Source organism: Streptomyces sp. SLBN-8D4 (assembly GCF_049739545.1).
Lineage (GTDB): Bacteria > Actinomycetota > Actinomycetes > Streptomycetales > Streptomycetaceae > Streptomyces > Streptomyces canus_C.
In genome coordinates this window covers 5,127,434-5,242,776 of the sequence record NZ_JBMGQC010000001.1, presented here as the reverse complement: position 1 = coordinate 5,242,776, position 115,343 = coordinate 5,127,434, and the positions used below count along the sequence as shown (strand labels likewise).

The following is a 115,343-nucleotide window of genomic DNA, read 5'->3' as shown; positions in this document are numbered from 1 at the left end:
GCCGGATGACCCTGTCCGTCCTGCCGAGGGGGCCCGCCCGGAGCGTGCTGCGGCTGCACCGCGCGGCGCTGATCGTGTGGGCCGTCTTCGTCGCCCCGGCCCACCCCCCGCGCACCTGGACGGCCACCGCCGCTCCCGCCACCGTGCGGCGCCCCCACCCACGAAAGGCACGCACACACAGCCCCCGGGACACCCCCGAACCCCGAGCACGGCCCAAGCCCGCACGCAGACCGCAGACACCCGCCCCCGACCCCCCGGCCCACCCCCCCGCGCACCTAGACGGCCACCGCCGCTCCCGCCCCCGTGCCGGCGCCCCCACCCACGAAAGGCACGCACACACAGCCCCCGGGACACCCCCGAACCCCGGGCACGGCCCAGGCATGCGCGCGGGTGCCCGAGACACATCCCCGGGCCCCGGCGGCCCGCACCGCCGCCTCACCCCCCGTGGCCCCAACCGCACGGACCCCGCCTGGATACCCAGGGCCATCCCCGCATCCATACCGCGCGCCCTCACTTCGTCGTGCGGCCCGCCCCACCCAAGCCAGACACGCAGCCCCCGTACCCAGAAGCCCAGGCCACCCGCCCCGCCCCCTCCCGACCCAGCCACCACCCCCATCCGATCCCCACCCCGCCACACCCCCCCACCCCGGCCAGGGCCCCGCACCCCCGGCACACAGACGCCCGGGAGCCGTCCCCCGATATCCCGAACGCCATGTCGCCGTAACCGTCGGTTCAGACAGGCTTGCGAGGCTCACCGAATGAAGCCCGCTGTGCCAGAGCCTTCGCCGCCGCCCGAGGGGGCAGCGAGGAACGGGAACGTCCCGGTCGCCGCCGTGCTCCCACTCGCTGCCTCCGACGCGCCCGTTTCGCTCCCGGCGCGGAAGAATGGGGGCATGAGCCAGTCGAACAGCCAGGCAGAGGTCCAGCACGTGCAGCCCTCCGTGGGCTCCATAGCCGCGCACCGCCCGCACACCGTGTCGGCCACCGTCTCCGATCTGGAGCCCGACCTCGACGCCGATCTCGACGCGTACGAGGAGGTCCCGGTCGACGGTGCCGCCCAGCTCCCGCAGGGTCGTTTCCTCGACCGGGAGCGCAGCTGGCTCGCGTTCAACGAGCGCGTCCTGGAACTCGCCGAGGACCCGAACACCCCCCTCCTGGAACGCGCGAACTTCCTCGCGATCTTCGCCAGCAACCTGGACGAGTTCTTCATGGTCCGGGTGGCCGGACTGAAGCGCCGTATCGCCACCGGCGTCGCCACCCGCTCCGCCTCCGGCCTCCAGCCGCGCGAGGTCCTGGAGATGATCTGGGCCCGCTCCCGCGAGCTGATGGCCCGGCACGCCGCCTGCTACCACGAGGACGTCGCCCCCGCACTCGCGGAGGAGGGCATCCACCTGGTCCGCTGGAGCGAACTCCAGGAGAAGGAGCAGGCCCGCCTCTTCACCCTGTTCCGGCACCAGATCTTCCCGGTCCTGACCCCCCTCGCGGTCGACCCGGCGCACCCCTTCCCGTACATCTCCGGCCTGTCGCTGAACCTGGCCGTGATCGTGCGCAACCCGGTCAACGGCAAGCGCCACTTCGCCCGGGTCAAGGTCCCGCCGCTGCTGTCCCGCTTCCTGGAGTCCTCCCCCGGCCGCTACGTCCCCATCGAGGACGTCATCGCGGCCCACCTGGAGGAGCTGTTCCCGGGCATGGAGGTGCTGGAGCACCACACCTTCCGGGTCACCCGCAACGAGGACCTGGAGGTCGAGGAGGACGACGCCGAGAACCTCCTCCAGGCCCTGGAGAAGGAACTCATGCGGCGCCGCTTCGGCCCGCCGGTGCGCCTGGAGGTCGAGGAGTCCATCGACCGCGAGGTGCTGGACCTGCTGGTGCGCGAGCTGAAGATCTCCGAGGCGGAGGTCTACCCGCTCCCCGGCCCCCTCGACCTCACCGGCCTCTTCCGCATCGCCGGCCTCGACCGCCCCGAGCTGAAGTACCGCAAGTTCGTCGCCGGCGTCCACCGCGACCTGGCGGAGGTCGAGTCGGCGTCCGCGCCCGACATCTTCGCGTCCCTGCGCGCCCGTGACGTCCTGCTGCACCACCCCTACGACAGCTTCTCGACGTCCGTCCAGGCCTTCCTCCAGCAGGCGGCCGACGACCCGGACGTCCTCGCCATCAAGCAGACCCTGTACCGCACCTCGGGCGACTCCCCGATCGTCGACGCCCTCATCGACGCCGCCGAGGCCGGCAAGCAGGTCCTCGTGCTGGTCGAGATCAAGGCCCGCTTCGACGAGCACGCCAACATCAAGTGGGCGCGCAAGCTGGAGGAGGCGGGCTGCCATGTCGTGTACGGCCTGGTCGGCCTGAAGACCCACTGCAAGCTGTCCCTGGTGGTCCGTCAGGAAGGCGACACGCTACGGCGGTACAGCCACGTCGGCACCGGCAACTACCACCCGAAGACCGCCCGGCTGTACGAGGACCTCGGCCTGCTCACCGCCGACCCGCAGGTGGGCGCGGACCTGTCCGACCTGTTCAACCGGCTGTCCGGCTACTCCCGTCGCGAGACCTACCGCCGCCTGCTCGTGGCCCCCAAGTCCCTGCGCGACGGCCTCATTTCACGCGTGAACAAGGAAGTCCAGCACCACCGCGCAGGACGTCCGGCCTTCATCCGCATCAAGGTCAACTCCATGGTGGACGAGGCCCTCATCGACTCGCTCTACCGCGCGTCCCAGGCGGGCGTGCCGGTCGACGTCTGGGTGCGCGGCATCTGCGCGATCCGCCCGAGCGTCACCGGCATGTCCGAGAACATCCGGGTCCGCTCGATCCTCGGCCGGTTCCTCGAACACTCCCGGGTCTTCGCCTTCGGCAACGGCGGCGAGCCCGAGGTGTGGATCGGCAGCGCCGACATGATGCACCGCAATCTCGACCGCCGGATAGAGGCACTGGTCCGGGTCACCGACCCGGCCCACCGGGCTGCCCTGAACCGGCTGCTGGAGACCGGGATGTCCGACACCACCGCGTCCTGGCACCTCGGCCCGGACGGCGAGTGGACCCGGCACGCCATGGACGCGGACGGCCAACCCCTGCGCAACGTCCAGGAGATGCTCATAGACGCCCGGAGGCGCCGGCGTGGCACAGCAACACCTTGAACCGACGGAACCCGTGTCCGGGCACCGGGGGCCGTCCCCCACCGGGGACGCCCTCGCGGGCTACCTGCGGTCCCAGGCCACGGAGTTCCTGCGCGCCCTGCGCCAGCACCGCGAATCGGGCGGTACGGCGGCGGGCGCGGAGGACCCCGTCGACGCGGTCCGGGCCCTGCGCCGCTCGGTCCGCCGCGTCAGCGCCAGCCTCCACACCTTCCGCCCCCTCCTCGACCCGGACTGGTCGGAGGCCCTGCGCCCGGAACTGGCCTGGCTGTCCGGCACCTTGGGCATGGAGCACGCGTACGAGTCCCGTCTGGAAAGGCTGTTGCTGGCGCTGCACCGGCTGTCCGGCGCGGTGTTCCCCACCCAGCCGGCCCCCGTCGGCGGCGGCCCCGCGGCAGCCACCGCGTCCTCCCCCGACCGCGGCAACCTCACCGTGGGCGCGGCGAAGGCGGGCGCCCTCCTGGACCGCCAGCTCACCCTCGCCCGCACCCGGGCCCACTCGACCGCCCTCCAGGCCCTCGGCTCCTCCCGCTTCCACGCGGTGGCCGACAGCATCGCCGTACTGGCCAGCGAGGTCCCCTTGACGAGAACGGCCGTCACCACCGACCTCCGGCCCCTGGCCGGCGCGGCCCAGGAACGCCTGGAGGACGCGGTGTCCGCTCTCCCCCTGGTCACCGCGGGCAGCCCCTACAACGCCGAGGCCCTCATCCACGGCCTCTCCCCGGACCCCTCCCCCCACCCCCAGGACGCCCCCTGGCACCAGGTCCGTCTCCTCCTTCGGCTGCACCGGTACGCGCGCGAGGTCCTGACCGCCTCGGTGGACGTACGGCTCCTCACGGCAGGCCAGTGCCTGGACCGTCACCGGGACGCCTCGGAGGCCGCGTCCGCGGCCGCCGCGGCGGCCCGCACCCCCCGCATCGCGCCGGCCACCGCCTACGCCCTGGGCGTCCTGCACGCCGACCAGCGTCACGAGGTGGAGGCCGCCCGGTTCGCGTTCCAGCAGTGCTGGCAGAAGCAGGCGGTGAGTACATGACCCGTCCCGGTAATGACGACTCCGTCGTCCAGGCAGCCGGCTGCGTCCTGTGGCGCCGCTCACCGATCGACGGCGACCTCGAGATCTGCCTGGTCCACAGGCCGAAGTACGACGACTGGTCGCATCCCAAGGGCAAGTTGAAGCGCGAGGAGGACGCCCTCGCCGGCGCGCTGCGCGAGGTCGAGGAGGAGACGGGCTGCACCGCCGAGCCCGGCACCGAGCTGCCCACCGTCCACTACATGGCCAACGGCCGCCCCAAACGGGTCCGTTACTGGGCGGCCGAGGCAACCGGAGGCCACTTCACCCCGAACGACGAGGTGGACCGCATCCTGTGGCTCTCCCCCGCCGCGGCCCGCAGCCGTCTGACGCAGTACCGCGACCGCACCCTGATCGACGAGCTGCTGCCGTTCTAGCCTCCGTCCGCATGCCCCTGCGCGTCCGCCCGGGCCTGGCTGCGGGCTCTGCGCGCCGGTCCGCGCCAGCCGCAGGTGCACCGGGCCAGGCAGAAACGGCCTTGTTCCACCATCTGCGTGTGGTGGGCCGGTCGGTCGGAGGGAGGTGGGGGGGTCCTGTCCTGCTGCGCCACTCCGACAACGTTACCCAGCTCGGGTAAAGCCCCGGTATGCGCGTGACGACCCCTCCTACCCGTCGTTAAGCGAACGACAGGGGGTCCTTGACGGACGTATCGGCTGGGGGTTGGCGGCGATGGCGGAGCGGCAGCAGAGGCAGGCCGGCGGGTCGGTCCTCGTCGCGGCGGTGCTCATGGCCTGCGCCTGCGCCACCGGTTGTTCGGGAAGCGGCGCGGCCCTGGACGACTCGCGGGCGGCCGACCCGGTCGCGACCCTGCGCCGGGCCGCCGACACCCTGGTGGACGCGGGCAGTTCGAAGGCCCGTACGTCGATGGAGATGGCCACCGGCGGCACCCGGGTCACCATTCGCGGCGAGGGTGTGTACGACTACCGGGAGCGCCTCGGCCGGCTGAAGGTGATGCTGCCGCAGGACCCGTCCGGCACCAGTGAGCACCGGCCGATCACCGAACTCCTCGCCCCCGGAGCCCTGTTCATGAAGAACCGGGGCGCGGGTGTGCCCGCCGACAAGTGGGTGCGCGTCGACACCACGACTCTCTCCGACGGCAATCTCGTCACCGGCGGGGCCACCGATCCGTTCGCCGCGGCCGAGGTGCTGCGCGGGACCAGGACGGCGACGTACGTGGGCGCGACCGAGCTCGCCGGGACCGAGGTGCGGCACTACCGGGGCACGGCGGATCTGGCCGACGCGGCGAAGGGCGCGGCCGGCGCCGACAAGGGTGTGCTGGCCGCGGCGGCGAAAGGGTTCGCCACGGCCACGGTGCCGTTCGACGTCTACCTCGACGGCCAGGGCCGTATCCGCAAGATCCGCCACTGCTTCAGCTTCGTCAACGGACAGCGGCACGGCACCGTCGCGGTCGCCTCGACGACGCTGCTGTTCGACTTCGGGGTCGCCACGGACGTACGGCTGCCGACCGCCCGGGACATCTACGCCGGCAAGATCGCCGAGGGGTGAGCGGTCGTGACGGGTGTCAAGAACTAGCCCGTCCGTGCCATGCGCGGTGCGTGCGCCGCTCCCTACTCTAGGAAGTCGGTAACGGCAGGGAAGAGGTGATGCGCGTGGCTCCGGTCGGCGGTACGGCGGTTCAGGACCACGTGGCCCTCGCCGAGATCGAACTGTGCGGAGAGCTGATCATCGCGGCGTCGGCCGCGGACGACCGGCTCAGCCTGGAGAGCATCGACGAGGTGCTGAAAGTGGCCGAGGAACGCGCGGACGCCCCCGGCCGGTGAGCCGGGGGCGCCTGTTCCGTCGCGCGGAAGGCCGGATCACGTCCGCAGCAGACGGCCGATGGCCTTCGTCGCCTCCTCGACCTTCGCGTCGATCTCGGCGCCGCCCTTGACGGCCGCATCGGCGACACAGTGCCGCAGGTGTTCCTCCAGGAGCTGCAGCGCGAAGGACTGCAGGGCCTTGGTGGAGGCGGACACCTGCGTGAGTATGTCGATGCAGTAGACGTCCTCGTCGACCATCCGCTGCAGGCCCCGGATCTGGCCCTCGATCCGGCGCAGGCGCTTGAGGTGTTCGTCCTTCTGCTTGTGGTAGCCGTGCGTGGTGGGCTCGTGGGTCTCGTGAGGGCCGGTTTCCGCCACTGTCTCGGAGGGCGCCGTGGCGCCGGCCTCGGTCGTCGTCATCGCGTCCTCCACATCACGGCCACAACCCTGAGGGAATCACATACCCCTCCTGGGTATATCGTACCGAAGTTTCCCGGGTATAGGGCCTGCGGACGGCCCCCGTGCCAACCACTGTGCCTGATGGGCGACACTGGGGGACGGCCCATTAGCCGTGGCCGGATGATGCACCTAGCATCACCCTGACCGAAACCGATGCACCCCGAGGACCCCTTGTGCGCTTTCGTCTGACCCCCAGGGAGACGAGCTTCTACGACATGTTCGCCGCCTCCGCGGACAACATCGTCACGGGCTCGAAGCTCCTGATGGAACTGCTCGGGGCGGACACCGCCGGCCGGGCCGAGATCGCAGAGCGGATGCGGGCCGCGGAACACGCCGGTGACGACGCCACCCACGCGATCTTCCACCAGTTGAACTCCTCGTTCATCACGCCGTTCGACCGCGAGGACATCTACAACCTGGCGTCCTCCCTCGACGACATCATGGACTTCATGGAGGAGGCCGTCGACCTGGTCGTCCTCTACAACGTCGAGGAGCTCCCCAAGGGCGTCGAGCAGCAGGTCGAGGTGCTCGCGCGGGCCGCCGAGCTCACGGCCGAGGCCATGCCGAACCTGCGGACCATGGACAACCTCACCGAGTACTGGATCGAGGTCAACCGGCTGGAGAACCAGGCGGACCAGATCCACCGCAAGCTGCTCGCCATGCTGTTCAACGGCAAGTACGAGGCCATCGAGGTCCTCAAGCTCAAGCAGATCGTGGACGTCCTCGAAGAGGCCGCGGACGCGTTCGAGCATGTGGCGAACACGGTGGAGACCATCGCCGTCAAGGAGTCCTGAACCCCTCCATGGACACCTTCGCTCTGGTCGTGACCATCCTGGTCGCGCTCTTCTTCACGTACACGAACGGCTTCCACGACTCCGCGAACGCCATCGCGACCTCGGTGTCCACGCGGGCGCTCACGCCACGGGCCGCGCTCGCGATGGCAGCGGTCATGAACCTGGCAGGAGCCTTTCTCGGCTCCGGGGTCGCCAAGACCGTCAGTGAGGGCCTGATCGAGGCGCCGGAGGGCTCCAAGGGGATGGGAATCCTCTTCTCCGCCCTGGTCGGCGCGATCGTGTGGAACCTCGTCACCTGGTACTTCGGGCTGCCCTCCTCGTCCTCGCACGCGCTGTTCGGCGGCATGGTGGGAGCCGCGCTGGCGGGCGGCACGGAGGTGCTCTGGAACGGCGTGCTCGACAAGGTCGTCATCCCGATGTTCATCTCGCCGGTCGTCGGTCTGGTCGCCGGCTACCTGGTGATGACGGCGATCATGTGGCTCTTCCGGCGGGCCAACCCGCACAAGGCCAAGCGCGGTTTCCGGATAGCGCAGACCGTGTCCGCGGCCGGCATGGCCCTCGGACACGGCCTCCAGGACGCCCAGAAGACCATGGGTGTCGTGGTGATGGCCCTGGTGATCTCCGGCCACGAGACCTACGGCGACCCGATCCCGGTCTGGGTGAAGATCGCCTGCGCGGTCATGCTGTCGCTGGGCACGTACGCGGGCGGCTGGCGCATCATGCGCACGCTGGGCCGGAAGATCATCGAGCTCGATCCGCCGCAGGGCTTCGCCGCCGAGACGACCGGCGCGGCGATCATGTTCACCACCGCGTACCTGTTCAAGGCACCGGTGTCGACGACCCATGTCATCACCTCGGCGATCATGGGTGTCGGCGCCACCAAGCGGGTCAACGCGGTCCGCTGGGGCGTCGCCAAGAACATCGTCCTCGGCTGGTTCATCACCATGCCGGCGGCGGCGATCGTGGCGGCCTGCTGCTTCGGCATCGTGAACCTGCTGTTCCTGTAGGCGCCTGGCCGGGTGTACGACAACGGGCCCGCCCCCGGAATCCGGGGGCGGGCCCTCTGTGTCCTCGCGGTGGCACCGCCATGCAGCACCGCGAGGGGTCTTCGGGGGATACGGCTCAGCCGAAGCGGCCCGAGATGTAGTCCTCGGTGGCCTGGACCGACGGGTTGGAGAAGATCCGCTCCGTCTCGTCGATCTCGATCAGCTTGCCGGGCTGCCCGACCGCGGCCAGGTTGAAGAAGGCCGTACGGTCCGAGACACGCGCCGCCTGCTGCATGTTGTGCGTCACGATGACGATCGTGAAGCGCTCCTTCAGCTCACCGATCAGGTCCTCGATGGCGAGCGTGGAGATCGGGTCCAGGGCCGAGCAGGGCTCGTCCATGAGCAGGACCTTGGGCTCCACCGCGATCGCGCGGGCGATGCACAGACGCTGCTGCTGACCACCGGAGAGACCCGAACCCGGCTTGTTCAGCCGGTCCTTGACCTCGTTCCAGAGGTTCGCGCCCTTGAGGGACTTCTCGACGACGTCCGACAGTTCCGACTTCTTGTACGAGCCGTTCAGGCGCAGTCCCGCCGCCACGTTGTCGAAGATCGACATCGTGGGGAACGGGTTCGGGCGCTGGAAGACCATGCCCACCTCGCGGCGGACGGACACGGGGTCGATGCCCTGGCCGTACAGGTCCTCGTCGTCGAGGAGCACCTTGCCCTCGACCCGGCCGCCCGAGGTGACCTCGTGCATCCGGTTGAGCGTGCGCAGGAACGTCGACTTGCCGCAGCCGGAGGGGCCGATGAAGGCCGTCACCGAGCGGGGCTCGACGGTCATCGAGATGTCTTCGATCGCCTTGTGGGAGCCGTAGTAGGCGGTGAGTCCGCTTACGTCGATTCGCTTGGCCATTTCTTCTTCACTTCCAGATCAGTCGCTGAGGGGGTCGCGTCAGCGACCGGTCTTCGGGGCCTTCCAGCGGGCGATGCCGCGAGCCACCAGGTTCAGGATCATCACGAAGGCGATCAGCGTCAGGGACGCCGCCCACGCACGGTCGTACGCCGCACCGGCGCCCGCGCTGTTCGCGTACTGCTGATAGATGTACAGCGGAAGCGACTGCTGCGCACCCTCGAAGGGGTTGGCGTTGATGATCGAGTTGCCCCAGACCAGGAGCAGCACCGGCGCGGTCTCGCCCGCGATACGGGCGATCGCCAGCATGATGCCCGTGGTGATGCCGCCGATGGAGGTCGGCAGGACCACCTTCAGGATGGTCCGCCACTTCGGGATGCCCAGCGCCAGGGACGCCTCGCGCAGCTCGTTCGGGACGAGCTTGAGCATCTCCTCCGTGGAGCGGACGACGACCGGCATCATCAGGATGGCCAGGGCGAGCGACCCGGCGAAGCCGAAGGGCTGCATGTCGAACATCAGCATGATCGACAGGATGAACAGACCCGCGACGATCGACGGAATGCCCGTCATGACGTCGACGAAGAACGTGACGGCCTTGGCGAGGTTTCCGCGCCCGTACTCGACCAGGTAGATCGCGGTGAGCACACCGATCGGCGCCGCGATCAGGGTGGCGAGGGCGACCTGCTCCAGGCTGCCGAGGATGGCGTGGTAGATACCGCCGCCCGGCTCGGAGTCCGAGATCAGGCCCATCGAGTGGGTCAGGAAGTAGAAGTCGAGGACCTTCACACCGCGCGAGACCGTCGACCACACCAGGGAGACCAGCGGGACGACCGCGAGGAGGAAGGCGACCCAGACCAGAGCGGTCGCGACCCGGTCCTTGGCCTGGCGGCGGCCCTCCACGCGGGCCGCGATGACGTACGTGCCGAGGACGAACAGGACCCCGGCCATCAGGGCCCACTGGATGCTGCTGTCCAGGCCGGCCGCCGCGCTGATGCCGAGGCCGAGGGCGACGGAGCCGGCGGCGATGGCGTACGGGGCCCACTTGGGGAGGCTGGCGCCGCGCAGGGTGCTGGGGCGCTTCTCGGCGATTGCGGTGCTCATGCGTTGGCCCCCGAGTACTCCTTGCGACGCGCGATGATCATGCGGGCCGCGCCGTTGACCAGCAGGGTGATGACGAACAGGACGAGACCGGAGGCGATCAGCGCGTCCCGGCCCAGCTCGCTGGCCTCACCGAACTTGCTGGCGATGTTCTGGGCGAAGGTGCCGCCGCCCGGGTCGAGCAGGCTGGCCTGGATGTCGAAGGTCGGGGAGAGCACGGTGGCCACGGCCATGGTCTCGCCGAGCGCGCGGCCGAGGCCGAGCATCGAGGCCGAGATCACACCGGAGCGGCCGAAGGGGATCACCGCCATGCGGATGACCTCCCAGCGGGTGGCGCCGAGCGCCAGGGCCGCCTCCTCGTGCATCTGCGGGACCTGGCGGAAGACCTCGCGGCTCACGTTGGTGATGATCGGCAGGATCATGATGGCCAGCAGGATGCCGACGGTGAGCATCGAGCGGGGTGCCCCGCCCTGCCAGGAGAAGATGCCGGTCCAGCCGAGGTAGTCGTTGAGCCAGCCGTAGAGGCCGTTCATGTGCGGTACGAGGATCAGGGCGCCCCAGAGGCCGTACACGATGGACGGCACGGCGGCGAGCAGGTCGATCACGTACGAGATCGGGCCGCTCAGCCTGCGCGGGGCGTAGTGCGTGAGGAACAGCGCGATGGCGACCGCGATCGGGACCGCGATGACCATGGCGATGATCGAGGAGACGATCGTGCCGAAGACCAGGACCGCGATGCCGAACTTCGGCGGGATGAGCTGGGTGTTCCACTCGAACGTGGTGAAGAAGTTCGCCTCGTCCTTGCTGATCGCGATCGAGGCGCGGTAGGTGAGGAAGCCGGCGATGGCGGCCATGATCACCAGGAGCAGGATGCCCGACCCGCGGGACAGACCGAGGAAGATCCGGTCACCGGGACGGGTGGCGCCACGGGCCGCGCGCTTCTGCTCGGGCGTGGGGATGCGGGGTGCGGGGGGAGGTGCGTCTGTTATCTGTGTGGTGTCCATCGGGTTCTCCGGTCTGCTGAGCCCCACGCGAGGTGCGGCTCCTGGCGGCGGTGCACCGGACGGTGCGGTCCGGACCGGCACCCTCGACAGGGGGCTCGGGCCGGACCGCACACTCAGGTCAGCTCAGGCTCTCGATGGTGGTGCGAACCTTGGCGATGATGTCGTCGGGGATCGGGGCGTAGTCGTTGTCCGCGAGGATCTTCTGGCCGTCCTCGGAGGCGATGTAGCGCAGGAACGCCTTGGTGGCGGCCAGGGTGTCGGCCTTGTTGCCCTTGTCGCAGACGATCTCGTACGTGACGAGGACCATCGGGTAGGCGCCGTCGGCCTTGGTGCCGTAGTTGAGCTCCAGCGCGAGGTCCGAGCCGGTGCCGACGACCTTGGCGTCCGCGATGGCCTTGGTGGCGTTCTCGACGGTCGGCTCAACCGGGGCGGAGGCGCCGGTGTTGATGCTGACCGGCGTGATGCCGTCCTTGGCGTAGGAGAGCTCGAAGTAGCCGATGGCGCCGTTGGTCTGCTTCACCTGCTGGGCGACACCGGAGGACTGCGCGGCGGACTGGCCGCCCTTGGCCACCCAGGTCTTGCCGTGCTCGTAGGGCCAGTCGCTCTTGGCGGTGGCGATCAGGTACTTGGTGAAGTTGTCCGTGGTGCCGGAGTCGTCCGAGCGGTGGAACGCCTGGATCTTCAGGTCCGGCAGCTTCACGCCCGGGTTCAGCTTGGCGATCGCCGGGTCGTTCCACTTGGAGATCTTGGCGTTGAAGATCTTGGCGATGGTCGGCGCGTCCAGCGTGAGCTTGTCGACACCGGAGATGTTGATGCCGAGGGCGATCGGGCCGCCGACCATCGGGAGGTCGATGCCCTGGCCGCCGGAGCAGACCTTCTTGGAGGCCGTGACCTCTTCGGGCTTCAGCGCGGAGTCGGAACCCGCGAAGGCGACCTGGCCGTTGTTGAACGCGGTGACGCCCGCGCCGGAACCGCCGCCCTTGTAGTTGATCTGCACGCCACAGGCCTGCGTGAACTGCTTGACCCAGGCGTCGATCGCGTTCTTCTGCGCGGAGGAGCCGTCGGCGAGCAGCTGCCCCTTGGCGTCGTCACACTTGATGTTGCCCGCGGCGGCCGTGGCGGACGCGCTGCTGCCGCTGCCGCCGCTCGTGTCGTCGGAGCCGCACGCCGTGAGGGCCAGGGCGCCGGAGACGGCGAGAGCACCGAAGGCGAGGGCCCGCCGGTTCTTGCGCTGAAGCTTCACTTGAGTTCCTTCCGGGAGCCGCCGTCCTGAATCCGGCGGCGTGCGCGAAGTCTGGGTGATGCGGATGCGCATTCGAGGCACACCACGCATCGCGTAAGGCCGAAATTAGGCAGATCAGGTGAAGGCGTTTATGGCCGGAAGTGAACGCAGGGTGAACCCCTGCAGAAGGTGCGGTGAGGTCACGGAACGCTTACATCGAGGGCACAGTGTGATTCCGGAACCCACCCGGGAACCCTCACCCCCACAGTCCCGTCTCGTTCCACGGAAGCCGACGAGGCCGACGGAAGGCAAGGACACATGGAACGGCGTACGTTCATAGGGGCCGGCGCGGCCGCGATCACGGCAGTGGCCACGACCGCGTGCGACAGCGGAAGCAGCGCCGACGCCACGCAGAGCACCGTCGGCAGGTCCCTATCCTCCCGTACGCCCGCCACCTCCGCGAACTGGACCGCCCTCGCCCACGACCTGGACGGCACCCTGGTCCGCCCCGGCGAGGCGAACTGGGCGACGGCGCGGCAGCTCTACAACACCCGCTTCGACTCGCTGAAGCCCGCGGCGGTGGCGTACGTGGCGCACGCCGACGACATCCGCACCACGCTCGCCTACGCCCGCGCCCACGGCGTGCGGGTGGCGATCCGCAACGGCGGCCACTCCTACGCCGGCTGGTCCTCGGGAAACAACCGGCTGATCGTCGATGTCTCGAAGCTGAACCGCGTCCGCGCCTCGGGCGGCACCGCCGTGGTCGGCGCCGGTGCCAAGCTGATCGACGTCTACCGGGCCCTCACCGCGAAGGGCGTGACGATCCCGGCGGGCTCCTGCCCGACCGTGGGCGTCTCCGGCCTGGTGCTCGGCGGCGGTCACGGCGTGGCCTCCCGGGCCTACGGGCTCACCTGCGACAGCCTCACCCAGGCCACCCTGATCACGGCCGACGGCAAGCAGCTCACCGCGAACGCCACCACGAACACGGACCTCTTCTGGGCCCTGCGCGGCGCGGGCAACGGCAACTTCGGCGTGGTGACCGAACTGCACTTCAAGACCCACCCGGCCCCGCAGGGCGTGACCGCCTACGCGACCTGGCCGTGGTCCAAGGCCGCCGCCGTGGTGAAGGCCTGGCAGGAGTGGGGTCCCGGCCAGCCCGACGAGATCTGGTCCTCCTGCCACCTGGAGAACGGCGGCTCGCCCTCGGTGGCGGTCGCGGCCTTCTCCATGGGCACCTACGGCGAACTCCAGAACGCGCTCGACCGCCTGGCCGACCGGGTCGGCTCACCGGCCCGCAACGTCAGCCTCCGGCGGCACTCCTACGAGAGCGCGATGGAGGCGTACGCGGGCTGCTCGTCCTTCTCCACGGACGCCAAGTGCCACCTGCCCGGCTCCACCCCGAACCGCAACCCGCAGGGCGCCCTCGGCCGGGAGACCTACGCGGCCCACTCGGACTTCTTCGACCGCTCGCTGTCCGCGGCCGGCATCCAGACCCTCCTGAGGCAGGTCGCCGCGGTCCGGGGCGGCTCGGGCAGCATCGCCCTGACCGCCCTCGGCGGCGCGGTCAACCGCGTCTCGCCCACGGCCACGGCCTTCGTCCACCGCCGCTCCCGCATGCTGGCGCAGTACATAGGGTCCTGGCGGGCGGGCACGACGGGCACCGCGGTCCAGTCCTGGCTGACGGGAGCCCACGACGCGATGAAGCCGTACGCCTCGGGAGCGGCCTACCAGAACTACACGGACCCGACGCTGAGGGACTGGCGGAAGGCGTACTACGGCGAAGCGGCGACCAAGCTCGCCAAGGTGAAGAAGGAGTACGACCCGCAGGGGTTCTTCACGTTCCCGCAGGCGCTGTAGCCGTTCCCCGCTACGCGGCGAGGTCCCGCTCGGAGGCCGCGGCGTCCTGCCGGGCCCCGGGAATCACCGAGGCCCCCCGCTCGGCCCCGCGCGCGCGAATCAGCCACGCGCCTTTCGAGGACCGTTCGACGGCCTTCAGCATCGGCGTCAGAAGCGCCATGGCGAGCGGCGACAACAGCAGGGCCACTGCCGTTCCGAGCGCGAACCCGCCGATGACGTCAGTCGGATAGTGCACTCCCATGTACACCCGGCAGAAGCCTTCGAGCAGCGCCAGCGCGATTCCGACGAGCCCGAACTTCCGGTTGGCCACGAACAGCCCGACGGCCATCGCCATGGTGATCGTCGCGTGGTCGCTCACGAAGGAGTAGTCGGTCTTCCCGGAGACCAGGACCTCAAGCCCCTCATGGGTCCGGAACGGCCGGGGCCGCTCGACGAACCCCCTTATGGGTACGTTCACGAGCACGGCCAGCGCGGCGGCGAGCGGCGCCCACACCAGCGCGGCCACGGAGGACGCGGCGTCCTCGCCCCCGCGCCGGCGCCCGGCCCACCAGCACCAGAGGATGAGCAGCACCATTCCGAGCAGGATGCCGTACTCCCCGACGTACTCCATGACCCGGTCGAACCAGTGCGGGGCGTCCTTGGCCAGGCCGTTGATGTCGTAGAGAAGGTCGACGTCGGGGTTCGACCCGGATTCGGCGAGAACAGCCATGGTGCTGCGGCCCCTTCGTCGTCTTTCCCGGCGTACCCATGTGCGCTCGGCTACGCCCCCAGGAACGCACGGCTCCCGTTAATACGTTCCACACTCCACTGAATGATCACGCAGACGTTACCGAAGAGAGATACATCGCCGCAGCTCAGGGGGTGGGTTTCACGCTCGGTCACACCGTGGTGGGCAATGCTTTCGCGCCATCTTCGGTTACCCGGGTGGCACCGAAGTACTCAGAAGTGTCGATCGGGTCGAACCGGATCACAGCACCTGTTCTCGGTGCGTCGATCATGTATCCGCCGCCCACATAAATCCCCACATGATGGATGGCGCGCGAGTTTGTCGGGTCCTTGGAGAAGAACACCAGGTCCCCCGGCAACAGTTCACTTCTGGCCGGATGCGGGCCCGCGTTGTACTGATCGTTCGCGACGCGCGGCAGCGTGATGCCGACACTCTCGTACGAGGCCTGCGTCAGCCCCGAACAGTCGAAGCGCCCGTTCTGCGCCGCGGTGCCGGTTCCGCCCCACAGATAAGGCGTCCCGAGCTTCTTCTGCGCGTAGTAGATGGCGCCGGCGGCCTGCTCGGAGGGATCGACGCGGCTCGTGGGCGCCGCGAAACTCTCCTCCAGAGTCGTGATGGTCTTCACGTAGTTCTGGGTTTCCTTGTACGGCGGCACGCCCCCGTACTTGATGACCGCGTACGCGCCCGCGTTGTAGGAGGCGAGCATGTTCTCGGTGATGTTCCCCGGGACGTCCTTCACATAGGACGCGAGCGAGCAGTCGTAGGAAGCCGCCGAGGGAATCGCGTCGTTGGGGTCCCAGACGTCCTTGTCGCCGTCCCCGTCCCCGTCGACCCCGTGGGTGGCCCAGGTCCCGGGAATGAACTGCGCTATTCCCTGCGCCGCCGCGGCGCTCTGGGCCTTGGGGTTGAATCCGCTCTCCTGGTAGAGCTGGGCGGCGAGCAGGGCCGGGTTGATGGCGGGGCAGAGGTTGCCCCACTTCTGCACGAGGGGCTGGTACGCGGCCGGAACGGCCCCCTTGGCCAGGGCCCTGGTGGCCCCGCCGACCCCGTTGGCCAGGTTGCCCGCGACGACGTAGACCCCCACGACGAGCAGCATCACGAAGCTGAGCCCCGCCCCGAGAACGGCGCCCGCAATCAGCCACGCCTTACGCACCGTCAACCGCCCCTCGCCCGCCGGGAGTCCGCCCGCGTCAGTCTAGGAGCTTCCCCGAAGGAAACCGGGGTACTCGGCGGGGTCGGCGCAAGGATCAGCGGAGCGCGTCACGGTGGAGCGCGCGGGCCTCCGCCCCGAGCACCACGCTGTACGACACGTCGGGCGTCGCCCCGCCCCCCTCGTGGCCGCCCAGCACCCCCACGACCTGTCCGTCCCCGTTCACCCAGGGACTGCCGCTGGTACCCCCCGTGAAGGCGGGGCACGCTATTCGCTGCTGCGTGCGGCTGTGCACGGTCGGCTTGTTGGTGCAGCTGATCGGCACGTCACGGGAGGAGGGGTACCCGATGACGGTGACGGCGGTGGCCCCGGTGGCGGTGCCGGTCGCGAAACCGTTCCCGCCGACGACGTCCTGGACCTTCCCCTCCACCGTGGCGAAGGCGACGTCACTGTCCTCGTCCTGCCCCTTGGACCACCCCTCGGGCAGGTACCGCGTCAGCACCTTCCATCTGCCGTACGGCGCCTCGCCGTCCCGGTATCCGGGCACGAACACGAGGTCGTCGTCGCCGTCGAGACAGTGCGCGGCGGTGACGAGGAGGTCCCGGTGCGCGCTGCGGACGACGGAGGCGGTGCAGTGGTGCTGTCCGCCGTTGAACAGGGGTCCCACGCGGGCGGTCGGCGAGTTCGCCGCGGCGACCGTCGTCACCCCGAAGGGACCCGCCCCGTCGTCGGCGGCCGCCTCGGAGGCGGAGGTGACGGTGAGCAGGACAGCGGCGGCGTGGAGAGCGAGACGTGGCGTGCGCTTCACGGAAGAAAGCATTCCGCACGAAGGTGAGAAACGCATCAAGCGGAGGTTTCGCGACAGTGCGGTTTCGCGACGGCCCTGGGCGCCGGTGTGGATCCCGCGCCCCGGGGCAGCCGAGCCCCGACGACGGGGGCCGGGCCCGGGAGGCTGGCGTGTTCGACGGATTCGAACTGAAGCGGTGCGAGGGCGAGGACGGCGTCCGGCTGCGCGTGCGGCACGGCGGCAGCGGACCCGCCGTGCTGCTCCTGCACGGGCATCCCCGTACGCATGCCACCTGGCACCGCGTCGCCCCGCTGCTGGCCGCGGCGGGCCACACCGTCGTCTGCCCCGATCTGCGCGGCTACGGCCGTTCCGACAAGCCCTCGACCGACCCGGAACACCAGCCGTACTCCAAACGGGCGATGGCCGGCGACTGCCTCGCGGTCATGCGCCGGCTCGGGCACGAGCGCTTCGCGGTCGTCGGGCACGACCGGGGCGCGTACGTGGCCACCCGCCTCGCCCTGGACCACCCCGAGGCGGTCTCCGCCGTCAGCGTGCTGGACGCGGTCCCCATCGGGGAGGCCCTGCGCCGCTGCGACGCCGGCTTCGCCGCGAGCTGGTGGCACTGGTTCTTCCTCGGCCAGACCGCCAAGCCCGCCGAACGCGTCATCAACGCCGACCCCGACGCCTGGTACACGGCCACGCCCGAGCAGATGGGCGCCGAGGCGTACGAGGACTACCGGCAGGCGATCCATGACCCGGCGACCGTGCACGCCATGTGCGAGGACTACCGGGCCGGCCTCGGTGTCGACCGCGAGCACGACGACGCCGACCGGCGGGCCGGCCGGCGCATCGACCGCCCGCTCCAGATCCTGTGGGCCACACGTGACGACATGGCCGACCTCTACGGCGACGTCCTGGCCGTCTGGCGCGACTGGGCGTCCGCCCACCTGGAGGGCGGTCCGATCGACTCGGGACACCACATGGCCGAGGAGGCGCCGGAGGCTCTCGCGGGCGCACTGCGCGCGTTCTGGGAGAAGGCCGGCCACCCGACCGGGACCCCCTGAGGCTCAGGCACCGGACCGGAGCACACCGGGCCGGAACTCAGCCCCGCGTCCCCGCACCCTGGGGAAAACGCGTCCCCGTCAGCTCCTCCGAAGCCGTCCACAGGCGATGGGCCACAGCGGGGTCGCTCGCGGCCGCGCTCCGGCCCACCAGCGTCGGCGCGCCCCGCAGTTCCCCGAGCCCGTCCGGTCCCACATAGCTCGCCCCCGGCAGGTCCTGCGTCGCCGCGTACAGGGTGGGCAGCGCGCCCGCCGTGTCGTCCTGCGCCAGGAACCTGTTGCCGAACTTCATGAACAGCCGTGCCGCCGAACTCGACGCGTGGCTCTGGAGGTTCGTGGCCGAGTAGCCGGGGTGCGCGGCCAGGGCGCGGACCCGGGAGCCCGACTCCGTGAGCCGCCGCTGGAGTTCCAGCACGAACAGCAGGTTCGCCAGCTTCGACTGGCCGTAGACGCCCCTCGGGTCGTAGGCCGACGTCCTGTCCAGGTCCTCGAAGTGGATCCGCTGGTCGCCCCAGCGGTGCGCGCCCGAGGACACCGTGACGACCCGGTCGGTGATGTGCGGCAACAGCAGGTTCGTCAGCGCGAAGTGGCCCAGATGATTGGTGCCGAACTGCATCTCGAAGCCGTCCGCCGTCCGCTGCTGCGGGATCATCATCACACCCGCGTTGTTGATCAGCAGGTCCAGCGGGCGGTCCCACGCCTCGGCGAACTCCCGTACCGACGACAGGTCCGCCAGGTCCAGCCGCCGGACCTCCGTGCTGCCGTTCACGGTCCTGGCCGCCGCCTCGCCGCGCTCCGGGTCCCGTACGGCGAACACGACGTGCGCGCCCGCCCCCGCCAGGGCCTGCGCGGCCCGGAGTCCGATACCGCTGTTCGCCCCGGTGACCACCGCCGTGCGGCCGGTCTGGTCCGGGAGGCGGGTCGCGTCCCACTTCTGCTGCTTGTCCGTAGTCATGTGCCGAATGTAGGCGCCGCCAACAATGCTGTCAATGACAACAATGCTGGCATCGGCTACATCCGGATACGATGGCGTCCATGCCAGCCGAGAAGCCCGAGACCCGCCCCTACCACCACGGAGACCTGCGCTCCGCCCTTCTCGAAGCCGCCGAGCGCACCCTCCGCGACAGGGGCACCTCCGCCTCCCTCTCCCTGCGCGAACTCGCCCGCGACCTCGGCGTCAGCCACGCGGCCCCCGGCCGGCACTTCAGGGACAAGCAGGCCCTGCTCAACGCCCTCGCCCTGGTCGGTTACGACCGCATGGCCGAGGTGCTCGAAGCCGCCGACGACCCAGGACTGGCCCTCCAGGACCGTCTCACCACCCTCGCCCGGGCCTATCTCGGCTTCGCCATCGACAACGCCGAGCTCCTGGAGCTGATGTACGCCCGCAAGCACGAGCCCGACGCCGCCGAGCAGATGGCCGCCGCGATCGACCGCACGGTGGGCGCCCTGGAGCGGGCCGTCGCCGCCGCCCAGACGCGCGGCGAGATCGTCGACGGCGACCCCGAGCACCTCACCCTGGTGGTGGGCACCGCCCTGCACGGCCTGGCGTCCTTCGCCGTCACCGGCAAGTTCACCACCGAGGCCGCGATGGACGCCGTACCGGGACTGGTCCATCACCTGCTGTACGGCCTCAAGCCCCGCTGACCGGCAGCGCCGACCCGCACGCACGCACGCACGCACGCACGCACCGGGAGTTGTGTGCGACGCGTGTAGATGGTCAAGCCGTGACCATCCCCCGCCCATCCGCCGGCCATTGATCAGCAATCCCCCAACGCCCTTCGGTAAGGCGGAAGTCAGGATTCCGTCGCCTGTCTTGTTGTCACGTACTCAACAAAGGGATGGTCGTCGCGGGTCGCCGCCCCCACCGGGAACCTCACCGGTGGTCCCCCACCGCAGGCCTCTGCAACCACTCCCTGGAGGCTTTACGTTGCGTACGTCCACCCCCAACACCCCCCACATATCCGGCAGATGGCGTCGATACGGCTCCGTCGCCGCGGCCACCGGCGCGCTGCTGTTCGCCGGCCTCGGCACCGCCGCGCACGCCGGCGCGGCCCCCGCGACCACCCCCCACAAGGTGAGCAGCAAGGCCATCGCGGCCGCTGTCGCCAAGGCGCACGTGACGTACGAGAGCGCGTGTGGCGCCACTCCGAAGAAGGGCTACGCCGCCTGCAACGCCCTGCGCGTCACCGCCGGCACCACCGCCTTCCAGGAGGAGCAGGCGGCGAAGAAGGGCACGAGCCCCGCGACCGTCTCCCCGAAGGCGTCCTCCGCCACCCCCACCGGCTACGGCCCGAGCGACCTCCAGTCCGCCTACGGCCTGACCTCCGCCGCCGCGAACAACGGCTCCGGCCAGACCATCGCCATCGTCGACGCCTACGACGACCCCAACGCGGCCGCCGACCTGGCTACTTACCGCTCCTACTACGGCCTGCCGGCCTGCACCACGGCCAACGGCTGCTTCAAGAAGGTCTCCCAGACCGGCTCCACGACCTCCCTCCCCACCGCCGACAGCGGCTGGGCAGGTGAGATCTCCCTCGACCTCGACATGGTCTCCGCCATCGCCCCGAACGCGAAGATCCTCCTCGTGGAAGCGAGTTCGTCGAGCATGGCCAACCTGGGCAAGGCGGTGAACGAGGCCGTCACCCTGGGCGCCAAGTTCGTCTCCAACTCCTACGGCGGCTCCGAGTCCTCCTCGGACACCTCCTACGACTCCTCGTACTTCAACCACCCCGGCGTCGCCATCACCGTCTCCGCGGGCGACGAGGGCTACGGCGCCGAGTACCCCGCCGCCTCCAAGTACGTCACCGCGGTCGGCGGCACCAAGCTGTCCAAGTCCTCCACCACCCGCGGCTGGACCGAGAGCGTCTGGAACACCAGCTCCACCGAGGGCACCGGCTCCGGCTGCTCCGCCTACGACGCCAAGCCGAGCTGGCAGACCGACACCGGCTGCACCAAGCGCATGATTTCGGACGTCTCCGCCGTCGCCGACCCGGCCACCGGCGTCTCCGTCTACGACTCCTACGGCTCCGACGGCACGGGCTGGAACACCTACGGCGGCACCAGCGCCTCCGCCCCGATCATCGCGTCGGTGTACGCCCTCGCGGGCACCCCGGGCAGCAGCGACTACCCGGCCAAGTACCCCTACGCGCACCCGTCCGCCCTCAACGACGTGACCTCCGGCAGCAACGGCTCCTGCTCGACGAGCTACTTCTGCACCGCCAAGTCGGGCTACGACGGCCCGACCGGCCTGGGTACGCCGCAGGGCCTCAGCGCCTTCACCGGCTGAACCGACCGCTCCTGAGAGTCCCCGGCGGGTCACCGGGGGCGCCGCCCTCGAGAGGGGAACGTGGGGTTCCCTCGGCGGCACCACGGCGAACGGGCCGCGACATCCGGTCGCGGCCCGTTCGCCGTCTCCACACGAGTCAAGTGACCACCGCCCGCAGTCCATCGGGCGGCCATGCCCGAGTAAGCCCGGGACAACTTTCGGTATGGCGGAGGTCAGAATTCCAGCCATTCCCTGTTGTCGCGTACTGAACAAGGTGGACGGTCGTCGCAGGCCGCCGCCCGCCGCCGGGACACCTACCTGCCGACGGCACGCACCCGCACCGCCCCTGTTCCCTCACCATCAGGAGGCTGCACCTTGCGTACCGACTTCCCCCACACCCGCCTGAGACGGCACCGCGCCGGCTCCGCCGCGATCGCCACCGCCGCCCTCCTCCTCACCGGGCTCGGCACCGCCGTCCACGCCGACGCCGCGAGCTCCACGAAGGTCACCTGGGCCGCGACCCCCTGCGCCACCCCCCAGAAGGCCGGCGAACTCGCCTGCAACTCCCTGCGCGTGACAGGTGGCACCACCGCCTTCCAGAAGGCCCACGGCATCACCCCGAAGGCCGCCGACGCCGCCACCCCCTCCGGCTACGGCCCGAGCGACCTCCAGTCCGCCTACGGCCTGACCTCCGCCGCCGCCTCCAACGGCTCCGGCCAGACCATCGCCATCGTGGACGCCTACAACGACCCCAACGCCGAGGCCGACCTCGCGAAGTACCGCTCGTACTACGGCCTGCCGGCCTGCACCACGGCCAACGGCTGCTTCAAGAAGGTCTCCCAGACCGGCTCCACGACCTCCCTGCCCTCCAGCGACGCCGGCTGGTCCGAGGAGATGTCCCTCGACCTCGACATGGTCTCCGCCGTCGCCCCGAACGCGAAGATCCTCCTCGTGGAGGCCAAGTCGGCCACCATGGCCAACCTGGGCAAGGCGGTGAACGAGGCCGTCACCCTGGGCGCCAAGTTCGTCTCCAACTCCTACGGCGGCTCCGAGTCCTCCTCGGACACCTCCTACGACTCCTCGTACTTCAACCACCCCGGCGTCGCCATCACCGTCTCCGCCGGTGACGAGGGTTACGGAGCCGAATACCCGGCCGCCTCCAAGTACGTGACCTCGGTGGGCGGCACCGCGCTCTCCAAGTCCTCCACCACCCGCGGCTGGACCGAGAGCGTCTGGAACACCAGCAGCACGGAGGGCACGGGCTCGGGCTGCTCCTCGTACGATGCCAAGCCCTCCTGGCAGACCGACACCGGCTGCACCAAGCGCATGATTTCGGACGTCTCCGCCGTCGCCGACCCGGCCACCGGCGTCTCGGTCTACGACTCCTACGGCGTCACCGCCGGCTGGTACACCTTCGGCGGCACCAGCGCCTCAGCCCCGATCATCGCGTCGGTGTACGCCCTCGCGGGCACCCCGGGCAGCAGCGACTACCCGGCCAAGTACCCCTACGCGCACCCGTCCGCCCTCAACGACGTGACGTCGGGCACCAACGGCTCCTGCTCGACGAGCTACTTCTGCGCCGCCACCTCGGGCTACGACGGCCCGACCGGCTGGGGCACCCCGGAAGGAGTAACCGCCTTCACCGGCTGACTCTCCGTCAACAAACGGGCCGCGGCTCCCCTTCCGCGGCCCGTTCGTCATGCCTGCGGCCCTCCGGGTTAGCCTTCACCCGCAGAACATCGGTGCCAGAAGCGCCGCAGGTCGTAAGAGGGGTCAACGACGGAACCACACGACAGGTTCCGCTCAGGCCTCATTGCCCGGCGTGACCTGCCGTGATACACAGAGTGACCAGACAGTCATTCGTACGAAACTCGCCAACCGATGACGCCAAGTCGACATACGACGGCGGAATTGTCGGCGACAATGATGCCTGACCTCTGCGCCCACGCAGGGGAGACGGAACTACCCACCAGGGGCGGTGACTTACATGCTCTTTGCGGCCGACAAGGGAGACATCAACACCATCATCGGCGGGATCGCTCCGGACTGGGGCCCCTTCGGGGCACTGGGTACCGAGGCGAAGACGATGATCCAGGTCGTCATGGCGGTCGCCATCCTGCTCTGCCTCGGCATCGCCATCTGGGGCGCCGCCAAACAGCGCATCGGCGCCACCGCCCTGCGGGACACCTTCAGCGCGGAACAGGGCAAGGGACTCATCATCGCGGGCCTGACCGGCGTCTTCATCATCGGATCGCTGGGCACGCTCTTCACCATCGTGTACGGCATGGCCGTATAGCCGCCGCGTCCGGTCGACGCACCTCCGGTCCGGCCGGGCGCGCCCGGTACCCCCTCTACCCCACCCGTCCGCAGTGCCCACCGGCTGAGGTTGCGTCCCCCCGATGTCTCCGATCTCCTCGATGACTCCGATGACTCTGATGCCGAGTCACCACACCGCGCCCGCGCGGGAACCAGCGGGGCTACCGTCGTACTCCTACGCGTTTGCCCGCACTTTCCCGCACCACGTCGAGGGGGCGTAAGCGGCATGAGTCTCGGAGACGACCAGGAGGGCTCCGGCGGATACGGCGGCACCGGCCAAACCCGCACACACCTGCCGGGCGGCACCACGGACGTGTACGGCGGCGCCCGCCGCACCGGCCGCTCGTCCTCCCGAAGCCTGGTCACCGTCGTCGGCGTCGTCGTCCTCCTGATCGCCGCGATCGCCTTCGCGAACCGCGGAGGAGACGATTCCTCCTCCTCGGCGAAGGGCGCGGGCAGCCGGCCGGACGCCTCCCCAACCACCCCCACCGGCACCAAGCCGGTGCAGTCCACCCCAGGCACCATCCCCACGGGGTACGCACACGACGCCCAGGGGGCACAGAGCGCGGCGGCTAACTACGCGACGGTCCTGGTCTCTGCCGACATCCTCAAGCCGGCCCGGCGAGCCGAACTCGTCCAGCAGGTCTTCGTGACCGACAAGCAGGCCGCCCTGACCGCCAAGTTCAACAAGGCCTACTCCGCGGAGTTCCTGAACAAGCTCGGCCTCGACCAGAACGGTGACGCGGCCGCAGGTCACACCTACGTCTCCCGCACCGTACCGATCGGCACCAAGGTCACTAGCGCATCGGACACCTCAGCGGCCGTCGAGGTCTGGTGTACCGGGTTGTACGGCACAGCGGGCGCCGACTCGACCGATCCGGTGACAAGCGACTGGTTCACCATGACCCTCCAAATGCGTTGGGTCGACAGCGACTGGAAGGTCGACAGCTTCTCCCAGAAGGACGGTCCCGCTCCCGTTCCTGGGGACGACAAGGCGTCCAGCGCCGACGACATGTCCAAGGCCGTCGAGGAGTACGGAGGCTTCACTTATGCCCGGTAGCCAGCGCCTCGCACTCAAGGTCACCGCCGCAGTCGCCACCGTACAGACCGCCGCCGTGCTGCTAGCCGCCCGCGCCGCAGCGGAACCGACGCCGACTCCCACCACGTCCGCAGACAACTGCAGCCTCCTACAGGGCCAGGCCAGGCAGATCTGCGAAGGAGACTCGGGCGGATCCTCCGGCGGATCCCCCTCCCTGGACCCCACCTCCACCCTCGACCCCATGTCCTCCCTCGCCAAAAGCTGCGCCAAGGCCGCCGCCTGGACCATCGGCAAGCTCAGCGAGGCCGTGAAGGAGACCGCGAACGTCGACTTCACCAACCAGAAGTTCCTCCAGCAGTACGCCGTCGTCTTCGCCGCATCGACCATCCTCACCCTTCTCCTGTGGCTGCTGGCCGTAGCCAAGCGCGCGGTGCGAGGCGTCCCCCTCACCACCGCCATCAGCGAGGCGATCGGGTTCCTCTGGCTGACCGTCCTCGCGTCCGCCTTCACCCCCCTGATCCTCTACACCGTCGTCTCCGCCACGGACGGCGTCTCAGAGGTCCTCGCGAAGGCCACCGGCGACCAGACCGACACCTTCTTCGGCACCTTCTCCGGCGCCCTGGAGAAGGGCAACGACATCGGCGGCGGCCCCATCATGCTGATCGTCGTCTCCCTGGTCAGCATCCTCGCCGCCGGAGTGCTCTGGCTGGAGCTCGTCATCCGCGCCGCCCTCCTCTACGTCGGCGCCCTCCTCGGCACCGTCGTCTACGCCGGCCTCGTCGACAAGAACCTCTGGGGCCACGTCCGCCGCTGGGCCGGCATCATGATCGCCGTCATCCTGGTCAAACCGGTGATCGTCATCGTCCTCGGCCTCGCCGGCGCGCTCTCCTCCGACGACGGCCCCGACGCCTTCTCCGCCGTCGTCTCCGGCCTCGCCATCATCCTGCTCGCCATCTTCGCCAGCGCGATGATCTACCGTTTCGTACCCGGCTTCGGCGACGAGATCGCCGGCTCCCGCAACAACCGCATCATGCAGAACGCCGAGGGCAAGGCCGCCGCGGTCATCAGCTCCCCGGCCACCCTGGTCGCCCAGGGCATCAAGACCCACAGCTCCCGGGCCGACAACAACGGTCAGGCCTCCGGAGGTTCGGGCGCCCGCCCGAGCAACCCGGTGTCCGGCGGAGTCGCCGCCCACAGCTCGCGCACCCCGAACGGAGGCGGCGGATCTGTCCCCTCCGCCGCTCCCGCTCCCCGCACGGGCAACTCGGTGAACACCCCGCACGCCGGCAACCGCAACGCAGGCAGCAACAGCACAGGAGGTGACGGGCGTTGACGACCGAGTCCCACGTGTCGCATACGGTCACGCCCCGCCGTACATATCTGATCGGCCGCGCCCGGCCGAACGCGATCGTCGGCCGCAACCGCGAGACGGGCGAGATCGCGCTCATCATCGTGGGCGCGTTCCTCGGCATGATGTGCGGGCTCCTCGTCCCGGTCCTGTCCCTGCGCATCGTCCTGCTGATGGGCTTCCCGCTGCTCGCGCTGGCCGCGGTCTACGTGCCGTACAAGCGCCGCACCTTCTACAAGTGGTTCGAGATCAACCGCAGTTACAAGCGCACCCTGCGCCAGGGCACGACCTACCGCTCCTCCGTGATGGAGGCCGGTACCCACGTCGACGGCCGCGAGGTCGAGGTCGGCCCGCCCCCGGGCATCGGCCGGATCAACTGGCTCGCCGCCCCGTTCGGGCCCGACGAGATCGCCGTACTCCTCCACGCGGACCGCCGTACCGTCACCGCCGCCATCGAGATCGAGGGCCCCGGCGTCGGCCTGCGCGACTCCGAGGACCAGGAAGCCCTCGTCGACCGCTTCGGCACCCTGCTCAAGCACGTGGCCAACGGCGACGGCTTCGTCACCCGCATCCAGATGCTCGCCCGCACCCTCCCCGCCGACCCCGACGCCCACGCCAAGGACGTCGCCATGCGCGGGGACGACAAGGCGCTGCCCTGGCTGCAGACGTCGTACGACCAACTCCAGTCGATGGTGTCCACCAGCAGCGAGCAGCACCGCGCGTATCTCGTCGCCTGCATGCACTACACCCGTGAACTGGCGGCGGAGGCCCACGCGATGGCCCGCGCCGCCCGCCCCCAGTCCGGCCGCAGGCTGGACAAGGACGCGGGCCTCGCGGTCGTCATGGCGCGCGAGCTGACCGACATCTGCTCGCGTCTCCAGGAGGCCGACATCCGGGTCCGCCAGCCCCTCGGCCAGGGTCGGCTGGCCTCGCTGATCCACTCCATGTACGACCCCGACCACCCCATCGACCACATCCAGGCGATGACCAAGCGCAACGCCTGGCCGGCCGAACTCGACGCCATGGAACCGACGTTCCTCCAGGCGAAGACGAGGGAGTCCAGCACCCGCGCGCCCTGGTGCCACGCCACGGCCTGGGTGAAGGAGTGGCCGATGACCCCGGTGGGCGTCAATTTCCTCGCCCCCCTCCTCGTCCACACCCCGGACGTCATCCGCACGGTCGCCGTCACGATGGACCTCGAACCCACCGAGATCGCCATCGAGCGCATGCTGACCGAGAAGACCAACGACGACGCCGAGGCCTCCCGCGCCGCCAAGATGAACCGGACCGTGGACCCGCGCGACATCGCCGCCCACAACCGGCTCGACCAGCGCGGCGAGGACCTCGCGAGCGGCGCGGCCGGGGTCAACCTGGTCGGCTACATCACCGTCTCCTCCCGCAACCCCGAGGCCCTGGCCCGCGACAAGCGGACCATCCGGGCCTCGGCCGGAAAGTCGTATCTGAAACTGGAGTGGTGCGACCGGGAGCACCATCGCGCCTTTGTGAACACACTTCCGTTCGCCACCGGCATTCGAAGGTAGGGGCAAAAGCATGCGGGATCCGCTGTCCGTCCTCTCCGACGCCTTCACGGCCTTCCTCTTCGGAAAGGTCGAGACGACCCGCCTGCCGGTCCGCACCTCCACCGGCCAGGCGCAGGCGGTCTACCTCCCGACCGCCGCGCCCGGCCTCGGCGACTCGGGCGTGATCATCGGCCGTGAGGTGTACTCCGGCAAGGGCTACATCTACGACCCCTTCCAGCTCTACGGCCAGCAGCTGCCGGCACCCCACTGGCTGGTCCTGGGCGAGTCCGGCAACGGCAAGTCGGCGCTGGAGAAGACGTACGTCCTGCGGCAGCTGCGCTTCCGCGACCGCCAGGTCGTCGTCCTCGACGCCCAGGGCGAGGACGGCGTCGGCGAATGGAACCTCATCGCGCAGGAGTTGGGGATAACTCCCATCCGCCTGGACCCGATGGCCGCCCTGGACATGGGGATCCGCCTCAACCCGCTCGACCCGGCGATCACGACGACCGGGCAGCTCGCGCTGCTCCGGACCATCATCGAGGTCGCGATGGGCCACGGCCTCGACGAGCGCTCCGGCTTCGCGCTGAAGGTCGCGCACGCCTACGTCAACGAGACGATCGTCGAACGCCAGCCGATCCTCACGGACATCGTCGAGCAGCTACGGCACCCCGAACCCGAGTCGGCCGAGGCGATGAACGTCGACATAGAGGACGTCCGCGCGTGGGGCCTCGATGTCGCCCTGGTCCTGGACCGGCTGGTCGACGGCGACCTGCGGGGCATGTTCGACGGCCCCACCACCATCGGCATCGACCTCGACGCGCCGCTGATCGTCTTCGATTTGTCCCACATCGACCGCAACTCCATCGCCATGCCCATCCTCATGGCGATCGTCGGTGTATGGCTGGAACACACCTGGATCCGCCCCGACCGCAAGAAGCGCATCTTCCTGGTCGAGGAGGCCTGGCACATCATCGCCAGCCCCTTCGTGGCCCAGCTCTTCCAGCGCCTGCTGAAGTTCGGCCGCCGGCTCGGCCTGTCCTTCGTGGCGGTGGTCCACCACCTGTCCGACGTGGTGGACGGAGCGGCGGCGAAGGAAGCGTCAGCCATCCTGAAAATGGCCTCGACCCGTACCATCTACGCCCAGAAGGCCGACGAGGCACGAGCGACGGGCCGCGTCCTGGGCCTGCCCCGCTGGGCGGTCGAGATCATCCCGTCCCTCAGCCCCGGCATCGCCGTCTGGGACGTCAACGGCAATGTCCAGGTGGTCAAACACCTGGTCACCGAGACCGAACGCCCCCTGGTCTTCACGGACCGCGCGATGACGGAGTCCTCCAGCGACCTCGCCGACGACGCCCTGCGCGCCGCCGAGCTGGAAGCGGAGGAGCGGGCGGCGGCCTTCGTGGAACAGCACATGGGCGACTCCGAGTCGACGGTGGCGTAGGAGGCGGGCAGTGGTGAGACCGGACGACCGCCACCAGGGCGGTCAGGGAGCCCAAGGAGGCGTCCCGGACGGGCTGTTGGTCGGCATACTCGCCTTCCTCCTCGGTATGACCCTGCTGGTCTGGTCGGCCACGGGCCTCGCCGGCCTGTTCACCCACGGCGACTGGCCCCAGGGCGTCACCTTCACCCGCACCCCCGTGGCCATGCGCCACCTCATCGGCCACCCCCAGGACATCCCCGGCGCCTGGCCCGACACCCCCGCCGGCCAACTCGCCGGATACGGCCTGCTCTGGGGCCTGTTCATCGGCCAGCTGCTGATCCTCATCGTCCTGACGATCTTCGTGATGGGGACGCTGGCCCGCTGGCGGGCGGTACGCGCAAGGACGCGAGCGGAGAAACTGGCTGCCCGTGAACGACGTCCGGAACCGAGGCCGGTCCATGAGGTACCGGTCCACGAGGTACCGGCCCCGAGACCGGCGCCGGATCCGCAGCCGTTGCCGGCGACGGCTCCACTCCCCGGCACCCCGCAGCCGCTGCTGGCAGAGCCGCGCCTTGCCGGGCCGCAGGTGACTACGAATGGTGCAGGGGGCCGCGGGTGGGAAGCACAACGCGCCGAAGGCGCAACCCTCTACGCCCCCCGGGAAACCCGCCGGACAACCGCCGCCCAGGCGATCAGAGACGCGGAGGGCCCCGCCCTCGTGGTCACCTCGAACCCCGCCCTCTGGGCCGACACCAAGGACGCCAGAGCCAAACTCGGCCCGGTCCACGTCTACGACCCCACCCACCTCTGCGACACCCCGGCCCGCCTCCACTGGTCCCCCACCACAGGCTGCGAGACCAAGGAGACGGCCAAGGCGAGAGCCCAGGCCCTCCTCGCCCCCGTCCGCCCCACCGCCAAGATCGACCAGGCCGTGGCCGACACCGCCGAAACGCTCCTGCGCAGCTACCTCCACGCGGCGGCCATAGAGGCCCGCACCATCCGCCACGTCCACCGCTGGTGCCAGGGCACCCAGGTCCAGGACGCCGTCAGAACCCTCCGCACCCACCCCAAGGCGGCCCCCGGCTCCGCGGGCGAACTCGAAGCCGCCCTCACCGCGCACCCCGAACGCCGTGACATCGCCCAGGAGTTGACCAGCAGAGCGCTCTCCGCACTCTTCACGGTCAACATCCGCGAGGCATGCACTCCCAACCGAAATGATGCCCTCGCCTTGGATTCCTTCGTCGACGAAGGGGGCACGCTTTATGTGGTCGGTGAATCGATCGAGGACCCCAGGACCAACCCGGGCGCGATGCCCCTGCTGACGGCCCTCACCTCAAGCGTGGTCGAGCGTGGCCGGCGCATGGCCGAACGGTCATCCTCCGGTCGCCTCGACCCACCACTCACGCTCGTCCTGGACGACGTCGCCGCCGTCGCTCCGCTCCCCCAACTCCCGGAGCTGCTGGCCACCGGAGCGGACCGGGGCCTGCCGACCCTGGCCCTCCTCCGGTCCCGCGAACAGGCCCGCACCCGCTGGCCGGACGCGGACCTCCCGGCGTAGAGCTCAAAGGCCGAAGCTCAGAAGTCGTACACCACCCAGTCGACAACCGGCACATACCCGAGCCGCCGACAGAGGGCGTTGCCGGTGGGACTGGCTCGCGTCCGTGAACAGCACGACATCCGTGGCGCCCACGGCCGACGCGGCCCGGCTCACCCCGACCGTCACGGCACCCGCGACGCCGGCCCTGCGTGCCGCTGCCACGCCTCGGCGAAAACGGCGGCGGTTCGCGTCGTCCGCGCTGACGGAGGGCACGGAACGCCCCAGCGCGAGCAGACGGCCGACGAGGGCGCCGGCCTGCTCGGCGCTGAGCGGAGTCAGGCCCAGCCGAAGGACCGCAGAGGAGTCAGACGCGTTCCAGCGCGAACTCCAGCTCGGACTGCCCCGGAGCGGCCGTCAGCGGCACGACGACACCCGTGGGCTCGAATCCCGCCTTGCGGTAGAACCGCTGCGCCCGCCCGTTGTCCTCGTGCACGATCAGCCGCACCCGCTCGGCGCCGTGCGCCCACGCCCACTCCACAGCGGCATCGAACAGCACATCGGTGAGCCCGTTCCCGCGCTCCTCGGGCCGCACGAACACCCCGACGAGATGCCCCTGCTTCCGCTCGACCGGAAACCCGGCCCAGTCCGTGGTCCCGGGCTCCTCCAGCAGCACGGTCACCGTGCCGACCCAGCGCCCGTCCGGCGCCTCGGCGATGACCGTCTGCGCCCCGTCCGCACCCTCGGCACCCTTGGCCGTCCGCTCCCGCCAGAAGTTGTCGGGCCGTGCCGCGGCCTCCTCATAGGTCTCCAGGAAGGCGAGAGGCGCGACCGGATCCTGGAGCGCCACAAGCCGCAACTCCTTCGCGGCGGGCCACTCATCGGTGCGGACGGATCGGATCACGTAGCTCATGCGGGCCACAGTAGTACTCGGGTACTACCCGTCTCACCTGGAATACTGCCCACGGTCCGACGCCCGCAGCCCCCGTCCGCACGAGCGTCGAAGCATGACTACGGCACAGGGCCTCACCAAACGCTACGGCGCCAGGACCGCGGTGGCCGACCCGTCCTTCACCGTCCGCCCGGCCACCGTCACCGGCTACTCGGCCCGAACGGCGCCGGCAAGTCCACCTCGACGATGCCCTACCGGGTCACCCTCATCGCCACGAGCGCCCTCACCGTCGCCAGCTCCGCGCCACGATGGCAGCGGTACCGGCGCGCCTGCCCGTCCTGTGGGTCGAAGGCCGCGGTGCCGGCCACGACCGCCTTTGTCCTCAGCCTGTGGACGAACCTCCTCACCTTCCCGCTCGCCCAGTCCTTCCTCACCGGCACCGAACACGAGGCGGCCCTCGGCGACCCGGGCGTCCTGCGCGCCCTGACCGGCAACGCGACCGGCCTCGCCGTCCTCTCCGTCCTGGGCCGAGGCGCCCTGGCCCGTTCGCTCCCGATCGCGACGGGCACCTTCATCGGCCTCGTCATGTGACGCGGTGGTGGCGCCGAGCCTGGCGTATATGAAACAAAGCCAGTGAAATAAAAAAACCCCCGTGCCGAATGGCACGGGGGTTTTCTTAAAATTTGTTCGGCGGTGTCCTACTCTCCCACAGGGTCCCCCCTGCAGTACCATCGGCGCTGTAAGGCTTAGCTTCCGGGTTCGGAATGTAACCGGGCGTTTCCCTCACGCTATGACCACCGAAACACTATGAAGTTCGACCGGAAAAAGACACAGTCGTTGCCTCAGAACTAACACAGTGGACGCGAGCAACTGAGGACAAGCCCTCGGCCTATTAGTACCGGTCACCTCCACCCATTACTGGGCTTCCAGATCCGGCCTATCAACCCAGTCGTCTACTGGGAGCCTTAACCCCTCAAGGGGGTGGGAGTCCTCATCTCGAAGCAGGCTTCCCGCTTAGATGCTTTCAGCGGTTATCCCTCCCGAACGTAGCCAACCAGCCATGCCCTTGGCAGGACAACTGGCACACCAGAGGTTCGTCCGTCCCGGTCCTCTCGTACTAGGGACAGCCCTTCTCAAGACTCCTACGCGCACAGCGGATAGGGACCGAACTGTCTCACGACGTTCTAAACCCAGCTCGCGTACCGCTTTAATGGGCGAACAGCCCAACCCTTGGGACCGACTCCAGCCCCAGGATGCGACGAGCCGACATCGAGGTGCCAAACCATCCCGTCGATATGGACTCTTGGGGAAGATCAGCCTGTTATCCCCGGGGTACCTTTTATCCGTTGAGCGACGGCGCTTCCACAAGCCACCGCCGGATCACTAGTCCCGACTTTCGTCCCTGCTCGACCCGTCGGTCTCACAGTCAAGCTCCCTTGTGCACTTACACTCAACACCTGATTACCAACCAGGCTGAGGGAACCTTTGGGCGCCTCCGTTACTCTTTAGGAGGCAACCGCCCCAGTTAAACTACCCATCAGACACTGTCCCTGATCCGGATCACGGACCCAGGTTAGACATCCAGCACGACCAGACTGGTATTTCAACGACGACTCCCCCTGAACTGGCGTCCAGAGTTCACAGTCTCCCAGCTATCCTACACAAGCCGAACCGAACACCAATATCAAACTGTAGTAAAGGTCCCGGGGTCTTTCCGTCCTGCTGCGCGAAACGAGCATCTTTACTCGTAGTGCAATTTCACCGGGCCTATGGTTGAGACAGTCGAGAAGTCGTTACGCCATTCGTGCAGGTCGGAACTTACCCGACAAGGAATTTCGCTACCTTAGGATGGTTATAGTTACCACCGCCGTTTACTGGCGCTTAAGTTCTCAGCTTCGCCACACCGAAATGTGACTAACCGGTCCCCTTAACGTTCCAGCACCGGGCAGGCGTCAGTCCGTATACATCGCCTTACGGCTTCGCACGGACCTGTGTTTTTAGTAAACAGTCGCTTCTCGCTGGTCTCTGCGGCCACCCCCAGCTCATGAAGTAAATTCAATCACCGGTGATGGCCCCCCTTCTCCCGAAGTTACGGGGGCATTTTGCCGAGTTCCTTAACCATAGTTCACCCGAACGCCTCGGTATTCTCTACCTGACCACCTGAGTCGGTTTAGGGTACGGGCCGCCATGAAACTCGCTAGAGGCTTTTCTCGACAGCATAGGATCATCCACTTCACCACAATCGGCTCGGCATCAGGTCTCAGCCTCATGTGCGACGGATTTACCTATCACACGGCCTACACCCTTACCCCGGGACAACCACCGCCCGGGCTGGACTACCTTCCTGCGTCACCCCATCACTCACCTACTACCACCTTGGATCAGCGGCTCCACCACTTTCCTTTCCCCGAAGGGTCCGGAACGGCTTCACGGCCTTAGCATCAATGGGTTCGATGTTTGACGCTTCACAGCGGGTACCGGAATATCAACCGGTTATCCATCGACTACGCCTGTCGGCCTCGCCTTAGGTCCCGACTTACCCTGGGCAGATCAGCTTGACCCAGGAACCCTTAGTCAATCGGCGCACACGTTTCCCACGTGTGTATCGCTACTCATGCCTGCATTCTCACTCGTGAACCGTCCACCACTAGCTTCCGCTGCAGCTTCACCCGGCACACGACGCTCCCCTACCCATCACAGCCACCGTTGGGCGTATTGCTGCAATGACACGACTTCGGCGGTACGCTTGAGCCCCGCTACATTGTCGGCGCGGAATCACTAGACCAGTGAGCTATTACGCACTCTTTCAAGGGTGGCTGCTTCTAAGCCAACCTCCTGGTTGTCTCTGCGACTCCACATCCTTTCCCACTTAGCGTACGCTTAGGGGCCTTAGTCGATGCTCTGGGCTGTTTCCCTCTCGACCATGGAGCTTATCCCCCACAGTCTCACTGCCGCGCTCTCACTTACCGGCATTCGGAGTTTGGCTAAGGTCAGTAACCCGGTAGGGCCCATCGCCTATCCAGTGCTCTACCTCCGGCAAGAAACACACGACGCTGCACCTAAATGCATTTCGGGGAGAACCAGCTATCACGGAGTTTGATTGGCCTTTCACCCCTAACCACAGGTCATCCCCCAGGTTTTCAACCCTGGTGGGTTCGGTCCTCCACGAAGTCTTACCTCCGCTTCAACCTGCCCATGGCTAGATCACTCCGCTTCGGGTCTTGAGCGTGCTACTGAAACGCCCTATTAGGACTCGCTTTCGCTACGGCTACCCCACCCGGGTTAACCTCGCAACACACCGCAAACTCGCAGGCTCATTCTTCAAAAGGCACGCAGTCACGACGCATTGAGTAAACTCAATGCGCGACGCTCCCACGGCTTGTAGGCACACGGTTTCAGGTACTATTTCACTCCGCTCCCGCGGTACTTTTCACCATTCCCTCACGGTACTATCCGCTATCGGTCACCAGGGAATATTTAGGCTTAGCGGGTGGTCCCGCCAGATTCACACGGGATTTCTCGGGCCCCGTGCTACTTGGGTGTCTCTCAAACGAGCCGCTGATGTTTCGACTACGGGGGTCTTACCCTCTACGCCGGACCTTTCGCATGTCCTTCGCCTACATCAACGGTTTCTGACTCGTCTCACAGCCGGCAGACTGTGAAAGAGAGATCCCACAACCCCGAATGCGCAACCCCTGCCGGGTCTCACACGCATACGGTTTGGCCTCATCCGGTTTCGCTCGCCACTACTCCCGGAATCACGGTTGTTTTCTCTTCCTGCGGGTACTGAGATGTTTCACTTCCCCGCGTTCCCTCCACATACCCTATGTGTTCAGGTATGGGTGACAGCCCATGACGACTGCCGGGTTTCCCCATTCGGAAACCCCCGGATCAAAGCCTGGTTGACGACTCCCCGGGGACTATCGTGGCCTCCCACGTCCTTCATCGGTTCCTGGTGCCAAGGCATCCACCGTGCGCCCTTAAAAACTTGGCCACAGATGCTCGCGTCCACTGTGCAGTTCTCAAACAACGACCAGCCACCCATCACCCCGCCCTCACAGGCGAGTTCACTGGGGCCGGCATCGAGGGCGTTCATTCCCTCAGACACCCAACAGCGTGCCCGACACCTCCGCCACTCGTGATCAGCTTTCCACGCTCCGAAGAGCAGTACTGGCAGCCCGAGATGACTGAAAATGCCGAATAATCAACGTTCCACCCATGAGCAACCAGCATCGGACGTACGCCGATGTACTGGCCCTGGACCACCAAGCAAGCTTGGCGGCCTAGATGCTCCTTAGAAAGGAGGTGATCCAGCCGCACCTTCCGGTACGGCTACCTTGTTACGACTTCGTCCCAATCGCCAGTCCCACCTTCGACAGCTCCCTCCCCACAAGGGGGTTGGGCCACCGGCTTCGGGTGTTACCGACTTTCGTGACGTGACGGGCGGTGTGTACAAGGCCCGGGAACGTATTCACCGCAGCAATGCTGATCTGCGATTACTAGCAACTCCGACTTCATGGGGTCGAGTTGCAGACCCCAATCCGAACTGAGACAGGCTTTTTGAGATTCGCTCCACCTCGCGGTATCGCAGCTCATTGTACCTGCCATTGTAGCACGTGTGCAGCCCAAGACATAAGGGGCATGATGACTTGACGTCGTCCCCACCTTCCTCCGAGTTGACCCCGGCGGTCTCCTGTGAGTCCCCATCACCCCGAAGGGCATGCTGGCAACACAGGACAAGGGTTGCGCTCGTTGCGGGACTTAACCCAACATCTCACGACACGAGCTGACGACAGCCATGCACCACCTGTACACCGACCACAAGGGGGGCACCATCTCTGATGCTTTCCGGCGTATGTCAAGCCTTGGTAAGGTTCTTCGCGTTGCGTCGAATTAAGCCACATGCTCCGCTGCTTGTGCGGGCCCCCGTCAATTCCTTTGAGTTTTAGCCTTGCGGCCGTACTCCCCAGGCGGGGAACTTAATGCGTTAGCTGCGGCACCGACGACGTGGAATGTCGCCAACACCTAGTTCCCACCGTTTACGGCGTGGACTACCAGGGTATCTAATCCTGTTCGCTCCCCACGCTTTCGCTCCTCAGCGTCAGTAATGGCCCAGAGATCCGCCTTCGCCACCGGTGTTCCTCCTGATATCTGCGCATTTCACCGCTACACCAGGAATTCCGATCTCCCCTACCACACTCTAGCTAGCCCGTATCGAATGCAGACCCGGGGTTAAGCCCCGGGCTTTCACACCCGACGTGACAAGCCGCCTACGAGCTCTTTACGCCCAATAATTCCGGACAACGCTTGCGCCCTACGTATTACCGCGGCTGCTGGCACGTAGTTAGCCGGCGCTTCTTCTGCAGGTACCGTCACTTTCGCTTCTTCCCTGCTGAAAGAGGTTTACAACCCGAAGGCCGTCATCCCTCACGCGGCGTCGCTGCATCAGGCTTTCGCCCATTGTGCAATATTCCCCACTGCTGCCTCCCGTAGGAGTCTGGGCCGTGTCTCAGTCCCAGTGTGGCCGGTCGCCCTCTCAGGCCGGCTACCCGTCGTCGCCTTGGTGAGCCATTACCTCACCAACAAGCTGATAGGCCGCGGGCTCATCCTTCACCGCCGGAGCTTTCAACCACCACCCATGCGAGTGGCAGTGATATCCGGTATTAGACCCCGTTTCCAGGGCTTGTCCCAGAGTGAAGGGCAGATTGCCCACGTGTTACTCACCCGTTCGCCACTAATCCCCACCGAAGTGGTTCATCGTTCGACTTGCATGTGTTAAGCACGCCGCCAGCGTTCGTCCTGAGCCAGGATCAAACTCTCCGTGAATGTTTACCCGTAATCGGGTGCACACACACGAGAGCGGAACAACCACCGGAATAAGGCGGTCGTTCACAGCGTCCTCGCTGTGTTTATTTCAAAGGAACCTCGCCACCGGAACAAGTCCGATGGACGGGGTATCAACATATCTGGCGTTGATTTTTGGCACGCTGTTGAGTTCTCAAGGAACGGACGCTTCCTTTGTACTCACCCTCTCGGGCTTTCCTCCGGGCTTTTCCCTTCGGTCTTGCGTTTCCGACTCTATCAGACCGTTTCCGGTTCCGATTCCTCGGTGCTTTCCAGGTTCCCGCTCTCGCGTTTCCCTTTCCGGCGGTTCCGACTCTATCAGATCCTTTCGGGCCTGATTCCCAGTCAGGGGGCTTGTCTTCCCAGCCGTTGGGCCGTTCCGACGTCTCAAACCTTAGCGGATTCTCGCTGCGCTCCCAAATCGAGGAGCCGCATCCAAATCGAATTGAATTCGGGCACACCGAATTCATCCCGGCTGGGAGATCGTTCTGATGGTTTGAGTGGCCGCTCTCGCGGCGGAGGTGCTACCGAGGAACCGTTACGGCCCCGTGGCAACCCGAAGAACTCTACGGATCCGGCAGGTGGCTGTCAAGCACCCTCTGTCAAGATCTTTTCAGTCGAGGTCGCTCAGTCGCCCGCCGGCGTCCGGCTGTGCGTGTTCCACCCTACGCAGGAGGCGGGTGAGGACGTCCCCGAGGGTGTTGCGCTCCTCCGCGGACAGGTCCTGGAGCAGGTCCTCCTCGAAGACCGTGGCGAGGCGCATCGCCTCCAGCCACTTCTCGCGGCCTTCGGCGGTGAGCTCCACGATCACGCGGACGCGGTTGGACTCGTCCCGCTCCCGGGTCACCAGTCCTTCGGCGAGCATGCGGTCGATCCGGTGGGTCATCGCGGCCGGCGTGAGGCCGAGGCGCTTGGCGAGGTCACTGGGACCCATCCGATAAGGGGCCCCGGAGAGCACGAGCGCCTTGAGGACCTCCCACTCGGCGTTGCTGATGCCGAGGTCGGCGGTCTGGCGGCCGTAGGCGACGTTCATACGGCGGTTCAGCCGGGACAGCGCCGAGACGATCTGCTCGACCTGGGGGTCGAGGTCCTGGAACTCGCGCTGGTAGGCGGCGATCTGTTCCTCGAGCGTCGGCTCGGGGACGCCGGGGGTCTCGGCCATGGCCGCAGTATGGCACGCACCTCCTTTGCATCGAAGTCCTTCGGTATGTACTGTTTAGCTTCGAACTTTAGCTTCGAAGTCTTCACTCCTAACTAGTGAGAGAGGTGAACGTGACCAGGGCGAGGGGCGCAGAGATGCGTCGGATCCACGTGGGCAACGCACTCAGCGCGTTCGGGCTCGGTTTCACCGTCCCCTACCTGTACGTCTACGTGGCGCAGGTGCGGGGCCTTGGGGCCATGACGGCGGGGCTGGTGCTCGCCGTCTTCGCCGTGGCGGCGCTGGTCGTGCTGCCGTTCGCCGGGCGGGCCATCGTCCGGCGCGGCCCGTTGCCTGTGCTGCTCACCGCTCTGGTCATGGCCGCCCTCGGATCGCTGAGCCTCGGGCTGGCGGGCCACGCGGCCACCGTGCTGCTGTCGGCGGCCGCGCTCGGGGCCGGTCAGGCCGTGATGCAGCCCGCGCTCGCGACGATGATCGTGGACTGCTCCACATCGGAGACGCGGTCCCGGGCCTTCGCGACGCAGTTCTTCCTGCAGAACCTCGGCCTCGGTGTCGGCGGTCTCATCGGCGGCCATCTCGTCGACACGTCGAGCACCGCGTCCTTCACTCTGTTGTTCGCGATCGAGGCGGCGATGTTCCTGCTGCTGGTGGTCGTGATGGCGACCCTCCGGCTGCCGCACGCCCCGGGCATCGAGGGCGCGCCGACCCGGTCCGCCAAGGGCAGCTGGAAGCAGTTGCTCGGCAACCGGGCCATGGTGCAGTTGTGCGTGCTGGGCTTCGTGCTGTTCTTCGCCTGCTACGGACAGTTCGAGTCGGGCCTGAGCGCGTACGGCGTCGAGGCCGCCGGCATCTCCACCTCCGCGCTGGGCACGGCCCTGGCCGCCAACACCGCGATGATCGTGGTCGCCCAGTTCGCCGTGCTGAGGTTCGTCGAGCGGCGGCGGCGGTCCCGGGTGATCGCCCTGGTCGGGCTCATCTGGGCCGTGGCGTGGGTCACCGCGGGCTACGCCGGGCTCGGCCATGGCAGCCGGGAGATGGCCACGGCCGCATTCGTGTCGACGTATGCGCTCTTCGGACTGGGCGAGGCGATGCTGTCGCCGACGGTGGCTCCGCTGGTGGCCGATCTGGCGCCGGAGGGGATGGCGGGCCAGTACAACTCCGCCTTCGCCCTGGTGAAGCAGCTCGCGCTGGCGGTCGGCCCGGCGGTGGGCGGCCCGATGGGAGCCTCGCTGCACGCGCCGTACGTCGTGACGTTCCTGCTGTTCTCGCTGGGCATCACGTACCTGGCGATACGACTGGGCAGGCAGCTCACCCCGGTACAGAACCAGCCCTCCCTGAGGAAGAGCCGAGTGGTGGCCCAGGGTGGAGCAACGGCCAAGTCTCTGGCCGCCTAGCTGCGACTCCTCAGGGGCGCAGGCCGCGCTACCCCTGGGGCAGCACGAACTCGCACCAGACCGCCTTGCCACCCCCCGGCGTCCTCCGGGACCCCCAGTTCGACGCGATGGTCGCCACGATGGCGATCCCGCGACCGGACTCGTCACCGGCTTCGGCCCTGCGGCGCCGGGGGAGGTGGTCGTCCCCGTCGGTCACCTCGACGATCAGCCGCCGGTCGGTGCGGCGCAGTCGCAGCCGCATGGGTGGCATCCCGTGCTGAAGCGAATTGGCGACGAGTTCACTCACCGCCAGCACGCCCAGGTCATGCAGTTCGACCGGGAACCGCCAGCTCGTCAGCACGCCGGAGGCGAACGCACGCGCGCGTGGAGCCGCCTCGACGCCGCCCAGCAGTTCCAGCGCGGCGTTGCGGAAGAGTTCGCTGTCGGGGCCCGTGTGGGCCGGGTGCTGGAGGACCATGACGGCCACGTCGTCGTCGTGCTCCGCGGTGACGCCGGCCGAGCGGACCAGGCGGTCGCAGATCACCTGGGGGGTGCCGGTGGCGCCGGCCAGGGCGCGTTCGAGGGCCGCGATGCCTTCGTCCAGGTCTTCGTTGCGGCGCTCGACCAGGCCGTCCGTGTAGAGGACGGCCGTGGATCCGGGGCCGAGCGGGATGGAGCCCGAGGCGTGCATCCAGCCGCCGGTGCCCAGGGGCGGGCCCGTGGGCTCGTCGGCGCGCAGGACGACGCCGCTCTCGTCGCGGACCAGGATGGGCAGGTGGCCGGCCGAGGCGTAGACCAGCTTGCCCTCGTTCGGGTCGTGGATGGCGTACACGCAGGTGGCGATCTGGTTGGCGTCGATCTCCATGGCGAGGCCGTCCAGGAGCTGGAGGATCTCGTGCGGGGGCAGGTCCAGACGGGCGTACGCCCGGACGGCTGTGCGGAGTTGGCCCATGACCGCTGCCGCGCGGACCCCGCGGCCCATGACGTCACCGATGACCAGGGCCGTGCGACCGCCGCCGAGGGTGATGACGTCGTACCAGTCTCCGCCGACCGCGGCTTCCGTGCCGCCGGGGTGGTAGGTGGCGGCGATGCGCAGGTCGTCGGGTTCTTCGAGTTCCTGGGGGAGCAGGCTGCGCTGGAGGGTGACGGCGGTCTCGCGCTGGCGGCGCTCGCTGGCTCTGAGGCGTTCGGCGGCCTCGGCGTGGTCGGTGACGTCGGTCGCGAACACGAGGACACCGCCACCACCGCCACCCCCGTCTCCTTGGGTCACCGGGGTGCAGGTGAAGGTGTAGGAGCGGCCGTCGGGGGCCTTGCGGGACTTGACCGTGCGCGGCTTGCCGCTGCGCAGGACCTGGTCGAGGAGCGGGAGCAGGCCGATCTCCTCCAGCTCCGGGAGGGCTTGGCGGGCCGGTTCGCCCGTGGGGCGCAGGCCGAAGGCGACCACATAGGCGTCGTTGACGTAGGCGAGGCGGTGGTCGGGGCCGTGGAGGAGGGCGACGAGGGCGGGGACACGGTCGAGGACTTCACGGACGGGGAGCTCGTCGACTGCGGGGGTCGGCACGGTCAGTTGTTCGGCGCGGGCCGCGGGGACGGCGCGCTCGCTCAGGCGGTCCTCGGTGACCAGGTCGTCGGTCCGCGCTGCCGCGCGGCGCTGCGTTCCGGGGAGGCGGGCGCTCCAGCGCGTGAAGTTCACGAATCCTTGCCTCGTGTCGTCGTCTTCGGCGTCTTCGGGCCGGCTCCGGGCCCGGCCGGGGGGCTGGGGACGGCAGCCCGGGGGTGCAGCACGGTGGGAAAACCTCTTGGTTCGAGGGGCGGGCGGCTGCCCGTCCGAAGTCGGGCACCAGTCTGGCAGGGTGACCGACCGGGTCGACATTCGTCAGACGCCGGGGCGGTCCGTGGAGTTCCTCGGTCCGGTCAGGACGACCCCTTCGGGTCGTTCGTGGGGTCGTGAGGATGCTTTCCACCGGCCGCGAGTTCGAACTCCGCTCGGGGATGTTCGAGTGAACCGAGCGAGACGATCTCCCTCTTGAAGAGCCCCGACAGGATCCATTCGGCCAGGACACGGGCCTTGCGGTTGAAGGTGGGGACCCTGCTGAGGTGGTAGACGCGGTGCATGAACCAGGCAGGGTAGCCCTTCAGTTTGCGCCCGTAGACATACGCGACACCTTTGTGGAGACCCAGGGAGGCCACCGAGCCGACGTACTTGTGGGAGTACGTCTGCAGGGGCTCGCCGCGCAGCGCGTGCGCGATGTTGTCGCCGAGGACCCTGGCCTGGCGGACGGCGTGCTGGGCGTTGGGGGCCGTCTCCCTGCCGGGCCCCTCGGCGGTGACGTCGGGGACGGCGGCCGCGTCTCCGGCCGCCCACGCGTGCGTGGTGCCCTCGACGGTGAGCTGGGGGGTGCATTTCAGCCGACCTCGCTCATTGAGCGGGAGGTCGGTGGCGGCGAGGAGCGGGCTGGGTTTCACGCCGGCGGTCCACACGACCGTACGTGTGGGAAAGCGGTTGCCGTCGCTGAGGACGGCGACGCGGTCCACGCAGGACTCCAGGCGGGTGTTCAGCCGTACGTCGATGTTGCGGCGGCGCAGTTCGCTGACCGTGTAGCGGCCCATCTCCTCGCCGACCTCGGGAAGGATGCGGTCGGATGCCTCGACGAGGATCCACTTCATGTCCTCGGGAAGGACGTTGCGGTAATAGCGCGCGGTGTAGCGGGCCATGTCCTCCAGCTCGCCGAGCGCCTCCACGCCCGCGTAGCCGCCGCCGACGAAGACGAAGGTGAGGGCCGCGTCGCGGATCGCGGGGTCGCGGGTGGAGGAGGCGATGTCCATCTGCTCGATGACGTGGTTGCGCAGGCCGATGGCCTCCTCGACCGTCTTGAACCCGATGCCGTGGTCGGCGAGTCCGGGGATCGGCAGCGTGCGCGCGATCGAACCCGGGGCGAGGACGAGCTCGTCGTACGACAGCTGTTCGCCGCCCGTGCGCTCCTCCTCGGTGGCGAGCGTGGTGACGGAGGCCGTGCGTTTGGCGTGGTCGATCGCGGTGACCTCGCCGACGATGATGCGGCAGCGGTCGAGGACGCGGCGCAGCGGTACGACGACGTGGCGCGGGGAGATGGATCCGGCGGCCGCCTCGGGCAGGAACGGCTGATAGGTCATGTACGGGTCGGGCGTGACGATGGTGATCTCGACTCCGCCCCCGTCGAGTTCCCGTTTCAGCTTCCGCTGCAGACGCAGAGCCGTGTACATCCCGACGTAGCCACCGCCGACAACCAGAATGCGCGCACGTTCCTTCACCATCCCATGACGCACCCGCCGCTTGAGTTTGTCCACAGCCTCGACAAATCGTGTGACTGGAAGTCGTCGGCGCGCCGGGGCGGCGGAATCGCCGGAGGGCGTGGAAGTCCCGCAGGTCAACGGGTGTGCGCCGGGCGGGCGGAGGGGGTGCAATCGGGGCGTTTGCCGCCCGTACTCCGATCGGGGGGCGCTCCGTGCGGAACCTGCCCCTTCTGAATTGACCCCCACTCAACTATGTTCGTGTGTCGACGGGGTGTAGGGGGATGCGCTCCGGGTCCGCGACGGGCGGACTCGCGAAACGGGCTTGTTCCGCACGCTCCGGCTTTCGATGGCGGGGAGAGTCTCCGGGGGGAGACGTCATTACCGGGGGATCATTTATGCACATTCAGGACTCTCATTGGTCTACCGCGTCCGCCATCGCACCCGGTGGCGGGGCGATGGGCGGCGCGATGGGTACGACGATGAGCGCGGCGGGCAACGGACGGGACGGATCCCGTTCGGCCCCGCTGCGCGTGGACGCACAGCGCAACCTGGAACACGTACTGCGCGCGGCGCGCGAGGTCTTCGGCGAGCTGGGGTACGGCGCGCCGATGGAGGACGTGGCGCGGCGCGCCCGGGTCGGTGTCGGCACGGTGTACCGGCGCTTCCCGAGCAAGGACGTCCTGGTCCGGCGGATAGCCGAGGAGGAGACCTCCCGGCTGACCGACCAGGCGCGGGCGGCGCTCGGTCAGGAGGACGAGCCGTGGTCGGCGCTGTCGCGCTTCCTGCGCACGTCGGTCGCCTCCGGTGCCGGGCGGCTGCTGCCGCCGCAGGTGCTGCGGGTGGGAGTCGCCGACGAGATCTCCGACGGCTACGACGGGACGCGGGTGCCGCAGCAGCGGACCACCCCCGGCGCCGGCGAGCTGCGGCTGGTGCCGGAGGAGGCCCCACTGGTCTCCGCCGACGACGCCGGGGCCGCGGCGCTGCTGGAGGTCGTGGGACAGCTCGTGGACCGGGCTCGGGCGGCCGGTGAGCTGCGGACCGACGTGTCGGTGTCGGACGTCCTGCTGGTGATCGCGACCGCGGCGCCCTCGCTGCCGGACGCGGCGCAGCAGGCGGCGGCCTCGGCGCGGCTGCTGGACATCCTTTTGGAGGGACTTCGGTCCCGGCCGATGTGACTCGAAAGGGTGACAACGGGGTGCGGTCGGTCACCGGCCGCACCTCGGCGCATTCCGGTGTTTTCCGGGTGCGCGAATCAACTCCTGCACCAGCCGTGACAGTTGAGTCTTCCCCATGCAGGTGATGCTCGGTACTGCCGTGCGGGAAGTCCCCCACGGACGAGTGGATGCCTCGTACCGCAGGGCACTGACCAAAAGCCAATATGGCACTCTGAGCCGGTGTTGGGGACTGGTTGGGCCGGCGGCGGGGGCATTCCGCGATGAGCGTTGACGGGCGGAACGAACCCCTCGGTGAGGGCGACGGCGAAGCCGGGGGCACCCCGCAGGTGCCGGGCCAGGGGAGCCGCGCGGGCATCCCGCAGGGCGGCATCCCGGCCCGGGGCGGCATTCCGGCCCAGGGCGGCGAACCCATCGAGGGCAGCGTCCCGGCGCAGCGCGACCGGCGCGAGGACGGCGGCGTCCTGCCGCCGCTCAGGGAGACGCCCCCGTCCGACGCCGACCTGATCGAGCGCATGCGCTCCGGCGACGACACGGCCTACGAGGCGCTCTTCCGCCGCCACGCGGACGCGGTGCGCCGCTACGCCCGCACCTGCTGCCGCGACGCCCACACCGCCGACGACCTCACCGCCGAGGTCTTCGCCCGCATGCTCCAGGCCGTCCGCGGCGGCCACGGCCCCGAGCACGCCGTACGCGCCTATCTGCTCACCAGTGTTCGCCGCGTCGCGGCCGGCTGGACGAAGTCGGCGAAGCGGGAGCAGCTCGTCGACGACTTCGCGGTGTTCGCCGCCCAGGCCGCGCGCACCTCCGAGGTCTCCGACCCCGACACAGTGGACCTCGGCGCGGACGTGCGCGCGATGCACGTGGCCGAGCAGTCCATGGCCATGCAGGCCTTCCGGTCGCTGCCCGAGCGCTGGCAGGCCGTGCTGTGGCACACCGAGGTCGAGGACGAGTCGCCGAGCGAGGTCGCCACCCTCTTCGGGCTCGACGCCAACGGCACCCGCGTGCTGGCCAGCCGCGCCCGCGAGGGCCTCAAGCAGGCCTACCTCCAGGCCCACGTGAGCACGGCCCTGGCCACCGACGAGGAGTGCGCCCGCTACGCCGACCGGCTCGGCGCCTACGCCCGCGGCAGTTTGCGCACCCGTGCCGAACGGGGCCTGCGCAAGCACCTGGAGAAGTGCGCCAAGTGCCGGCTGGCCGCGGGCCAGATCAAGGAAGTCGCCGGCGGTATCCCCGCCGTCGTACCGCTCGCGGTCATCGGCTGGTTCGGGGCCGCCGGGTACGCCAAGGCCGTCGGGCTCATCGCGGGCGGCGCCGGGGCGGGAGCGGCCGGTGCCGCGGGCGCGGCCGCCGCGGCGAGCGGGAGCTCCTCGGGCGGGGCGGGCGCGGGCGGCGCCGCGGCCTCGGAGGGGCTGGGCGCACCGGTGAAGGCGGGTATCGCGGCCGGTGTGGTCGCCGTGGCCGCCGCCGCGGTGGCGCTCGCGCTGATCGGCGACGACAGCCCGGCCAGGAAGCCGGACGCCAAGCCGCCCGCGTCCGCACCCGTGGTCGAGCCCGCCGACCCCACCGACCCCACCGCTTCCCCGAAGCAGCCCGATCCGGCGCCTCCGATGATCCCCGTCGCGGCCGCCCCGACCCCGACGCCGACAACCCCCACGCCCACACCACCTCCGAAGCCCACCCCGACGCCTACGCCGACCCCCACCCCGAAACCGACGCCGCCCCCGAAGCCCGGGCCCAGGCCCACCCCCACGCCCACTCCGACGCCGGCTCCCCCGCCGCCGCCCCCGCCGGCGGTGTACCAGTGGAGTGAGCTGGCCTACGACGTCTCCGGCGACGGCGGCGGGCCCGAGATGCGGATCGGCGAGAGCAGTTGGGTGTGGCAGCGGTACGGCGTCTCGGTCGCCGACCACCAGTACGCCCACGGCGTGACCGTGCACGGCCGCTCCTCCGTCACGATCGACCTCAACCGGACCTGCTCCGCCTACGACGCGATGGTCGGCGTCGACGACATGACGCTGGGCCTCGGCAAGGTCTCCTTCTCCGTGTACGCCGACGGGGCCCGGCTGTGGAGGTCCGGGCTCGTGAAGGGCGGCGACCAGGCCGTGCCCGTCCATGTGAACCTCGCCGGGCACCGGACCGTACGGCTGGTGGTCGAGCCGCACAGTCCCTTCGACGACCTGATGCTCGCGGACTGGGCGGAGTCGAAGTTCAGGTGTTCATGACGCGCCGGGCCCGCGCCACCTCGTCGAGCTCGGCGAGGGCCTCGTCCGGGGTGAGGGCCGTGCCCCGGGTGTGTTCCGCCGCGTAGCGCACGGCTCCCAGGCCGGTACGGGCGTCGGCCTGGGCGCGCTCCACCTCCACGCGCTCGGGGTGGGGACGCGGGTCGCCGCCGCGCCAGCGCTCGGCGGCGGCGAGCAGCCGGACCGCCCGCGGGAGGTCGCCGAGCTCGCCGAGCAGGACCGCCGCGCTGTCCACCAGCGTCGCCACGACCATGTCGGAACACCGCTTCTCGATCGCTTCTCGGACGGTGTCCACCAGCAGGGGCAGTCCGTGTTCGGGGCCCGACTCGGCGGCCGTCACCATCGCGGCGATCGAGTTCAGCATCACCGTGAACTGGGGTGGTGTGGGTGTCTGACCGATCTCCTCGCGAACCGTGTCGAGCAACTCGCTCGCGCGGGCGATGTCCTTGTCCTCCAGGGCGATGTGCGCCCGCATCAGCCTGACGAACGCCCGGGTCTCCGGAACGCCGTACTGGTCCCCGATGGCGCTCGCCTCGTCCAGGGTGGTCAGCGCGGTGGAGCGGTCGCCGGTGCGGTAGGCGACCTCGGCGAGCCGGGCGACGAGGAACGGCGTCTCCGCGTACGCCCCCACCTCGTGGGCGAGGCGCAGCGCCTCCTCGTACTCCTCCTTGGCGTCGGCGTGACGGCCGCGGGCCATGGCCGCCTCGCCGGCCGCGCTGCTGACCTGGGCGCGGATCCAGCGGTCGCCCGCGCGGCGGCTGAGGACGCGGAGTTCTTGCAGGTCCTCGTCGACACCGGTCATGCCACCCGGGGAGTCGACCGCCATGTGGGTGCGGAGCATCAGGGCGACGGCCACGGCCCAGTCGTCGCCGTGGGCCCGGCAGTGGGCGACGGAGGCGTCCATCAGGGGGCGGATGTCCACCGGGTCCTTCAGCGTGAGGCCGATCACGGGCCAGACGATGCCGGGGAGGCGGGCGGCGTCGGGGCCGCCCTGCGCGAAGTGGTTCCGGACCAGTCGCACATAGCGGCGGAGACGGGGGTCCAGGTCGCCGTCCATGGGCTCTGTCTCGGCCTTGAGGAAGAGATGGAGCATCCGGAGGTTCATGCGCGGGCGGTGGGCGGGGTGGTGCGTCTCGGCGTGCGCGCCGGCGAGGTACACGTCGATCGGGTCATCGGCCTCGCCGTCACTCGGTGTCCGGCACCGGTCCGTCCCGGCCGCCTTGTCCAGGGCCACCCCGAGGCGCAGCACCCTTTCCACCCAGGTCATGCCCTCGCGGCGGTAGTTGCGCAGCCACCAGAACCAGCCCATGGCGAGGACCACGGCACCGGCCTGCGTCTCGTCGCCCGCGGTGAGGGTGCGGTCCATAGCGGCGCGGATGTTGTCCAGCTCGGTCTCCAGGCGGGAGATCCACGGCAGTTGACCGGCCGACCGCAGCTGTGGTTCGGCCTCCTCGACCAGCGCGCGCACCCACGCGCGGTGCCGGAGCTCGGCGGCGGCCCGCAGCTCGGGGCACTCGGCGGCGCGCTCGACGGCGTACTCGTGGATGGTCTCCAGCATGCGGTAGCGCATGGCGTCGGAGCCGTCCCGCCCGCCCGGGGTGGCCACGATCAGGGACTTGTCCACGAGCGCGCCGAGGAGTTCCGCGGCCGGCCCGGTGCACACCGCCTCCGCCGCCTCCAGCTCCCAGCCGCCCGCGAACACCGACACCTCGCGCAGCAGGGTCCGCTCCCGCTCGTCGAGCAGCTCCCAGGACCAGTCGACGACGGCCCGCAGGGTCTGCTGGCGGGGCAGGACGGTACGGCTTCCGGAGGTCAGGAGGCGGAAACGGTCGTCGAGGCGGTCGGCGATCTGCCGAGGGGTGAGCAGGCGCAGACGGGCCGCCGCGAGCTCGATGGCGAGCGGCAGCCCGTCGAGTCGCCGGCAGATCTCGCCGACGGCCTCCTTGTCGGCGAGCACGACGTCCGCGTCGGGGCGGACGGCGGCGGCGCGCTCGGCGAAGAGGCGGTGGGCCTGATCGGGGAGGAGGGGCTCGACCGGGCGCACGGACTCGCCCGGCACGCCCAGGGGTTCACGGCTGGTGGCGAGGACGGTGAGCCCCGGGCAGCGGGTGAGGAGGGTCTCCGCGAGGTGGGCCGCCGCCTCGATGACATGTTCGCAGTTGTCAAGGATCAGGAGTTGGCTGCGCGGTGCGCAGTACTCGACGAGCAGGGCGAGCGGGTCGTCCTGCGGGGCCGTCAGCTCGGTGGTCATGAGCACGGTCTCGCGCAGACCGAGCGCGCTGACCACAGCGCCGGGCACCGCCTCCGGCCGGTCGAGCGGGGCGAGCTCGACAAGCCACGCCTGCGGGAGCCCGGCGGCGGCTTCCTCGGCGAGACGGGTCTTTCCGGATCCGCCCGGTCCGGTGAGGGTGACGAGGCGGGCCCTGTGCACTTCGGAACGGATGGCGTCGAGTTCGGGTTCCCGGCCCACGAAAGAGGTAAGCCGCGGACGGATGTTGCCGGTGCGTTCGGCACGGGGGCGCCCGAGGGGTGCCGCCAGCAGCTCGCCGTACAGGTCCCGCAGCTCCGGGCCCGGATCGGTGCCGAGGCCGTCGGCGAGGACGCGGCGGACGTTCTCGTAGGCGGCGAGGGCGTCGGCACCCCGGCCACCGTCACGCAGGGCGCGGATGAGCAGAACGTGCAGCGGCTCGTCGTACGGATGCGCCGCCGTCAGCTCCTTCAACTCCGGTACGACGTCCTGGTCCCGGCCGAGCAGCAGATCCGCCTCGATCCGGGTCCGGACGGCCTCCATGCGCAGTGCCTCGGGACGGGTCGCGGCGGTGCGGTCGGGGAGGTCGGCGAGGGCGTCACCGCGCCACAGGGCCAGTGCCCCCGTAAGGTCCTGCGCGGCTGTCCGTGCGTCCCCGCGTGCCAACGCAGCAGCCCCCTGCCGTACGAGGCGCTCGAAGACATACAGATCCACATCATCCTCACCACCGACCAGCCGGTAGCCGCCCGGCCCGGACACGATCGCGTCCTTCCCGACGGCACGACGGAGACGCCCGACGAGGGCCTGGAGAGCAGCCGGGGCATCCTGCGGCGGCTCCTCCCCCCACACCTCGTCGATCAGGACCTCGGAACCCACGGTACGGCCGGGACGCAGGGCGAGAGCGGCGAGCAGGGTGCGGACGCGGGGACCGCCGAGGGGTATGCCGGTGCCGTCGTCGTCCGTTGCCTGGGTAACGCCCAGAATTCTGTACCGCACCGGTTCATTGTCACCGGGTTCCGGATCTCTGCTGGGTCTTTTCGCGGGGCGCCTATGGGGGTGCCGGGTCAGGTTGTCGGGCCACCACGGGTGAGTGGGGGCTGGTCGCGCAGTTCCCCGCGCCCCTGGGTGGGTGCAGTCGCCTGCGCCACGACGGGCCGTTCGCCATCTCCCCTGCCGCGACCGCGCACCCCAATGGGCCGTTGGCCGCGTACGGCGAGCAGGGGACGGGGTGGGGGGTGTCCGCCCGCAGCGGCCGGCGTCCGTTACAGAGCACAGCTAAAGCAGCCGAGCCGCCGGACCGAGGACGGACACCCCCCACCCCGGCCCCGACCCCACACCGCACGCGCTACACAAGCCCCCACCGGGCCCGCGCAGGCCGCCGCAGGCATCAGGGGCGCGGGGAACTGCGCAAAAACCCCCGCCCCCACACACCCGCACAAGACACCGCTCAACCGCCGGAGGCCCCCGCTCCCAACGCCCCCCGCTGCGGCCGAATCCCCGCCGGCACCGCCCGCGCCCGCGCCGGCGTCCCCGTCCAGCACGTCCCCCGGCGGGCCAGCAGCCGTCCCAGCCACAGTTCCAGCGAGACCAGGTCCGCAAGACCGTCCAACGGCAGCGGCTCGCCCTCCGCCGCCGCGCGGAGCGCCTTGCGGACCACCCGGGCCTCCACCAGCCCCGCCTGCGCCAGCAACGGCGTGCCGAACAGGGACATCAGGGAGTCCGCCGCCACCCGCAGCCCCGTACGGGTCGCCGCGGCCGAGGAGGCATGGGACGGGGCGCCCCAGCCCGGCGGGAGCTCGGAGACGCCGGCGCCCTCCAGGACCGTACGGAGGATCTCCGCACGGGCCCCGGGGCGGACCCGCAGCGCCTCGGGGAGGGCACGGCAGGCACGCACCACCTGGTTGTCCAGGAACGGCGCGTGCAGCCGCTGGGAGCGGATCTCCACGGCCTGCTCCAGGACGCGCAGATCCGACGCGTGACGCGCGAGCGCCGCACGGGCGCGGAAGTCGCCGGGATGCTGGCCGGGACCGACCCCGGAACGGTGCGTGGCCCCCTGGAGGCGAACCGATACTTCAGCCAGCGCCTCCCCGGTCAGCCACCGTGCCGCGGGCCCCGGTCTGGCCCAGGTGAGCGCGGCGAGAGACGCCCCCACCGCACCCCCGGGCTCGTCGAAACGCTGGTGCATGAGCCGGTCGGCCAGCATCTCCAGACCGACTCGGTACGGCGTACGGGCCAGCTTCCGCGCGGCGCCGTACACGCGCGCGGGGACGAGCACGGAACCGTCCGCCTTGGTCAGGGCGGCCACGGGCCGGACCAGATGACGCCGCTTGCGGTCCATCAGCAGATCGGCGAGGCGCGCCGGATGCGCGTCGAGCACCTGCCGGGCCCCGTACCCCGTGAAGTGGTCGGCGCTGCCCGCGGCGAGCCGCGCCCGGTGCCGCGCCGCCGTCACCAGACAGGGCCCGGGTTCGTCCGTCAGGGGCCCGTCCAGCTCGGCGTACGGGAGCGTTTCCTCGCCGCCAGTCACGACGACGTGGTGCAGCCGGGGATTGGCCGCGAGCGTCCCCGCCCGCTCCACCTCGGCCTCCCGACCGCGCACGGCGAGGTCGTTGAAGGTGACCGCGAGGAGCCGCTCACCGGCCCCGGTGCCGTGTCCGAGGACGGTCCCAGGCATCCCCGGCAGCCCGGCGGCGAGCAGGGCGAGCGTCCCGGACGCGGGCCCCCCGGACAGGTCGGCCCCGATCCCGGGCACCGGCATCCCGCGTGCGGCACGCCGTTCGGCGGGTCCCATGCCGGGCACCGGGCCGGGGTCGATGTCGGGCACGTGCCGGGGCGCGGACAGCCGGGCGCGCACCGCGTCGACAAGCGCGTCGCGCACCCCGTCGACCGCACTGTCCGCGTCGGCGGTGGGCGCGGCGACCGCGAGGGAGGCGACGGGCTCGTAGCCGGCGATCTCGCGGGCGCCGTTGCGCAGGATCAGCGCGTGCCCCGGCGGAATGCGCCGTACGCCCTCGTAGGGCGTGGAGTCGTGGAGCGCGCCCGGTACGTCGGGGGCGGCGAGCAGCGCGGCGAGGTGCCCGAAGTCGAGGTTGGCCTCGATGAGGTCGGCGAGGGGCAGGGCCGCGGTCGCGTAGGCCGTGCCGCCGGCCCAGGGCGTGTAGAACACCGGCCGGGCGCCCGCCAGATCGCCGCCCACGGTGATCCGGCGGCCCACCTGGACCACCGCCGTGTACGCACCCGACCAGGCCGTCAGATGCCGAAGTGCCCCTCCGCGCGCGGCGAGCAGTCCGACCCGCAGCTGTTCATCGGAGGCGCCGCAGATGCCGAGGACCGCGATCCGGGTCTGCGCGTCGACCGTGACCACGCGCACCTCGTCGGGCCGCCAGTCGCCGACCGCCCACAGCGGATCAGGGTCGCCCCACAGGAGGTGGGAACCCACCGGGTGCACGGTCTCGCCGTCGCTTCCGGTCGCCCCCGCCGCGCCGATCTGGGACACGCCCGCGGCGGTGCTGCTCCATCCCACCAACCACCGCATCGACGCCTCCACAGGCTGTGGACAACCAGTGCACCGCTCGAACCGGTCACCATGCTGCCATGAAGGAAGCATGCCGGAGGGCCGGTGGAGCCTGTCGAGATGCGGGGAACGCGCCCCTGGGAACACCCGCGTACGCCTGCGAACGCCCGTGCCAGGCAAGGGATGTGCGACGCGAATGCGCCCCCGAAACGCTCCCCAAAAACGCCTAACGCGCCCTCAACTGCCATGGTAGGAGGGCTGATCACCCACGAAGGCAAGGGTCGGTTTTCGGCCAAATCGGCGTCATGGGGACAGGCTCGCGCACGCTCCGTGCACAGTCCGCGCGCCGCACGACAGGCGCGCAGCCCGGGAGACGCCACTTCGCCCCCCGGGCCGGTCCGCCGCCCGCGGGGATGTAGGCGGCGGTGTCCCCCAGCCCACTGGATCCAGTACAGCGGGCCGACCCACGCATCATCCATGGAAGCGCTCCCCCGGTGGCCGGAGAAGAGCGCACGCACGGGCGCACGGCCACACAACAGGAGCACGACGCAACTGCGCGTATCGGACCCGCACTTCAGTACGGACCACAATCCCGCCATCCGGAACAATGCCCCTTAACGCTTGGGATGCGGCGAACTACGCTGGGTTTACGAATGCCGCGTGGTTATGCCAGCGCGGCAGCCGTCTGTGTCGAGGGGTGGCGCATGTCCAGGGAGCAACGCGGGCCGAACGAAAAACTCGGCGCCGTTCTCGCCCTCGCGGGAATCAGCAACGCAGGACTCGCGCGTCGCGTCAACGATCTTGGCGCTCAACGCGGGTTGACTCTTCGCTACGACAAGACGTCGGTGGCGCGCTGGGTGTCGAAGGGGATGGTTCCGCAGGGTGCGGCGCCGCACCTCATCGCGGCCGCCATAGGCCAGAAGCTCGGCCGACCGGTGCCGCTCCACGAGATCGGCCTGGCGGACGCGGATCCCGCGCCGGAGGTGGGCCTCGCCTTCCCCAGGGACGTCGGACAGGCCGTCAGGTCGGCCACCGAGCTCTACCGCCTGGACCTCGCAGGGCGCCGGTCCGGCGCGGGCGGCATCTGGCAGTCCCTCGCCGGTTCCTTCGCAGTGAGCGCATACGCAACGCCCGCCTCACGGTGGCTGATAACCCCGGCCGACAGCTCGGTGGCGCGCGAGGTGAACCACTCCGAGGACTCCGGCGCACCGCTCAAAGTCGGCCACAGCGATGTGCAGAAGCTGCGGGAGGCCGCCGAGGACGCCAGGCGCTGGGACTCCAAGTACGGAGGCGGCGACTGGCGTTCGTCCATGGTGCCGGAGTGCTTACGAGTGGAGGCGGCGCCGCTGCTGCTGGGCGCGTACTCCGACGAGGTGGGGCGCGCCCTGTTCGGCGCCTCCGCCGAACTGACCCGGCTCGCGGGCTGGATGGCCTTCGACACGGGCCAGCAGGAGGCGGCGCAGCGGTACTACATCCAGGCACTGCGGCTGGCACGCGCGGCCGCCGACGTCCCCCTCGGCGGTTATGTACTGGCGTCGATGTCGTTGCAGGCGACCTACCGGGGCTTCGGCGACGAGGGCGTCGATCTCGCGCAGGCCGCGCTGGAGCGCAACCGGGGGCTGGCGACCGCCCGCACCATGAGTTTCTTCCGGCTCGTCGAGGCGCGGGCACACGCGCGTGCGGGTGACGCCGTCGCGGCCGGAGCGGCGCTCAAGGCGGCCGAGGGGTGGCTGGAGCGGTCCCGGGAGGGGGACAACGACCCGTCCTGGCTCGGCTTCTACTCGTACGACCGCTTCGCCGCCGACGCGGCCGAGTGCTACCGCGACCTGAAGGCACCGCGCCAGGTCCGCCGCTTCACGGAGCAGGCGCTGTCGCAGCCGACGGAGGAGTTCGTACGCTCGCACGGGCTGCGGCTCGTCGTCTCCGCGGTCGCCGAGCTCGAGTCGGGCAACCTCGACGCGGCGTGCGAGCAGGGCGTGCGGGCGGTGGAGGTCGCGGGGCGCATCTCCTCGGCCCGTACCACCGAGTACGTGAAGGACCTCCTGCACCGGCTGGAGCCCTACGGGGACGAGCCCCGGGTGGTGGAGCTCCGGGAGCGGGCCCGGCCGCTGCTGATGGCTCCGGCTTGAGTCCCGGACGGCGGCACCGCCCCCTGCGTTTGAAGTGACTGTCAGTGGTGCAGTGCACTATCGGGGGTGGGAGGTGGTGCAGGTGCTGTCCGGGATCGCTTACGACTGTGACGTGCTCGTGGTCGGTGGGGGCATTGTCGGGTTGTCCACGGCGTACGCGATCACACGCGGTACGCCGGGCACCCGGGTCGTCGTGCTGGAGAAGGAGGCGGGGCCCGCTCGGCATCAGACCGGGCGGAACAGCGGAGTGATCCACAGCGGGATCTACTACAAGCCGGGATCGCTCAAGGCGCGGTACGCGGTGCGGGGCGCCGCCGAGATGGTCAAGTTCTGCTCGGAGTACGGCATCGCTCACGCCGTCACCGGCAAGCTGATCGTCGCGACCGAGCGCGACGAGCTGCCCCGGCTGCACGGCCTGGTGCAGCGCGGCCGGGAGAACGGCATTCCGGTGCGGGAACTGGGCGCCGCCCAGATCGCGGAGTACGAGCCCGAGGTGGAGGGGCTCGCCGCCATACACGTCGGGACGACCGGGGTGTGCGACTTCGTCGGGGTCGCGCGGCAGCTGGCCGAGGCGTCGGGCGCGGAGATCCGGTACGGCGCCGAGGTGCGCCGGATCGACCGGCGCCCGGAGCTCGGGGTCGCCGTGCTGACGAGCGCCGGAGACGTCGTACGGGCGCGGGTGCTGGTGAACTGCGCCGGGCTGCACTGCGACGAGGTGGCGCGGCTGACCGGCGACGAGCCCGAGATGCGGATCGTGCCGTTCCGCGGCGAGTACTACACGCTGGCGCGGCCCGAGCTGGTGCGGGGACTGGTGTATCCGGTGCCGGATCCGGCGTTTCCGTTCCTCGGGGTGCATCTCACGCGCGGGATCGACGGAGGGGTGCACATCGGGCCCAACGCGGTCCCGGCGCTGGCCCGGGAGGGGTACGACTGGAGAACCGTGCGGCCTCGGGAGCTGGGGGCCACGCTGGCCTGGCCGGGGTCCTGGCAGATCGCCCGGCGGCACTGGCGGTACGGCACGGGTGAGCTGCGGCGGTCGGTGTCGCGAAGAGCGTTCACCACGGCGGTGCGGAGGCTGCTGCCCGCTGTCACCCCGGATGACCTGGTGCCCTCGGCAGCCGGCGTGCGGGCCCAGGCCGTACTCCGGGACGGCACGCTGGTGGACGACTTCCTGATCCGTGAAGGACCGCGCGCGGTACACGTACTGAACGCACCCTCACCCGCGGCGACGGCGTCCCTCCCGATCGGCCGAGAGGTGGCCCGCCGGGCCCTGGAGGCACTGCGCTCGACATGAGGCGTACAGGTGCCGTCGCTCATCGGTGACAGCGCGGACGCGACAACCCGGACGCGGCTCTTCCGGTCGTGACGCGCCAGAGGAAGCCACTGCGCGCGGCGTCTCGGACGTGACGCCCCGGACCCGGCCCCCTAGGACACGACGGACCCGGCACCGCACGCGGCCATCCCCACGCGCCGGGCCCGGACAGGGCACCCCGGACCCGGCTACCCGAAGACGCCGGCCGCGACAGGACCCCCGGATACCGCAGCCCGAACGCGACGGCCCCGGACCGGCCCCCAGACGTAGCCACCGCCCACAGCCTCCCGCACATGACGCCCCAGAAGCCGACGCCCCGGACACGACGAGGGGGCGGGCCCCGGACGTGGCCGCCCCGCACACGACGGACCCGGCCGCCCCAGATGCAGCCACCGCCCACAGCCTCCCCAACATGACGCCCCAGAAGCCGGCGCCCCGGACACCACGAGGCAGGCCCCCGGACGTGGCCGCCCCGCACACCACGGACCCGGCCGCCCCAGCCTGACGCCCCGAACGCCCCACCCCGCGCTCAACAGCCCAGACGCCGCCACCCCCGCGCCCCACAGCCCAGGAGCCGCCGCCCCGCACGTACCGCCCCCGACGCACTCACCCCCACCCAAGCCCCCAAAACATCCCTCAGCGGCGCTGCTCCCCGAGGTCACCGTAAAATCGACCCCACTGTGTCTGACTTCCTCAACGCCCCCGAAGCCCCCCGGTCCCGGCCCGCCGCCCCCGGTGAGGCCGCTCGGCATGTGCCGGGTGTTCCTGTCCGGCACACCCGGGCCAAAGGGGAGCCGCGGTTCCCCGACGGACCCAGTGCTGATCCCGCAGGGTCGCACTTCGAGCGGCGGATCCGGAGTTTCCAGCCCCGGCGGAGCCGGGTGACGGCGGGGCAGGCGGACGCGTTGCAGCGCCTGTGGCCCACGTGGGGCCTCGACATCGACGGGCAGCGCACGATCGACCTCGGCGAGCTGTTCGGGAACGACAACCCCGTGGTGCTGGAGATCGGGTTCGGCATGGGTGAGGCCACCGCGCAGATGGCCGCTGCGGCCCCCGACACCAACATCCTCGCCGTCGACGTGCACACTCCGGGGCAGGGGAACCTGCTCAACCTCGCCGAGCAGCAGAAACTGTCCAACATCCGGGGTCGGCAACGGCGACGCCATCATCCTGCTGCGCGAGATGCTCACCAGGGACTCGCTCGACGGACTGCGCGTGTACTTCCCCGACCCCTGGCCCAAGAAGCGGCACCACAAGCGGCGGCTGATCCAGCCGGAGTTCCTGGACCTGGCCGCGACCCGCCTGCGGCCCGGCGCGCTGGTGCACTGCGCCACCGACTGGGAGCCGTACGCCGAACAGATGCTCGACGTACTCACCGCGCACCCGGACTTCGAGAACACACAGGCAGACGGCGGTTTCGCGGCGCGTCCCGACTTCCGGCCGCTGACCCGTTTCGAGGGGCAGGGACTGGAGAAGGGACATGTCGTGAACGACCTGCTGTTCCGCCGCGTACAGCACGGCGTCCGACCCGACCGCTCCGACCAGTCCCCCACCCGCGCCTGAGCACCCGCTCCACCTGCGGGCGGCGCCCCTGTCTCGTTAAGGTCGATGCTGTGGCCACCTGTCCCCCGTATCCGACGTACCCCGGTGACCCCACCGGTGGCACCGCGCTGCGGCATGCGCACTGGTGGCAGCGGAAGTGGGTGCGCTACGGCGCGCTGATCACGCTCCTCACACTGTCCGGGCTCGTCATCCTCGCCCTGGTCCGCCAACAGACCGGTACCGAGGGGTTCCTGGTCGGGCTGGGGCTCGCCGTCCTGCCCGTACCGCTGCTCATAGCCGCGTTCCGCTGGCTCGACCGGGTCGAACCGGGGCCCTGGCGCAATCTGCTGTTCGCCTTCGCCTGGGGCGCCTGCGCGGCCGCCCTGATAGCGATCATCGCCAACAGCTTCGCGACGAAGTGGATAGCGACGGCGACCGCCGACCCCTCCGGCGCGGACACCCTCGGCGCGACCGTGATAGCGCCGATCGTCGAGGAGTCGGCCAAGGCCGCCGCCGTACTGCTCGTCTTCCTGTTCCGCAGACGGGACTTCACCGGGATCGTCGACGGCGTGGTGATAGCGGGGGTCACCGCCACCGGTTTCGCCTTCACCGAGAACATCCTCTACCTCGGCACCGCCTTCGGCACCGACCAGCTCAACGGCGACGGCGGCATCGCCTCCGTCACGGCCGCGACCTTCTTCGTGCGCGTGGTGATGTCACCGTTCGCGCACCCGCTGTTCACCGTCCTCACCGGCATCGGCTTCGGCATCTCCGCGCTGTCGGCGGAACGCCAGCACGTACGGCGGGTTCTGCTCCCGCTGTCCGGACTGCTGCTCGCGATGGGCATGCACGCGACGTGGAACGGCTCGTCGACCTTCGGGCAGTACGGGTTCTTCGCGGTGTACGCGATGTTCATGGTGCCGGCGTTCGCGCTGCTGACCTGGCTGGTCATCTGGACACGGCAGCGGGAGCTCAGGACCGTGCGCGAGGAGCTGCCCGCGTACGCCGTCGCCGGGTGGCTGACGCCGACCGAGCCGTACGCGCTGGGCTCGATGCGGGCGCGGCGGGTGGCGAGGGACTACGCGCGGCGTCAGTTCGGCGGGCGGGCCGCGGCACGGGCGGTCTCGCAGTACGAGGCGTACGCGACGTCCCTGGCGTTCCTACGGCGTCGGGGGCGGCTCGGGCGGGCGAACGCGGACTTCGTCGTACGGGAGCGGGAGCTGCTGCACGAGCTGTGGCGGCGACGGGAGGTGGCCCGGCCGGCGCTGGACCACGCGGCGCGGATGACGGCACCGCCGGTACCGGTGGCCGCACCGCCCTGGCCGGTGTACGGCGTCTACGGATATCCGGCCAACCCGGCTCACCCGGCTCACCCGGCCCAGCCGACGCCCCCCATCCACCCCGTCCACGGCGTCCACCCGGCGGTGCCGTACCCCGCCTACAACCCGTACCGGACGTAGGGCCGGGAGTCAGGCCGACGCCTGCGTCAGGCGAGCCACTTCCTCCTCCGTCAGCGTCAGCTCCCCGACCCCCAGCAGCGCCGGCAGCTGTTCCACCGTGCGGGCGGAGGCGATCGGGGCCGCCACCGTCGGCTGGGCCGCGAGCCAGGCGAGGGCGACTGTGGCGACCGGGACCGTGTGGGCCTCGGCGATGTCGTCCAGGGCCGCGAGGACCTTCCGGCCGCGTTCGGTGTCCAGGTGCTTTCCGGCGCCCGCGGCCCGCGGACCGGCGACCGTCGCGCCCGGGCGGTACTTGCCGGTGAGGAACCCGGAGGCGAGGGCGTAGTACGGGACCGCGGCGAGACCCGCGCGGGCGGCCACCGACTCCAGCTCGCCTTCGTAGGTGTCGCGGGAGACCAGGTTGTAGTGGGGCTGGAGGGCGACATAGCGCGCCAGGCCCTCGCGGTCGGAGAAGGCGAGGGACTCCGAGAGCCGCGCGGCGGAGATGTTGGAGGCGCCGATCGCCCGCACCTTGCCCGCCTTCACCAGCTCGTCCAGCGCGCCGATGATCTCCTCGACCGGCACCTCGGGCTTGTCGAAGTGGGTGTAGTAGAGGTCGATGCGGTCGGTGCGCAGGCGCTGCAGCGAGGCGTCGGCGGCCGCCTTGATGTTGGTGGCGGTCAGGCCGGGGAAGTCGGGGTGCTGGCTGACCTTCGTGGCGATGACGACGTCGTCGCGGTTGCCGCGGGCCGCCATCCAGTTGCCGATGACCGTCTCGGACTCGCCGCCGGAGTTGCCGTCGGCCCACGACGAGTACGAGTCGGCCGTGTCGACGAAGTTGCCGCCGGCCGCGGTGTACGCGTCGAGGACGCCGAAGGATGTGGCCTCGTCGGCGGTCCAGCCGAAGACGTTGCCGCCGAGGGAGAGCGGGAAGACCTTGAGGTCGGAGGAGCCGAGCTTGCGAAGAGACGTCATGTCGTACGTCAACGCCCGTGCCGGACGCCGGTCTTCCGCTGTGGCCGCAAAGTCCTCGCAAACAGGCGGAATGATCCACTCCGGAACTCCGGCGGCCCTGGCGTCGGGGGGACGTCGCCAGGGCTGCCGGAGTGCGGAGGAAACCTCAGGGAGTGAGACCCTTGCCGCGCAGCCACGCCATCGGGTCGATCCCGGTCGCCGCGCCGCCCGGGTGGACCTCCAGGTGCAGGTGCGCGCCGGTCACGTTGCCGGTGGCGCCCACGCGGCCGATGACGTCACCGGTGCCGACCTTCTGGCCGACGCTGACACTGATCGAGGACTGGTGGCAGAACCACAGCTCGGTGCCGTCGTCGAGGGTGAGGATCGTGCGGTAGCCGTAGGAACCGGCCCAGCCGGCCTCGGTGATGGTGCCGCTGTGGATCGCCTTGATGAGCGTGCCCGTGGGGGCGGCGAAGTCGAGGCCCGTGTGATAGCCGGAGGACCACAGCGAACCGGCCTGACCGAAGGTCCCCGTGATGGTGTACGACGAGGTCGGCAGCGTGTACTGCTTGGCGAGCTCGGCCAGGCGCGCGGCCTCGGCCACCTTCGCGGCCGCCTCCTCCGCCTTCTTCTTCGCGGCGGTGGCCTTCTCCTGGGCCTCCTTCTCCGCCTTGGCGGCGGCCTCGTCGGCCTCCTTCTCGGCGGCGGCCCGCGACGGCCTGGGCGGCCTTGGTGTCGAGCTGGCCCTGCTGCACCTCGGCCTGGGCCAGGATGCGCGAGCGCAGCGCCTCACCGGCGTCCGAGGTGCCCTGGGCGGTGTCGGCGGTGGTGGCGCCGACGCTGCTGAAGGCGCTCGTGTCGTCCGCGGCGGAGCCGGAGTCGTCCGAGATGAGCGAGCTCACGGAGCCCAGGTCGGGCATGGAGATGGAGACCGGGGGCTTGCCGGTGTTGGCGCTGGCCATACCGCCCGCGCTGACGGCGGCTATGACACCGACGCCCAGAACCGTGGAGCTACGGGCGAATCCTCCGCCACGCTGCTTGGCGACGCGATGCCGGCCTCGTACGGGGGCGAGGGAGTCCGCGGTCGGGTTCCACTCGCCGAGCAGGGCCTCGTCGTCGGCGCGGTAACCGCCGTACACGAGGGTGTCGCTGGGTACGTACGGCGCCTCGGGGGCAGGCGGGTTGGACGCCACGTGGGCGCGCTCCTTTCCTTCCTTCTCGCCTACCGGGTTAGCTGACGGGTTCGGAGCAGGAAGGTCTCCTACGCGCGTATACCCGCCGTGCTGCCACGGCGGACTACGAGCGATTCACCCCAAGTTGGTGGTTCCCCGGTTCCCTTGCGGAATTCGGCGCGTGAGCACGGAGCCGTCTCTTGTGACGGCTGGGACGACCGCGCTGCGTTATCGAACGTTAATAGACCCGGGGGTCCGATTCCAAGCTGTTCCGCTTGATCATTAACGAAATCCCGGAGGACTTACGGCCCATGAACGGTGAAAAACGGGCGAGTTGACCCCGCCCCAGGCGACACACCGGCATTGACGGTACGTCAGTTGTTATGCGGAGGGCGGCCACCCGCTCACCCCGCGTCACGACGGCCGCCGAGACGTCGCCGACCGTGGGAAAACACTCAGGGCCGGATTCCAGTGAACTGGAATCCGGCCCTGAGCCTTGAGTAGCGGGGACAGGATTTGAACCTGCGACCTCTGGGTTATGAGCCCAGCGAGCTACCGAGCTGCTCCACCCCGCGTCGTTGTGTGACCAGCATACGTCATCCGCGAGGTGGTTCGCGCCAGGGGTGTCCCGGAGGCCCGGTTTCCCGCGTGGCGGCCACGAGGGAGTTTCGGTACGGCCCCGTCGTCCGGCGTGAGCCGCAGGAGCCCGGTGACGACCTCGACCCCCGCCGCCACCGAAAGCGCCGAGCTCAGCCGACGCCGAGTTCGGTCAACTCGCCCAGCGGCAGCGTGTGCTGGGTCTGGAGGACCTTCGCGCGCAGGTAGCGGACGTTGTGGGCGGTGGTGAAGACACCGGTGGGGACCCGGTCGCCGACGTCGATGCCGAGGTCGCGCAACTGGCCCGCCTTGTCGGGGTTGTTGGAGAGCAGGTCGAGCTCGGCGATCCCGAGGGCCTGGAGCATCTGCGCGGCCGCCGTGTAGTCGCGGGCGTCCTCGGGCAGGCCCAGCGCGGTGTTCGCGGCGTAGGTGTCGAGGCCCTGGTCCTGGAGGGCGTACGCGTCGAGCTTGTTGTAGAGGCCGATGCCGCGGCCCTCCTGGCGGAGGTAGAGCAGGACTCCGCCGCGCCCGGCTATGCGCTCGACCGCCTCGCGCAGCTGCGGGCCGCAGTCGCAGCGCGCGGAGCCGAAGACGTCACCGGTGAGGCACTCGGAGTGCAGCCGCACCAGCGGGACGGTGCCGGGCGCGGGGTCGCCGAGGACGACGGCGAGGTGCTCCTGCCCGTCGATCAGGCCGTGGAAAGTGACGAGCTCGGCGTCTACGCGGTAGCCGTCCCCGAAGCGCAACGGGACGCGGACGCGGGAGCGCTGGGTGGCTGCGGGCAGGTCGGACATGCGGGTACTCCGCTCCGTGGACACACCTGCTTCAGATTTGAAGCAGTTCTACTGATCGAGACCCTACCCCATGCTTTAAATTTGAAGCAACGGCTTTATGGCGCTCGTCACACGTGGACTTCCCAGGAACACGGCGCTCAGGAACAGGGCGGGGCCGACCGCCGGCGCCACGGGAGCCCCTCGAAGGGCCCGTCCTCCCCCTGGAGCCCCGCGGCGACGCCGGTGAAGATGTCCTCCAGCTGCCCCACCTGCTCCGGGGTGAGCCGGTCGAAGAGCGCGGCGCGGACCGTCTCCACGTGCCCGGGCGCCGTCCGCTCCAGTACCGCCATACCCTCGCCCGTGAGGACCGCGATGCTGCCGCGCTTGTCCGACTCGCAGCTCTCGCGCCGCACCAGCCCGTCCTTCTCCAGCCGGGCTACGGCGTACGTCAGCCGGGGCCGGGTGATCTTCAGCCCCTCGGCGAGCTCGGTCATCCGCAGCCGCCGTTCCGGGGTCTCGGAGAGGTTGGCGAGGATGGAGTAGTACAGGTGTGGCATGCCGGCCTCCTGCTGGAGCTGCCGGTCGATGGTGTCCTCCAGGAGGAGCGAGGCGGCGATGTACGCACGCCAGGCTCGCTGCTCGTCGGGGCTGAGCCAGCGGGTCGTCATGCTCCCAGTGTAGGTTTGCTTCAAACTTGAACCAAGCCCGCCGCACTCCTGAAGCTCGCTGCACCTGAAGCCCGCCGCCCCTGAAGCTCCCGCACCCGTTTCCGAGAGGGACCGTCCCGATGCCCCACCCCTACGTCCTCCTCTCCGCCGCGGTCTCCCTCGACGGCTACCTCGACGACACCGGCCCCGACCGCCTCCTCCTGTCCGGCCCGGCCGACTTCGACCGCGTGGACGAGGTCCGCGCCTCGGTGGACGCGATCCTCGTCGGCGCGGGCACGATCCGCGCCGACAACCCCCGCCTGCTGGTGAACTCCGAGGCGCGCCGCGCGGCCCGGGTCGCCGCCGGGAAGCCGCCGTACCCTCTGAAGGTCACGGTCAGCGGCTCGGGCGAGCTGGACCCGGACGCGAACTTCTGGCACACCGGCGGCGACAAGCTGGTCTTCACGACGGACCAGGGCGCGCAGCGGGCCCGCGCGCTGGGCCTGGCGGCCGACGTGGTCCCCCTCGGCCCCGAACTCGACTGGCGCCGCCTGCTGGAGCACCTGCACGAGGAGCGTGGAGTGGACCGGCTGATGGTGGAGGGCGGCGGGCGGATCCACACCCAGCTCCTCCAGCAGGGCCTCGCGGACGAGGTGCAGCTCGTCCTGGCCCCCCTCTTCGTCGGCAGCCCCGAGGCCCCGCGCCTCTTCGGGTCGGGCACGTACCAGTCCGGCCGGCTGCGCCTGGTGGAGACCCGCCGTATCGAGGACGTCGTCCTGATGCGCTACGAGCCCACGGCCCCCGGCACCGGCCTGGTTCCCGCCGCCGCGGACCACCACTGGCTCGCGCTGGCCTGCGAGTTGGCGATCCGCTGCCCGCCTTCACGGACGGCGTTCAGCGTGGGCGCGGTGGTGGTGGCGGCCGACGGCACGGAGCTGGCGCGCGGCCACTCCAGGGAGGGCGACGACCCGGTCGTCCACGCGGAGGAGGCGGCGCTCGCGAAGATCGATCCGGCCGACCCCCGCCTGGCCTCGGCCACCGTCTACACCAGCCTGGAACCCTGCACCCACCGCGCCTCCCGCCCGGCCCCCTGCGCCCGCCTGATCCTGGACGCGGGAGTGCGCCGGGTGGTGACGGCGTGGCGGGAGCCGGACACCTTCGTGGCAGCAGCGGACGGGACCGGGCTGCTCACGGCGAAGGGCGTGGACGTGGTGGTGCTGAGCGAGTACGAGGACCGAGCGAAGGCACCCAATCGCCATCTGACGTGACGAGGGACCTCAGCCGACGGCGTACGCCCGGTAGACCGTCTCCACCGAGCGGTCGCCGGCCGCGTCGGTCACCTCGGAGCGCAGGGCGACCGCGCCGGAGGCCGGATTGTGCACGGCCGCCTGCCAGGTCGAGCCGGAGTGCTTGACGGCCGCGGCCTTCCAGGTCCTGCCGCCGTCGGCGGACGACCAGACGCGGACGGACTTGGCGATCACCGTCGTGAACCTCGCGTCCCCCTGTGAGCCCCGCCCGGCGCTGACGTCGACCGTGGTGGTGCTGTTCGCGCCGGCCTGGTTGTGGCTGTCGAGTCCGACGGGCAGGAACCGGGTCATGAAGACGGGCGCGACCATCGACTCGGCCGGATCGGCCTTGAAGTGCCAGTCGAGGGTGACGCGCGACGACAGCATCCCGGCCGGGAAGGTGATGCCGGGACGGTAGCGATGGGCGTCGACGGTCAGGTCGTACCAGCCGGCCGAGCGGATCCCGGCGGAGAACACCGCGTCGCCGGTACCCCAGTTGGTCAGGGTCTGCTTCTTGACGGTGGCGCTTCCCTTCGTGAGAACCACCGTCTCCTTGGTCGGATCGGCGCCGTAGAGGCCGACGTCGGGGTCGCCGATCAGGGCGTCCGGGCTGAAGCCGACAGACCTCTGCGAGATCACCGGGAGATAGTGCATCGGGCTCCACACGGCCCGGCCGAAGGACTGGGTGAAGCTCTGTCCCGCCTTCAGCGTCCTGACCGCCGGGAATCCCCCGCCGACGTCGTCCCCGTTGCCCGCGATGAGGGCATCGCTCGGCTGCCAGGTCCCGGGCGTCACGTGAACGGTGGAGCTGTACGGGGCGCTGTCGTCGCGGACATCAGCCCTCAGGGTGCTCGTGCAGTCGTCGGTCTTCGGCGCCGCCTTGAGCGCGGTGTCGTTCTCCCGGGCCATCTGCGTGCCGCTCCGCACGGAGAAGCGCATCGTCGCCAGCCCCGCCCGCTGGTACGACCCGCCGGGCGCGGCGGGGACACCCGTGGCGTTCTTCACCGCGACATAGCTGTCGTTGCCCGTCCACTGCGCCAGGTACCCGAACTGCAGCAGCTTGGAGGAGTTCGGAATGGCGTAGAGGGCCCCCTGGTAGTTCCAGCCGCTCGCGCTGTAAGGGGAGGGCATGTCGCCGACCGCGCCGGCGCATATCTGCGCGCTGATCCTCGGCGGGCCGGTCACATCGGCCGGCGTGTCCAGCGACACCTTGACGGCCTTGCCCTTGCGCGCGTCGAGCGTCACCGACCTGTTGCCCGAGACCTTGAGGTCCAGCGCTCCGAAGGTGTCCGTGCCCAGATCCTCCGAGCCGTGCTCCCAGATGTCGGTCATCGCGATGTAGCGCCCCGCGGGCAGGCTGAGCCGCTTGCCGGACCGCACGCTGTACGTGTGCCCGGACGGCATCGCGACGACGGTGACCGTCGTCGCGACCTTGGCGCCGTGCCGCCCCAGCGTGGTGACGGTCAGGGACCCCGAGGCCGCCTGCGCGGAACCGCCGGCAGCGGCCAGCGACACCAGCGCGGCCACCCCGGCGAAAGCGAGCGATCTGTGTCGCACCATCTTCAACTCCCCCTACGGACCCACCCCGAAGGCGGCCCAGCCTAGGCAGGACACGGCCATGGAAGATCAAAGCGAGGAGCCGCGTCTGATCAAGCTGTGACAAAGAAGCGGGCACTCCAGGTCGTGGCCGAAACCTCAACTCATCACACCTGAAACACAGTTGTCGCACATCCCCCGCATTGGCAGACTCGCCTCGCCCACCGGGTCCGTCTCATCTCACCAGGGGGAACATCCATGAATCTCGGTCTGCCCAGACGCGTCCTGACCCGCGCCACCGCCACCCTCGCGCTGGCACTGGCCATGGCCACCGGCACCACCGGCCTGCTCTCCGGCACCGAAGCGCACGCCCTGCCGGTCACCGAGGGCTCCTTCAGCTTCAGCGGTGACGAGGGCGACTGGATCAGCGGCGGCCAGTCCTACTCCTACTCGACGTCGTCCCAGGACCGCCTGAACGTCTCCGCGAACACCGGCAACGGGGTGGTCACCCTCTCCGTCGACGGGGCGAACGGCGACTGGTGGACCCTGGACCTCGCGGCACCGTCCGGCCAGGCCCTGACGCCCGGGACCTACACGGGAGCCACCCGCTACCCGTTCAACGAAGCGACCGAACCGGGCCTGGACCTCAGTGGCAACGGCCGCGGCTGCAACCAGCTCACGGGCACCTTCACCGTCTCCGCGGTGGAGTTCGGCCCCCAGGGCTATGTGAAGAAGCTCGACGCCGCCTTCGAGCAGCACTGCGAGGGAGGCACGTCGGCCGCGCGCGGCGAGGTCCACATCGAGAATCCGGCCCCGCCGGCCGAACTCGGCCTCGGCCTCGACATCGCCCTCGACGGCACCGCGAGCTCGCTCAACGGAAAGGCCACCTTCCACGGCACCGTGAGCTGCGACAAGCCGGTGCGGGTGACCGTGGCGGGCGACGTCACGCAGGTGAAGAAGCGGGACCTCATCCGCGGTTCCTTCTCCACGACGGTCTCCTGCACCCCGGGCGCCCCGGTCGCCTGGACCGGTACGGCCGTGCCCACCGGCTCGGTCCCCTTCCAGAAGGGGGACGTCGAGGTCGAGGGCCGCGCGACGGCGACGGACCCGGACTACGACCGGCTGGTTACGGTCGGCGAGACGGTGGCGGTCCGCCTGACCCGGGTCTGACGCCGCAGGGCTCGCGCCAGTGGACGGTGCAGACGCAACAACGGCGCCCGGCCCGACCGAAGCCGACCCGGGCGCCGCCTGTCACCGGTAGGCCCTGTGGGACTCGAACCCACAACCAATGGATTAAAAGTCCACTGCTCTGCCAATTGAGCTAAGGGCCCAGGCGATGTTGCCTCCCCGAGCATAGCCGGACGTGGCCGTGTCTCCGATCGGGTATCGGGGACACGGCCGCGTCGGGCGGACGGAACGGGCGGGAAGATCAGGGATCGACCGGTTCGGGCGCGTTCGCGCGGGCCGCCTCGCGGGCCTTGGTGCGCTCGTGCTCGGGGTTCAGGAACCAGTGCCGGGCCGACGCCGCCCACCAGATCCATGCGAAGCCGAGGACGGCCAGGACGGCGATCGGGGCGTAGTTGAAGGTCTCCCAGGTGACCGGGGAGACCTGCGGGAGCATGAAGAGGATCGTGATCACGCCGACCCACGCCACCGACACCAGGCCGATCGCGCGCGACCAGCGGCCCAGGTGCCACGGCCCCCGCTCGAACGCCTCGCCCTTGCGCAGCCGCAGCAGCGTCGGGATGACGTAGGCGATGTAGAGGCCGATGACGGCGATGGACGTCACCGCCGCGTACGCGGTCGCGTTGATCAGGTACGGCAGGCCCAGCACCAGCGCGCCGCCCACCGCCAGCCACACCGCCGCCACCGGGGTCCGGGTGCGCGGGCTCACCGTGTGCCAGACGTGCGAGAAGGGCAGCGCGCCGTCGCGTGAGAAGGCGTAGATCATGCGGCTGTTGGCGGTCACCGAGGCCATCCCGCAGAACAGCTGGGCGCCGATCACGACCAGCAGCAGGAGCTTGCCGGTCGTGGCTCCGAGCGCGTCGAGGAGGATCTGGGCGGGCGGCGCGCCGGTCGGGGAGTTGAGAGCGCCGTCGTAGGACTGGATCGCGAACGTGAAGCCCAGGAGCAGCACGAAGCCCGCTATCCACGATGTCCAGATCGACTGGACGATGCCCTTCGGGCCCGCCGTGGACGCGTCGTGGGTCTCCTCGGTCATGTGGGCCGAGGCGTCGTAGCCAGTGAAGGTGTACTGGGCCATCAGGAGGCCGATCAGGACGACGTAGACCCCGCTCCCCCAGCCCGTGTTGTTCACGAACTCGCCGAAGACGAAGGACGCCGACTGGTGCTTGTCGGGGGCGAAGGTGAGGGCGCCGACGATGACCGCCACGCCGATCACGTGCCACCACACGCTCACACTGTTCAGCAGCGCGACGATCCGCACGCCGAAGGTGTTGAGGAGGCCATGCAGGATCAGGATCGCGGCGAAGAGCAGGATCGTGCGGCCGGGCGTCACCTCGAAGTCGAACTGGAGGTTCAGGTAGGCGCCGAGGAAGTACGCGGCGCCGAAGTCGATGCCCGCCGTCACCGCCACCTGGCCCAGCACGTTGAACCAGCCCGTGAACCACGCCCAGGCGGCCGCGGTCCGGGGCGGGGCCAGGCGGTGGGCCCAGAAGTACAGGCCCGCGGAGGTCGGGTACGCCGAGCAGATCTCGGCCATCGACAGGCCCACGAACAGCGTCATCAGGCCTACGGCGACCCAGCCCCAGGTGATCACGGCGGGACCGCCCGTGTTCATGCCGAAGAGGTAGAGGGTCAGGCATCCCGACAGGACCGAGATGATCGTGAAGGAGACCGCGTAGTTGGAGAACGCCGACATGCGGCGGGCGAGGACCTGCGTGTAGCCGAGCTGGGCAAGCCGTTCTTCGTCGGAGAGTTCCTTGGAAACCCCCGACTGCCCACTCGCTATGGCGTCATCTGTCATGCCCCCAGCGATTCCCATCCTGGGGGCGTGACACACGTCACAACTTGGCTGAGAAGTGCCCCTCCGGAAGAAGTGCTCCTCTAGAAAAGGCCCTTGTAGCCCTGCCAGCCGCTCGCGATCTTCACCCGCGCCCCGAACGACCCCTTGCCGTTGCCGTCGTTGCGGTACAGGTTGCCGCCGGTGTCCCGGGAGACCAGGTCGTTCTTGCCGTCGCCGGTGATGTCACCGACGCCGACGACCACGTTGTAGGAGCTCCCCCAATTGGAGAAGACCCGCACCCGCTCCTTGACCTGGCCGGTGCCGGTGCCGTCGTAGCGCCACAGCGTCCCGGCCGTGTCCTGCAGCAGAACATCCCCGAACCCGTCGCCGTTGAGGTCCCCGGCCCCGACGATCTTCTTGTACGTCGCCCAGCTGCGGATCTTCACGCCCGGCTTGAGCTTGCTCGCACCGTCGTTGGCGAACAGGTAGACGTCTCCGGTCGACGCCTTGCGGGCCAGCAGGTCGGTACGGCCGTCCCCGGTCAGGTCGCCGGGGGCGGTGAGGACGTTGTACGCGTTCCAGCCGGTGCCGAGCGAGGTGTGGCTGCTCGACGGGCCGTACGAGCCATCGCCGCACTTGCCCGCGTAGCGGCGCAGCTCGCCGTTCGGCATGCGGACCAGCATCTCGGCGCAGCGGTCCTTGCCCATGTCGCCGAAGGGCACGGCGACCGTGCCGACGGGCCAGCCGGACGCGTTCTGCTTCCAGTCGAACTTGCCCCCGCCGTTGGTGTACTGGAGGCTCAGGGTGCCCGAGGAGTCGAGGGTGACCAGCTCGCCGTAGGCGTAGCCGCCCATGTCGTGGTGGCCCTGGCGGCCGCCGTTGAGCGCGACCTTGCCGCTCGTCGTGTACGTGCCCCCGCCGTCGGCGGCGGTCGCGGTCAGCGTCCAGGACTTCATGCCGTTGTACGCGTAGCCGCCCGAGTCCGTCTTCCCGTCCCAGGCCAGGTCGATCGCCGTACCGCTGCCTCTCAGGGTGCGGTCGACGCGGCCCTGGGCGTTCTTCACGGTGAAGGTCCAGGCGGCCGGCTTGCTCAGCTGCCAGGTGCTCATCCAGGCCATGTTGGCGCTGTTGCGGCCCGCGGCGTCGAAGTAGTCGTTGTCCAGGTCCGACTCGATCTTCCCGAGGGACTGGGTGGGTACCCCGCTCGGCACCGTCCGGATCGTGTGGCCGGCGTCGACGTAGGCGATGCCCCCGCCGAACTTGTCCACCGACCAGGTCAGTCGCCGCTGGTCGGCCGTGCCGCCGGCCGGCAGGTCGGCGATCGCGCGCGCGGCGGCGGCCGTACCGGAGTGGTAGTCCGTCAGCATCAGCTTGCCGGCTGTCCGGTCGTGCTGGACGAGGTAGCCGTCACCGACGAGAGCGGGGCCCGAGGGCACCTTGATGTTCTTCTTCGCCGTACGGTCGTACACGCCGGCGGCGCCCGTGGGACCACAGTTCCAGTAGATCCAACGGCCGATGACCTGGAGCTCCTTGACCGTGCAGGGAGCGCCCGTGGAGACGGTCGCGACCGTCTTCTTCCCCTCCAGGTCGTACTGGGTGACCACGCCGTTGCCCGAGCCCGGTGTCCACAGCGCCGAGCCCCATACGGAGGCGGCGGTGACGGAGCGCGTCAGCCGGACGTCCTCGGCCCGGTACTGGTTCACGGCGTCCACGTACTGCTTGCCGGTGGAGGCGGCGTCGTAGACGAAGTAGCGGCCGGTGGCGTCAACGAACCGGCCGCCGGTGACGGCGGGTTCCGTCCCGTGATAGCTGTTCGGCTGCCCCCAGATCTGGGCGCGCTCCTTGTCGTACTCGTCGACCTGGAAGTAGCCGACGCTCTGCGTGCCGGTGGCGCGCAGTGGCACGCAGCCGCCCCCGTCGCACGGCACCCGCTCCAGATGGGTGCCGTCGGCGTAGGTGCCGGCGAATCCGCGGGTGGCCTGCTCCAGCACGGTGGAGCCGTCGGGCGAGAGCTGCCGGCCGACCACGTACTGCTCGCCGTCGGGCCGGTACTCGACGCTGGTCAGATAGCCGGCCGCGTAGTCGATGCCCCACACGCCGTCCGTGGCGATCGGAGTCGGGGTGGTGTCCGCGGCGGCCGGGCCCGCGGACGTCAGGGTGCCGGCGCTCAGAGCGGCCAGCGAGGCAAGAGTGAGTGCGATCCGGGCATGCCGGGTCAAGGGTCCCTCCCCAGGGAAGTGAGAAAAGGCGCGCCGGCAGGCCTTGTCTTCCCCCTCGGCCACACTCCGCCACGCGATCCAACGGATGTTAACAACCGCCACACAGGCTTCGGTAGTCGATTACGCATGCGAAAAGGGCCCGCACGACCGAAGTCGTACGGGCCCCAGCTCAGCTCACGCTGTGTCAGCCGTTGCGCTTCCAGCGCGGCTTGTCGTCACGGCGGCCGAAGGAGGAGCCGGCCGGACGGTCGTCACGACGGCCGTGCGGGCGGTCGTGGCCGCCGGAGCGGAAACCGCCGCCGGTGGGGCGGTCGCCCTGACGGTCGCGGTTGAAGGGACGGTCGCTGCCCCGGTGGGTGGACGGACGCTCGTCACGACGGTCACGGTTGAAACCGCCGCCCGAGGGACGGTCGTCGCGGCGGAAGCCACCCGAGGGACGCTCGTCACGACGGTCACGGTTGAAACCGCCACCCGACGGGCGGTCGTCACGACGGTCACGGTTGAAGCCACCCGAGGGGCGGTCGTCGCGGCGGAAGCCGCCGGAGGGACGCTCGTCACGACGGTCGCGGTTGAAACCGCCACCCGACGGGCGGTCGTCACGACGGTCACGGTTGAAACCGCCCGAGGAGCGGTCGTCGCGGCGCTCGAAGGAACGGCCACCACGGTCGTCGCGACGGTCGTCACGGCGGAACCCGCCGCGCTCGCCGTCCCGGCGGTCGCGGTTGAAGCCGCCACGGTCGTCACGGCGCTCGAAGGAACGGCCACCACGGTCGTCCCGACGGTCGTCACGGCGCTCGTAGTTGCCCCGCTCGTCACGGCGCTGACGCGGCTGCTCGTACGCGGGACGCTCGGCGGGCTGCTCGGCGACCACGGCCTCGGCCGTGGCCTCCGCCTCCTTCGCCACGACCGCCTCGGCGGCAGCGGCGACCGCCGTCTCCGGGTCCTCGCCGCGCTCGCGGGCGGCACGGGCGACCAGGCGGTCGGCCTCCTCGCGCAGCTCGGTCGCGCGGCGCTGCGCCCGCTCCAGCTCCTTGGTGAGCTGGGCGACCTCGCGCTCGGCCTGCTGAGCCGCGTTGGCCGCGGACTCGGACTGGACCTCGGTCATCGAACGGGCGCCGGTGATCTCGGCGACCTCGGGCTCGAAGGCCGTACCGGAGTTGATGATGTGACGCCCGGCGTCGACGCCCGCGTCCTCCATCAGCCGGAAGATCTGCCGACGCTGGTGCGGCAGCGACAGGGAGACGACCGTGCCGGTGCGGCCCGCGCGAGCGGTACGCCCCGCGCGGTGCAGGTAGTCCTTGTGGTCACCGGCGGGGTCGACGTTCAGGACGAGGTCGATGCCGTCGACGTGGATACCGCGGGCGGCGACGTCGGTCGCGACGAGCGCGTTGACGTAACCGTCCTTGAAGTCGGCCAGGGTGCGGGTGCGCGCGCCCTGCGTCATGCCGCCGTGCAGCGCGTCGGCCTTCACACCGGACTCGCGCAGCTGCTCGGCGATGCGGTCCGCGCCCAGCTGGGTGCGGACGAAGATGATGGTGCGGCCCTTGCGGGAGGCGATGGCCGCGGTGACCGGCGCCTTGTCCTTGGGCTTCACGATCAGGATGTGGTGCGACATGGTCGTGACGTTGCCCTGGGCGCTGTCGACCTCGTGCGTGACCGGGTTGCTCAGGTAGCGCTTGACCAGCGTGGAGATCTCGTTCTCCATCGTGGCCGAGAACAGCATCCGCTGGCCGCCGGCCGGGACCTGGTCGAGCAGTTCGGTGACCTCGGGCAGGAAGCCCAGGTCGGACATCTGGTCGGCCTCGTCGATGACGGCGACCTCGATGTCCTGGAGGGAGCAGGCGCCGCGGTTGATGAGGTCGCGCAGTCGGCCCGGAGTGGCGACGAGGACGTCGACACCGCGCTCCAGGGCGTAGATCTGGTTGCTCATGGACGTACCGCCGCAGACGACCTTCATCTTCAGGCCGAGCTGGTCGCCGTAGGGCTGCAGCGCGTCCGCGACCTGCATCGCGAGCTCACGGGTCGGGGTGAGGATGACGGCGCGCGGCCGGTGCTTCTCGGTGCGGCCGCCGGACAGACGGGCCAGGGTCGGCAGACCGAAGGAGAGGGTCTTGCCGGAGCCGGTGCGGCCACGGCCGAGGATGTCCTTGCCGGCCAGGGCGTCCGGGATGGTCGCGGCCTGGATCGGGAAGGGGGTGGTCACGCCGTTCTGGGCGAGCTTGCGCACGACGCCCTCGGGGAGGCCGAGGCTCTCGAAGGTGACTTCGACAGTGGCCTCGGTGACGTCCTCGGTGCCCTCGTTCTCGGGCACGACGACGTGATCAGTACTGGAAATGGACATGCGTATGCGAAACCTTCCGGAGTCTCGTCGGCACGCGCCCGTCAACTCCGTGATTCGCAATACGACCGCCTCAATGCGGTCAGCCACGGTAAGGGGAGAGAACGCGCCACACGGCGCTCTTCTGCTTTGGCGCCGGGCAAATGATCAAACGATCTATAACCATACGCACCCATCGCCCCCGAAGGCAAACCGATCCCCTCGTATGTATCCGAGGTCACTCGGGGGCCTTTCGCGGGGCCCGTCACACCGGTGACCCGGCCGTGGGCGCCGGCTCCCGCTGGCTCAGCTGCGTGCCCGTCTCCGGCTGCGCCGACGAGGACGGCTCGGCCGGCGGCGGCGACGGGGTGGGGGACGCGGGCGGCTCGCTCGGCGCCGGCGGCTCCGGGTCGGGCGTACGGGTCGGGGCCGGGTCGATCCGCGTCGCCGAGGGCACCGGCTGGGCCGAATGCCCCGGCTTCACCCCCGCCGAGGCCGACGCGCCGGCCGCCGCCGAGGCGGACGCCGACGGCGAGGCCGACTCCTCCCCGTCCTTGCCCTTGCCGTGCTTCCCGTGCTTGCCGTCCACGCCCGTCCCGCCGAGCCCCACGGAACCGCCCGAGGCCGCGGGCCCCCCGTCCGGTGCCTCGCCGCCCCGCTCACCGGCGGAGTGCGACGGCTTCGCGCTGCCGCCTCCGTCGTCCCCGCCCACGCTCATGCAGCCCGCGGAGGCGGCGACGGCCATGACCGTGGCGGCCAGACGGACGGGTACGTACAAGCGGCGCACGAGCAGCCACCTCCGAGGGCGGTCGTCAAAGAGTCAACCTGCCCAACTCCCGCCGCCCACAAGAGGACACGCGCCCCGTTCGAAACGGGCTCACCCGTAGCCGAGTGCGTGCAGCCGCGCGTCGTCGATCCCGAAGTGATGGGCGATCTCGTGCACGACCGTCACCTCGGTCTCCGCGACGACGTCCTCGCGCGTCTGGCACATCCGCAGCGTCGGCCCCCGGTAGATCGTGATGCGGTCCGGCAGCACCCCGGCGTACCACTCGCCCCGGTCGGTCAGCGGAGTGCCCTCGTACAGCCCGAGCAGCTCGGGATCGTCCTTCGGCGGTTCGTCCTCGACGAACACCGCGACGTTGTCCATCAGCCGCGTCAGCTCCGGAGGAATCCGGTCCAGCGCCTCGGACACCAGTTCCTCGAACTCCTCGCGCGTCATCTCCAGCACAAGCCCATTCTCCGGTACGACCCGGTCGGACGAGAGGGATGAGCGCGCCCGCATATCCGCGGGCGGACTTGGGCATACGGGACCAATGGCCCGCGTCCCCGCCGCAGTCCTTACCATCCGGAGCATCCTGAACGCCGTACGAAAGCCCTCGCGAGCCCTCGCCCGCCAGTACGGCAGGCGCCGCTCCCACCCGTCCGTCGAGCTCGTCGACCCGCCGCACCCCTGGGTCCGCGCCCTCGGCCTGGTCGCCGTCGTCCTCATGGGCGCCTGGCTCGGTCTGCTGATCGTCGGCAACGTCCGGGTCCCGGTCGGCCCCATGAACACCACGATGACCCTGCGCCCGTCCCTGTCCGGCGGCACGAAGATCAACGTCTCCCCGCTCGGCGCGCTCCAACTGGACAGCCACCAGGCCCCGGTCCGCCTCGACGTGAACGTCGACCAGCTCGACCCGGAACGCTCCCAGGCCCTCGTCGACCACCCCGAACGCCTGTCCGGCCTCCAGGACGAGGTCGCCACGGACGTCGAACACGGCACCCTCGACCTCGCCCTGCGCTCCTGCGCGGCCGTGGTGCTGGGCGCCACCACACTCGGCCTCGCGGTCTACCGCCGCCCCCGCCGGGCCCTCGCGGCCGGCGGACTGGCCCTGACCCTCCTGGCGGCCTGCGGCGGCACGGCGTACGCCACCTGGAACCCGGAGTCGGTCCTGGAGCCCAGGTTCTCGGGGCTGCTCTCCTCCGCCCCCTCCCTGGTCGGCAACGCGCGCAGCATCGTCACCGAGTTCGACGTCTACCAGAAGGAGCTGGCCCGCCTGGTGACGAACGTGACGAAGCTCTACGACGTCACGTCCACGCTCCCCGCCTACCAGCCGGACCCCACCACCATCCGGGTCCTGCACGTCTCCGACATCCATCTCAACCCGGCGAGCTGGAAGATCATCGCCTCGCTGGTGGAGCAGTACAAGGTCGACGTGATCGTCGACTCCGGCGACACCATGGACCACGGCACGGCGGCGGAGAACGGCTTCCTCGACCCGATCCCCGACCTCGGGGCGCCGTACGTCTGGGTCCGCGGCAACCACGACTCCCTCACCACCCAGCGGTACCTGGAGGGCCTCAAGGGCGTCCACGTCCTCGACAACGGCAAGGCGGAGACGATCGCCGGGCTGCGCTTCGCCGGCATGGGCGACCCCCAGTTCACCCCGGACCGCTCCACCGACCCCGGCGCCGACGAGTCCCAGCAGGCGGCGGGCGACCGCCTGGCCGCGGCCCTGCGCGCGCAGCGGGCCGCGGGCACCCCGGTCGACCTCGCGATCGCCCACGAGCCCTCGGCGGCCCGGGAGGTCGACGGCGAGGTCCCGATGATCCTGTCGGGCCACCTCCACCACCAGGAGATGGAGGTCATGGAGAAGGGCACACGGCTGCGCGTCGAGGGCTCCACGGGCGGCAGCGGGCTGCGGGCCGTCGAGGGCAAGGTACCCCGACCCCATCGAGGCCTCGATCCTCTACATGGACCGCGACACCCGCCGCCTCCAGGCCTGGGACGAGATCAGACTCGGCGGCCTCGGTCTCACGACGGCGGAGGTCAGCCGCCACCTGCCCGAGGACAACCAGCCGGGAGCGACCCCCTCCCCCACGGGTTCCCGCACGGGCTCGTCCACAGGCTCGTCCACGGCCTCGCCCACGGGCAGCCCCTAAACCGTTTTGGCGATACCTCCCGGCATCCCATATGCTTCTCACGTCCCCGACGCGCTGAGAAGCGCCCAGGCGGGCCGATAGCCCTCATCGTCTAGCGGCCTAGGACGCCGCCCTTTCAAGGCGGTAGCACGGGTTCGAATCCCGTTGGGGGCACGTAACACCGTGTGCGACACTGTTCGTGCACAAAGCTTGGTCCTGTGGAGCAGTTTGGAGTGCTCGCCACCCTGTCAAGGTGGAGGCCGCGGGTTCAAATCCCGTCAGGACCGCTGAGGTTTCCCCGGAAGCCTCGCGGCTGGGTAGCTCAGTTGGTACGAGCGACCGCCTGAAAAGCGGTAGGTCGCCGGTTCGACCCCGGCCCCAGCCACAGCACAGACCCCGATCCTCGGATCGGGGTCTTGTTGTATGTGTCGTGGCTGAGGGCGCGGAGGGCGGGGACGATGAGGCAGGACGACGGTCTGGAGCTGGCCCGGGCGAGATACGGGCTGTTCGCGGTACTGGCCAGCAATCTGGCGATCGCCGGGGTGGCGGTGGTCGGGGTCTGGCGGCTCGACGGCGACAAGGCGGTGATCGTCGGTGTCCTCACCGCCGCCTTCACCGCGGTCAGCAGCATGACCACCGCCTATCTGGGCATCAAGGCCGTATCCAACACCGCGCGGGCCATCGCCCTCGGCACGAACCGCGGACAGGCACCGGCCGAGACGCCGGCCCCGCCGACGCCCTGATCGCACGGCCCGCGCCGCCGGGGACAAAACCGTTCGCCAGTAATTTCCCGGGGATGAGATCCTGGATCGCGTATGTCTACGCACCCTGCCCCCGCCCCCGGCACCCCCGCCTTCGGGGAACTCGCCGCCCGCCTGACCGAGCTGTCCCTGCGTGACGCGCACCGGCTCGGGCGCAGGCTCGAAGGCGCGCGCAAGATCCGCAAGCCGGAGGCGCGCGCCGCCGTGCTGGCCGAGATCGAGGCCGAGGTCGGCAAGGGCGAGGAGCGAGTGGGTACGCGCCGTGCCCGCGTGCCCGCCGTGTCGTACCCCGAGCAGCTTCCGGTCAGTCAGAAGAAGGACGACATCGCGGCCGCCATCCGTGATCACCAGGTCGTGATCGTGGCCGGTGAGACCGGGTCCGGCAAGACCACCCAGATCCCGAAGATCTGCCTGGAGCTCGGCCGGGGCGTCAAGGGCATGATCGGGCACACCCAGCCCCGCCGGATCGCCGCCCGCACCGTCGCCGAGCGGGTCGCCGAGGAGCTGGACACCCCGCTGGGCGAGGCCGTCGGCTGGAAGGTGCGGTTCACCGACCAGGTGAACCAGGACGCGACCTTCGTGAAGCTGATGACGGACGGCATCCTGCTCGCCGAGATCCAGACCGACCGCGAGCTGCGCGCCTACGACACGATCATCATCGACGAGGCCCACGAGCGGTCCCTCAACATCGACTTCCTGCTCGGCTACCTGGCGCAGCTGCTGCCGAAGCGCCCCGACCTCAAGGTCGTCATCACCTCGGCGACCATCGACCCCGAGCGGTTCTCCCGGCACTTCGGTGACGCCCCGATCGTCGAGGTCAGCGGCCGTACGTATCCCGTGGAGGTCCGCTACCGGCCTCTCCTCGAAGAGGACTCGGACGACTCCGACCGCGACCAGATCACCGCGATCTGCGACGCGGTCGAGGAGCTCCAGGGCGAGGGCAAGGGCGACATCCTCGTCTTCCTCTCGGGTGAGCGGGAGATCCGGGACACGGCCGACGCCCTGATGAAGAAGAACTACCGCTTCACAGAGGTACTGCCGTTGTACGCCCGGCTCTCGCACGCCGAGCAGCACCGCGTGTTCCAGCCGCACACCGGGCGCAGGATCGTTCTGGCGACCAACGTGGCCGAGACGTCCCTGACCGTCCCGGGCATCAAGTACGTCATCGACCCCGGCTTCGCCCGCATCTCCCGCTACAGCCACCGCACCAAGGTCCAGCGGCTGCCCATCGAGCCGGTCTCGCAGGCCAGCGCTAACCAGCGCAAGGGCCGCTGCGGCCGTACCTCCGACGGCATCTGCGTCCGGCTGTACAGCGAGGAGGACTTCGAGGCCCGCCCCGAGTTCACGGACGCGGAGATCCTCCGCACCAACCTCGCCTCCGTCATCCTCCAGATGACCGCGGCCGGCCTCGGCGACATCGAGAAGTTCCCCTTCATCGACCCGCCGGACCACCGCAACATCCGTGACGGCGTCCAACTCCTGCAGGAACTGGGCGCGTTGGACCCGGCGCAGAAGGACGTACGCAAGCGGCTCACCGACACCGGCCGCAAGCTCGCCCAGCTGCCCGTCGACCCGCGCCTGGCGCGCATGGTCCTGGAGGCCGACAAGAACGGCTGTGTCCGCGAGGTCATGGTCATAGCCGCCGCGCTGTCCATCCAGGACCCGCGCGAGCGCCCGGCCGACAAGCAGACCCAGGCCGACCAGCAGCACGCCCGCTTCAAGGACGAGACCAGCGACTTCCTCGCCTACCTGAACCTGTGGCGGTACGTCCGCGAGCAGCAGAAGGAGAGGGGATCGAGCTCCTTCCGCCGGATGTGCAAGCAGGAGTACCTGAACTTCCTGCGCATCCGCGAATGGCAGGACATCTACTCGCAGTTGAGGACCGTCGCCAAGCAGATGGGCATCCACCTCAACGAGGACGACGCGCCCGACCAGTCCGTCCACGTCTCCCTCCTCGCCGGCCTCCTCTCCCACATCGGGATGAAGGACGTGAAGGACGGCAACAAGAACGAGTACCTGGGCGCCCGCAGCGCCAAGTTCGCGATCTTCCCGGGCTCGGCGCTCTTCAAGAAGCAGCCCCGGTTCGTCATGTCGGCGGAGCTGGTGGAGACCTCGCGCCTGTGGGCCCGGGTCAACGCGAAGATCGAGCCGGAGTGGGTCGAGCCCCTGGCCGAACACCTGCTGAAGCGGACGTACTCCGAACCGCACTGGGAGAAGGACCAGGCCGCGGTGATGGCGTACGAGAAGGTCACGCTGTACGGCGTGCCGATCGTCGCCCAGCGGAAGGTGAACTACGGCCGGATCGACCCGGAGTCCTCCCGCGAGCTCTTCATCCGCAACGCCCTGGTCGAGGGCGACTGGCGCACCCACCACAAGTTCTTCGCCGACAACCGCAGACTCCTCAGCGAGGTCGAGGAGTTGGAGCACCGGGCGCGGCGCCGGGACATCGTGGTCGACGACGACACGCTCTTCGACTTCTACGACCAGCGGGTGCCCGAACACGTCGTGTCCGGGGCGCACTTCGACTCGTGGTGGAAGCGGAAGCGGCAGGAGGAGCCGGAGTTCCTGGACTTCGAGCGGGAGATGCTCATCCGGGAGTCGGCGGAGGCGGTCACCAAGGCCGACTATCCCGACTCCTGGCGGCAGGGGCCCTTGAAGTTCCGGGTGACGTACCAGTTCGAGCCGGGAGCGGACGCGGACGGTGTGACGGTCCACATCCCGCTCCAGGTCCTGAACCAGGTGAAGGACGAGGGCTTCGACTGGCAGATCCCGGGCCTGCGGGAGGAGCTGGTGACGGAGCTGATCCGTTCCCTCCCCAAGCCGATCCGCCGCAACTACGTACCGGCACCGAACTTCGCGAAGCGCTTCCTGGATACGGCCGTCCCTCTGCAGGAACCTCTGACGGTCACGATGGCGCGCGAACTGAGGCGCATGGTCGGCGTGCCCTTCGAGGCGGAGGACTTCGACCAGTCGAGGATCCCCGACCACCTCCGCATCACCTTCCGGATCGTCGACGAGCGGCGCCGGAAGCTGGCCGAGGACAAGGACCTGGAGGCGCTGCGGCTCCAGCTGAGGCCGAAGGCGCGCCAGGCCCTCTCCCAGGCGGCGGCCGCGACCGCGTCCCGCGAGGGCGGCGAGTCCCTGGAGCGCAAGGGCCTGACCGACTGGACGATCGGCACGCTCACCCGGGTCTTCGAGACCCGTCGGGCCGGCCAGCCGGTGAAGGCCTACCCGGCCCTGGTCGACGACGGCGACACGGTCTCCGTGCGCCTCTTCGACACCGAGGCCGAGCAGGCCGAGGCGATGTGGAAGGGCACGCGTCGGCTGATCGTGCGCAACATCCCGGTGAGCGCGGCGAAGTTCGCCTCCGAGAAGCTGACGAACCCCCAGAAGCTGGCCCTGTCGGCGAACCCGCACGGCTCGATCCAGGCGCTGTTCGACGACTGTGCGACGGCGGCCGCGGACAAGCTGATCGGGGACTTCGGGGGGCCGGCGTGGGACGAGGAGTCGTACCGGAAGCTGTACGACAAGGTGCGCGCCGAGATCGTCGACACGACGGTCCGTACGGTCGGACAGGTGCAGCAGGTGCTCGCGGCCTGGCAGGCGTGCGAACGGCGTCTGAAGGCCGTACGGAGCCCGGCGCTGCTGGCGAACCTGGCGGACGTGCGGAAGCAGTTGGACGCGCTCGTGAAGCCGGGTTTCGTGACGGAGACGGGCTTGCGCCGCCTGCCCGACCTGATGCGGTACCTGGTCGCGGCGGACCGGCGTCTGCAGCAGATGCCGACGAACGTCCAGCGGGACACGACCCGTATGGAGAAGGTCCACGAGATGCAGGACGAGTACGCCTGGCTCCTGGAACAGCTCCCCCAGGGGCGGCCCGTGCCCCAGCAGGTCCTGGACATCCGCTGGATGATCGAGGAGCTCAGGGTCAGCTATTTCGCCCACGCGCTCGGCACGGCGTACCCCGTCTCCGACAAGCGGATCGTGAAGGCGATCGACACGCTGGCTCCGTGACGACACCTGCACGGAGGGTGAGTTCGACCAGGACCCGCCAGCTCCTGTACAGTCCTTCTCGCAGCGCAACGCACCAGTAAGCGCCGCGAAACCTGGTCCTGTGGAGCAGTTTGGAGTGCTCGCCACCCTGTCAAGGTGGAGGCCGCGGGTTCAAATCCCGTCAGGACCGCAGTAAAAGAAGGCCCGCATCCCGGCAACGGGGCGCGGGCCTTCCTCGTACACGGACACCGGTCCAGCTCCACCCCCACGCCGCAGGCCGCGCCCGCGGCGGAGCCGCCATCAGACACAGCAAATCCCGTCAGGACCGCAACAAAAAGAAGGCCCGCATCCCGGCAACAGAGCGCGGGCCTTCCTCGTGTGTGGATGCCGGTCCAGCTCCACCCCCACGCCGCAGGCCGCGCCCGCGGCGGAGCCGCCATCAGACACAGCAAATCCCGTCAGGACCGCAACAAAAAGAAGGCCCGCATCCCGGCAACAGGGCGCGGGCCTTCTTCGTGTGCGGATGCCGGTTCAACCTCGCATCCCGACACCCGGGCGCAGGCCTCGTTCACGTGCGGACGCCGGTCCAGGTGTCCCAGCCCGTCCGGCGTTTGAGGACGAGGCCCCTTCAGGGCCGAAGCGGGGGGGCTGGGGGCGGCAGCCCGCAGGACGGCCACAGCGACTCCGGGTGAGGCGCGGCAGGGCGTTCAACGACCCCGCGGAGCACCACGCCATCTTGACGGCGCCTCAAAGCACCGGTACCCAGAAACCAGGCCCCCGTCCCAGCGGAGCCCGGAGGTGGCGTATGGCGGCATCGGTCAGGCACGAGACGCGGGCACTGCTCCGCGCACATCTGTCGGCCGCGTCGTCGTATCGGCATCTGACCCGCCACTGCCCGATCTGCCACCGCCTGTTGCGGCTGGCGATGGACTCCGCCCCGGCAGCCGACCCGCTCCTGGAGGAGTCGATGGAGGACGAGAGCCCCGCCCCGGCGTAACCCCCTCTAGCGCACCGGGCCCGACGGCAACAAGGACTCCGGCATGTGACGGGAGTCACCGCATGAGTTTTTGAAACCGTGGAACTTACCCCTGCCCTACAACAGGTCAATTTAATATGTGCAATTGCACTCCTGATCGCACGTCGACCCGGGGCTGCCGCACGGGAGATCCGACACCCCTCCCCAGACTCCGACAGGCCCGCTCACAAGGCCGTCAGCCATCCACAGTCCGCGCACAAAAAAGATCGCGCTGGACTCGGCGGAGTCCAGCGCGATCGACGACGAGGTTGAGAATGGGCCCTGTTGGGGCAGGACCCGCGTCGTTTGGAGCCAGTGTCCGGACGTCGCGGCCAGTGGGGGACCAGCCGGTTTGTCCGGTTATTCAGTTGTTCAGGCCTCGCTGCGCTGCTGCGGGATACCCGCGAGCAGAGCGCGAACCTCGGCCTCGCGGTAACGGCGGTGTCCGCCGAGCGTGCGGATCGACGTGAGCTTGCCGGCCTTCGCCCACCGCGTGACCGTCTTCGGGTCCACGCGGAACATCGTGGCGACCTCAGCCGGGGTCAGCAGCGGCTCGGCATCAGGGGTGCGAGCGGTCATGAGCGGCCTCCTCGGGAGAACCGAACCTTCTCGGTTCTTTCCTCTAAATTCTGCACCTTGACCCGCGTTGCCCGAAATGGCGGATGCGGGTCGAGTCGGTTATAGGACGAACGGCTTGTCCTCGGCACTACAACTACACCATCCGTCCAGCCTCGTCGGCCAAACCGATGGAATTGCCCCCCAGGTGTTCATCGGCGACGGAAGCCGATGGACCATGCCATAGCGGACAGTCACGCCTCTGTGACGATCAGTCACAGAGGCGATCAGGAGTCACCAGACCCCCCAAAGCGGAACCTCCCCCGGGCCCCTTGTCCTATTTTGGCATGAGGAGGGGCAAGAGATGCAAGAGCCGGGTACGTGCGGTCCGTCACGCTTGACACTTCGTGAGGCGTACGCCCGGATCGGGACCTACGTCCCTTGTCGGTGAGACTTCAGGGGAAGTTGAACACCTTGAGCGAGGACGAAACCCCAAAACGGGCGTCAGGTCAAACGCCTGTTCGTGACGTGGGGCACATTCAGTTCGCCGAGCGACGGTCCCTGACGGCCCGCCAGCGGTCCACGAGCCGCCCGTACGCCTCGCCCGCCGCGGCCCCGTCGCCGTGCCGGAGCGCCTCGATGCCCTCGGCCACGTCGGCCGCCGAGTGGTCGTCCTCCAGCTCGCCCGGCGGGAGCACATGCACCAGACCGCCGTAGTCGAGCTCGACCAGCGAGCGGGGGTGGAACTCCTCCAGCCAGCGCCCCACATCGATCAGGCCGTCGATGAGCGGCCCCTCGTCGACGGCGTCCTTGAGGGCCCGCAGAGCCCGCGCCACGCGACGCCGGGCCTGCACCATGGGGGTGCGGTAGCGCAGCATCGGCGGGATCTCGCCGGAGCCCTTGTCGAAGCGCCGCTCCTCGTCGGAGACGAGCACGAACCAGTTCAGCGGCACCTGCCAGGTCGCCGTGCGGATCCAGGGCCGGGCGTCCGGGTTGCGGGCCAGCCAGCGCTCGTAGTCCTGGGCGGTCTGGCGGCGTACGACCTCGGGCAGCACCGCGTCCAGGACCGGTCCCGGCAGCTCCTCCCCGAGCTCCTCCAGGGCCAGCCAGCCGCGCAGCCGGGTGCGCCACGGGCACACGCACACCACGCCGTCCACGTCGAGCACGAAGGCGTCGCTGCTCTCGTGCACCGGCACCGGGACGGGCGGGATGGGCAGCAGGTCGGCCAGGGAGCGGCGCAGCTCGTCCTGGTACGAGGGACGGTCCGGGCGGCGGGCGTAGCGCGCCCAGTGGCCGCGCTCCGGCTCCGGGAAGGCGGCCAGCGGTTCGTACACGCGCAGATAGGTCGCGTACGGGACGATCACCGAGGACACCTTGGGCACGCCTGCTCTCTCCCCCGCCGCCTGCCGGGAAAACCTGCGAAACCCGCACACAAACGCGCGGGAAAGCTATGCAAATCGTCGCACGCCCGCACTTCCGGAGGAGGTGATCCTGAGCACTGCACGGTCACGGGCCGCTGCAGGCCCTAATCTCGTGCTCACAGGCCCCGCCACCCGTACGGGCCGCCTGTGCCCCATCGCCGCAATGTACCCAGGAGTCACCACAGTGACCGACGTAACCGGCGCCGCTGCCGATGTGCTGCACACGCTGTTCCACTCGGACCAGGGCGGTCATGAGCAGGTCGTGCTCTGCCAGGACCGCAAGAGCGGCCTCAAGGCCGTCATCGCCCTCCACTCCACCGCGCTCGGCCCCGCCCTCGGCGGGACGCGCTTCTACCCGTACGCGAGCGAGCAGGAGGCCGTCGCCGACGCGCTGAACCTCGCGCGCGGGATGTCGTACAAGAACGCCATGGCCGGGCTCGACCACGGCGGCGGCAAGGCCGTGATCATCGGCGACCCGGAGCGCGACAAGAGCGAGGAACTGCTCCTCGCGTACGGCCGTTTCGTGGCCTCGCTCGGCGGCCGCTACGTCACCGCGTGCGATGTCGGCACCTATGTCGCCGACATGGACGTCGTCGCCCGTGAGTGCCGCTGGACGACCGGCCGCTCCCCCGAGAACGGCGGCGCCGGCGACTCCTCCGTCCTCACCGCCTTCGGCGTCTACCAGGGCATGCGGGCCAGCGCCGCGCACCTGTGGGGCGACCCCTCGCTGCGCGGCCGCAAGGTCGGCGTCGCGGGCGTCGGCAAGGTCGGGCACCACCTGGTGGAGCACCTCCTGAAGGAGGGCGCCGAGGTCCTGATCACCGACGTACGGCAGGAGGCCGTGGAGCGGGTCGCCGGCCGCCACCCCGCCGTCTCCCACGTCGCCGACACCGCGGCGCTGATCCGGACCGAGGGCCTCGACATCTACGCCCCCTGCGCGCTCGGCGGCGCCCTGGACGACGACTCCGTGCCGGTGCTGACCGCGCGGATCGTCTGCGGTGCGGCCAACAACCAGCTCGCCCACCCGGGTGTCGAGAAGGACCTCGCCGACCGCGGGATCCTCTATGCGCCGGACTACGTGGTGAACGCCGGCGGAGTCATCCAGGTCGCCGACGAACTCCACGGGTTCGACTTCGAGCGGTGCCGGGCGAAGGCCGCGAAGATCTACGACACCACGCTCGCCATATTCGCACGTGCGAAGGAAGACGGGATTCCGCCGGCCGCCGCGGCCGACCGGATCGCCGAGCAGCGGATGCACGAGGCGGCCCTGTAAGCGGCGCACTGACGTTTGACCGGTACCCGTCGGCGCACACTTGGAGAGAACTCTCACGTTCGTCGGCGGGTCGGCCTCGCAGAAGTGGTTAAAATCGCGGTTGACCAGCGAGGACGGCGCTTTCCACGGGCCCTGGTGTCGGGCACGTGCTGCGGGCGACGTACCGTATGGGCGTGGGCTCAGGTACCGTGGAAGCCCTACGGACCGGTCTCTCTGCGGAGAGCCCGTTCCAGATCATGAACGCGTGTCAAGACTCTGGGGCCACCGAGCCCCGTATCCGAGGGGGTCGAGCCATGGGGCGCGGCCGGGCAAAGGCCAAGCAGACGAAGGTCGCCCGCCAGCTGAAGTACAGCAGCGGCGGGACAGATCTGTCGCGTCTGGCCAATGAGCTGGGCGCTTCGACTTCGAGCCAGCCGCCGAATGGCGAGCCGTTCGAGGACGACGACGAGGAAGACGACCCGTACGCCCAGTACGCGGATCTCTACAACGACGACGAGGACGAGGACGACGAGTCCGGTCCTGCGTCTCAACGCCGCGGAGCTTGACGACCTAGCTGTGCGTAACCCGGTCCGGGTGGTCCACACCACCGGACCGGGTTTTGCGCTGCTTGTCGGTCTGGCGAGGCGTGGTCTAGGCGTAGTCACCGACGAGCTCGGCACCCGTGGTGTGCTCGCCGCGGTCCGTGATCTCGCCCGCGACCCAGGCCTCGACCCCGCGGTCGTCCAGGGTCGCCAGAGCGACGTCCACCGACTCCTCGGGGACGATCGCGATCATGCCCACGCCCATGTTCAGGGTCTTCTCCAGCTCCAGGCGCTCGACCTGCCCCGTCCTGCCGACGAGGTCGAAGATCGGGTCCGGGGTCCACGTGGCGCGGTCCACGATCGCGTGCAGGCCGTCGGGGACGACACGGGCCAGGTTGGCCGCGAGGCCGCCGCCGGTGACGTGCGAGAAGGCGTGCACCTCGGCCGTGCTGATCAGGGCCAGGCAGTCCAGCGAGTAGATCTTGGTGGGCTCCAGGAGCTCCTCGCCGAGGGTGCGGCCGAGCTCGTCGATCCGGGCGTCCAGGGCGAGGCCCGCCTCGTTCAGGAGCACATGCCGGACGAGCGAGTACCCGTTCGAGTGAAGTCCCGAGGACGCCATGGCGATGACGGCGTCACCCTTACGGATGCGATCCGCGCCGAGCAGCCGGTCGGCCTCCACGACGCCCGTACCGGCGCCGGCGACGTCGAAGTCGTCCGGGCCCAGCAGACCCGGGTGCTCGGCCGTCTCGCCGCCCACCAGGGCGCAGCCGGCGAGCACACAGCCCTCGGCGATGCCCTTGACGATCGCGGCGACCCGCTCGGGGTGGACCTTGCCGACACAGATGTAGTCGGTCATGAACAGCGGCTCGGCACCGCACACCACGATGTCGTCCATGACCATCGCGACCAGGTCGTGGCCGATGGTGTCGTAGACGCCCAGTTGGCGCGCGATGTCCACCTTGGTGCCGACGCCGTCGGTGGCGGAGGCCAGCAGGGGCCGCTCGTAGCGCTTGAGGGCGGAGGCGTCGAAGAGGCCGGCGAAACCGCCGAGGCCACCGAGGACCTCGGGGCGCTGCGTCTTCTTCACCCACTCCTTCATCAGCTCTACGGCGCGGTCGCCCGCCTCGATGTCGACGCCCGCGGCTGCGTAGCTGGCACCAGTTGTCTCAGACATGGCTAGTGAGAACCTTCGTGTCGTACTGCAGGTGGGACGGGCCGTCTACGGGCGACGGATCGCGTCGGCGGCGGCCGTGGCGGCCGGGCCGGCGGCCAGTTCCGTCTCCAGGAGCTGCTTGCCGAGCAGCTCGGGGTCCGGGAGCTCCATCGGGTACTCGCCGTCGAAGCAGGCGCGGCAGAGGTTCGGCTTGGCGATGGTGGTCGCCTCGATCATGCCGTCGATGGAGATGTACGCCAGGGAGTCGGCGCCCAGCGAGGTGCCGATCTCGTCGATGGTCATGCCGTTGGCGATGAGCTCGGCACGGGTGGCGAAGTCGATGCCGAAGAAGCAGGGCCACTTCACGGGGGGCGAGGAGATCCGGATGTGGACCTCGGCGGCGCCCGCCTCGCGGAGCATGCGGACCAGGGCCCGCTGGGTGTTGCCGCGCACGATCGAGTCGTCGACGACGACCAGGCGCTTGCCCTTGATGACTTCCTTGAGCGGGTTCAGCTTGAGGCGGATGCCGAGCTGGCGAATGGTCTGTGAGGGCTGGATGAACGTACGGCCGACGTAGGCGTTCTTCACGAGACCCGCACCGAAGGGGATGCCGGACGCCTCGGCGTAGCCGATGGCCGCCGGGGTGCCGGACTCCGGGGTCGCTATGACCAGGTCGGCCTCGACGGGCGCTTCCTTGGCGAGCTTGCGGCCCATCTCCACACGGGAGAGGTACACGTTCCGGCCGGCGATGTCGGTGTCGGGGCGCGCCAGGTAGACGTACTCGAAGACACAGCCCTTGGGCTTCGCTTCCGCGAATCGGGAGGTGCGCAGGCCGTTCTCGTCGATGGCGACGAACTCGCCCGGCTCGATCTCGCGGACGTAGGCCGCACCGCAGATGTCGAGGGCGGCGGACTCGGAGGCGACCACCCAGCCGCGCTCCAGGCGGCCGAGGACCAGCGGGCGGATGCCCTGCGGGTCACGGGCGGCGTAGAGGGTGTGTTCGTTCATGAAGACCAGCGAGAAGGCGCCCTGGACCTGGGGGAGGACCACGGGAGCGGCCTCCTCGATGGTCAGGGGCTTGCCGTCCTCGTCGACCTGGGCCGCGAGGAGCGCGGTGAGCAGGTCGGTGTCGTTGGTGGCGGCCACCCGCGGGCTGCGGCCCTCCTGCTTGGGGAGGTCGGCGACCATCTCGGCGAGCTGCGCCGTGTTGACCAGGTTGCCGTTGTGGCCGAGCGCGATGGAACCGTGCGCGGTGGCGCGGAACGTCGGCTGGGCGTTCTCCCACACGGAGGCGCCGGTCGTCGAGTAGCGGGCGTGACCGACCGCGATGTGACCGGTGAGCGAGCCGAGAGAGGTCTCGTCGAAGACCTGGGACACGAGGCCCATGTCCTTGAAGACGAGGATCTGGGAGCCGTTGCTGACCGCGATTCCCGCGGATTCCTGACCCCGATGCTGGAGGGCGTAGAGCCCGAAGTAAGTGAGCTTGGCGACCTCTTCACCGGGGGCCCAGACCCCGAAGACGCCGCAAGCGTCCTGGGGGCCCTTCTCGCCGGGGAGCAGATCATGACTGAGTCGACCGTCACCACGTGGCACGGCTCCGAGTGTAGGCGAGATCGACCACTGGTCCGAATTCGTGGAGAGTGGGCTTTCTTACTCCGCGTGGGCCGTAACGCTCTTCCCAGGAGCCTTGGTGATCTTCAGGGAATCGTGTTTCTGCTGGTAGGAGACCTTTCCGTCGAGGATTCCGGCGAGTTCGCGCTCGGTCTTCATCACCGGGCCCGCACACATCATGCGCGTGGTGGCGAGGGGCCCGAACTCGATGGTGCCGTCCTTGTCGGTGCCGTTCTTGACGGTGGCGCTGCCGTGGAAGGTGTTGCAGCCGAGGCTGCCGGTGACGGTGTTGTTCCTGGTGAGGGTGAGATAGGCGTTCTCGCCGAGGGACCAGCGGGTGCCCTTCAGGGCGGGGGGCTTCTTCTCCCGGAAGGTGATGCTGTCGCCGCCGGGGCGGGTCAGGGTCAGGGTGCTGACGCCGTTCCGCGCCGTGACCTTGGCCGTGTGGGTGCCTTGGAAGACGTCGACGAACCGCGCCTCGAACTCTCCGAGCGGGTCGGGGCAGCCGATCAGCGTCTGGACCAGGTCGGTGATCCGCACGGTGTCGCCGTCGATCTCGGAGTCGGCACCGATGCTGTTGCAGCCGACCGAGCCGCCGGACTCGCCGCCGTCCTCACGGGAGGCGTCGGCGTCGGGCTTGAAGACGATGCGGGCGTCCTGGGCGGTCTTGGCGTCCTTCGGCAGGACGTACTCCTTGCCCTTCACGGTCACCTTCTGCGGCAGCCACTCGACGTCCTTGATGTCGGCCGGCCGGGACGCCTTCCCGCGGTCGGTGACGCTTCCGCTTCCGCTTCCGGATTCCGTGCCGCAGGCGGCCGCGAGCAGTGTGGTGCCGACGGCGGCCAGGGCGGCGCATGTCACGCGTGTCGTCCGCTTCATGGCTCTTTGACGCACGAGCCCCGTGAAGGGTTCAGCCCATCAGCGGGAGCAGCCCGCCGAGGTCCGCCCGCTCCCCGCTCGCGCTGATCCTCGCCGCGTCGAGCGCGTCCTTCCAGCCGAGCCGGCCGGTCGCGAGCCGGATCCAGGTCAGCGGGTCGGTCTCGACGACGTTCGGCGGGGTCCCCCGGGTGTGCTTCGGCCCCTCGACGCACTGCACGACGGCGTACGGCGGGATCCGCACCTCGGTCGAGCCGCCGGGCGCCTTGGCGGCGAGGGCGTCGGCGAGCAGCCGGGTGCAGGCGGCGAGGGCCTGACGGTCGTGGGGAATGTCGAGGCCGGGCACGGCGGCGTTGAGGTCGTCGGTGTGGACGACGAGTTCGACGGTCCGGGTGACCAGGTAGTCGGCGAGGGGCATCGCGCCGGCGTTCGTCTCCAGGAGCCGCGTACCGGGGTGTGTGTCCAGCAGCTCGGCCAGGGTCCGCTCGATGTCGCCGAGGTAGGCGTCCAGGTCGCGGTGTTGCTCGGCGAGGCCCCGGGTGAACTCGGCGATGGCCGCGGAACTGGCGGCGGTGGCGACGGGCCAGTCGAGAACCGTGGCGTCCTGCCGCGCGGGGGCGGGCCGGTCCAGGCTCCGGTGGACGGCCGTGACCGCCATCCCGATGTGCGCGACCAGCTCCCGTACGGTCCACTCCCCCAGCCGAGTCGGGAGCGCCAACTGCTCGGGGGACAGTGTGCGTACAGCCTCTCGTACGTTTCCGAGCTGGGCCTGCACGGCCTCGCGGATCTTGCCGGAGTCGTAGGTGCGGGCGCGCTTCCTGGCCGTGGGCATGACGGTGAGCCTAGTCGGCGGGGAAAGGGGGAGGGCGAGGTCGTCTTGGGGCGGCCCCGTACCCGGTCGCGCGGCCTCGACCGTGACGCGATCCACCGCGATCGCCCCGGACGACGCGGTCCGGCCGGGAGGCGACCGGGACGGACTCCCGCGGCAGGCGACCGTGACGCGAGCAGCGGCCGGCGCGGTCTTCCGGATCGATGCCGGACGCACGCCCTGAACGCGCTGCCGGCCGTGCGGCCGCCCACGTCACCTGGCCTACCGAGCACTTCGGGGTCGGAGCGAACGCGAACCGGTCGCGGCGTGACGAAGGCCCCGCCCGTCGGGTGACGGGCGGGGCCTGCTCAGTCGTACGACCGACTACTTGAGCAGCGCCGGAATCGTCTCCTCGTGAGCCGTCCGCAGCTCCTCCAGGGGCAGCTCGAACTCGCCCTGGAGCTCGACCGAGTCGCCGTCGACGACACCGATGCGGGTGGCGGGCAGGCCCCGCGCACCGCACATGTCGTTGAAGCGGAGCTCCTCGGAGCGCGGGACCGCCACCACCGCGCGGCCGGCCGACTCCGAGAACAGCAGCGTGAACGCGTCCAGACCGTCCGGGACGATCAGGCGGGCGCCCTTGCCGCCGAGCAGGGCCGACTCCACGACCGCCTGGATCAGGCCGCCGTCGGAGAGGTCGTGCGCGGAGTCGATCATGCCGTCCCGGGAGGCGGAGATCAGGATCTCGGCGAGCAGCCGCTCGCGCTCCAGGTCCACCTTGGGCGGCAGACCGCCGAGGTGGTCGTGGACGACCTGGGACCAGGCCGAGCCGCCGAACTCCTCACGCGTGTCGCCGAGGAGGTACAGCAGCTGGCCCTCCTCCTGGAAGGCGACCGGCGTGCGGCGGGCCACGTCGTCGATGACGCCGAGGACCGCGACCACGGGGGTCGGGTGGATGGCGACCTCGCCGGTCTGGTTGTACAGCGAGACGTTGCCGCCGGTGACCGGGGTGCCGAGCTGCTGGCAGGCGTCGGCCAGTCCGCGGATGGCCTCCGCGAACTGCCACATGACGGCCGGGTCCTCGGGCGAGCCGAAGTTCAGGCAGTCGGAGACCGCGAGCGGCTTGGCACCGGTCGTCGCCACGTTCCGGTAGGCCTCCGAGAGCGCCAGCTGCGCGCCCGCGTAGGGGTCCAGCTTCGCGTACCGGCCGTTGCCGTCGGTCGCGATGGCGACACCGAGGCCGGTCTCCTCGTCGATGCGGATCATGCCGGAGTCCTCCGGCTGGGCCAGCACCGTGTTGCCCTGCACGAAGTGGTCGTACTGCGAGGTGATCCACTTCTTGGAGGCCTGGTTGGGAGAGCTCACCAGCTGGAGGACCTGCTGCCTGAGCTCTGCCGAAGTCCCGGGCCGGGGCAGCTTGTTGGCGTCGTCCGCCTGGAGCTCGTCCTGCCAGGACGGGCGGGCGTAAGGGCGCTCGTAGACCGGCCCGTCGTGCGCGACCGTGCGCGGGTCGACGTCGACGATCTTGCCGCCGTGCCAGTAGATCTCCAGCCGGTCGCCGTCGGTGACCTCACCGATGACGGTGGCGATGACGTCCCACTTGTCGCAGATCTCCAGGAACCGGTCGACCTTCTCCGGCTCCACGACCGCGCACATGCGTTCCTGCGACTCGCTCATGAGGATTTCCTCGGGCGAGAGGGTCGAGTCGCGCAGCGGTACGTCGTCCAGGGTCACGCGCATGCCGCCGGAGCCGTTGGAGGCGAGCTCGGAGGTGGCGCAGGACAGGCCGGCCGCGCCGAGGTCCTGGATGCCGACGACCAGCTTCTCCTTGAAGGCCTCCAGGGTGCACTCGATGAGGAGCTTCTCCTGGAAGGGGTCGCCGACCTGGACGGCCGGGCGCTTGGAGGGCTTGGCGTCGTCGAAGGTCTCGGAGGCCAGGATCGACGCGCCGCCGATGCCGTCACCGCCGGTGCGGGCCCCGTACAGGATGACCTTGTTGCCGGCGCCGGACGCCTTCGCGAGGTGGATGTCCTCGTGCCGCATCACACCGATGGCCCCGGCGTTGACCAGCGGGTTGCCCTGGTAGCAGGCGTCGAAGACGACCTCGCCGCCGATGTTGGGCAGGCCCAGGCAGTTGCCGTAACCGCCGATGCCCGCCACCACGCCCGGCAGCACCCGCTTGGTGTCCGGGTGGTCGGCCGCGCCGAAGCGCAGGGGGTCGACCACGGCGACCGGCCGCGCGCCCATCGCGATGATGTCGCGGACGATGCCGCCGACCCCGGTGGCCGCGCCCTGGTAGGGCTCGACGTAGGACGGGTGGTTGTGCGACTCGACCTTGAAGGTGACCGCGTAGCCCTGGCCGACGTCCACCACGCCCGCGTTCTCACCGATGCCGACGAGAAGGGCGTCCGACTGGGGAGCCTTCTCGCCGAACTGGCGCAGGTGCACCTTCGACGACTTGTACGAGCAGTGCTCGGACCACATGACGGAGTACATGGCGAGCTCGGCGCCGGTGGGCCGGCGTCCGAGGATCTCGACGACCCTCTCGTACTCGTCCTTCTTGAGTCCCAGCTCGGCCCAGGGCAGCTCGACGTCGGGGGTCGCGGCCGCGTGCTCGACCGTGTCCAAAGGCGTCCGGCTCATGCGTTGACCAGCTTCTTGAGGATCGAGGTGAAGAAGGGGAGGCCGTCGGTGCGGCCGGACCCGATGAGCGGCTCGACGGCGTGCTCCGGGTGCGGCATGAGGCCTACGACGTTCCCGGCCTCGTTGGTGATGCCGGCGATGTCGCGGAGGGAGCCGTTCGGGTTGAAGTCCACGTAACGGAACGCCACCCGGCCCTCCGCCTCCAGCTTGTCCAGCGTGTACTCGTCGGCGACGTACCGGCCGTCCATGTTCTTCAGCGGGATGTGGATCTCCTGGCCGGACGTGTAGTCGACGGTCCAGGCGGTGTCCGCGTTCTCCACCCGCAGCTTCTGGTCGCGGCAGATGAAGTGGAGGTGGTCGTTGCCGAGCATCCCGCCCGGGAGGAGGTGGGCCTCGGTGAGGATCTGGAAGCCGTTGCAGATTCCGAGAACCGGAAGCCCGGCCTTCGCCTGCTCGATGACCGTCTCCATCACCGGCGAGAAGCGGGAGATGGCACCGGCCCGCAGATAGTCGCCGTAGGAGAAACCACCGGGGAGGACGACCGCGTCGACCTGGTGGAGGTCCTTGTCCTTGTGCCAGAGGGCGACCGGTTCGGCGCCCGCGAGGCGGATCGCGCGCTGGGTGTCGCGGTCGTCGAGGCTGCCGGGGAAAGTGACGACGCCAATACGAGCGGTCACTTCGCGGCCTCCGCGACTTCCTCCACCTTGACGGTGAAGTCCTCGATCACGGTGTTGGCGAGGAAGGATTCCGCAAGATCGTGGATGCGGGCGAGCGCGGCCTCGTCGACCGGCCCGTCAACTTCCAGTTCGAATCGCTTTCCCTGACGTACGTCGGAGATGCCTTCGAAACCCAGACGCGGCAGTGCACGCTGCACCGCCTGGCCCTGGGGGTCGAGGATCTCCGGCTTGAGCATGACGTCGACTACGACGCGTGCCACTGGCACTCCCGGTGGTGTGGTGCTGAGCAGGTTCCTTCAGACTACCCGCCCAAAATTTCTACGCGCGTTGAGTTGTAGGAATCTACGTGACGGCCATCACGACGCGGGGCGGGTGCGGGGGTTCGCGAAAATTTCCGGGAAAGATCTCAGATCGACACCCGATACCTATTGCGCTCGGACACGCGGAAGGATTTAGTCGAGCTTCACAATGCATTGTCGGGCACTGTACAAATGAATTGTCAGCGTGCCGTACGAAGGGACCGATATTCGTGGCGCAGAAGGTCGTGGTCACTCTCTTTGACGACATCGACGGCTCGGAAGCGGCGGAAACGATCGCCTTCGGACTCGACGGCAAGTCGTACGAGATCGACCTGAATCAAGCCAATGCCAAGAAACTGCGTAGGGCGCTCGAGCCGTACGTGGAGGCCGGCCGCAAGCGGTCCAGGTCGGGCAAGGCGTACAGGCAGACCGAGGTCGCTCCCGACCCGGCGGCGGTCCGGGCCTGGGCCCAGGCCAACAAGATGGACGTCCCCGCCCGCGGACGGATCCCCAAGAAGGTCTACGAGGCGTTCGCCGAGGCCCGTTGAGGGCCTGTCGACGCCGGGTCACCCGCCCCTCGGAGCAACCGACTTGCGTTGCACCCCACCTGGTCAGCTAGAGTCTGGAGCACGCCGAGGGGCGAGGCCGAAAAGGCCCAGCTCACGGAGTACACGCGGGTGTAGTTCAGTAGTAGAACATCCCCCTTCCAGGGGGAAGGCGCAGTGTGCAATTCCTGTCACCCGCTCTGCACCACCAGTCCGGCCACTCTTGTGGATCAGGTAGGATGGTGCTCGCGCCGATCGGTGAGAGCCGGTCGGAGGCAATGCGAACGTAGCTCAGTTGGTAGAGCGCAACCTTGCCAAGGTTGAGGTCGCGAGTTCGAACCTCGTCGTTCGCTCGGTCGTTTCGAAGGCCCCGGTCCACTGGACCGGGGCCTTCGGCGTTTCCCCGTACCCCGCGGCCCCTTCTGACATTTGTCATACACAGTGGTGACAGCGCGCACTGCTGCCGGGCCTCTGCCGCCGGGACGCTGAAGTCATGAACACCAACGAACACGAACACGTGATTGAGGTCACCGACCTCCGGCGTGTGTACGGGGGCGGGTTCGAGGCCGTGCGCGGAATCAGCTTCTCCGTGGCCCGCGGAGAGGTCTTCGCCCTGCTCGGCACCAACGGCGCCGGCAAGACCTCCACCGTCGAACTCCTCGAGGGGCTCGCCCGGCCGACCGAAGGACGGATCCGCGTCCTCGGACACGATCCGTACACCGAGCGGGCCGTGGTCCGCCCGCGGACCGGGGTGATGCTCCAGGAGGGCGGCTTCCCCTCCGAGCTGACCGTCGACGAGACCGCGCGGATGTGGGCCGGCTGTGTCAGCGGGGCCCGGCCGCCGCTGGAGGTGCTGGAACTCGTCGGCCTCGCCCGGCGGACCGGCGTACGGGTCAAGCAGTTGTCCGGGGGCGAGCGGCGGCGCCTGGACCTGGCGCTCGCGCTGCTCGGCGACCCCGAGGTGCTGTTCCTCGACGAGCCGACGACCGGCCTCGACGCCGAAGGGCGCCGGGACACCTGGGAGTTGGTGCGGGCCCTGCGCGACCGCGGGACAACTGTGCTGCTCACCACCCACTACCTGGAGGAGGCCGAGGATCTCGCCGGTCGGCTGGCGATCCTCCACGACGGGCGGATCGCGGCCACCGGAACACCGGCCGAGGTGACCGCCGCGCAGCCGTCGCGGATCTCGTTCGAGCTGCCGGAAGGGTACTTCGTGGGGGATCTGCCGCCGCTCGGGGAGCTCGGGGTGTGCGGGCACGAGGTCGACGGGAGGGTCGTACGGCTGCGTACGCACACGTTGCAGCGGTCGGCCACCGGGCTGCTGACGTGGGCCGAACGGGCCGGGGTCGAGCTGCGGCGGCTCGATGTGCGGTCGGCCTCGCTGGAGGAGGCGTTCCTGGGGATCGCGGCGCGCGAGGAGGTGGCGGCATGAGCACACTCACCACTCCCACCGGGCGGCTGAACGCCCTCGCCCGGGCCGAGCTCACGCTGCTCGGGCGGAGCAGGGCCACGCTTCTCACGGCCGTGCTGGTACCGCTCGCACTGCCGTTCAGCATGAAGACCGTCGTGGACGGCATGGACGTAGGGGAGGTCGGGCTGAGCGTCGGCACGGTGCTGCTGCCGGCCGCGATCGGCTTCTCCCTCCTGTTCGGTGTGTACAGCGCCCTCGTCGGGATCTACACCGCCCGGCGCGAGGAACTGGTGCTGAAGCGGCTGCGCACCGGGGAGCTGCGGGACGTCGAGATCCTGGGCGGGAGCGCGCTGCCGGTCGGCGTGACCGGGGTCGTACAGTCCCTGGTGCTGGTGGCAGGGAGCACGGTGCTGCTCGACCTGCCCGCGCCGCACGCGCCCCATCTCGCCGTCCTGGGGCTGCTGTTGGGCCTGGTGATGTGCGCGGCGCTCGCGGCCGTGACGGCGGCCGTGACCCGGACCGTGGAGAGCGCGCAGGTCACCACCCTGCCGTTCGTACTGATCTCGATGAGCCTCTCGGGCGTCACCGTCCCCCTGGAGATGCTGCCCGACCGGCTCGCGTCGGTGTGCGAGCTGCTGCCCCTGTCCCCCGTCATCACCCTGGTCCGCGGCGGCTGGACGGGCACCCTCTCGACGTACGAGGCACTGGGCGCCCTCGGGACGGCACTGGCCTGGACCGTGCTCTCGGTGTTTGCTGTGGGCCGGTGGTTCCGGTGGGAGCCGAGGCGCTGAGGTACGGGGAGAGCATGGGCGAGGCAGTGGGCTGGTGGCGGCGCAAGAGCACGCCGGCGAAGGTGGAGACGTACACACGCTGGTCGTTCCACTTCTTCGCGCTGATCTACGTCGCCTCGGTCGGCCTGCCGGTCTTCGGGCAGGTGACGGGGCAGCTCGCGGTCTGGCTGGTGGTGCTGGTGTGCGCGCATGCGGTGGTGTGCGCGGTGACCGCGTCGCGGGCGCTGGACTGGACGCGGGGGCGGCGCGAGCAGCCGGTGCGGACGCTGTGGGTGCTCGGGGCGGTCACTCTCGCCATCTCCGCCGCGGTGATCGGCATAGCCGGGCAGGGTCCGGACGATGACGGGCACCACATGGCGGTGGGCGCGGTCTTCGTGGGCGTGCTGACCTTCGCGGCCGGTATCGGCGCGCTCGGCGTCCGCGGCCGACGGCGTGTGCTGGCGCTCGTGGGCGGCTTCGCCGCGGGCGCCGCGCTCGGCGGTTTCCCCCTCGGGTACGCCGTCCCGGAGTCCCTGGTCACCGGCATGGTGGTGCTGGTCGCCGCCGGATTCCTCGCCTTCACCTCCATGTTCTCCGTCTGGCTCCTGAACGCCGTCTACGAACTCGACGAGGCCCGCGAGACCCGCTCCCGGCTCGCCGTCGCCGAGGAACGGCTGCGGTTCGGGCGGGACCTGCACGACGTCATGGGCCGGAACCTGGCCGTGATCGCGCTGAAGAGCGAACTGGCGGTGCAGCTGGCCCGTCGGGGACGCGACGAGGCCGTGGACCAGATGACCGAGGTGCAGCGGATCGCGCAGGAGACGCAGCGCGAGGTGCGGGATGTCGTACGGGGTTACCGGGAAGCCGATCTCGGCATGGAACTCACGGGAGCGCGAGGGGTGTTGATCGCCGCCGGCATCGACTGCGAGGTCACCGGGGAGCCGGGCGGGCTGCCCGCCGAGGTGCAGTCGGCGCTCGGCTGGGTGGTCCGGGAGGCCACCACGAACGTACTGCGGCACGGCGACGCCAAGCGGTGCACGGTGGCCGTGTCGAGGGAGCAGGAGCGGGTGGTGCTGACCGTGGAGAACGACGGGATGCTGAGGTCGTCGGGCGGTCGCGGCGGGTCCGGGCTCGCCGGGCTGCGGGAGCGGCTCGCGGCGGTGGCCGGGACGCTGGAGGCGGGGCCGGCGCGGGAGGGCGTGTTCCGGCTGGTGGCGGAGGTGCCGCTGGTGGCGCCGGAAGTGGTCGCATGACCGTGTGGGGCCGTGGTGTCGGAAGGGGTGGTCTCGTGACCGTGGCTGTGATGGCCGAGGAGGTGATCGCGTGACCGTGCGCGTGCTGCTCGCCGATGACGAGCATCTGATCCGGGGCGCGCTCGCCGCGCTGCTCTCGCTGGAGGACGACCTGGCCGTCGTCGCGGAGGCGGCCACCGGCCCCGAGGCGCTGGCGATGGCCCGGGCGCACGGACCGGACGTCGCCGTACTGGATCTCCAGATGCCCGGTGCGGACGGTGTGAAGGTCGCCACATCCCTGCGGACCGAGCTGCCCTCGTGCAAGGTGCTGATCGTCACCAGCCATGGGCGTCCCGGGCATCTCAAGCGGGCCCTGGAGGCCGGAGTGCGGGGGTTCGTCCCGAAGACAGTGAGCGCGCGGCGGCTCGCGGAGATCATCCGCACGGTGCATGCGGGAAACCGTTACGTGGACCCCGAGTTGGCCGCCGACGCGATCTCCGCCGGGGATTCGCCGCTGACCGTGCGGGAGGCCGAGGTACTGGAACTCGCCGCCGACGGGGCGCCCGTCGCCGAGATCGCCGAACGGGCCGCGCTGTCCCAGGGGACCGTACGGAACTATCTGTCGTCGGCCGTCTCCAAACTCGGGGCCGAGAACCGTCACGCGGCGGTGCGGCTCGCGCGGGAGCGAGGTTGGGTATAGTGGTTCTCGCGCCACGGCGCATGCGAACGTAGCTCAGTTGGTAGAGCGCAACCTTGCCAAGGTTGAGGTCGCGAGTTCGAACCTCGTCGTTCGCTCTGTTTCGGCAAAGGCCCCCGGTTCTCACCGGGGGCCTTTCGCGTTACGACCAGCTCGTGCCCGTCAGGCGCTCGTACGCCTCGATGTACTTGGCGCGGGTGCGGTCCACGACCTCCTGCGGCAGCGGCGGCGGAGGCTGCTCGCTCTTCCTGTCCCAGCCGGACTCCGCCGAGGTCAGCCAGTCGCGCACGAACTGCTTGTCGTACGACGGCTGCGCGTGCCCCGGCTCCCACTGCTCGGCCGGCCAGAAGCGGGAGGAGTCCGGGGTGAGGACCTCGTCCGCGATGACGAGGGTCTCCCCGTCGAAGCCGAACTCGAACTTGGTGTCCGCGAGGATGATCCCGCGGTCCCGGGCGATGTCCCGGCCCCGTGAGTACACGGCGAGGGTCGCCTGGCGCAGCTGGGCCGCGGTGTCCGCGCCGACCTGGCGGGCGATCTCCTCGTAGGAGACGTTCTCGTCGTGCTCGCCGACGGCGGCCTTGGTGGCCGGGGTGAAGATCGGGGCGGGCAGCTTGCTGCCGTCGACCAGTCCCTCGGGGAGGGCGAGGCCGCAGACCGTGCGCGACTCGTTGTACTCCAGCAGTCCGGAGCCGGTGAGATAACCGCGGGCGACGGCCTCCACGGGGACCATCCGGAGCGACTTGCAGACCAGGGTGCGGCCCGCCCAGTCGGCGGGGGCGCCTTCCGGCACGTCCGTGCTCAGGACGTGGTTCGGCAGCAGGTCGGCGATCTTGTCGAACCACCACAGGGACAGCTGGGTGAGGACGCGGCCCTTGTCGGGGATCTCCGTCGGCAGCACCCAGTCATAGGCGGACATGCGGTCACTGGCGACCATCACGAGGTCGCCCGCCTCGTTCTGGTACAGCTCGCGCACCTTGCCGGTGTGCAGGTGCACCAGGCCCGGAACCTGGAGCGGCTCGGGCTTCTCTACGAATCCGGACACGGTTCCTCCCCGTGGCTATGTCCAACGGGTCGATTGTCCCGTACACCGGGCTGACCTTGGACTTGGGGTGTGCTGCGGGTGTTTCGCCGGTGTCTTGCTGTGTCTCGCCGTGTCTTGCGTGGGCTCAGTCACGCTTGCAGATGCGGTCCAGGAGGTTGGCGGTGGCGCGCTGGACACGGGTGTCGACATGGCCCGGGCGGTCCAGTGCCGGGGACCAGGCGAAGGTGCCGGCGGCGAAGACCAGCGCGCCGGAGGGGGCGCGGTACAGGGACGTCTCCTGGTGGCGCAGGGCGCCCTCGCTGTCCGCGTACGGCGAGTGGGCGAGCAGGATGCGGTCGTCGTGCTCGGGAAGCGGGGTGCGCGGGAAGTAGCGGTCGGCCTCGCCCGCGACCAGGCCGGCGAGTTCGTCGCCCTCGTGCGCGCCGGTCGCGTCCCACAGCCAGTGCTCGGCGTTGCGGACGATCAGGGGGTGCGGCTCGGGCACCCTTCCCGCGTACTGGATGCCGACCACCTGCTGCTCGGGGCGGTCCACCTCGCGCCAGAGCGCCGGTTTTCCCGGCCCCCTGCGTTTTCGGCAGGTGAGCAGGCGGTCGGGTACGCCGGACGGCGAGGGGGCCAACTCGACCTGCCAGTACATGGTGTTGGCGGACAGGAAGACCAGGGAGGTGCCGCTGTCCCGGGCGCCCTCGACCGTACGGCGCATGGCCGTCGACCAGTACTCGTCGTGGCCGGGGAAGACCAGGCCCCGGTAGCGGGTGGGGTCGAGCCGGCCGGCGTGCAGGTCGCGGGCGTCGGCGTAGGCGAGGTCGTAGCCGTAGCGCTCGGCGAAGCGGATGAAGTCGTAGGCGTGGCCCACATGAATCGGCAGGCCCGCGCCCGCGTACGGCCGGTCGAAGGAGACCGTGGTCGCGGCGTCGGCCTCGCCGAGGAGCCGGCCCTGTTCGTCCCAGGCGTGGTAGAGGCTGGCGCCGGTGCGGCCGTCCTCCGGGTAGAGGTTGTACGCCTGCCAGGTCACGTCGGGCAGCAGGAGCAGCAGGTCCGCGGGGTGGTTGTCGCGGACCGTGAAGGGGATGTGGGAGCGGTAGCCGTCGGCGGTGGTGAGGACGGCGACATACGCCCCGACGCTCCAGTACGAGGGGATCTGGAGTCGCCAGGACAGCCACCAGTGGTGGCAGGAGACCGTGCGGTCCGCGGTCAGCGGCGGGGACTGCACGATGCCGGAGAGGCGGGGGCTGGTGGTGACCTTCGCCGCGCCGTCGCCGCCGTAGTGGCCGATGCGGTAGATGTCGACGGCGAACTCCTGCGGCGGGTCGACGGTGATGTGGAAGTCGACTGCGTCGCCGGGGGCCACCGCGCCGGTCGAGGTGAAGCCCTTGATCTGGCGGCGGACGTCGTCGGCGGAGCGGGGGCCGCCGCCGGAGCTGCGAGGGGAGGGGAGGCGGACGCGCGGGGCGCCCTCCTTCGGGGTGTGGGCGGGGTCCGTCTCCACGTACCAGGGAACCACCTGGCCGGTGTCGTCGAAGTACGTCTCACTGCCGCGCAGCCAGGGGACGGGGCCCTGGCCGAAGGGGTCCGTCACGGCGTGCGCGAGTGCTCCCGACTCCCAGCGGCGGATCTGCTCCGGTCCTGGCCCCATGGACGCTCCCCTCCCTCGTGCCCCCGTCGTTCCTCCTGCGCGGTGCGGCGCAGTGTGCGCGTGTGCTGTGCGCGGGCGGTGTCGCCGCGTGTCGTGCGTGTGTCGTGCGCCTGTCCTATGGCGCGCGCCCTTGCCATGTGCGCGATCGGTCCCAGCACATCACATTCCGCGCTCGGACTGTCACTATTCGTCGCGAATTGGCCGAAAGTGGAAGAGGCTATTCCGTCTTGTCAGACGAGGCGGACCGGCTTCTCGGGGCGTATCCCCGACTTGACCAGCCAGGCCCGCAGAGGGGCCGGGTCGCCGTCCTCCACGAGGCTCAAGACGCGGGGGGCGAGGTCCGCGGCGCGCTCGCCGTTGATGAGGAGGGACGGGCCGTCGAGCCAGTCCAGGCCGGGGGTGGCGCCGGCGGTGTCGATCGCGGCACAGCAGACCATCGCGGTGACGTGGTCGGTGAGGAGCTCCCGGGCGCTGCGAGGGGGCTGCAGCGGGAAGAGGGGTAGAGCGGTGTCGTCCCAGGGGGCGATGTCGGGGGCGGTACGGGAGTGGGGGGCGGCGGCTTCCTCCCGAGCGAGCTCGGCACTGAGCGCTGCGGCGAGGGTCTCGGCTTCGGCTCCTGTGGTTCCAGGTGTGGGGTCGGGGTGAGTTTCGTCGGCGGTGGGGCCGGGTGGGTCCTGGGGGGTGGGGGCGTTGGGTGCGGCCACTCGGTCGACCGGCAGGGCCGGGTTGCGGTCGGCCGCCATGGTGTCGTCCTGAGGGGCCGGGGCCGGTGCGGGGTCTGCGGCGGCGGAGTCCGGGGTGCCCGTGTTGGTGGGTGCAGGGTGGGCCGGCTGGTCAGCGGCCGTGAGGTGAGGTGCGGGGCCGGCGAGGTGGTCGGCGGCCTTGGGATGCGGCGGCGTCCGGTCGCCGGGCCCAGTGGCTGCGGCGGACTCTGAAGCGGGATCTGCAGGTCGATCGGCGGCTGTGGGCTGTGACGTGCGGTCGGCGGGCGCGGCCGCTGCCGCGGACGGCGAGGCCGGACCGGCAAGTCGATCGGCGGCACTGGGCTGCGACGCCCGGTCCGCGGACCCGGCCGCCGCCGCGGACGGCGAGGCCGGACCGGCAAGTCGATCGGCGGCACTGGGCTGCGACGCCCGGTCCGCGGACCCGGCCGCCGCCGCGGCCTCTGCGGCCTCTGCGGCCGAGCCGGCAACTCGATCAGCAGCTCTGGACGGTGAAGCCGGGTGGGCAGATCCGTCGGCGGCCGCGGACTCTGGCGCCGGAGCAGCGGCCCCCTCGACAGCCGAGGACCGCGACATGGCGTCGGCTGAACCGTCGGCGGCCACGGACTGGGAAGCCGCGCCAGCGGACCCCGCGACAGGCGAGGACTGTGACATCGAGCCGGTTGACCCGTCGAAAGCCGAAGACTCCGGTGTGGGCCCCGTCGGCTGGGGTGCGGACAGGTGGGTCAGGACTCGGGAGAGGGTCGGGGCGTCGGACTCCGGTGGGGTGGATTCCGAGGGGCGGCGCACGCCCTGGGCGTCGAGGACGCGGTGGAGGCGGGCCGCGTCCAGACGCCACTTCCGGTCCACGACCTCTTCCGGGTACTCCTGCCAGTCCACCGGGGACCAGTCAGGGCCGGTCTCCGCGGGGCCGCCGTGGAAGAGGCGGGCGGCGAGCAGGGAGGCGGCCTCGTCGATCGAGCCGGGCTCTTCGAGCAGGTCGCAGGCGGGGCGCTCGCCCAGCCGGGAGGCGAAGCCCTCGGCGAGGCGGTCACGGCGGGACAGTTCGGTGAGGGCCGCCACCACGCCCGCGTCCAGACGGGAGGGCCAGCGCCCCATCCGCCACGCGGGAAGCGCGACCCGGGTCAGCAGCCGGTCCCAGCCCGCGTACGCCAGGCCCACCTGCTCCTGGGCCACGATCCTGAGGCCGTAGTCCACAGCCTGTGCACGCTCGGCGGCCGCGGCGGCGACCCCGCGTTCCATCTGGGTGGCGTGCTCCCGGCAGCTGCGCAGAAGGAGACCTGCCACCCAGGCGACGCCCGCACACAGCACACGGGTGAGCGGGCATCGTCCGGGAACGGAGCCGACGGCGACCGCCGCGTCGAGACCCCGTACGAAGCGACGGGCCGCGGCTATGTCGGGGTGGGCCGAGGGGCCCGTACCGGCGACGACCGGGGCGAGGACCGCGCGCAGTTCGCCGACGCGCATCCACCACAGGAACGGCGAGCCGATGACCAGCACCGGTGCGGCCGGGACACCGCGGTGGGAGCCGGGGACGCCCGCGATCTCGTCCTCCCGGCCGGTCTGCGGGGGCGGCCCGTGGGCGGGGTGGGTGCGGTCCTCCAGCCAGCTGTCGCAGTCCGGGGTGAGCGCTATGGCGGAGGGGGCGGGGACGTCCAGGCGGTCGGCGAGGTCGCGCACCATGCGGTACAGGTCGGGCGCGGACTCCTCGGCGATCGCGACGGTGGGGCTGACGGCGGGGCGGGCGCGGGCGACGACCAGGGCGACGGCCCCGGCGGCGAGCAGCACCGCTGCCCCGAGAACGCTCATGACCAGCCGGGCGGTGTCCCAGAACCCGCCCACGAGATGGTCGGTGGACCCTCCGGCGAGCAGCACCACGGCCACGGCCGCGGGCAGCAGTGCCACGGCCAGCGCGCGGCTGCGGATCCGCAGCACGGCGAGGGCCCGGGAGCGCGCGGCCTGCGCGCCCACCTCCACACCGATACCGGTCATGACCGGACCTCACCCCCTTGCTGCCGTCCTGAATGCCCAGCTGTCCTGGCGTTGCTCACTCCCCCACTGTGGCACCCGTCACTGACACCGCAATGCCGGTGGGCCAAGTGCCGGACCGCTTGCGCGGCACCCTAGTTGGGGCCCGGGCCCCCGTCACCCGTATGCGGCCCCGGTCACTCGATGGAATGGCTTTGGGGAAAGGTGGATGACGTACAGCAAAGATCAGGCCCCGAATCCTTAGACGGATCCGGGGCCTGTCGGGTTGTTCGGGAGCGGGGGTTTCGCCCCGGTTCTCGGGCTTCTCAGGCCCCGGACGCAGCCTTCGCCGCGATGTCCGTCCGGTGCTGGGAACCGTCGAGCCGGATACGGCCCACGGCCCGGTACGCGCGCTCGCGGGCCTCGGTGAGGTCCTTGCCGGACGCGGTGACCGACAGGACGCGGCCGCCGGCGCTGACGACGGCGTCGCCGTCCCGCCTGGTGCCCGCGTGCAGGACGTACGCGTGCGGGGCGTCCTGCTCGGCCACCTCGTCGAGGCCGGTGATCGGGTCACCGGTGCGCGGGGTCGCGGGGTAGTTGTGCGAGGCGACGACCACGGTGACCGCGGCGTCCTCGCTCCAGCGCAGCGGCGGCAGGTCCTCGAGGTTGCCGCTCGCGGCGGCGAGCAGGACACCGGCCAGCGGGGTCTTGAGGCGGTTCAGGACGACCTGGGTCTCGGGGTCGCCGAAGCGGGCGTTGAACTCGATGACCCGCACGCCCCGGGAGGTGATCGCGAGACCGGCGTACAGCAGGCCGGAGAAGGGGGTGCCGCGGCGGCGCATCTCGTCGACCGTCGGCTGCAGAACCGTCTCCAGGACCTCGTCCACCAGCTTCGGGTCGGCCCAGGGCAGCGGGGAGTACGCGCCCATGCCACCGGTGTTCGGGCCCTCGTCGCCGTCGAGGGCGCGCTTGAAGTCCTGGGCGGGCTGGAGCGGGAGGACGGTGTCGCCGTCGGTGATGGCGAAGAGGGAGACCTCGGGGCCGTCGAGGAACTCCTCGATGACGACTCGCTCGCAGGCGTTCGCGTGGGCCGTCGCGGCCTCGATGTCGCTGGTCACGACGACACCCTTGCCCGCGGCGAGACCGTCGTCCTTGACGACGTACGGGGCGCCGAAGGCGTCGAGGGCCTCGGCGACCTCCTCGGGGGTGGTGCAGACGTAGGAGCGGGCGGTCGGCACCTCGGCCGCGGCCATGACCTCCTTGGCGAAGGCCTTGGAGCCCTCGAGCTGCGCGGCCTCCCCGGACGGACCGAAGACCGGGATGCCCACCTCGCGCACGGCGTCGGCGACTCCCGCGACGAGCGGGGCCTCCGGGCCTACGACGACCAGGTCGACGGCGAGTCGCTGTGCGAGCGCGGCCACCGCCTCGCCGTCGAGGGCGTCGACCGGGTGCAGCTCGGCGACCTCGGCGATGCCGGCGTTGCCGGGCGCGCAGTGCAGTGCGCTGACGCCGGGGTCGAGGGACAGGGAGCGGCACAGGGCGTGTTCGCGGGCGCCGTTACCGATGACGAGGACCTTCACGGGGGTCAGCCTAACGGGGTTTTTGTGCCAGGTTCCTAACGGGTGGAGGGAGAGGAGTCGTAGGTTCCTCCAGGATGAGGGGCCTTGCCCGCTCCTCCACCGGCCCCCTACTCGTTCGTGATCTCCTCCACCACGGTCGCCCCGAGCTCCCGCACGATCAGTTCGCGACCCGAGAGGGCCGACTCGTTGAGGTCGGGGTCGTCGTCCTCGGGGATGTCGTCCTCGATGGAGACGGGCGGGGGCTCCGGCGCGGACCGCTGTGGGGCGGGGGCCGGTGCGGGGGTGGGCGCCGAAGTGGGCCGGCCCGCCGGGGCGGGCGTCGACTGGGAGGACGGCGGGGTCTGGGGGGCCGGGGCGCCGTACCCACCCGCGTTCCCGGTGCCGTAGCCGCCGCCGGAGTTACCCCCTCCCCCGTAGCCACCGCCACCGCCACTGCTGCCGCCGCCGTTGAAGCCGCCGGAGGCCGGGGGTGCCGCGCCGCCGCCCGAGGGGTCGACGACGGCCTCGATCTTCCACTGCACGCTGAACTGCTCGGAGAGCGCCTGGCGCAGCACCTCCTCGCTGCCGCTGCTCGCGAAGTTGTCGCGGGCACCGGCGTTGACGAAGCCGAGCTGGAGGGTGGTGCCGTCGAAACCGGCCACGTGGGCGTTCTGGCTGAGCAGGATCCAGGTGAAACGGCGGCGGTTCTTGACCGCTTCCAGGATGTTGGGCCAGAGCTGCCGGGGGTCGAGACCACCGGCAGGTGGGGTGTAGGCGGCCGGACCGGGTGCGGAGGCCGCGGACGCCGCGGGAGCGGGCTGGGCCGGTGCCGAGGCGGCCGCGGGTCGGTGCGCCGCGGGCGCCTGGGGCTGGCCGCCACCGGCCGGGGCCGGGGTGGGCCACCCACCGGGACGCCGGCCGCCACCGGCAGGAGCGGCGGCGGGCCAGGCGCCGGGGGCCGGGGCGGATGCTGTGGGGGCCGGAGATGGGCCGGCCGCTGGACCGGAGGGAGCGCCAGGGGCCTGACCCGCCGGAGAGGAGGTCGGGTCGTCGGGTGCGGGGGCGGGGGCAGGGGCGGCCGGAACGGCGGGGGGCGCCGAGTCGGCCGTAGCGCCGGGGAATCCACCCGGGCCGCCTGCTCCACCCGGGAAGCCGCCCGATCCATCCGCCCCACCGGGCATGCCGCCACCCTGCGTGCCACCGCCGGGAGGGCTTCCGCCCTGGACGCCGCCGACCGGGCTGCCGGCGCCGGGCCCTGAACCGCCAGGCGCGCCCGCCGCTCCTGCGGCCCGGACCGCCGCCCGGGCCGCGGCCGGACCGCCGCCGGGCGGAACCGGAGCTGATGGCGGGACGGCACCCGATGACGGGACGGCGGCCGATGGCGGGACTGCGGCCGTGAAGGGGCCGGGAGCGGCTCCCCCGTGGGCCTCCGGCCCCGGTACGTACCCCATCGCGGGGGCGCCCATCGCGGGAGCACCGCCGCCGGCCGAGAAGTTCACGCCCCGCTCGATGCGGTCGAGGCGGGCCATGACCGAGCGCTCGTCCCCGTACGCCGCGGGGAGCAGCACGCGCGCGCAGATGAGTTCCAGCTGGAGGCGGGGCGAGTTGGCGCCGCGCATCTCCGTCAGACCTTCGTTGACGAGGTCGGCGGCACGGCTGAGCTCGGCGGGGCCGAAGGTGCCTGCCTGGGCCTGCATGCGCTCGATGACGTCGGCGGGGGCGTCGATGAGCCCCTTCTCGGCGGCGTCGGGAACGGCGGCGAGGATGACCAGGTCCCGCAGCCGCTCCAGCAGGTCGGTGACGAAACGGCGCGGGTCGTTGCCGCCCTCGATGACACGGTCGACGACCTCGAAGGCGGCGGCGCCGTCACCGGTGGCGAAGGCCTCGACGACGGAGTCGAGCAGGGAGCCGTCGGTGTAACCGAGGAGGGAAGTGGCCATGGCATACGTCACACCCTCCTCCCGCGCTCCGGCGAGCAGCTGGTCCATGACGGACATGGAGTCACGCACCGACCCCTGACCGGCCCGCACGACCAGCGGAAGCACCCCGTCCTCGACGGGGATGTTCTCCTTGCCGCACACCTCGCCGAGGTACTCCCGCAGGGTGCCGGGCGGTACGAGCCGGAAGGGGTAGTGATGGGTCCGCGACCGGATCGTCCCGATGACCTTCTCGGGCTCGGTGGTGGCGAAGATGAACTTGAGGTGCTCCGGGGGCTCCTCGACGACCTTCAGCAGCGCGTTGAAACCGGCCGACGTGACCATGTGGGCCTCGTCGATGATGTAGATCTTGTAACGGCTGCTCGCCGGCCCGAAGAAGGCCTTCTCCCGCAGCTCACGGGCGTCGTCCACACCACCGTGGGAGGCGGCGTCGATCTCGATGACGTCGATGGACCCCGGGCCGTTCCTGGCCAGGTCCTGACAGGACTGGCACTCACCGCACGGGGTCGGCGTGGGCCCCTTCTCGCAGTTCAGGCACCTGGCGAGGATGCGCGCGCTGGTCGTCTTGCCGCATCCGCGCGGACCGCTGAACAGGTACGCGTGATTGACCCGGTTGTTCCGCAGCGCCTGCTGCAGCGGGTCGGTGACATGCTCCTGCCCGATGACCTCGGCGAAGGACTCCGGGCGGTAGCGGCGGTACAACGCGAGAGACGACACGCATACGAGGTTATAGGCGCCCACTGACAACCCGACCCCGCGCGGGCCCCCGCTCCGGGAACGCGAACGCCCCCCACGCACCCGCCAGAGCCAACCTACCCTTGCTGCCTTCCGGCCCTGGGGGAGTTCAGTCAGATAGCGCCGCGTGAGGGGCTGCCCAAACAGTACCCGATGGCAGGGGGTGGGAACGAGTTCGCGAGCACTCCTCAACGTCTTGTATTGTTTGCCGCGGAGGATTCGCCTAGAGGCCTAGGGCGCACGCTTGGAAAGCGTGTTGGGGGCAACCCCTCACGAGTTCGAATCTCGTATCCTCCGCCAGTGCCTCACCGGGCACGATGTCGAAGGGCCCCACCGTTCGCGGTGGGGCCCTTCGACATGCGTGGTCTCAGTTTTGGTCTCAGTTGTCCGCCGGAGCGGGTCGCGGGTGGGTTTCGTACATGCGGACCGCGACGACGAGGCCGGAGGCTCCTGTGAGGGCGGCGACGGTCCAGATGGCTGTGGTGAGGCTGTAGGCGTCGGCAAGGACTCCGGCGACCAGCGCTCCGACTGCGAAGCCGCCGTCACGCCATAGCCGGTAGACGCCGACGGCGCGGGCACGCCAGGCAGGGTGGGCGACGTCGCCGATCACGGCAAGCAGGGTCGGGTAGACCAGGGCGGTGCCGATACCAAGAAGGATCTGGGCGGTGGCCCACACGGAGAAGGTGGTTCCGGCGGCGACGAGAGCGATGGCAGCCGCCTGGAGCAGCATGCCCGCGGTGATGAGGTGCTTGCGGCCGATGTGGTCGGACCACCAGCCGGTGAGCATCTGGCCCGCGCCCCAGACCGCCGGGTAGAGGGCGGCGAGGACGCCGATCTGGGCGATGGACAGGCCGTGGGCGGCGAAGAGCAAGGGGAAGATGCCCCAGGCGAGGGCGTCGTTGAGGTTGTTGACCATGCCGGCCTGACTGGCCGCGGACAGGGCCTTGTCGCGGAGGCTCGTGAGGCGGGCGATCTGGCCGGTGGTCAATTCGGCTGCCGAACCCGGCTGTGGGGGGTGCTGGGCGGCCTCGGCGCGAGCGTGGTCGCGGGTCTCGCGGACCGCCAGGACGGACAGGCCCAGGGCCAGGACGACATAGGCGGCGCCGAGGAGGAACGGCTCCGGCCTCAGCCCGGCGTGTCCGGCGATGGCGCCGGTGGCCATGGCGGTGGCGGCGACCGCGACGTAGCCGGCGGCCTCGTTGAAGCCCATGGCCAGGCCGCGGCGTTCCGGGCCGACCAGGTCGATCTTCATGATGACCGTGGTGGACCAGGTCAGGCCCTGGTTCATGCCGAGAAGGACGTTGGCCGCGATGATCCAGCCCCACGAGGGGCCCCAGGCGAGCATGGCGGGCACAGGCAGGGCGATCAGCCAGCCGGCGACCAGGACGGGCTTGCGGCCGTAGCGGTCGGACCAGGTGCCCGCGAAGAAGTTGGTGACGGCCTTGGTGGCGCCGAAGGCGAGGATGTAGGTGAGGGCGGCGGTGTAGGCGGACAGGTGGAAGACGTCGTCGGCGAGCAGCGGCAGGACGGTGCGCTCCTGGCCGAGCATGCCGCCGACCAGGGCGTTGACCGCGACGAGCAGCGTGAACTGGGCGAGGTTGGCGCGCAGCCCGAGCTGTATCCCGCTGGGGGTTGCAGTGGCGGTCACGCGCCTTCCTCCAGCATGCGGCCGGTGGCCTTGGCCCAGTCGGCCGGTCCGCCGTCCAGGACTGCGAGGTCGTCGTGTCCGGCACGCGCGAGGAGGCTGGCGGCGGTCATGGCGCGCTCGCCGTGCCCGCAGGCGACCACGGCGCCGGCCGGAGCTTCGTCGGCGTGCCCGGCGAGGTCGCCGAGTTCGATGTGGATCGCGTCCGCGATGTGTCCGGTGACGTGCTCGGCCCGCTGCCGGATGTCGAGGACCGGGCGGTCGGCGATGCGGTCAGCGGTGAGCAGGTCGATGGTCTGCTGTTCTCCGCCGTCCGCTTGCCACGCGGCCCACGCCAGGTGTCCGGCCGGCCGCTCGTATCCGATCTTCAGGGCCTGCCAGGTGAGTTCGGCGAGGTCCTGCCCCGGTGCGGTGACGAAGACGAGCGGGGTGTCATCGGGCAGCAGCCAGCCCAGCCAGGTGGCGAACTGGTCGCGCAGCGGAATGGAGATCGCGCCGGGGATGTGGCCGTGGGCGAAGTCCGTGACGGGACGTACGTCGATGATCTGCGCGCCTTCGCCCAGCAGTCGGCGGGTCTCGGCCGCCGAGAGCGCGGCGAGGGTGGGGGCGGTGGAGAGGACCGCGGGACCGCGCCGGTTGATCTCGCCCAGGCGGTCGAAGTAGGCGGGGTAGGAGCCGAGGCTGTCCAGCAGTTGCCGTACGAAGGTGTCCTCGTCCGGCGCGGCGAGCAGGGCGTTGGCCTGTTTCTGGGCGCCGATGGTGGTGGTGCGCTCGGCGCCGGGCGGGGCGGAGCAGAAGGAGCCGGCGCCGTGGGTGGGCCATACGGCGGTCGCGTCAGGGAGTTCGGCCAGCCGCCGCAGCGACTGGTATTGGGCGCGGGCCAGTTCCTCCGCGCGGTCGGCGCCGAGCAGGTCGGTGCGGGCGGCGGAGCCGACGATGAGGGATCCGCCGGTGAACACGCCCAACTCCCTTGTGCCGTCCAGGAGGAGGAAGGACAGGTGCTCGTCGGTGTGGCCGGGGGTGGCCAGGGCGCGCAGGGTCAGCCCGCCCAGGTCGGTCTCGTCGCCGTCGGCGAGTCCGGTGTGGGGGAACGCGCGGTGTCCGGCGGCAGAGGCCAGGACGGTCGCGCCGTCGTCGGCGGCGAGTTGGAGCGCGCCGGTGAGGAAGTCCGCGTGCAGGTGGGTGTCGGCGGCGTAGGCGACGCTCAGACCGCGCCGCTCGGCGGCAGTGCGCAGAGCACGCAGATCCCGGCTCGCGTCCACCGCCAGGGCGCGTCCGTCGCCCAGGTCGACAAGGTAGGCGCTGTTGCCCAGCCCTTCGTCGACCAGCGGTATCAGGTGATCGTCGGCGAAGCCCATCAGGTCCTCCTGGTGTCACGGTAAGCGCTGGGTGGTCACAGCACCCACCTACAGATACAATATTCCATGGATTTATGGAGGATGCCATGGGAGACCCCACGAGCAAGTCGGCGCTGTACGACGCTTTCGCCCACACCGGTAAAGCGCTGAGCAGTGGGAAGCGTCTGGAACTGCTCGATCTGCTGGCCCAGGGAGAGCGCACTGTCGACGCCCTCGCCAAGGCCGCCGGGCTGAACCTGACCACCGCGTCCGCGCATCTGCAGACCCTCAAGCAGGCCGGGCTCGTGGCCACCCGCCGTGAGGGTGTGCGCATCCACTACCGGCTGGCCGGAGATGACGTCGCCGCGCTGTACGCCCTGCTGCGCCGGGTGGCCCAGACCCACCAGGCAGGTGTCGAGGCCGCCCGCGCCGCCTACCTCGGGGACGACGAATCGGAGGGGGTCGGGCGCGAAGAACTGCTGGCCCGCGCGCAGGCGGGCGAGGTCATCGTCCTGGACGTGCGTCCCGCCGAGGAGTACGCCGCCGGGCACATCCCCGGCGCGCTCTCCATCCCCGTCGAGCAACTCGCCGACCGGATCGCCGAGTTGCCCGCCGACACCGAGGTCGTCGCCTACTGCCGAGGCGAGTACTGCGTCCTGGCCCACGACGCCGTACGACTGCTCAACGCCCGCGGGCGGCGAGCCGTACGGCTGTCCGACGGCATGCTGGAGTGGCGCCTCGCCGACCTGCCGGTGGCCACCGGAGAAGCCGCGTGATCCCCGCGCACCCGGGGCTGCGGGGCTGGCCGGTCTATCTGGACTACAACGCCACCACCCCGGTGGACCCGCGGGTGGTCGACGCGATGCTGCCTCACGTGGGGCATCACTTCGGCAACCCCTCCAGCAGCCATTCCTACGGCGACCAGCCCCGCCACTCACTCGATAAGGCGCGCGCGCAGGTCGGGGCCCTGATCGGGGCCGGGCCCGACGAGATCGTCTTCACCGGCTCCGGCTCCGAGGCCGACAACCTCGCCCTGCGCGGCGCCGTACTGAGCGCCAAGGCCGACCGCCCACATGTGATCACCCAGGTCACCGAGCACCCGGCCGTCCTGGAGACCTGCCGCGCCCTGGAACGCTTTCACGACGCCGACGTGACGTACCTGCCCGTTGACTGCGACGGTCTGGTCGACCCGGCGGCGCTCGTAGCCGCCCTCACCGAGCACACGGTCCTGGTCTCGGTCATGGCCGCGAACAACGAGACCGGCGCCCTCCAGCCCATCGCCGAACTGGCCCGCATCACCCGCGCCCACGGGGCGCTCTTCCACCGGCGGCCGGAGGAATCGGGATGGCCGCGCACTACCGTGGATCCATGACGGCTCCGTTGGACGTGCTCGTGGTCGGTGCAGGACCCACTGGGCTCGCGCTCGCCGCGCAACTGCGGACCTACGGGACCACCTTCCGGATCATCGACCGCTCCCTGGACCGGGCCCATGAGTCGCGCGCGCTGGCCATCCAGCCACGCACCCTGGAAGCGCTCGCCCCATTCGGGGTGACCGACGAACTGGTCGCACGCGGCAACCCCGCGATGCAGCTGAGGATGCATCTGCCGCACCGGGTGGTGCAGATGCAGTTGTTCGACATCGGGCTGGCCGACACTGCCTACCCCTTCCTCCTGTTCCTCTCGCAGGCGGAGACCGAGAGCGTCCTCGCCGAGCATCTGCGGGGCCAGGGCGTGGGCGTGGAACGGGGCACGGAGCTGCACCGTCTGGAGCGCACGGGCTCAACTGTCACCTGTCGGCTCCGGCACAGCGACGGCACCGAGGAGGCCGTAGAGGCGATGTACGTCGTGGGCTGCGACGGTGCGCACAGCGCGGTACGGGCCCAGGCGGGCATCGGCTTCAAGGGGTACGCCTACCCGCAGACCTTCCTGCTCGCCGACCTGGAGGTCGATGGCCTGGAGCCCGGCGCCGTGCACGCGTACATGACCGGGGCCGGAATGCTGTTCTTCTTCCCCCTGGGCTCGCCGGCCACCTGGCGGATGCTCGCGATGCGGACACAGGGCGCCCCGGACACCGAGGTGGATCTCGGGCTCCTGCAGGAGATCACCGACCGATACACCAGCAACCGGCTGGTGTTGCACGACTCGGTGTGGATGACCGACTTCCGCCTCCACAACCGCGGAGCCGTCCACTACCGCTCAGGGCCTTTCTTCCTCGCTGGGGACGCGGCCCACATCCACAGCCCGGCTGGCGCCCAGGGCATGAACACCGGCATCCAGGACGCCCTCAACCTGGGCTGGAAGCTCGCCCTCGTGTGCCGTGGAAGGGCTCCGGAGGAATTGCTGGAGACGTATGAGGCCGAGCGCGCCCCGGTCGGCGGCAGCGTGCTCCGCTTCACCGACCGAGCGTTCACCATCGGCACCAGCAGCAACCCCGTCGTCCGTTTCGCCCGCACCCGACTCGCGCCGCGCCTGGCCCCGTTGGCGCTCCGTGCGACCGGGCCGCGCGGCCGAGTCTTCCGTACGGTGTCGGAGCTGGGCATTCACTACCGGCGCAGCCCTGCCTCCGCTTCGGGCTCGCGGCCTCCGGGGCGCGGTCCACGTGCCGGTGACCGGCTGCCCGACCTGCCGCGCGGGCTCCAGGCACGGACCGCCGGGCCGGGCTGGCACCTGCTGCTGGCCGGGCCGCCGCATCTCTGGCCCGACGGGCGGCTTGCCCCGGTCCTGGCAGGCCGTGCCGATGTGCTCACCGTTCACCGACTGGGCGAGCAGAGCCCCTGGCCTGGCGTTGCCCATGGACTCGTACGCCCCGACGGCTACCTCGGCTATGTCGCGCGCGGCGCCGGTGCGGACGCTCTGAGCATCTACCTCGACCGGTGGCTGCGACGGGTATGACGCCACGGTAAGGGGCGTGGGAACGCATCGTCCGAGGCGTTGCCGGGTTCGTCGCGGTGGGGTGCGTGCCGGGGAAGATGCTGGGCGAGGGCCACCGGGCCCAGGCTGCCCCGCCCTGCTCCTGGTCATTGGATCTGATCACCGCACTGGGGCGAGCAGGACGCCGTGTACTGCTGTGTGGTGGCGACCTCACTGGCCCGGGCGGGGCGGGTTGGCGTGGCGGGGAGGGCGGACTCAAGTGGGCGCAGGAGTCCGTTGTCCCCCTGTGGGAACGTACTGAGCGCTTTCGTATTTACTCGCCCTGGCTCATTCCCGGGCCTGTGCAGACAGCCTCGTACATCACCGCCCTCCTGACGTCCATTCGTGAGCGCCGAGGACTCATCGACGATGTGCCGGCGGCCGTCAAAGTGCGCGTGGAGAAGCAGCAGGTCGTCTACGGGAATCACACGTTCGCCATCCTCCTGGAGGAAAGCGTTCTGCGGTATCGCATCGGCGGCACCGACGTGATGGCGGGCCAACTCGGCTATCTCCTCAGCGCCATGGCGCTCCCGTCGGTGAGCATCGGCATCATTTCCCAGGACGCCGACCGTTCGAGGATCTGGCCCGTCGAGGGATTCTTCCTGTACGACGACGAGTTGGTGAACGTCGAATTAATCTCGGCGCATCTCAGGAGGCCGGCATCCGGGACGTATGGATGCAGCCCGACTCCAAGGGGCCCTTCCTGATCGACATGACCAGGCCGGGGCAGCACCAGTACGGGCCGCGCCTGCGGGTCGGTATCCGTTACCTCTTCCGTGCCCATTCGGGCGCGGTCTTCCCATCGATGATCGAGACGGGTGCCGCGGCCTGGGTGCCCCTCACCGAGATAGGCATCCCGTCGGTCCGCAGTCGCCTTGAGCACCATCTGATCGGAACCCGATGAGTCCGCGAAACCAACAACTCGCCTACGTGGTGAGCCTCATCGCACTCGGCGGCTCGCTCCTGCTCGGCATCTGGAGGGGCTGATGTACGAGCGCAAGGCCAAGGAGCCACTCTCCTACATTTGGCGCGCGATCACCTTCGCGCCCCCCATTCACATCGGAGAGTCTTGATGACCGAGGCAGACGGCGACACGACCGGGGCCGCAGGCGGCCGGAGGATCGCCGTACTCGGAGAGATGCTGGAACTGGGCGACGAGTCCGTCGAAGCCCACCGCGAGGTCGGGCGCATGGCGGCCGAGAACGGCGTCGATCTCATCCTCCAGGTACAGCTTCCACAGGGCGCGTTCACTGCGGTGGACGACCGGATTCAGGCCAGCCGCGCGCATGTCCGTGAACAGGCCGTCGACGGACGTCCACTCGCCCGGGGTGAGGCCGGCCAGCGCTTGGCCGACGAGCTTGCGGCGCGGTTTGGCTGCGGTCAGGACGTTCGCCGAGCGCTGGCCCTTGATCTCCTCGACGCGGGAGAACTCGTCCAGGAGGCTGTTGTTCAGCCAGCGTTGCCACAGCTGGGCAATGGTCAGGTGCGGAGGCCGGGTCAGCGCGGTCTTTCCGCGCGCGGTCAGCACCAGCCGACCGCCGGTGAGCTGGGCGAGGCCGCCGGCCTGCAGCAGCATCGGCCAGGCGAAGGCGGCGATGGCCTCGTGCGGATAGAAATCGCCGCCGTCCAGGAC

At 70.1% G+C, this 115,343-nt stretch carries 84 protein-coding genes, 10 tRNA genes, 3 rRNA genes, 1 other RNA gene, 4 pseudogenes and 1 riboswitch (2 of these 103 running past the window's edge); of the genes and pseudogenes, 53 read left to right on the top strand and 49 right to left on the bottom strand.

Features of this window, described 5'->3' with window-relative positions:
- From RKD20_RS23690 to RKD20_RS23665, 6 genes are all read left to right on the top strand, one after another.
- On the top strand, positions 1-9 hold the 3' portion of the coding sequence (locus tag RKD20_RS23690; protein WP_424879459.1) for a hypothetical protein. It extends 930 nt beyond the left edge of the window; 9 of the gene's 939 nt are visible here — the last part of the coding sequence; its start codon lies beyond the left edge, outside the window; the stop codon is at positions 7-9.
- Positions 10-893: 884 nt separating this feature from the next.
- Positions 894-3,128, top strand: coding sequence for an RNA degradosome polyphosphate kinase (locus tag RKD20_RS23685; protein ID WP_424879458.1), 2,235 nt, complete (start codon positions 894-896; stop codon positions 3,126-3,128).
- Positions 3,109-4,158, top strand: a complete 1,050-nt coding sequence (locus RKD20_RS23680; RefSeq protein WP_424879457.1) for a CHAD domain-containing protein — start codon at positions 3,109-3,111, stop codon at positions 4,156-4,158. The genes RKD20_RS23685 and RKD20_RS23680 overlap by 20 nt, the downstream gene beginning before the upstream one ends.
- On the top strand, positions 4,155-4,571 hold the full coding sequence (locus tag RKD20_RS23675) for an NUDIX hydrolase (RefSeq protein ID WP_424879456.1): 417 nt from the start codon (positions 4,155-4,157) through the stop codon (positions 4,569-4,571). Before RKD20_RS23680 ends, RKD20_RS23675 begins: the two co-directional genes overlap by 4 nt.
- 292 nt (positions 4,572-4,863) lie before the next feature.
- The gene (locus RKD20_RS23670) at positions 4,864-5,700 is read left to right on the top strand and encodes a hypothetical protein (RefSeq protein ID WP_424879455.1); all 837 of its coding nucleotides are present in this window, start codon (positions 4,864-4,866) and stop codon (positions 5,698-5,700) included.
- Between the two features lie 98 nt (positions 5,701-5,798).
- Positions 5,799-5,975 (top strand): hypothetical protein, encoded by a 177-nt coding sequence (locus RKD20_RS23665; protein ID WP_020122926.1) that lies wholly within the window; start codon positions 5,799-5,801, stop codon positions 5,973-5,975.
- 36 nt (positions 5,976-6,011) lie between these two features.
- Here the strand turns inward: RKD20_RS23665 and RKD20_RS23660 are convergent, their stop codons facing one another.
- On the bottom strand, positions 6,012-6,374 hold the full coding sequence (locus RKD20_RS23660; RefSeq protein ID WP_424879454.1) for a metal-sensitive transcriptional regulator: 363 nt from the start codon (positions 6,372-6,374) through the stop codon (positions 6,012-6,014).
- Between the two features lie 212 nt (positions 6,375-6,586).
- Here RKD20_RS23660 and RKD20_RS23655 point away from each other — a divergent pair, with 212 nt between their 5' ends.
- Both RKD20_RS23655 and RKD20_RS23650 read left to right on the top strand, forming a co-directional pair.
- A complete protein-coding gene (locus RKD20_RS23655) occupies positions 6,587-7,207 on the top strand; it encodes a DUF47 domain-containing protein (RefSeq protein WP_020122925.1) in 621 nt (206 codons plus the stop codon).
- Positions 7,208-7,215: 8 nt separating this feature from the next.
- On the top strand, positions 7,216-8,214 hold the full coding sequence (locus RKD20_RS23650; protein WP_424879453.1) for an anion permease: 999 nt from the start codon (positions 7,216-7,218) through the stop codon (positions 8,212-8,214).
- 115 nt (positions 8,215-8,329) lie between these two features.
- Here the strand turns inward: RKD20_RS23650 and pstB are convergent, their stop codons facing one another.
- The 4 genes from pstB to pstS form a co-directional block, all read right to left on the bottom strand.
- The gene (gene pstB, locus RKD20_RS23645) at positions 8,330-9,106 is read right to left on the bottom strand and encodes a phosphate ABC transporter ATP-binding protein PstB (RefSeq protein ID WP_007383025.1); all 777 of its coding nucleotides are present in this window, start codon (positions 9,104-9,106) and stop codon (positions 8,330-8,332) included.
- Positions 9,107-9,145: 39 nt separating this feature from the next.
- Positions 9,146-10,204 carry a phosphate ABC transporter permease PstA gene (gene pstA / locus RKD20_RS23640; RefSeq protein ID WP_424879452.1) on the bottom strand — a complete coding sequence of 353 codons (1,059 nt, stop codon included), beginning with the start codon at positions 10,202-10,204 and terminating at the stop codon, positions 9,146-9,148.
- The gene (pstC, locus tag RKD20_RS23635; RefSeq protein WP_424883299.1) at positions 10,201-11,205 is read right to left on the bottom strand and encodes a phosphate ABC transporter permease subunit PstC; all 1,005 of its coding nucleotides are present in this window, start codon (positions 11,203-11,205) and stop codon (positions 10,201-10,203) included. Before pstC ends, pstA begins: the two co-directional genes overlap by 4 nt.
- Positions 11,206-11,323: 118 nt before the next feature.
- Positions 11,324-12,448 carry a phosphate ABC transporter substrate-binding protein PstS gene (gene pstS, locus RKD20_RS23630; RefSeq protein WP_424879451.1) on the bottom strand — a complete coding sequence of 375 codons (1,125 nt, stop codon included), beginning with the start codon at positions 12,446-12,448 and terminating at the stop codon, positions 11,324-11,326.
- 297 nt (positions 12,449-12,745) lie between these two features.
- On the opposite strand from pstS, the gene RKD20_RS23625 reads away from it, so the two are divergent.
- A complete protein-coding gene (locus tag RKD20_RS23625) occupies positions 12,746-14,284 on the top strand; it encodes an FAD-binding oxidoreductase (protein WP_424879450.1) in 1,539 nt (512 codons plus the stop codon).
- Between the two features lie 10 nt (positions 14,285-14,294).
- Here RKD20_RS23625 and RKD20_RS23620 read toward each other — a convergent pair whose 3' ends face one another.
- The 3 genes from RKD20_RS23620 to RKD20_RS23610 form a co-directional block, all read right to left on the bottom strand.
- Positions 14,295-14,993, bottom strand: coding sequence for a phosphatase PAP2 family protein (locus RKD20_RS23620; protein ID WP_424879449.1), 699 nt, complete (start codon positions 14,991-14,993; stop codon positions 14,295-14,297).
- Positions 14,994-15,162: 169 nt separating this feature from the next.
- Positions 15,163-16,170: an NlpC/P60 family protein gene (locus RKD20_RS23615; protein ID WP_424879448.1), complete on the bottom strand. Its 1,008-nt coding sequence runs from the start codon at positions 16,168-16,170 to the stop codon at positions 15,163-15,165.
- An 88-nt stretch (positions 16,171-16,258) separates the two neighbouring features.
- Positions 16,259-16,981, bottom strand: coding sequence for a trypsin-like serine peptidase (locus tag RKD20_RS23610; protein WP_424879447.1), 723 nt, complete (start codon positions 16,979-16,981; stop codon positions 16,259-16,261).
- Between the two features lie 137 nt (positions 16,982-17,118).
- Here RKD20_RS23610 and RKD20_RS23605 point away from each other — a divergent pair, with 137 nt between their 5' ends.
- Positions 17,119-18,012 carry an alpha/beta fold hydrolase gene (locus tag RKD20_RS23605; RefSeq protein WP_424879446.1) on the top strand — a complete coding sequence of 298 codons (894 nt, stop codon included), beginning with the start codon at positions 17,119-17,121 and terminating at the stop codon, positions 18,010-18,012.
- Positions 18,013-18,049: 37 nt separating this feature from the next.
- On the opposite strand, the gene RKD20_RS23600 is transcribed toward RKD20_RS23605, so the two are convergent.
- Positions 18,050-18,964, bottom strand: coding sequence for an oxidoreductase (locus RKD20_RS23600; RefSeq protein ID WP_424879445.1), 915 nt, complete (start codon positions 18,962-18,964; stop codon positions 18,050-18,052).
- 71 nt (positions 18,965-19,035) lie between these two features.
- Between RKD20_RS23600 and RKD20_RS23595 the strand changes: the two genes are divergently transcribed.
- The 9 genes from RKD20_RS23595 (at position 19,036) to RKD20_RS23555 (ending at position 30,475) form a co-directional block, all read left to right on the top strand.
- The gene (locus RKD20_RS23595) at positions 19,036-19,653 is read left to right on the top strand and encodes a TetR/AcrR family transcriptional regulator (RefSeq protein ID WP_424879444.1); all 618 of its coding nucleotides are present in this window, start codon (positions 19,036-19,038) and stop codon (positions 19,651-19,653) included.
- A gap of 283 nt (positions 19,654-19,936) precedes the next feature.
- Complete coding sequence (locus tag RKD20_RS23590; protein ID WP_424879443.1) at positions 19,937-21,295, top strand: S53 family peptidase; 1,359 nt, start codon at positions 19,937-19,939, stop codon at positions 21,293-21,295.
- Between the two features lie 354 nt (positions 21,296-21,649).
- Positions 21,650-22,924 carry a S53 family peptidase gene (locus RKD20_RS23585; protein WP_424879442.1) on the top strand — a complete coding sequence of 425 codons (1,275 nt, stop codon included), beginning with the start codon at positions 21,650-21,652 and terminating at the stop codon, positions 22,922-22,924.
- Between the two features lie 337 nt (positions 22,925-23,261).
- Positions 23,262-23,570, top strand: coding sequence for a hypothetical protein (locus RKD20_RS23580; RefSeq protein ID WP_007383036.1), 309 nt, complete (start codon positions 23,262-23,264; stop codon positions 23,568-23,570).
- Positions 23,571-23,816: 246 nt separating this feature from the next.
- The gene (locus tag RKD20_RS23575) at positions 23,817-24,650 is read left to right on the top strand and encodes a hypothetical protein (protein ID WP_424879441.1); all 834 of its coding nucleotides are present in this window, start codon (positions 23,817-23,819) and stop codon (positions 24,648-24,650) included.
- A complete protein-coding gene (locus RKD20_RS23570; protein WP_424879440.1) occupies positions 24,640-25,962 on the top strand; it encodes a hypothetical protein in 1,323 nt (440 codons plus the stop codon). The genes RKD20_RS23575 and RKD20_RS23570 overlap by 11 nt, the downstream gene beginning before the upstream one ends.
- Positions 25,959-27,518, top strand: a complete 1,560-nt coding sequence (locus RKD20_RS23565) for an SCO6880 family protein (protein WP_351988833.1) — start codon at positions 25,959-25,961, stop codon at positions 27,516-27,518. The genes RKD20_RS23570 and RKD20_RS23565 overlap by 4 nt, the downstream gene beginning before the upstream one ends.
- 10 nt (positions 27,519-27,528) lie before the next feature.
- Positions 27,529-28,938: an ATP-binding protein gene (locus RKD20_RS23560; RefSeq protein ID WP_424879439.1), complete on the top strand. Its 1,410-nt coding sequence runs from the start codon at positions 27,529-27,531 to the stop codon at positions 28,936-28,938.
- 13 nt (positions 28,939-28,951) lie between these two features.
- Positions 28,952-30,475 carry a type VI secretion protein gene (locus tag RKD20_RS23555; RefSeq protein WP_424883298.1) on the top strand — a complete coding sequence of 508 codons (1,524 nt, stop codon included), beginning with the start codon at positions 28,952-28,954 and terminating at the stop codon, positions 30,473-30,475.
- 17 nt (positions 30,476-30,492) lie between these two features.
- Here RKD20_RS23555 and RKD20_RS23550 read toward each other — a convergent pair.
- A pseudogene (locus tag RKD20_RS23550) lies at positions 30,493-30,673 on the bottom strand (GNAT family N-acetyltransferase); the annotation flags it as partial.
- 145 nt (positions 30,674-30,818) lie between these two features.
- A complete protein-coding gene (locus RKD20_RS23545; protein WP_424879438.1) occupies positions 30,819-31,364 on the bottom strand; it encodes a GNAT family N-acetyltransferase in 546 nt (181 codons plus the stop codon).
- Between the two features lie 225 nt (positions 31,365-31,589).
- Between RKD20_RS23545 and RKD20_RS23540 the strand changes: the two genes are divergently transcribed.
- A complete protein-coding gene (locus RKD20_RS23540; RefSeq protein WP_424879437.1) occupies positions 31,590-31,934 on the top strand; it encodes a hypothetical protein in 345 nt (114 codons plus the stop codon).
- 94 nt (positions 31,935-32,028) lie between these two features.
- Here the strand turns inward: RKD20_RS23540 and rrf are convergent.
- The 4 genes from rrf to RKD20_RS23520 form a co-directional block, all read right to left on the bottom strand.
- A 5S ribosomal RNA gene (gene rrf / locus RKD20_RS23535) occupies positions 32,029-32,145 on the bottom strand.
- A gap of 70 nt (positions 32,146-32,215) precedes the next feature.
- Positions 32,216-35,337: ribosomal RNA gene (locus RKD20_RS23530) — 23S ribosomal RNA — on the bottom strand.
- 304 nt (positions 35,338-35,641) lie between these two features.
- A 16S ribosomal RNA gene (locus tag RKD20_RS23525) occupies positions 35,642-37,169 on the bottom strand.
- The 16S, 23S and 5S rRNA genes sit together here, the layout of an rRNA operon.
- Before the next feature lie 631 nt (positions 37,170-37,800).
- A complete protein-coding gene (locus tag RKD20_RS23520) occupies positions 37,801-38,349 on the bottom strand; it encodes a MarR family winged helix-turn-helix transcriptional regulator (protein WP_020124197.1) in 549 nt (182 codons plus the stop codon).
- Between the two features lie 134 nt (positions 38,350-38,483).
- Between RKD20_RS23520 and RKD20_RS23515 the strand changes: the two genes are divergently transcribed.
- Positions 38,484-39,740, top strand: a complete 1,257-nt coding sequence (locus tag RKD20_RS23515) for an MFS transporter (protein ID WP_424879436.1) — start codon at positions 38,484-38,486, stop codon at positions 39,738-39,740.
- A gap of 28 nt (positions 39,741-39,768) precedes the next feature.
- On the opposite strand, the gene RKD20_RS23510 is transcribed toward RKD20_RS23515, so the two are convergent.
- Positions 39,769-41,412, bottom strand: coding sequence for an ATP-binding SpoIIE family protein phosphatase (locus RKD20_RS23510; RefSeq protein WP_424879435.1), 1,644 nt, complete (start codon positions 41,410-41,412; stop codon positions 39,769-39,771).
- A 221-nt stretch (positions 41,413-41,633) separates the two neighbouring features.
- Positions 41,634-43,013: an NAD(P)/FAD-dependent oxidoreductase gene (locus tag RKD20_RS23505; protein WP_424879434.1), complete on the bottom strand. Its 1,380-nt coding sequence runs from the start codon at positions 43,011-43,013 to the stop codon at positions 41,634-41,636.
- A 374-nt stretch (positions 43,014-43,387) separates the two neighbouring features.
- Between RKD20_RS23505 and RKD20_RS23500 the strand changes: the two genes are divergently transcribed.
- Together RKD20_RS23500 and RKD20_RS23495 are read left to right on the top strand one after the other, a co-directional pair.
- Positions 43,388-44,167 (top strand): TetR/AcrR family transcriptional regulator, encoded by a 780-nt coding sequence (locus tag RKD20_RS23500; RefSeq protein WP_424879433.1) that lies wholly within the window; start codon positions 43,388-43,390, stop codon positions 44,165-44,167.
- A 260-nt stretch (positions 44,168-44,427) separates the two neighbouring features.
- Positions 44,428-46,389, top strand: a complete 1,962-nt coding sequence (locus RKD20_RS23495) for a sigma-70 family RNA polymerase sigma factor (RefSeq protein WP_424879432.1) — start codon at positions 44,428-44,430, stop codon at positions 46,387-46,389.
- Here the strand turns inward: RKD20_RS23495 and RKD20_RS23490 are convergent.
- Together RKD20_RS23490 and RKD20_RS23485 are read right to left on the bottom strand one after the other, a co-directional pair.
- Positions 46,376-49,651, bottom strand: a complete 3,276-nt coding sequence (locus RKD20_RS23490) for a BTAD domain-containing putative transcriptional regulator (protein ID WP_424879431.1) — start codon at positions 49,649-49,651, stop codon at positions 46,376-46,378. The genes RKD20_RS23495 and RKD20_RS23490 overlap by 14 nt on opposite strands.
- Positions 49,652-50,102: 451 nt before the next feature.
- Positions 50,103-52,190, bottom strand: a complete 2,088-nt coding sequence (locus tag RKD20_RS23485) for an asparagine synthase-related protein (RefSeq protein WP_424879430.1) — start codon at positions 52,188-52,190, stop codon at positions 50,103-50,105.
- Positions 52,191-52,873: 683 nt separating this feature from the next.
- Here RKD20_RS23485 and RKD20_RS23480 point away from each other — a divergent pair.
- The 4 genes and pseudogenes from RKD20_RS23480 (at position 52,874) to RKD20_RS23465 (ending at position 58,612) form a co-directional block, all read left to right on the top strand.
- Complete coding sequence (locus tag RKD20_RS23480; protein ID WP_424879429.1) at positions 52,874-54,298, top strand: MFS transporter; 1,425 nt, start codon at positions 52,874-52,876, stop codon at positions 54,296-54,298.
- A 73-nt stretch (positions 54,299-54,371) separates the two neighbouring features.
- Positions 54,372-55,592 carry an L-2-hydroxyglutarate oxidase gene (gene lhgO, locus RKD20_RS23475; protein WP_424879428.1) on the top strand — a complete coding sequence of 407 codons (1,221 nt, stop codon included), beginning with the start codon at positions 54,372-54,374 and terminating at the stop codon, positions 55,590-55,592.
- A gap of 698 nt (positions 55,593-56,290) precedes the next feature.
- Positions 56,291-57,173: pseudogene (gene trmB, locus RKD20_RS23470) on the top strand (tRNA (guanosine(46)-N7)-methyltransferase TrmB).
- A gap of 50 nt (positions 57,174-57,223) precedes the next feature.
- Positions 57,224-58,612 carry a PrsW family intramembrane metalloprotease gene (locus RKD20_RS23465; protein WP_424879427.1) on the top strand — a complete coding sequence of 463 codons (1,389 nt, stop codon included), beginning with the start codon at positions 57,224-57,226 and terminating at the stop codon, positions 58,610-58,612.
- Positions 58,613-58,621: 9 nt separating this feature from the next.
- Here RKD20_RS23465 and RKD20_RS23460 read toward each other — a convergent pair whose 3' ends face one another.
- The 5 genes and pseudogenes from RKD20_RS23460 to RKD20_RS23440 form a co-directional block, all read right to left on the bottom strand.
- A complete protein-coding gene (locus tag RKD20_RS23460; RefSeq protein WP_424879426.1) occupies positions 58,622-59,566 on the bottom strand; it encodes an aldo/keto reductase in 945 nt (314 codons plus the stop codon).
- A gap of 145 nt (positions 59,567-59,711) precedes the next feature.
- A pseudogene (locus tag RKD20_RS23455) lies at positions 59,712-60,738 on the bottom strand (M23 family metallopeptidase).
- An 11-nt stretch (positions 60,739-60,749) separates the two neighbouring features.
- Positions 60,750-60,907, bottom strand: a riboswitch (cyclic di-AMP (ydaO/yuaA leader).
- A 311-nt stretch (positions 60,908-61,218) separates the two neighbouring features.
- Positions 61,219-61,292 (bottom strand) — tRNA-Met (locus tag RKD20_RS23450).
- A 174-nt stretch (positions 61,293-61,466) separates the two neighbouring features.
- Positions 61,467-62,108, bottom strand: a complete 642-nt coding sequence (locus RKD20_RS23445) for a GTP cyclohydrolase II (RefSeq protein ID WP_424879425.1) — start codon at positions 62,106-62,108, stop codon at positions 61,467-61,469.
- Positions 62,109-62,245: 137 nt separating this feature from the next.
- Entirely contained in the window at positions 62,246-62,755 is a 510-nt protein-coding gene (locus RKD20_RS23440; protein ID WP_424879424.1) for a MarR family winged helix-turn-helix transcriptional regulator, read from the bottom strand.
- A 119-nt stretch (positions 62,756-62,874) separates the two neighbouring features.
- On the opposite strand from RKD20_RS23440, the gene RKD20_RS23435 reads away from it, so the two are divergent.
- Positions 62,875-64,002, top strand: a complete 1,128-nt coding sequence (locus tag RKD20_RS23435) for a dihydrofolate reductase family protein (protein ID WP_424879423.1) — start codon at positions 62,875-62,877, stop codon at positions 64,000-64,002.
- A gap of 9 nt (positions 64,003-64,011) precedes the next feature.
- Here the strand turns inward: RKD20_RS23435 and RKD20_RS23430 are convergent, their stop codons facing one another.
- Complete coding sequence (locus tag RKD20_RS23430) at positions 64,012-65,580, bottom strand: hypothetical protein (protein WP_424879422.1); 1,569 nt, start codon at positions 65,578-65,580, stop codon at positions 64,012-64,014.
- Positions 65,581-65,814: 234 nt separating this feature from the next.
- Between RKD20_RS23430 and RKD20_RS23425 the strand changes: the two genes are divergently transcribed.
- On the top strand, positions 65,815-66,726 hold the full coding sequence (locus tag RKD20_RS23425; protein ID WP_424879421.1) for a hypothetical protein: 912 nt from the start codon (positions 65,815-65,817) through the stop codon (positions 66,724-66,726).
- Positions 66,727-66,814: 88 nt separating this feature from the next.
- On the opposite strand, the gene RKD20_RS23420 is transcribed toward RKD20_RS23425, so the two are convergent.
- The 6 genes from RKD20_RS23420 to RKD20_RS23395 all read right to left on the bottom strand — a co-directional run bounded on the left by RKD20_RS23420 (position 66,815) and on the right by RKD20_RS23395 (position 74,285).
- Positions 66,815-66,887 (bottom strand) — tRNA-Lys (locus RKD20_RS23420).
- 98 nt (positions 66,888-66,985) lie between these two features.
- A complete protein-coding gene (locus RKD20_RS23415; RefSeq protein WP_424879420.1) occupies positions 66,986-68,542 on the bottom strand; it encodes an amino acid permease in 1,557 nt (518 codons plus the stop codon).
- A gap of 80 nt (positions 68,543-68,622) precedes the next feature.
- Positions 68,623-70,740, bottom strand: coding sequence for an FG-GAP repeat domain-containing protein (locus tag RKD20_RS23410; protein WP_424879419.1), 2,118 nt, complete (start codon positions 70,738-70,740; stop codon positions 68,623-68,625).
- 184 nt (positions 70,741-70,924) lie between these two features.
- Positions 70,925-73,081 (bottom strand): DEAD/DEAH box helicase, encoded by a 2,157-nt coding sequence (locus RKD20_RS23405; protein WP_424879418.1) that lies wholly within the window; start codon positions 73,079-73,081, stop codon positions 70,925-70,927.
- 241 nt (positions 73,082-73,322) lie between these two features.
- On the bottom strand, positions 73,323-73,844 hold the full coding sequence (locus tag RKD20_RS23400; protein WP_424879417.1) for a hypothetical protein: 522 nt from the start codon (positions 73,842-73,844) through the stop codon (positions 73,323-73,325).
- Between the two features lie 90 nt (positions 73,845-73,934).
- Positions 73,935-74,285 carry a metallopeptidase family protein gene (locus RKD20_RS23395; protein WP_424879416.1) on the bottom strand — a complete coding sequence of 117 codons (351 nt, stop codon included), beginning with the start codon at positions 74,283-74,285 and terminating at the stop codon, positions 73,935-73,937.
- Positions 74,286-74,370: 85 nt separating this feature from the next.
- Here RKD20_RS23395 and RKD20_RS23390 point away from each other — a divergent pair.
- The 8 genes and pseudogenes from RKD20_RS23390 to RKD20_RS23355 all read left to right on the top strand — a co-directional run bounded on the left by RKD20_RS23390 (position 74,371) and on the right by RKD20_RS23355 (position 81,709).
- A pseudogene (locus RKD20_RS23390) lies at positions 74,371-75,979 on the top strand (metallophosphoesterase family protein).
- Between the two features lie 80 nt (positions 75,980-76,059).
- Positions 76,060-76,132, top strand: a tRNA-Glu gene (locus tag RKD20_RS23385).
- Between the two features lie 38 nt (positions 76,133-76,170).
- Positions 76,171-76,245: transfer RNA gene (locus RKD20_RS23380), tRNA-Asp, on the top strand.
- A gap of 24 nt (positions 76,246-76,269) precedes the next feature.
- Positions 76,270-76,343, top strand: a tRNA-Phe gene (locus RKD20_RS23375).
- Positions 76,344-76,416: 73 nt separating this feature from the next.
- Complete coding sequence (locus RKD20_RS23370) at positions 76,417-76,701, top strand: hypothetical protein (RefSeq protein WP_020124174.1); 285 nt, start codon at positions 76,417-76,419, stop codon at positions 76,699-76,701.
- Between the two features lie 72 nt (positions 76,702-76,773).
- Positions 76,774-80,733: an ATP-dependent RNA helicase HrpA gene (hrpA, locus tag RKD20_RS23365; RefSeq protein ID WP_424879415.1), complete on the top strand. Its 3,960-nt coding sequence runs from the start codon at positions 76,774-76,776 to the stop codon at positions 80,731-80,733.
- A gap of 94 nt (positions 80,734-80,827) precedes the next feature.
- Positions 80,828-80,902, top strand: a tRNA-Asp gene (locus RKD20_RS23360).
- A 615-nt stretch (positions 80,903-81,517) separates the two neighbouring features.
- Positions 81,518-81,709, top strand: coding sequence for a DUF6274 family protein (locus RKD20_RS23355; protein WP_424879414.1), 192 nt, complete (start codon positions 81,518-81,520; stop codon positions 81,707-81,709).
- 390 nt (positions 81,710-82,099) lie between these two features.
- On the opposite strand, the gene bldC is transcribed toward RKD20_RS23355, so the two are convergent.
- Both bldC and RKD20_RS23345 read right to left on the bottom strand, forming a co-directional pair.
- Positions 82,100-82,306 (bottom strand): developmental transcriptional regulator BldC, encoded by a 207-nt coding sequence (bldC, locus tag RKD20_RS23350; protein WP_003949541.1) that lies wholly within the window; start codon positions 82,304-82,306, stop codon positions 82,100-82,102.
- Positions 82,307-82,821: 515 nt separating this feature from the next.
- Positions 82,822-83,664, bottom strand: coding sequence for a hypothetical protein (locus tag RKD20_RS23345; RefSeq protein WP_424879413.1), 843 nt, complete (start codon positions 83,662-83,664; stop codon positions 82,822-82,824).
- 223 nt (positions 83,665-83,887) lie between these two features.
- Here RKD20_RS23345 and RKD20_RS23340 point away from each other — a divergent pair, with 223 nt between their 5' ends.
- Both RKD20_RS23340 and RKD20_RS23335 read left to right on the top strand, forming a co-directional pair.
- Positions 83,888-84,976 (top strand): Leu/Phe/Val dehydrogenase, encoded by a 1,089-nt coding sequence (locus RKD20_RS23340; protein ID WP_424879412.1) that lies wholly within the window; start codon positions 83,888-83,890, stop codon positions 84,974-84,976.
- Positions 84,977-85,269: 293 nt separating this feature from the next.
- Positions 85,270-85,521: a DUF3073 domain-containing protein gene (locus RKD20_RS23335; protein WP_028808738.1), complete on the top strand. Its 252-nt coding sequence runs from the start codon at positions 85,270-85,272 to the stop codon at positions 85,519-85,521.
- A gap of 85 nt (positions 85,522-85,606) precedes the next feature.
- Here the strand turns inward: RKD20_RS23335 and purM are convergent, their stop codons facing one another.
- From purM to purS, 7 genes are all read right to left on the bottom strand, one after another.
- A complete protein-coding gene (purM, locus tag RKD20_RS23330; RefSeq protein ID WP_424879411.1) occupies positions 85,607-86,671 on the bottom strand; it encodes a phosphoribosylformylglycinamidine cyclo-ligase in 1,065 nt (354 codons plus the stop codon).
- A 45-nt stretch (positions 86,672-86,716) separates the two neighbouring features.
- A complete protein-coding gene (purF, locus tag RKD20_RS23325; protein ID WP_424879410.1) occupies positions 86,717-88,243 on the bottom strand; it encodes an amidophosphoribosyltransferase in 1,527 nt (508 codons plus the stop codon).
- A 57-nt stretch (positions 88,244-88,300) separates the two neighbouring features.
- Complete coding sequence (locus RKD20_RS23320) at positions 88,301-89,140, bottom strand: META domain-containing protein (RefSeq protein ID WP_424879409.1); 840 nt, start codon at positions 89,138-89,140, stop codon at positions 88,301-88,303.
- 31 nt (positions 89,141-89,171) lie between these two features.
- Positions 89,172-89,969 carry a sterol carrier family protein gene (locus RKD20_RS23315; RefSeq protein WP_424879408.1) on the bottom strand — a complete coding sequence of 266 codons (798 nt, stop codon included), beginning with the start codon at positions 89,967-89,969 and terminating at the stop codon, positions 89,172-89,174.
- A 360-nt stretch (positions 89,970-90,329) separates the two neighbouring features.
- Positions 90,330-92,588, bottom strand: coding sequence for a phosphoribosylformylglycinamidine synthase subunit PurL (gene purL / locus RKD20_RS23310; protein WP_020124276.1), 2,259 nt, complete (start codon positions 92,586-92,588; stop codon positions 90,330-90,332).
- Positions 92,585-93,265: a phosphoribosylformylglycinamidine synthase subunit PurQ gene (purQ, locus tag RKD20_RS23305; RefSeq protein WP_424879407.1), complete on the bottom strand. Its 681-nt coding sequence runs from the start codon at positions 93,263-93,265 to the stop codon at positions 92,585-92,587. Before purQ ends, purL begins: the two co-directional genes overlap by 4 nt.
- Positions 93,262-93,525 carry a phosphoribosylformylglycinamidine synthase subunit PurS gene (purS, locus tag RKD20_RS23300; protein ID WP_015659417.1) on the bottom strand — a complete coding sequence of 88 codons (264 nt, stop codon included), beginning with the start codon at positions 93,523-93,525 and terminating at the stop codon, positions 93,262-93,264. Before purS ends, purQ begins: the two co-directional genes overlap by 4 nt.
- 269 nt (positions 93,526-93,794) lie before the next feature.
- Between purS and RKD20_RS23295 the strand changes: the two genes are divergently transcribed.
- The 8 genes from RKD20_RS23295 to RKD20_RS23260 all read left to right on the top strand — a co-directional run bounded on the left by RKD20_RS23295 (position 93,795) and on the right by RKD20_RS23260 (position 98,317).
- A complete protein-coding gene (locus RKD20_RS23295) occupies positions 93,795-94,112 on the top strand; it encodes a histone-like nucleoid-structuring protein Lsr2 (protein ID WP_424879406.1) in 318 nt (105 codons plus the stop codon).
- A 125-nt stretch (positions 94,113-94,237) separates the two neighbouring features.
- Positions 94,238-94,309: transfer RNA gene (locus RKD20_RS23290), tRNA-Gly, on the top strand.
- Positions 94,310-94,389: 80 nt separating this feature from the next.
- Positions 94,390-94,462, top strand: a tRNA-Gly gene (locus RKD20_RS23285).
- Positions 94,463-94,602: 140 nt separating this feature from the next.
- The gene (locus tag RKD20_RS23280) at positions 94,603-95,541 is read left to right on the top strand and encodes an ABC transporter ATP-binding protein (protein ID WP_424879405.1); all 939 of its coding nucleotides are present in this window, start codon (positions 94,603-94,605) and stop codon (positions 95,539-95,541) included.
- On the top strand, positions 95,538-96,311 hold the full coding sequence (locus RKD20_RS23275) for an ABC transporter permease (protein WP_424879404.1): 774 nt from the start codon (positions 95,538-95,540) through the stop codon (positions 96,309-96,311). The genes RKD20_RS23280 and RKD20_RS23275 overlap by 4 nt, the downstream gene beginning before the upstream one ends.
- A 14-nt stretch (positions 96,312-96,325) precedes the next feature.
- Positions 96,326-97,543: a sensor histidine kinase gene (locus tag RKD20_RS23270; RefSeq protein ID WP_424879403.1), complete on the top strand. Its 1,218-nt coding sequence runs from the start codon at positions 96,326-96,328 to the stop codon at positions 97,541-97,543.
- A gap of 70 nt (positions 97,544-97,613) precedes the next feature.
- Complete coding sequence (locus RKD20_RS23265; protein ID WP_424879402.1) at positions 97,614-98,222, top strand: response regulator; 609 nt, start codon at positions 97,614-97,616, stop codon at positions 98,220-98,222.
- 22 nt (positions 98,223-98,244) lie between these two features.
- Positions 98,245-98,317, top strand: a tRNA-Gly gene (locus RKD20_RS23260).
- A gap of 44 nt (positions 98,318-98,361) precedes the next feature.
- Here RKD20_RS23260 and RKD20_RS23255 read toward each other — a convergent pair.
- The 6 genes from RKD20_RS23255 to ffs all read right to left on the bottom strand — a co-directional run bounded on the left by RKD20_RS23255 (position 98,362) and on the right by ffs (position 107,958).
- Positions 98,362-99,261: a phosphoribosylaminoimidazolesuccinocarboxamide synthase gene (locus RKD20_RS23255; protein WP_424879401.1), complete on the bottom strand. Its 900-nt coding sequence runs from the start codon at positions 99,259-99,261 to the stop codon at positions 98,362-98,364.
- A gap of 124 nt (positions 99,262-99,385) precedes the next feature.
- On the bottom strand, positions 99,386-100,897 hold the full coding sequence (locus tag RKD20_RS23250) for a N,N-dimethylformamidase beta subunit family domain-containing protein (protein WP_424879400.1): 1,512 nt from the start codon (positions 100,895-100,897) through the stop codon (positions 99,386-99,388).
- A gap of 230 nt (positions 100,898-101,127) precedes the next feature.
- Positions 101,128-103,611 (bottom strand): hypothetical protein, encoded by a 2,484-nt coding sequence (locus tag RKD20_RS23245; protein WP_424879399.1) that lies wholly within the window; start codon positions 103,609-103,611, stop codon positions 101,128-101,130.
- A 302-nt stretch (positions 103,612-103,913) separates the two neighbouring features.
- The gene (purD, locus tag RKD20_RS23240) at positions 103,914-105,167 is read right to left on the bottom strand and encodes a phosphoribosylamine--glycine ligase (protein WP_424879398.1); all 1,254 of its coding nucleotides are present in this window, start codon (positions 105,165-105,167) and stop codon (positions 103,914-103,916) included.
- Between the two features lie 107 nt (positions 105,168-105,274).
- A complete protein-coding gene (locus RKD20_RS23235) occupies positions 105,275-107,800 on the bottom strand; it encodes a DNA polymerase III subunit gamma and tau (RefSeq protein WP_424879397.1) in 2,526 nt (841 codons plus the stop codon).
- A gap of 59 nt (positions 107,801-107,859) precedes the next feature.
- Positions 107,860-107,958, bottom strand: an RNA gene (ffs, locus tag RKD20_RS23230) — signal recognition particle sRNA small type.
- 72 nt (positions 107,959-108,030) lie between these two features.
- Between ffs and RKD20_RS23225 the strand changes: the two genes are divergently transcribed.
- A tRNA-Ser gene (locus RKD20_RS23225) sits at positions 108,031-108,118 on the top strand.
- A 79-nt stretch (positions 108,119-108,197) separates the two neighbouring features.
- Here the strand turns inward: RKD20_RS23225 and RKD20_RS23220 are convergent.
- Positions 108,198-109,466, bottom strand: a complete 1,269-nt coding sequence (locus tag RKD20_RS23220; protein WP_424879396.1) for an MFS transporter — start codon at positions 109,464-109,466, stop codon at positions 108,198-108,200.
- Entirely contained in the window at positions 109,463-110,821 is a 1,359-nt protein-coding gene (locus RKD20_RS23215; RefSeq protein WP_424879395.1) for an MBL fold metallo-hydrolase, read from the bottom strand. The genes RKD20_RS23220 and RKD20_RS23215 overlap by 4 nt, the downstream gene beginning before the upstream one ends.
- Before the next feature lie 86 nt (positions 110,822-110,907).
- Between RKD20_RS23215 and RKD20_RS23210 the strand changes: the two genes are divergently transcribed.
- The 5 genes from RKD20_RS23210 (at position 110,908) to RKD20_RS23190 (ending at position 114,614) form a co-directional block, all read left to right on the top strand.
- On the top strand, positions 110,908-111,576 hold the full coding sequence (locus tag RKD20_RS23210) for an ArsR/SmtB family transcription factor (RefSeq protein WP_424879394.1): 669 nt from the start codon (positions 110,908-110,910) through the stop codon (positions 111,574-111,576).
- A complete protein-coding gene (locus RKD20_RS23205; protein WP_424879393.1) occupies positions 111,573-112,172 on the top strand; it encodes a cysteine desulfurase family protein in 600 nt (199 codons plus the stop codon). The genes RKD20_RS23210 and RKD20_RS23205 overlap by 4 nt, the downstream gene beginning before the upstream one ends.
- Complete coding sequence (locus RKD20_RS23200; RefSeq protein ID WP_424879392.1) at positions 112,169-113,692, top strand: FAD-dependent monooxygenase; 1,524 nt, start codon at positions 112,169-112,171, stop codon at positions 113,690-113,692. The genes RKD20_RS23205 and RKD20_RS23200 overlap by 4 nt, the downstream gene beginning before the upstream one ends.
- A 77-nt stretch (positions 113,693-113,769) precedes the next feature.
- Complete coding sequence (locus RKD20_RS23195) at positions 113,770-114,417, top strand: Scr1 family TA system antitoxin-like transcriptional regulator (RefSeq protein WP_424883297.1); 648 nt, start codon at positions 113,770-113,772, stop codon at positions 114,415-114,417.
- On the top strand, positions 114,387-114,614 hold the full coding sequence (locus tag RKD20_RS23190; RefSeq protein WP_424879391.1) for a hypothetical protein: 228 nt from the start codon (positions 114,387-114,389) through the stop codon (positions 114,612-114,614). Before RKD20_RS23195 ends, RKD20_RS23190 begins: the two co-directional genes overlap by 31 nt.
- Before the next feature lie 150 nt (positions 114,615-114,764).
- Here the strand turns inward: RKD20_RS23190 and RKD20_RS23185 are convergent, their stop codons facing one another.
- A protein-coding gene (locus RKD20_RS23185) for a hypothetical protein (protein WP_424879390.1) crosses the window boundary here: on the bottom strand, positions 114,765-115,343 show its 3' portion. Its footprint extends 174 nt past the window's final position; the window shows 579 of its 753 coding nt (coding positions 175-753); its start codon lies beyond the right edge, outside the window; it ends in the stop codon at positions 114,765-114,767.

Bases quoted from the DNA above. Each gene is read 5' to 3' on its own strand.
- RKD20_RS23685 (WP_424879458.1), top strand. From the start codon at position 894: ATGAGCCAGTCGAACAGCCAGGCAGAGGTCCAGCACGTGCAGCCCTCC.
- RKD20_RS23675 (WP_424879456.1), top strand. From the start codon at position 4,155: ATGACCCGTCCCGGTAATGACGACTCCGTCGTCCAGGCAGCCGGCTGC.
- RKD20_RS23670 (WP_424879455.1), top strand. From the start codon at position 4,864: ATGGCGGAGCGGCAGCAGAGGCAGGCCGGCGGGTCGGTCCTCGTCGCG.
- RKD20_RS23665 (WP_020122926.1), top strand. From the start codon at position 5,799: ATGCGCGTGGCTCCGGTCGGCGGTACGGCGGTTCAGGACCACGTGGCC.
- RKD20_RS23660 (WP_424879454.1), bottom strand. From the start codon at position 6,374: ATGACGACGACCGAGGCCGGCGCCACGGCGCCCTCCGAGACAGTGGCG.
- RKD20_RS23650 (WP_424879453.1), top strand. From the start codon at position 7,216: ATGGACACCTTCGCTCTGGTCGTGACCATCCTGGTCGCGCTCTTCTTC.
- pstB (WP_007383025.1), bottom strand. From the start codon at position 9,106: ATGGCCAAGCGAATCGACGTAAGCGGACTCACCGCCTACTACGGCTCC.
- pstA (WP_424879452.1), bottom strand. From the start codon at position 10,204: ATGAGCACCGCAATCGCCGAGAAGCGCCCCAGCACCCTGCGCGGCGCC.
- pstC (WP_424883299.1), bottom strand. From the start codon at position 11,205: ATGGACACCACACAGATAACAGACGCACCTCCCCCCGCACCCCGCATC.
- RKD20_RS23625 (WP_424879450.1), top strand. From the start codon at position 12,746: ATGGAACGGCGTACGTTCATAGGGGCCGGCGCGGCCGCGATCACGGCA.
- RKD20_RS23620 (WP_424879449.1), bottom strand. From the start codon at position 14,993: ATGGCTGTTCTCGCCGAATCCGGGTCGAACCCCGACGTCGACCTTCTC.
- RKD20_RS23610 (WP_424879447.1), bottom strand. From the start codon at position 16,981: ATGCTTTCTTCCGTGAAGCGCACGCCACGTCTCGCTCTCCACGCCGCC.
- RKD20_RS23600 (WP_424879445.1), bottom strand. From the start codon at position 18,964: ATGACTACGGACAAGCAGCAGAAGTGGGACGCGACCCGCCTCCCGGAC.
- RKD20_RS23595 (WP_424879444.1), top strand. From the start codon at position 19,036: ATGGCGTCCATGCCAGCCGAGAAGCCCGAGACCCGCCCCTACCACCAC.
- RKD20_RS23580 (WP_007383036.1), top strand. From the start codon at position 23,262: ATGCTCTTTGCGGCCGACAAGGGAGACATCAACACCATCATCGGCGGG.
- RKD20_RS23575 (WP_424879441.1), top strand. From the start codon at position 23,817: ATGAGTCTCGGAGACGACCAGGAGGGCTCCGGCGGATACGGCGGCACC.
- RKD20_RS23570 (WP_424879440.1), top strand. From the start codon at position 24,640: ATGCCCGGTAGCCAGCGCCTCGCACTCAAGGTCACCGCCGCAGTCGCC.
- RKD20_RS23560 (WP_424879439.1), top strand. From the start codon at position 27,529: ATGCGGGATCCGCTGTCCGTCCTCTCCGACGCCTTCACGGCCTTCCTC.
- RKD20_RS23545 (WP_424879438.1), bottom strand. From the start codon at position 31,364: ATGAGCTACGTGATCCGATCCGTCCGCACCGATGAGTGGCCCGCCGCG.
- RKD20_RS23540 (WP_424879437.1), top strand. From the start codon at position 31,590: ATGCCCTACCGGGTCACCCTCATCGCCACGAGCGCCCTCACCGTCGCC.
- RKD20_RS23520 (WP_020124197.1), bottom strand. From the start codon at position 38,349: ATGGCCGAGACCCCCGGCGTCCCCGAGCCGACGCTCGAGGAACAGATC.
- RKD20_RS23515 (WP_424879436.1), top strand. From the start codon at position 38,484: ATGCGTCGGATCCACGTGGGCAACGCACTCAGCGCGTTCGGGCTCGGT.
- RKD20_RS23505 (WP_424879434.1), bottom strand. From the start codon at position 43,013: ATGGTGAAGGAACGTGCGCGCATTCTGGTTGTCGGCGGTGGCTACGTC.
- RKD20_RS23500 (WP_424879433.1), top strand. From the start codon at position 43,388: ATGCACATTCAGGACTCTCATTGGTCTACCGCGTCCGCCATCGCACCC.
- RKD20_RS23495 (WP_424879432.1), top strand. From the start codon at position 44,428: ATGAGCGTTGACGGGCGGAACGAACCCCTCGGTGAGGGCGACGGCGAA.
- RKD20_RS23485 (WP_424879430.1), bottom strand. From the start codon at position 52,190: ATGCGGTGGTTGGTGGGATGGAGCAGCACCGCCGCGGGCGTGTCCCAG.
- RKD20_RS23480 (WP_424879429.1), top strand. From the start codon at position 52,874: ATGTCCAGGGAGCAACGCGGGCCGAACGAAAAACTCGGCGCCGTTCTC.
- RKD20_RS23460 (WP_424879426.1), bottom strand. From the start codon at position 59,566: ATGACGTCTCTTCGCAAGCTCGGCTCCTCCGACCTCAAGGTCTTCCCG.
- RKD20_RS23445 (WP_424879425.1), bottom strand. From the start codon at position 62,108: ATGTCCGACCTGCCCGCAGCCACCCAGCGCTCCCGCGTCCGCGTCCCG.
- RKD20_RS23440 (WP_424879424.1), bottom strand. From the start codon at position 62,755: ATGACGACCCGCTGGCTCAGCCCCGACGAGCAGCGAGCCTGGCGTGCG.
- RKD20_RS23435 (WP_424879423.1), top strand. From the start codon at position 62,875: ATGCCCCACCCCTACGTCCTCCTCTCCGCCGCGGTCTCCCTCGACGGC.
- RKD20_RS23430 (WP_424879422.1), bottom strand. From the start codon at position 65,580: ATGGTGCGACACAGATCGCTCGCTTTCGCCGGGGTGGCCGCGCTGGTG.
- RKD20_RS23425 (WP_424879421.1), top strand. From the start codon at position 65,815: ATGAATCTCGGTCTGCCCAGACGCGTCCTGACCCGCGCCACCGCCACC.
- RKD20_RS23415 (WP_424879420.1), bottom strand. From the start codon at position 68,542: ATGACAGATGACGCCATAGCGAGTGGGCAGTCGGGGGTTTCCAAGGAA.
- RKD20_RS23405 (WP_424879418.1), bottom strand. From the start codon at position 73,081: ATGTCCATTTCCAGTACTGATCACGTCGTCGTGCCCGAGAACGAGGGC.
- RKD20_RS23370 (WP_020124174.1), top strand. From the start codon at position 76,417: ATGAGGCAGGACGACGGTCTGGAGCTGGCCCGGGCGAGATACGGGCTG.
- hrpA (WP_424879415.1), top strand. From the start codon at position 76,774: ATGTCTACGCACCCTGCCCCCGCCCCCGGCACCCCCGCCTTCGGGGAA.
- RKD20_RS23355 (WP_424879414.1), top strand. From the start codon at position 81,518: ATGGCGGCATCGGTCAGGCACGAGACGCGGGCACTGCTCCGCGCACAT.
- bldC (WP_003949541.1), bottom strand. From the start codon at position 82,306: ATGACCGCTCGCACCCCTGATGCCGAGCCGCTGCTGACCCCGGCTGAG.
- RKD20_RS23335 (WP_028808738.1), top strand. From the start codon at position 85,270: ATGGGGCGCGGCCGGGCAAAGGCCAAGCAGACGAAGGTCGCCCGCCAG.
- purM (WP_424879411.1), bottom strand. From the start codon at position 86,671: ATGTCTGAGACAACTGGTGCCAGCTACGCAGCCGCGGGCGTCGACATC.
- RKD20_RS23320 (WP_424879409.1), bottom strand. From the start codon at position 89,140: ATGAAGCGGACGACACGCGTGACATGCGCCGCCCTGGCCGCCGTCGGC.
- RKD20_RS23315 (WP_424879408.1), bottom strand. From the start codon at position 89,969: ATGCCCACGGCCAGGAAGCGCGCCCGCACCTACGACTCCGGCAAGATC.
- purL (WP_020124276.1), bottom strand. From the start codon at position 92,588: ATGAGCCGGACGCCTTTGGACACGGTCGAGCACGCGGCCGCGACCCCC.
- RKD20_RS23280 (WP_424879405.1), top strand. From the start codon at position 94,603: ATGAACACCAACGAACACGAACACGTGATTGAGGTCACCGACCTCCGG.
- RKD20_RS23275 (WP_424879404.1), top strand. From the start codon at position 95,538: ATGAGCACACTCACCACTCCCACCGGGCGGCTGAACGCCCTCGCCCGG.
- RKD20_RS23270 (WP_424879403.1), top strand. From the start codon at position 96,326: ATGGGCGAGGCAGTGGGCTGGTGGCGGCGCAAGAGCACGCCGGCGAAG.
- RKD20_RS23250 (WP_424879400.1), bottom strand. From the start codon at position 100,897: ATGGGGCCAGGACCGGAGCAGATCCGCCGCTGGGAGTCGGGAGCACTC.
- RKD20_RS23245 (WP_424879399.1), bottom strand. From the start codon at position 103,611: ATGACCGGTATCGGTGTGGAGGTGGGCGCGCAGGCCGCGCGCTCCCGG.
- RKD20_RS23215 (WP_424879395.1), bottom strand. From the start codon at position 110,821: ATGGGCTTCGCCGACGATCACCTGATACCGCTGGTCGACGAAGGGCTG.
- RKD20_RS23210 (WP_424879394.1), top strand. From the start codon at position 110,908: ATGGGAGACCCCACGAGCAAGTCGGCGCTGTACGACGCTTTCGCCCAC.
- RKD20_RS23200 (WP_424879392.1), top strand. From the start codon at position 112,169: ATGACGGCTCCGTTGGACGTGCTCGTGGTCGGTGCAGGACCCACTGGG.
- RKD20_RS23195 (WP_424883297.1), top strand. From the start codon at position 113,770: ATGCTGGGCGAGGGCCACCGGGCCCAGGCTGCCCCGCCCTGCTCCTGG.
- RKD20_RS23190 (WP_424879391.1), top strand. From the start codon at position 114,387: ATGCAGCCCGACTCCAAGGGGCCCTTCCTGATCGACATGACCAGGCCG.